The organism is Pseudomonas parafulva (genome assembly GCF_002021815.1).
Lineage (GTDB): Bacteria > Pseudomonadota > Gammaproteobacteria > Pseudomonadales > Pseudomonadaceae > Aquipseudomonas > Aquipseudomonas parafulva_B.
The window spans coordinates 57,672-152,500 of the sequence record NZ_CP019952.1 but is presented as its reverse complement, the minus strand read 5'-3'; the positions used below and the strand labels follow the sequence as shown (position 1 = coordinate 152,500).

Annotated in this window: 87 protein-coding genes and 4 rRNA genes (2 of these 91 cut by a window edge); 35 read left to right on the top strand and 56 right to left on the bottom strand. The window is 59.5% G+C overall.

Going from position 1 to position 94,829, the window contains the following annotated elements:
• The 6 genes from B2J77_RS00725 to B2J77_RS00700 form a co-directional block, all read right to left on the bottom strand.
• Positions 1-673, bottom strand: a 16S ribosomal RNA gene (locus tag B2J77_RS00725); it reaches 864 nt to the left of the window's first position.
• Between the two features lie 447 nt (positions 674-1,120).
• Positions 1,121-1,236 (bottom strand): 5S ribosomal RNA (gene rrf, locus B2J77_RS00720).
• A gap of 134 nt (positions 1,237-1,370) precedes the next feature.
• A 23S ribosomal RNA gene (locus B2J77_RS00715) occupies positions 1,371-4,263 on the bottom strand.
• A gap of 278 nt (positions 4,264-4,541) precedes the next feature.
• Positions 4,542-6,078, bottom strand: a 16S ribosomal RNA gene (locus B2J77_RS00710).
• Together the 16S, 23S and 5S rRNA genes form the textbook arrangement of a ribosomal RNA operon.
• A gap of 555 nt (positions 6,079-6,633) precedes the next feature.
• A complete protein-coding gene (locus B2J77_RS00705; protein ID WP_078477796.1) occupies positions 6,634-7,854 on the bottom strand; it encodes a CaiB/BaiF CoA transferase family protein in 1,221 nt (406 codons plus the stop codon).
• Between the two features lie 13 nt (positions 7,855-7,867).
• The gene (locus B2J77_RS00700) at positions 7,868-9,049 is read right to left on the bottom strand and encodes an acyl-CoA dehydrogenase (protein ID WP_058603709.1); all 1,182 of its coding nucleotides are present in this window, start codon (positions 9,047-9,049) and stop codon (positions 7,868-7,870) included.
• A gap of 157 nt (positions 9,050-9,206) precedes the next feature.
• On the opposite strand from B2J77_RS00700, the gene B2J77_RS00695 reads away from it, so the two are divergent.
• The 15 genes from B2J77_RS00695 to B2J77_RS00625 all read left to right on the top strand — a co-directional run bounded on the left by B2J77_RS00695 (position 9,207) and on the right by B2J77_RS00625 (position 25,720).
• On the top strand, positions 9,207-10,112 hold the full coding sequence (locus B2J77_RS00695; protein ID WP_078477795.1) for a LysR family transcriptional regulator: 906 nt from the start codon (positions 9,207-9,209) through the stop codon (positions 10,110-10,112).
• 415 nt (positions 10,113-10,527) lie between these two features.
• Positions 10,528-11,649, top strand: a complete 1,122-nt coding sequence (locus B2J77_RS00690; RefSeq protein WP_078477794.1) for a Re/Si-specific NAD(P)(+) transhydrogenase subunit alpha — start codon at positions 10,528-10,530, stop codon at positions 11,647-11,649.
• A 12-nt stretch (positions 11,650-11,661) separates the two neighbouring features.
• A complete protein-coding gene (locus B2J77_RS00685) occupies positions 11,662-11,982 on the top strand; it encodes an NAD(P) transhydrogenase subunit alpha (protein ID WP_023532697.1) in 321 nt (106 codons plus the stop codon).
• Positions 11,979-13,415: an NAD(P)(+) transhydrogenase (Re/Si-specific) subunit beta gene (locus tag B2J77_RS00680; RefSeq protein ID WP_078477793.1), complete on the top strand. Its 1,437-nt coding sequence runs from the start codon at positions 11,979-11,981 to the stop codon at positions 13,413-13,415. Before B2J77_RS00685 ends, B2J77_RS00680 begins: the two co-directional genes overlap by 4 nt.
• 184 nt (positions 13,416-13,599) lie before the next feature.
• Positions 13,600-15,093: an acetyl-CoA hydrolase/transferase family protein gene (locus B2J77_RS00675; RefSeq protein WP_058603706.1), complete on the top strand. Its 1,494-nt coding sequence runs from the start codon at positions 13,600-13,602 to the stop codon at positions 15,091-15,093.
• A 337-nt stretch (positions 15,094-15,430) separates the two neighbouring features.
• On the top strand, positions 15,431-15,646 hold the full coding sequence (locus B2J77_RS00670; RefSeq protein ID WP_027913215.1) for a DUF1127 domain-containing protein: 216 nt from the start codon (positions 15,431-15,433) through the stop codon (positions 15,644-15,646).
• A gap of 284 nt (positions 15,647-15,930) precedes the next feature.
• A complete protein-coding gene (locus B2J77_RS00665; RefSeq protein WP_058638695.1) occupies positions 15,931-16,248 on the top strand; it encodes a DUF2388 domain-containing protein in 318 nt (105 codons plus the stop codon).
• A gap of 29 nt (positions 16,249-16,277) precedes the next feature.
• On the top strand, positions 16,278-16,571 hold the full coding sequence (locus B2J77_RS00660) for a DUF2388 domain-containing protein (protein ID WP_058638696.1): 294 nt from the start codon (positions 16,278-16,280) through the stop codon (positions 16,569-16,571).
• A gap of 36 nt (positions 16,572-16,607) precedes the next feature.
• Entirely contained in the window at positions 16,608-16,928 is a 321-nt protein-coding gene (locus tag B2J77_RS00655) for a DUF2388 domain-containing protein (RefSeq protein ID WP_058603703.1), read from the top strand.
• The gene (locus B2J77_RS00650) at positions 16,925-18,880 is read left to right on the top strand and encodes a DUF4105 domain-containing protein (RefSeq protein WP_078477792.1); all 1,956 of its coding nucleotides are present in this window, start codon (positions 16,925-16,927) and stop codon (positions 18,878-18,880) included. Before B2J77_RS00655 ends, B2J77_RS00650 begins: the two co-directional genes overlap by 4 nt.
• Positions 18,881-19,170: 290 nt before the next feature.
• A complete protein-coding gene (locus tag B2J77_RS00645; RefSeq protein WP_058638698.1) occupies positions 19,171-20,478 on the top strand; it encodes a CitMHS family transporter in 1,308 nt (435 codons plus the stop codon).
• Positions 20,479-20,548: 70 nt separating this feature from the next.
• Positions 20,549-21,319 carry a TerC family protein gene (locus B2J77_RS00640; protein ID WP_027913220.1) on the top strand — a complete coding sequence of 257 codons (771 nt, stop codon included), beginning with the start codon at positions 20,549-20,551 and terminating at the stop codon, positions 21,317-21,319.
• 207 nt (positions 21,320-21,526) lie between these two features.
• Positions 21,527-23,185, top strand: coding sequence for a Na/Pi cotransporter family protein (locus tag B2J77_RS00635; RefSeq protein ID WP_058638700.1), 1,659 nt, complete (start codon positions 21,527-21,529; stop codon positions 23,183-23,185).
• 30 nt (positions 23,186-23,215) lie between these two features.
• Positions 23,216-24,622: a M16 family metallopeptidase gene (locus B2J77_RS00630; RefSeq protein ID WP_078477791.1), complete on the top strand. Its 1,407-nt coding sequence runs from the start codon at positions 23,216-23,218 to the stop codon at positions 24,620-24,622.
• 75 nt (positions 24,623-24,697) lie between these two features.
• On the top strand, positions 24,698-25,720 hold the full coding sequence (locus tag B2J77_RS00625) for a DUF5924 family protein (protein ID WP_058638702.1): 1,023 nt from the start codon (positions 24,698-24,700) through the stop codon (positions 25,718-25,720).
• Between the two features lie 31 nt (positions 25,721-25,751).
• Here B2J77_RS00625 and B2J77_RS00620 read toward each other — a convergent pair whose 3' ends face one another.
• The 6 genes from B2J77_RS00620 to B2J77_RS00595 all read right to left on the bottom strand — a co-directional run bounded on the left by B2J77_RS00620 (position 25,752) and on the right by B2J77_RS00595 (position 31,121).
• Positions 25,752-26,981 (bottom strand): nucleoside recognition domain-containing protein, encoded by a 1,230-nt coding sequence (locus B2J77_RS00620; RefSeq protein ID WP_023532681.1) that lies wholly within the window; start codon positions 26,979-26,981, stop codon positions 25,752-25,754.
• A 134-nt stretch (positions 26,982-27,115) separates the two neighbouring features.
• Complete coding sequence (gene gltP, locus B2J77_RS00615; RefSeq protein ID WP_078477790.1) at positions 27,116-28,444, bottom strand: glutamate/aspartate:proton symporter GltP; 1,329 nt, start codon at positions 28,442-28,444, stop codon at positions 27,116-27,118.
• Between the two features lie 729 nt (positions 28,445-29,173).
• Positions 29,174-29,644, bottom strand: a complete 471-nt coding sequence (locus tag B2J77_RS00610; protein WP_078477789.1) for an inhibitor of vertebrate lysozyme family protein — start codon at positions 29,642-29,644, stop codon at positions 29,174-29,176.
• Positions 29,641-29,802 (bottom strand): DUF1328 domain-containing protein, encoded by a 162-nt coding sequence (locus B2J77_RS00605; RefSeq protein ID WP_023532363.1) that lies wholly within the window; start codon positions 29,800-29,802, stop codon positions 29,641-29,643. Before B2J77_RS00605 ends, B2J77_RS00610 begins: the two co-directional genes overlap by 4 nt.
• A 33-nt stretch (positions 29,803-29,835) precedes the next feature.
• Positions 29,836-30,126, bottom strand: a complete 291-nt coding sequence (locus B2J77_RS00600) for a hypothetical protein (protein ID WP_058603694.1) — start codon at positions 30,124-30,126, stop codon at positions 29,836-29,838.
• Between the two features lie 173 nt (positions 30,127-30,299).
• Positions 30,300-31,121, bottom strand: coding sequence for a BON domain-containing protein (locus tag B2J77_RS00595; RefSeq protein ID WP_058638705.1), 822 nt, complete (start codon positions 31,119-31,121; stop codon positions 30,300-30,302).
• A 211-nt stretch (positions 31,122-31,332) separates the two neighbouring features.
• On the opposite strand from B2J77_RS00595, the gene algB reads away from it, so the two are divergent.
• Both algB and B2J77_RS00585 read left to right on the top strand, forming a co-directional pair.
• Positions 31,333-32,679 (top strand): sigma-54-dependent response regulator transcription factor AlgB, encoded by a 1,347-nt coding sequence (gene algB / locus B2J77_RS00590; protein WP_023532715.1) that lies wholly within the window; start codon positions 31,333-31,335, stop codon positions 32,677-32,679.
• A gap of 11 nt (positions 32,680-32,690) precedes the next feature.
• The gene (locus tag B2J77_RS00585; protein ID WP_058638795.1) at positions 32,691-34,457 is read left to right on the top strand and encodes a KinB sensor domain-containing domain; all 1,767 of its coding nucleotides are present in this window, start codon (positions 32,691-32,693) and stop codon (positions 34,455-34,457) included.
• Between the two features lie 15 nt (positions 34,458-34,472).
• Here the strand turns inward: B2J77_RS00585 and B2J77_RS00580 are convergent, their stop codons facing one another.
• From B2J77_RS00580 to B2J77_RS21565, 7 genes are all read right to left on the bottom strand, one after another.
• Positions 34,473-36,077 (bottom strand): EAL domain-containing protein, encoded by a 1,605-nt coding sequence (locus B2J77_RS00580; RefSeq protein ID WP_078477788.1) that lies wholly within the window; start codon positions 36,075-36,077, stop codon positions 34,473-34,475.
• Between the two features lie 105 nt (positions 36,078-36,182).
• The gene (locus B2J77_RS00575; RefSeq protein WP_078477787.1) at positions 36,183-36,971 is read right to left on the bottom strand and encodes an N-acetylmuramoyl-L-alanine amidase; all 789 of its coding nucleotides are present in this window, start codon (positions 36,969-36,971) and stop codon (positions 36,183-36,185) included.
• A 75-nt stretch (positions 36,972-37,046) separates the two neighbouring features.
• On the bottom strand, positions 37,047-38,921 hold the full coding sequence (locus B2J77_RS00570; protein ID WP_078477786.1) for a GGDEF domain-containing protein: 1,875 nt from the start codon (positions 38,919-38,921) through the stop codon (positions 37,047-37,049).
• 95 nt (positions 38,922-39,016) lie between these two features.
• On the bottom strand, positions 39,017-39,871 hold the full coding sequence (locus B2J77_RS00565; RefSeq protein WP_023532864.1) for an endonuclease/exonuclease/phosphatase family protein: 855 nt from the start codon (positions 39,869-39,871) through the stop codon (positions 39,017-39,019).
• Between the two features lie 11 nt (positions 39,872-39,882).
• Positions 39,883-40,515, bottom strand: coding sequence for a thiol:disulfide interchange protein DsbA (dsbA, locus tag B2J77_RS00560; RefSeq protein WP_058638708.1), 633 nt, complete (start codon positions 40,513-40,515; stop codon positions 39,883-39,885).
• Between the two features lie 151 nt (positions 40,516-40,666).
• Positions 40,667-41,284 (bottom strand): c-type cytochrome, encoded by a 618-nt coding sequence (locus B2J77_RS00555; RefSeq protein ID WP_023532830.1) that lies wholly within the window; start codon positions 41,282-41,284, stop codon positions 40,667-40,669.
• A 31-nt stretch (positions 41,285-41,315) separates the two neighbouring features.
• A complete protein-coding gene (locus tag B2J77_RS21565; protein WP_078477785.1) occupies positions 41,316-41,588 on the bottom strand; it encodes a cytochrome c5 family protein in 273 nt (90 codons plus the stop codon).
• A 228-nt stretch (positions 41,589-41,816) separates the two neighbouring features.
• On the opposite strand from B2J77_RS21565, the gene yihA reads away from it, so the two are divergent.
• Entirely contained in the window at positions 41,817-42,449 is a 633-nt protein-coding gene (gene yihA, locus B2J77_RS00545) for a ribosome biogenesis GTP-binding protein YihA/YsxC (RefSeq protein WP_058603688.1), read from the top strand.
• 299 nt (positions 42,450-42,748) lie between these two features.
• On the opposite strand, the gene polA is transcribed toward yihA, so the two are convergent.
• Positions 42,749-45,496, bottom strand: a complete 2,748-nt coding sequence (polA, locus tag B2J77_RS00540; RefSeq protein WP_078477784.1) for a DNA polymerase I — start codon at positions 45,494-45,496, stop codon at positions 42,749-42,751.
• Between the two features lie 75 nt (positions 45,497-45,571).
• On the opposite strand from polA, the gene B2J77_RS00535 reads away from it, so the two are divergent.
• Together B2J77_RS00535 and B2J77_RS00530 are read left to right on the top strand one after the other, a co-directional pair.
• On the top strand, positions 45,572-45,859 hold the full coding sequence (locus tag B2J77_RS00535) for a DUF2782 domain-containing protein (protein WP_027913237.1): 288 nt from the start codon (positions 45,572-45,574) through the stop codon (positions 45,857-45,859).
• Between the two features lie 68 nt (positions 45,860-45,927).
• Positions 45,928-46,878, top strand: coding sequence for a homoserine kinase (locus B2J77_RS00530; protein ID WP_078477783.1), 951 nt, complete (start codon positions 45,928-45,930; stop codon positions 46,876-46,878).
• A gap of 92 nt (positions 46,879-46,970) precedes the next feature.
• Here B2J77_RS00530 and B2J77_RS00525 read toward each other — a convergent pair whose 3' ends face one another.
• A complete protein-coding gene (locus tag B2J77_RS00525) occupies positions 46,971-47,924 on the bottom strand; it encodes a zinc ABC transporter substrate-binding protein (protein WP_230379073.1) in 954 nt (317 codons plus the stop codon).
• A gap of 18 nt (positions 47,925-47,942) precedes the next feature.
• Between B2J77_RS00525 and zur the strand changes: the two genes are divergently transcribed.
• From zur to B2J77_RS00505, 4 genes are all read left to right on the top strand, one after another.
• The gene (gene zur / locus B2J77_RS00520) at positions 47,943-48,428 is read left to right on the top strand and encodes a zinc uptake transcriptional repressor Zur (protein ID WP_078477782.1); all 486 of its coding nucleotides are present in this window, start codon (positions 47,943-47,945) and stop codon (positions 48,426-48,428) included.
• Complete coding sequence (gene znuC, locus B2J77_RS00515; RefSeq protein WP_078477781.1) at positions 48,425-49,198, top strand: zinc ABC transporter ATP-binding protein ZnuC; 774 nt, start codon at positions 48,425-48,427, stop codon at positions 49,196-49,198. The genes zur and znuC overlap by 4 nt, the downstream gene beginning before the upstream one ends.
• A complete protein-coding gene (znuB, locus tag B2J77_RS00510) occupies positions 49,191-49,973 on the top strand; it encodes a zinc ABC transporter permease subunit ZnuB (protein WP_078477780.1) in 783 nt (260 codons plus the stop codon). Before znuC ends, znuB begins: the two co-directional genes overlap by 8 nt.
• 125 nt (positions 49,974-50,098) lie before the next feature.
• On the top strand, positions 50,099-50,806 hold the full coding sequence (locus B2J77_RS00505) for a PA5502 family lipoprotein (RefSeq protein WP_078477779.1): 708 nt from the start codon (positions 50,099-50,101) through the stop codon (positions 50,804-50,806).
• Between the two features lie 45 nt (positions 50,807-50,851).
• On the opposite strand, the gene katE is transcribed toward B2J77_RS00505, so the two are convergent.
• The gene (gene katE, locus B2J77_RS00500) at positions 50,852-52,987 is read right to left on the bottom strand and encodes a catalase HPII (RefSeq protein WP_058638715.1); all 2,136 of its coding nucleotides are present in this window, start codon (positions 52,985-52,987) and stop codon (positions 50,852-50,854) included.
• 222 nt (positions 52,988-53,209) lie between these two features.
• Between katE and B2J77_RS00495 the strand changes: the two genes are divergently transcribed.
• From B2J77_RS00495 to B2J77_RS00485, 3 genes are all read left to right on the top strand, one after another.
• Positions 53,210-54,217, top strand: coding sequence for a methionine ABC transporter ATP-binding protein (locus B2J77_RS00495; RefSeq protein WP_078477778.1), 1,008 nt, complete (start codon positions 53,210-53,212; stop codon positions 54,215-54,217).
• Complete coding sequence (locus B2J77_RS00490) at positions 54,217-54,888, top strand: methionine ABC transporter permease (protein WP_058603678.1); 672 nt, start codon at positions 54,217-54,219, stop codon at positions 54,886-54,888. The genes B2J77_RS00495 and B2J77_RS00490 overlap by 1 nt, the downstream gene beginning before the upstream one ends.
• 64 nt (positions 54,889-54,952) lie before the next feature.
• Positions 54,953-55,723, top strand: a complete 771-nt coding sequence (locus tag B2J77_RS00485) for a MetQ/NlpA family ABC transporter substrate-binding protein (protein ID WP_058638717.1) — start codon at positions 54,953-54,955, stop codon at positions 55,721-55,723.
• Between the two features lie 127 nt (positions 55,724-55,850).
• Here B2J77_RS00485 and B2J77_RS00480 read toward each other — a convergent pair whose 3' ends face one another.
• Positions 55,851-56,483 (bottom strand): SCO family protein, encoded by a 633-nt coding sequence (locus tag B2J77_RS00480; RefSeq protein ID WP_078477777.1) that lies wholly within the window; start codon positions 56,481-56,483, stop codon positions 55,851-55,853.
• 355 nt (positions 56,484-56,838) lie between these two features.
• Between B2J77_RS00480 and B2J77_RS00475 the strand changes: the two genes are divergently transcribed.
• A complete protein-coding gene (locus tag B2J77_RS00475; protein WP_078477776.1) occupies positions 56,839-57,480 on the top strand; it encodes a hypothetical protein in 642 nt (213 codons plus the stop codon).
• 53 nt (positions 57,481-57,533) lie between these two features.
• Here the strand turns inward: B2J77_RS00475 and B2J77_RS00470 are convergent, their stop codons facing one another.
• From B2J77_RS00470 to prlC, 27 genes are all read right to left on the bottom strand, one after another.
• Positions 57,534-59,066 (bottom strand): SulP family inorganic anion transporter, encoded by a 1,533-nt coding sequence (locus tag B2J77_RS00470; RefSeq protein ID WP_078477775.1) that lies wholly within the window; start codon positions 59,064-59,066, stop codon positions 57,534-57,536.
• Between the two features lie 190 nt (positions 59,067-59,256).
• Positions 59,257-59,976, bottom strand: a complete 720-nt coding sequence (locus tag B2J77_RS00465; RefSeq protein WP_058603673.1) for a carbonic anhydrase — start codon at positions 59,974-59,976, stop codon at positions 59,257-59,259.
• 286 nt (positions 59,977-60,262) lie between these two features.
• Positions 60,263-60,802, bottom strand: coding sequence for a conjugative transfer signal peptidase TraF (gene traF / locus B2J77_RS00460; RefSeq protein ID WP_058603672.1), 540 nt, complete (start codon positions 60,800-60,802; stop codon positions 60,263-60,265).
• Positions 60,799-62,637, bottom strand: coding sequence for a type IV secretory system conjugative DNA transfer family protein (locus B2J77_RS00455; protein ID WP_023532289.1), 1,839 nt, complete (start codon positions 62,635-62,637; stop codon positions 60,799-60,801). Before B2J77_RS00455 ends, traF begins: the two co-directional genes overlap by 4 nt.
• A gap of 46 nt (positions 62,638-62,683) precedes the next feature.
• Positions 62,684-63,223 (bottom strand): IncP plasmid survival protein KfrC family protein, encoded by a 540-nt coding sequence (locus tag B2J77_RS00450; protein WP_058638721.1) that lies wholly within the window; start codon positions 63,221-63,223, stop codon positions 62,684-62,686.
• 10 nt (positions 63,224-63,233) lie between these two features.
• The gene (locus tag B2J77_RS00445; protein WP_078477774.1) at positions 63,234-63,998 is read right to left on the bottom strand and encodes a TraX family protein; all 765 of its coding nucleotides are present in this window, start codon (positions 63,996-63,998) and stop codon (positions 63,234-63,236) included.
• Positions 63,995-65,695, bottom strand: a complete 1,701-nt coding sequence (locus B2J77_RS00440; RefSeq protein ID WP_058638723.1) for a T6SS phospholipase effector Tle1-like catalytic domain-containing protein — start codon at positions 65,693-65,695, stop codon at positions 63,995-63,997. Before B2J77_RS00440 ends, B2J77_RS00445 begins: the two co-directional genes overlap by 4 nt.
• Before the next feature lie 69 nt (positions 65,696-65,764).
• Positions 65,765-66,223 (bottom strand): hypothetical protein, encoded by a 459-nt coding sequence (locus tag B2J77_RS00435; RefSeq protein WP_058638724.1) that lies wholly within the window; start codon positions 66,221-66,223, stop codon positions 65,765-65,767.
• Positions 66,224-66,483: 260 nt separating this feature from the next.
• Positions 66,484-68,178: a T6SS phospholipase effector Tle1-like catalytic domain-containing protein gene (locus tag B2J77_RS00430; protein ID WP_078477773.1), complete on the bottom strand. Its 1,695-nt coding sequence runs from the start codon at positions 68,176-68,178 to the stop codon at positions 66,484-66,486.
• A gap of 66 nt (positions 68,179-68,244) precedes the next feature.
• Positions 68,245-68,694, bottom strand: a complete 450-nt coding sequence (locus B2J77_RS00425) for a hypothetical protein (protein WP_058638726.1) — start codon at positions 68,692-68,694, stop codon at positions 68,245-68,247.
• A 356-nt stretch (positions 68,695-69,050) separates the two neighbouring features.
• The gene (locus B2J77_RS00415) at positions 69,051-69,656 is read right to left on the bottom strand and encodes a hypothetical protein (RefSeq protein WP_058638728.1); all 606 of its coding nucleotides are present in this window, start codon (positions 69,654-69,656) and stop codon (positions 69,051-69,053) included.
• Between the two features lie 10 nt (positions 69,657-69,666).
• Positions 69,667-69,969: a TrbM/KikA/MpfK family conjugal transfer protein gene (locus tag B2J77_RS00410; protein WP_058638729.1), complete on the bottom strand. Its 303-nt coding sequence runs from the start codon at positions 69,967-69,969 to the stop codon at positions 69,667-69,669.
• 16 nt (positions 69,970-69,985) lie between these two features.
• On the bottom strand, positions 69,986-71,641 hold the full coding sequence (gene trbL / locus B2J77_RS00405) for a P-type conjugative transfer protein TrbL (RefSeq protein ID WP_078477772.1): 1,656 nt from the start codon (positions 71,639-71,641) through the stop codon (positions 69,986-69,988).
• A complete protein-coding gene (locus B2J77_RS21235) occupies positions 71,638-71,805 on the bottom strand; it encodes a hypothetical protein (protein WP_153302475.1) in 168 nt (55 codons plus the stop codon). The genes trbL and B2J77_RS21235 overlap by 4 nt, the downstream gene beginning before the upstream one ends.
• A complete protein-coding gene (gene trbJ, locus B2J77_RS00400; protein WP_058638731.1) occupies positions 71,802-72,590 on the bottom strand; it encodes a P-type conjugative transfer protein TrbJ in 789 nt (262 codons plus the stop codon). The genes B2J77_RS21235 and trbJ overlap by 4 nt, the downstream gene beginning before the upstream one ends.
• Before the next feature lie 17 nt (positions 72,591-72,607).
• Positions 72,608-73,993 carry a TrbI/VirB10 family protein gene (locus B2J77_RS00395; protein ID WP_058638732.1) on the bottom strand — a complete coding sequence of 462 codons (1,386 nt, stop codon included), beginning with the start codon at positions 73,991-73,993 and terminating at the stop codon, positions 72,608-72,610.
• A gap of 6 nt (positions 73,994-73,999) precedes the next feature.
• Positions 74,000-74,443, bottom strand: coding sequence for a conjugal transfer protein TrbH (locus tag B2J77_RS00390; RefSeq protein ID WP_228385159.1), 444 nt, complete (start codon positions 74,441-74,443; stop codon positions 74,000-74,002).
• Positions 74,444-74,445: 2 nt separating this feature from the next.
• The gene (gene trbG, locus B2J77_RS00385) at positions 74,446-75,336 is read right to left on the bottom strand and encodes a P-type conjugative transfer protein TrbG (RefSeq protein WP_058638734.1); all 891 of its coding nucleotides are present in this window, start codon (positions 75,334-75,336) and stop codon (positions 74,446-74,448) included.
• A 10-nt stretch (positions 75,337-75,346) separates the two neighbouring features.
• A complete protein-coding gene (locus tag B2J77_RS00380) occupies positions 75,347-76,105 on the bottom strand; it encodes a VirB8/TrbF family protein (protein ID WP_058638735.1) in 759 nt (252 codons plus the stop codon).
• Complete coding sequence (locus tag B2J77_RS00375) at positions 76,102-78,660, bottom strand: VirB4 family type IV secretion/conjugal transfer ATPase (protein ID WP_058638736.1); 2,559 nt, start codon at positions 78,658-78,660, stop codon at positions 76,102-76,104. The genes B2J77_RS00380 and B2J77_RS00375 overlap by 4 nt, the downstream gene beginning before the upstream one ends.
• Positions 78,657-78,968, bottom strand: a complete 312-nt coding sequence (locus B2J77_RS00370) for a conjugal transfer protein TrbD (protein WP_058638737.1) — start codon at positions 78,966-78,968, stop codon at positions 78,657-78,659. The genes B2J77_RS00375 and B2J77_RS00370 overlap by 4 nt, the downstream gene beginning before the upstream one ends.
• Positions 78,969-78,971: 3 nt before the next feature.
• Positions 78,972-79,373 (bottom strand): conjugal transfer system pilin TrbC, encoded by a 402-nt coding sequence (trbC, locus tag B2J77_RS00365; protein ID WP_058638738.1) that lies wholly within the window; start codon positions 79,371-79,373, stop codon positions 78,972-78,974.
• A 13-nt stretch (positions 79,374-79,386) separates the two neighbouring features.
• Positions 79,387-80,337: a P-type conjugative transfer ATPase TrbB gene (trbB, locus tag B2J77_RS00360; RefSeq protein ID WP_306107092.1), complete on the bottom strand. Its 951-nt coding sequence runs from the start codon at positions 80,335-80,337 to the stop codon at positions 79,387-79,389.
• A 540-nt stretch (positions 80,338-80,877) separates the two neighbouring features.
• Complete coding sequence (locus B2J77_RS00355; RefSeq protein ID WP_078477770.1) at positions 80,878-81,936, bottom strand: PA0069 family radical SAM protein; 1,059 nt, start codon at positions 81,934-81,936, stop codon at positions 80,878-80,880.
• A 61-nt stretch (positions 81,937-81,997) separates the two neighbouring features.
• Positions 81,998-84,004: a M3 family metallopeptidase gene (locus B2J77_RS00350; protein ID WP_078477769.1), complete on the bottom strand. Its 2,007-nt coding sequence runs from the start codon at positions 84,002-84,004 to the stop codon at positions 81,998-82,000.
• A gap of 120 nt (positions 84,005-84,124) precedes the next feature.
• Positions 84,125-84,406 carry a YheV family putative zinc ribbon protein gene (locus B2J77_RS00345; protein WP_078477768.1) on the bottom strand — a complete coding sequence of 94 codons (282 nt, stop codon included), beginning with the start codon at positions 84,404-84,406 and terminating at the stop codon, positions 84,125-84,127.
• Positions 84,403-86,490: an oligopeptidase A gene (prlC, locus tag B2J77_RS00340; RefSeq protein WP_078477767.1), complete on the bottom strand. Its 2,088-nt coding sequence runs from the start codon at positions 86,488-86,490 to the stop codon at positions 84,403-84,405. Before prlC ends, B2J77_RS00345 begins: the two co-directional genes overlap by 4 nt.
• Before the next feature lie 66 nt (positions 86,491-86,556).
• Between prlC and B2J77_RS00335 the strand changes: the two genes are divergently transcribed.
• Entirely contained in the window at positions 86,557-87,105 is a 549-nt protein-coding gene (locus tag B2J77_RS00335; RefSeq protein ID WP_058603651.1) for a gamma carbonic anhydrase family protein, read from the top strand.
• Positions 87,106-87,221: 116 nt separating this feature from the next.
• Positions 87,222-87,878, top strand: coding sequence for an HAD family hydrolase (locus B2J77_RS00330; RefSeq protein ID WP_078479375.1), 657 nt, complete (start codon positions 87,222-87,224; stop codon positions 87,876-87,878).
• Between the two features lie 16 nt (positions 87,879-87,894).
• Here the strand turns inward: B2J77_RS00330 and B2J77_RS00325 are convergent, their stop codons facing one another.
• Positions 87,895-88,977 carry an aminopeptidase gene (locus B2J77_RS00325; protein ID WP_078477766.1) on the bottom strand — a complete coding sequence of 361 codons (1,083 nt, stop codon included), beginning with the start codon at positions 88,975-88,977 and terminating at the stop codon, positions 87,895-87,897.
• An 84-nt stretch (positions 88,978-89,061) separates the two neighbouring features.
• Here B2J77_RS00325 and B2J77_RS00320 point away from each other — a divergent pair, with 84 nt between their 5' ends.
• Together B2J77_RS00320 and B2J77_RS00315 are read left to right on the top strand one after the other, a co-directional pair.
• Positions 89,062-89,475, top strand: coding sequence for a hypothetical protein (locus tag B2J77_RS00320; protein WP_078477765.1), 414 nt, complete (start codon positions 89,062-89,064; stop codon positions 89,473-89,475).
• Positions 89,476-89,531: 56 nt separating this feature from the next.
• Positions 89,532-89,945 (top strand): hypothetical protein, encoded by a 414-nt coding sequence (locus B2J77_RS00315; protein ID WP_023532343.1) that lies wholly within the window; start codon positions 89,532-89,534, stop codon positions 89,943-89,945.
• 30 nt (positions 89,946-89,975) lie between these two features.
• On the opposite strand, the gene B2J77_RS00310 is transcribed toward B2J77_RS00315, so the two are convergent.
• Both B2J77_RS00310 and B2J77_RS00305 read right to left on the bottom strand, forming a co-directional pair.
• Positions 89,976-90,209, bottom strand: coding sequence for a DUF1161 domain-containing protein (locus B2J77_RS00310; protein ID WP_058603649.1), 234 nt, complete (start codon positions 90,207-90,209; stop codon positions 89,976-89,978).
• Between the two features lie 71 nt (positions 90,210-90,280).
• Positions 90,281-90,706, bottom strand: coding sequence for an OsmC family protein (locus B2J77_RS00305; protein WP_078477764.1), 426 nt, complete (start codon positions 90,704-90,706; stop codon positions 90,281-90,283).
• Between the two features lie 151 nt (positions 90,707-90,857).
• Between B2J77_RS00305 and B2J77_RS00300 the strand changes: the two genes are divergently transcribed.
• Positions 90,858-91,862: an LLM class flavin-dependent oxidoreductase gene (locus B2J77_RS00300; RefSeq protein ID WP_058638747.1), complete on the top strand. Its 1,005-nt coding sequence runs from the start codon at positions 90,858-90,860 to the stop codon at positions 91,860-91,862.
• 122 nt (positions 91,863-91,984) lie between these two features.
• On the opposite strand, the gene B2J77_RS00295 is transcribed toward B2J77_RS00300, so the two are convergent.
• Together B2J77_RS00295 and B2J77_RS00290 are read right to left on the bottom strand one after the other, a co-directional pair.
• Entirely contained in the window at positions 91,985-92,206 is a 222-nt protein-coding gene (locus B2J77_RS00295; RefSeq protein WP_023532365.1) for a DUF1161 domain-containing protein, read from the bottom strand.
• A gap of 101 nt (positions 92,207-92,307) precedes the next feature.
• The gene (locus tag B2J77_RS00290; RefSeq protein WP_023532741.1) at positions 92,308-92,523 is read right to left on the bottom strand and encodes a dodecin; all 216 of its coding nucleotides are present in this window, start codon (positions 92,521-92,523) and stop codon (positions 92,308-92,310) included.
• 150 nt (positions 92,524-92,673) lie between these two features.
• Here B2J77_RS00290 and B2J77_RS00285 point away from each other — a divergent pair, with 150 nt between their 5' ends.
• Positions 92,674-92,997, top strand: a complete 324-nt coding sequence (locus B2J77_RS00285) for a DUF883 family protein (protein WP_023532474.1) — start codon at positions 92,674-92,676, stop codon at positions 92,995-92,997.
• Here the strand turns inward: B2J77_RS00285 and B2J77_RS00280 are convergent.
• Positions 92,994-93,890, bottom strand: coding sequence for a LysR family transcriptional regulator (locus tag B2J77_RS00280; protein WP_078479374.1), 897 nt, complete (start codon positions 93,888-93,890; stop codon positions 92,994-92,996). The genes B2J77_RS00285 and B2J77_RS00280 overlap by 4 nt on opposite strands.
• Before the next feature lie 108 nt (positions 93,891-93,998).
• On the opposite strand from B2J77_RS00280, the gene trpB reads away from it, so the two are divergent.
• Positions 93,999-94,829, top strand: the 5' portion of a protein-coding gene (gene trpB, locus B2J77_RS00275; RefSeq protein WP_023532832.1) for a tryptophan synthase subunit beta. Its footprint extends 387 nt past the window's final position; the window shows 831 of its 1,218 coding nt (coding positions 1-831); it begins with the start codon at positions 93,999-94,001; its stop codon lies off the right edge, out of view.

Sequence of the window (94,829 nt, the reverse complement as noted above, 5' to 3'; positions counted from 1 at the left end):
AAATTCCACCACCCTCTACCGTACTCTAGCTTGCCAGTTTTGGATGCAGTTCCCAGGTTGAGCCCGGGGCTTTCACATCCAACTTAACAAACCACCTACGCGCGCTTTACGCCCAGTAATTCCGATTAACGCTTGCACCCTCTGTATTACCGCGGCTGCTGGCACAGAGTTAGCCGGTGCTTATTCTGTCGGTAACGTCAAAATTGCAGAGTATTAATCTACAACCCTTCCTCCCAACTTAAAGTGCTTTACAATCCGAAGACCTTCTTCACACACGCGGCATGGCTGGATCAGGCTTTCGCCCATTGTCCAATATTCCCCACTGCTGCCTCCCGTAGGAGTCTGGACCGTGTCTCAGTTCCAGTGTGACTGATCATCCTCTCAGACCAGTTACGGATCGTCGCCTTGGTGAGCCATTACCTCACCAACAAGCTAATCCGACCTAGGCTCATCTGATAGCGCAAGGCCCGAAGGTCCCCTGCTTTCTCCCGTAGGACGTATGCGGTATTAGCGTTCCTTTCGAAACGTTGTCCCCCACTACCAGGCAGATTCCTAGGCATTACTCACCCGTCCGCCGCTGAATCAAGGAGCAAGCTCCCGTCATCCGCTCGACTTGCATGTGTTAGGCCTGCCGCCAGCGTTCAATCTGAGCCATGATCAAACTCTTCAGTTCAATACTGCTTGGGTTTTTAAGAAACCCTAAACTTGGCTCAGCAATCTCAAATGACTATGTGATTTCTCGCATGGCCACTTGTGATGCTGATAATCTTTCTGACTATCAGTCCGTACTCACAAGCACCCACACGAATTGCTTGATTCGATTTGTTAAAGAGCGTTTGGCCGAGAGTGCTTCGTCTCAACCGAGGCGCGCATTCTACGCTTTCCTCATTGCCTGTCAAGCGTTTATTTTGAAGTATTTTCGAAAAAATCGTTTAACTTCAACCACTTAACTCGCCTCGATCTCTCGCTGCGGGAGGTGAATAATACAGCATTCAAAAACGCTGTCAACCACCATTTTCCTACCGCTGGCTGGCTGCGTGGCCTACCAGGAAAAGCAAGAGCTTCTACTTAAAGACAAAACCCCTACCTGCATACGCAGATAGGGGTTTTGCGAAATGAATCTTGACGATGACCTACTCTCACATGGGGAAACCCCACACTACCATCGGCGATGCATCGTTTCACTACTGAGTTCGGGATGGGATCAGGTGGTTCCAATGCTCTATGGTCGTCAAGAAATTCTGTAGCCAGAATGTCCTGTTGGACAGCCCAGCGAATCCGGATATGTGATGTTTGTGATGTGTTGCGAACTTTCGGTTCATGTCATCTTCACCACCGCAATCTGCAGAAGCAAATTGCTTGGGTGTTATATGGTCAAGCCTCACGGGCAATTAGTATTGGTTAGCTCAACGCCTCACAGCGCTTACACACCCAACCTATCAACGTCGTAGTCTTCGACGGCCCTTTAGGGGATTCAAGATCCCAGTGAGATCTCATCTTGAGGCAAGTTTCCCGCTTAGATGCTTTCAGCGGTTATCTCTTCCGAACATAGCTACCCGGCAATGCCACTGGCGTGACAACCGGAACACCAGAGGTTCGTCCACTCCGGTCCTCTCGTACTAGGAGCAGCCCCTCTCAAATCTCAAACGTCCACGGCAGATAGGGACCGAACTGTCTCACGACGTTCTAAACCCAGCTCGCGTACCACTTTAAATGGCGAACAGCCATACCCTTGGGACCGGCTTCAGCCCCAGGATGTGATGAGCCGACATCGAGGTGCCAAACACCGCCGTCGATATGAACTCTTGGGCGGTATCAGCCTGTTATCCCCGGAGTACCTTTTATCCGTTGAGCGATGGCCCTTCCATACAGAACCACCGGATCACTAAGACCTACTTTCGTACCTGCTCGACGTGTGTGTCTCGCAGTCAAGCGCGCTTTTGCCTTTATACTCTACGACCGATTTCCGACCGGTCTGAGCGCACCTTCGTACTCCTCCGTTACTCTTTGGGAGGAGACCGCCCCAGTCAAACTACCCACCATACACTGTCCTCGATCCGGATAACGGACCTGAGTTAGAACCTCAAAGTTGCCAGGGTGGTATTTCAAGGATGGCTCCATGAGAACTGGCGTCCCCACTTCAAAGCCTCCCACCTATCCTACACAAGCAAATTCAAAGTCCAGTGCAAAGCTATAGTAAAGGTTCACGGGGTCTTTCCGTCTAGCCGCGGATACACTGCATCTTCACAGCGATTTCAATTTCACTGAGTCTCGGGTGGAGACAGCGCCGCCATCGTTACGCCATTCGTGCAGGTCGGAACTTACCCGACAAGGAATTTCGCTACCTTAGGACCGTTATAGTTACGGCCGCCGTTTACCGGGGCTTCGATCAAGAGCTTCGCTTGCGCTAACCCCATCAATTAACCTTCCGGCACCGGGCAGGCGTCACACCCTATACGTCCACTTTCGTGTTTGCAGAGTGCTGTGTTTTTAATAAACAGTCGCAGCGGCCTGGTATCTTCGACCAGCAAAAGCTTACGGGGCAAGCCCTTCACCTTCGCCGGCGCACCTTCTCCCGAAGTTACGGTGCCATTTTGCCTAGTTCCTTCACCCGAGTTCTCTCAAGCGCCTTGGTATTCTCTACCTAACCACCTGTGTCGGTTTGGGGTACGGTTCCCAGTTATCTGAAGCTTAGGAGCTTTTCTTGGAAGCATGGTATCAACCACTTCATCGCCTAAAGGCAACTCGTCATCAGCTCTCGGCCTTGAAATCCCGGATTTGCCTAAGATTTCAGCCTACCACCTTAAACCTGGACAACCAACGCCAGGCTGGCCTAACCTTCTCCGTCCCTCCATCGCAATAACTGGAAGTACAGGAATATTAACCTGTTTTCCATCGACTACGCTTTTCAGCCTCGCCTTAGGGACCGACTAACCCTGCGTCGATTAACGTTGCGCAGGAAACCTTGGTCTTTCGGCGTGCGAGTTTTTCACTCGCATTGTCGTTACTCATGTCAGCATTCGCACTTCTGATACCTCCAGCAAGCTTCTCAACTCACCTTCACAGGCTTACAGAACGCTCCTCTACCGCATCACCATAAGGTGATACCCGTAGCTTCGGTGCATGGTTTGAGCCCCGTTACATCTTCCGCGCAGGCCGACTCGACTAGTGAGCTATTACGCTTTCTTTAAAGGGTGGCTGCTTCTAAGCCAACCTCCTAGCTGTCTAAGCCTTCCCACATCGTTTCCCACTTAACCATGACTTTGGGACCTTAGCTGACGGTCTGGGTTGTTTCCCTTTTCACGACGGACGTTAGCACCCGCCGTGTGTCTCCCATGCTCGGCACTTGTAGGTATTCGGAGTTTGCATCGGTTTGGTAAGTCGGGATGACCCCCTAGCCGAAACAGTGCTCTACCCCCTACAGTGATACATGAGGCGCTACCTAAATAGCTTTCGAGGAGAACCAGCTATCTCCGAGCTTGATTAGCCTTTCACTCCGATCCACAGGTCATCCGCTAACTTTTCAACGGTAGTCGGTTCGGTCCTCCAGTCAGTGTTACCTAACCTTCAACCTGCCCATGGATAGATCGCCCGGTTTCGGGTCTATACCCAGCGACTAAACGCCCTATTAAGACTCGCTTTCGCTACGCCTCCCCTATTCGGTTAAGCTCGCCACTGAATATAAGTCGCTGACCCATTATACAAAAGGTACGCAGTCACCTAACAAAGTAGGCTCCCACTGCTTGTACGCATACGGTTTCAGGTTCTATTTCACTCCCCTCTCCGGGGTTCTTTTCGCCTTTCCCTCACGGTACTGGTTCACTATCGGTCAGTCAGTAGTATTTAGCCTTGGAGGATGGTCCCCCCATATTCAGACAAAGTTTCTCGTGCTCCGTCCTACTCGATTTCATTGATAAGAGATTTTCGTGTACGGGGCTATCACCCACTATGGCTGCACTTTCCAGAGCATTCCACTAATCTCAAATCAACTTAAGGGCTGGTCCCCGTTCGCTCGCCACTACTAAGGGAATCTCGGTTGATTTCTTTTCCTCAGGGTACTTAGATGTTTCAGTTCCCCTGGTTCGCCTCTTGCACCTATGTATTCAGTACAAGATAACCAGCTTGTGCTGGCTGGGTTCCCCCATTCAGAGATCTCTGGATCACAGTCTGTTTGCCGACTCCCCAAAGCTTTTCGCAGGCTACCACGTCTTTCATCGCCTCTGACTGCCAAGGCATCCACCGTATGCGCTTCTTCACTTGACCATATAACCCCAAGCAATCTGGTTATACTGTGAAGACGACATTCGCCGAAAATTCGCACGTCGCTCTTACGAGCAGAACTCACAAATTTTACCTTAGCCTGAATTCCAGCAGTGAAACTGGTCTTCAGTCTATTTCTATCACATATCCGAATTTTTAAAGAACGATCTGACAAAAGTCAGAAATCAACATTCACACCGGAATGTTCATTTCTGATTTCTCATCAGCAAATGAATCAAGCAATTCGTGTGGGAGCTCATCAGCAGGCTGATGTCGTCGATTAAGGAGGTGATCCAGCCGCAGGTTCCCCTACGGCTACCTTGTTACGACTTCACCCCAGTCATGAATCACACCGTGGTAACCGTCCTCCCGAAGGTTAGACTAGCTACTTCTGGTGCAACCCACTCCCATGGTGTGACGGGCGGTGTGTACAAGGCCCGGGAACGTATTCACCGCGACATTCTGATTCGCGATTACTAGCGATTCCGACTTCACGCAGTCGAGTTGCAGACTGCGATCCGGACTACGATCGGTTTTGTGAGATTAGCTCCACCTCGCGGCTTGGCAACCCTCTGTACCGACCATTGTAGCACGTGTGTAGCCCAGGCCGTAAGGGCCATGATGACTTGACGTCATCCCCACCTTCCTCCGGTTTGTCACCGGCAGTCTCCTTAGAGTGCCCACCATAACGTGCTGGTAACTAAGGACAAGGGTTGCGCTCGTTACGGGACTTAACCCAACATCTCACGACACGAGCTGACGACAGCCATGCAGCACCTGTGTCAGAGTTCCCGAAGGCACCCATCCATCTCTGGAAAGCTCTCTGCATGTCAAGGCCTGGTAAGGTTCTTCGCGTTGCTTCGAATTAAACCACATGCTCCACCGCTTGTGCGGGCCCCCGTCAATTCATTTGAGTTTTAACCTTGCGGCCGTACTCCCCAGGCGGTCAACTTAATGCGTTAGCTGCGCCACTAAAATCTCAAGGATTCCAACGGCTAGTTGACATCGTTTACGGCGTGGACTACCAGGGTATCTAATCCTGTTTGCTCCCCACGCTTTCGCACCTCAGTGTCAGTATCAGTCCAGGTGGTCGCCTTCGCCACTGGTGTTCCTTCCTATATCTACGCATTTCACCGCTACACAGGAAATTCCACCACCCTCTACCGTACTCTAGCTTGCCAGTTTTGGATGCAGTTCCCAGGTTGAGCCCGGGGCTTTCACATCCAACTTAACAAACCACCTACGCGCGCTTTACGCCCAGTAATTCCGATTAACGCTTGCACCCTCTGTATTACCGCGGCTGCTGGCACAGAGTTAGCCGGTGCTTATTCTGTCGGTAACGTCAAAATTGCAGAGTATTAATCTACAACCCTTCCTCCCAACTTAAAGTGCTTTACAATCCGAAGACCTTCTTCACACACGCGGCATGGCTGGATCAGGCTTTCGCCCATTGTCCAATATTCCCCACTGCTGCCTCCCGTAGGAGTCTGGACCGTGTCTCAGTTCCAGTGTGACTGATCATCCTCTCAGACCAGTTACGGATCGTCGCCTTGGTGAGCCATTACCTCACCAACAAGCTAATCCGACCTAGGCTCATCTGATAGCGCAAGGCCCGAAGGTCCCCTGCTTTCTCCCGTAGGACGTATGCGGTATTAGCGTTCCTTTCGAAACGTTGTCCCCCACTACCAGGCAGATTCCTAGGCATTACTCACCCGTCCGCCGCTGAATCAAGGAGCAAGCTCCCGTCATCCGCTCGACTTGCATGTGTTAGGCCTGCCGCCAGCGTTCAATCTGAGCCATGATCAAACTCTTCAGTTCAATACTGCTTGGGTTTTTAAGAAACCCTAAACTTGGCTCAGCAATCTCAAATGACTATGTGATTTCTCGCATGGCCACTTGTGATGCTGATAATCTTTCTGACTATCAGTCCGTACTCACAAGCACCCACACGAATTGCTTGATTCGATTTGTTAAAGAGCGTTTGGCTGAGCGTGTTTCGTCTCAACCGAGGCGCGCATTCTACGCTTTCCTCATTGCCTGTCAAGCGTTTATTTTGAAGTTTATTTCGAGAAACTCGTTCAACTTCAAACACTTGACTCGCTTCGATCTCTCGTAGCGGGAGGCGAATTCTACAGCGTTTCAACACGCTGTCAACCTTCTTCTCAACCGCTGCCGGTCTGTTCGATCGTAGCCCTTACAGCACCACCTGAACTAGCTAACCCATTGAATCTCAAGGAGTTTCGCGTTCCGATGTCGCTGGAAGTGGGGCGCATTATAAGGGGATTCGAAACCGCGTCAACCTTTAATTTCATATAAATCAAAAGCAAAGCGGGGGGCTGCCGCCCCCCGCTTATCTATAGATGCAATGACCCGCTAGATCACCCCGGCCACCCGCAGTCGCTCCACTTCGGAATCCGGCACACTTAGCAGCGTCTTCAATACGCTCTCCGTATGCTCACCCAGAAGCGGTGGCGCATGCCTGTACTCAACAGGCGTCTGCGACAAGCGAATCGGCGAAGCGACCTGGGGCACTGTCCCCGCCAGCGGGTGCGCCATGGTCACCGCCAGTTCTCGCGCCATTACCTGGGGATCACTAAACACCTGCGCCAGGTCGTTGACGGGCCCGCACGGCACACCTACTGCTTCCAGATCACTCACCCACTGCGCCGTCGTTCTGAATACCGTCACCTGGCGGATCAAAGGCACTAGTTCGCCTCTATTGGCCACACGCGCCTTATTAGTAGCGAACCGCGGATCATCCGCCCACTGAGCATTTCCAGCCACCTCTGCAAACTTGCGAAACTGGCCATCGTTGCCCACGGTGAGAATGAAATCGCCATCGGCCGTGGGAAAGTCCTGATAAGGCACGATATTCGGATGCGCATTGCCGAGTCGCCGCGGCGGCGCGCCCGTTGTCAGGTAATTCATCGCCTGATTGGCCAGGCACGCCACCTGGACATCCAGCAGGGCCATGTCGATGTGCTGACCTTCACCACGCTGCTCCCGATGAGACAGTGCCGCCAGAATCGCCACCGTCGAATACAGCCCGGTAAGAATGTCCGTCAGCGCCACCCCAACCTTCACAGGCCCCGCACCCACCTCACCCTCCGGCAGCCCTGTCAGGCTCATGAGCCCCCCAAGCCCCTGAATCATGAAGTCATAGCCCGCACGCTGCGCGTAGGGACCTGTCTGCCCGAACCCGGTGATCGAACAGTAGATGAGCTTCGGATTGACAGCCTTCAGGCTGGGATAATCCAACCCATAGCCCGCCAAGCCACCTACCTTGAAGTTTTCAATGACGATATCGCTCTTGGCAGCCAACTCGCGAATCAGTCGCTGGCCATCGGCCTGGGTAAAGTCGATCGTGATCGAACGCTTGTTGCGGTTGGCCGCCAAATAATAGGCCGCCTCGCCGGTACTGCCACCCTCGCTGTCCTTGAGATAAGGCGGCCCCCACGCCCGCGTGTCATCCCCCTTACCTGGGCGCTCGACCTTGATTACATCGGCACCCAGGTCCGCAAGGATCTGACCAGCCCATGGCCCCGCCAGTACCCGTGACAGATCCAGCACGCGTAGATGCGAAAGCGCTCCCATGACCGCCTCCTTATCAATAGAAAGCCTGGATACCCGTCTGCGCACGCCCCAGTATCAGAGCATGCACGTCATGGGTGCCTTCGTAGGTATTCACCACCTCAAGGTTCACCAGATGACGCGCCACGCCGAATTCGTCCGAGATGCCATTACCGCCCAACATGTCACGCGCCATGCGGGCGATGTCCAGCGCCTTGCCACATGAGTTGCGCTTCATGATCGACGTGATCTCGACAGCAGCCGTGCCCTCATCCTTCATGCGCCCCAAGCGCAAGCAGCCTTGCAGCGCCAAGGTGATCTCGGTCTGCATGTCGGCCAGCTTCTTCTGAATCAGCTGGTTGGCCGCCAGCGGCCTGCCAAACTGCTGCCGGTCCAGGGTGTACTGCCGCGCTGTGTGCCAGCAGGCCTCGGCAGCGCCTAGCGCTCCCCAGGAAATCCCGTAGCGCGCAGAGTTCAGGCAAGTAAAAGGCCCCTTGAGCCCGCGCACCTCAGGGAACATGTTCTCCTCGGGCACAAACACGTTGTCCATCACAATCTCACCCGTCACGGAGGCGCGCAGCCCGACCTTGCCATGAATGGCCGGTGCACTCAGGCCCTCCCAGCCCTTTTCCAAAACGAAACCGCGGATGTCACCTGCATCATCCTTGCCCCATACCACGAACACATCAGCGATAGGACTGTTGGTGATCCACATCTTGCTACCGGTCAAGCGATAGCCGCCCTCGACTTTCCGGGCACGCGTGACCATCGACCCCGGGTCCGACCCATGGTTGGGCTCAGTAAGGCCAAAGCAACCAATCCACTCGCCACTGGCCAGCTTGGGCAAGTACTTCTGCTTCTGTGCTTCGGAGCCAAATTCATTGATCGGCACCATCACCAGCGACGACTGCACGCTCATCATCGAGCGATACCCCGAGTCGATGCGCTCTACCTCGCGAGCAATGAGCCCGTAACACACGTAGTTCAGACCGCTCCCACCGTACTGCTCCGGAATCGTGGCGCCCAGCAGCCCCACTTCACCCATCTCACGAAAGATCGCTGTATCTGTCTTCTCATGACGGAACGCTTCAAGCACACGCGGAGCCAGCTTGTCCTGGGCGAACTGATAGGCACTGTCTCGAACCATGCGCTCCTCTTCAGTGAGCTGTTGATCCAGCAAGAGGGGGTCGATCCAGCTAAAGCTTGCTTTGGCGGCCATGAGTGCATTTCTCCCAGAACGGTGGATGACGTATGCCGTGATCCTAGGCCGGGCAAACGGCGAGGACAAACGACGTTTGTGCACCCAGGAGTGCTATTTTCTCACTCATAAATAAGTGAAAACCCAAAAATCGATCATCCACGAGTGAGGGATAGGCATGCGTCGGAAGATACCCAGCACTACCGCCCTGGTTTGCTTCGAGGCTGCCGCACGCCACGAAAGCTTCACCAAGGCTGCCCAGGAACTGTCGCTGACCCAAGGCGCTGTGTGCAGGCAGATCGGCAGCCTTGAGGGCTTTTTGAACGTCGAGTTGTTCCGCCGCTCACACCGGGGCGTGAAGCTAACCGAGGCAGGGCTGTCCTACAGCCGGCAAGTGGCGGCGCAACTCGATGCGGTAGAGCGCGATACGCTGTCGGTGATGCGTCAGCAGGGCGCCAGCGTGATCGAGCTTGCAGTGGTGCCCACGTTCGGCACTCAATGGTTGCTGCCGCGCTTGATGGATTTCCAGCAGCGCCAACCCGATGTCACGGTCAACCTGACCAATCGCACAAGGCCTTTCCTATTTGCCGATACCAGCTTCGATGCCGCCATCTACTTTGGTGACGGTGATTGGTCAGGCACTCGGTCGCACAGGCTGATGGGTGAAAATCCTGTCCCTGTCTGCAGCCCCGCATTGCTCGGTGGCAGGCAAACCCTCCAGGCTCACGACATTGCACAACTCCCCCTGCTGCAGCAAAGCACCCGGCCCTATGCGTGGCGCCAGTGGTTCAGTAGCGTCGGCATTTCTGTAGCAACCGACATGACCGGCCCCCGCCTTGAGCTTTTTTCAATGCTCGCACAAGCGGCCATGCACGCAATGGGGGTCGCGCTCATTCCACCCTTTCTGATTCAACGCGAGCTCGGCGAGGGTAGGTTGGTGGTCGCTAACAGGCATGTTCTACGTAGCGACAGGGCCTACTATCTGATGATTCCGGAGCGCAAGGTCGAATCGACCACGCTGGATGCATTTCGTGAATGGCTAGTGGCGCAGGCGGCGAACTTCGCGGACACCAAAGAAAGCTGACCCCGTAGTCAATTATAATTTACACCTACAGATATAATTATCTGTCGCATTTAAATAACCATATTGCAATGCTTCTGACGGTGATAAAGTGCTCCCGCGTTCTTTAATCAGGACTCTGTTTGCGACATTCGCCTGCCTACACGCGAAAAATTCAGATTTTCCGCTGAAAATCGCCATAACCTGGCGAATAAAGATGCTTGAGCGCTTGTGACAGATTAGCTGCGACATCTGGTCACATGGTGACTTGTAGTTATTGTTTGGTTTCGCTCCAAATTCTATTGAAGCCCGTTCGGTTCGTCTGCAAAATGCTGTGCCCGCCCAGGATTGGGCGGTAAGGCCCTTAGCCGCTCCGGCGCACCCTACGAAGTGCGCTGGCCTCAAAAATATAAAAAAGGTCATCGCAGGAGAAATAGTCGTGCACATTGGTGTTCCGCTCGAGACGCAGGCCGGCGAGACAAGGGTCGCCGCGACGCCTGAAACCATCAAGAAACTGATAGGTCAGGGTCATCAGGTTACGGTCCAGCAAGGCGCTGGGGTCAATGCCAGCATTCCGGACAGCGCCTATGAAGCTGTCGGTGCCCGCCTAGGCTCGGCGGCTGAAGCCTATGGCGCGCAGTTGGTGCTCAAGGTAGTCGCGCCAACCGATGATGAACTGGCGCTGATGAGCAGCGGCAGCCTTCTGGTCGGCATGCTCAACCCGTTCAACAACGACGTTATCGCCAAAATGGCCGCGCGCGGCCTCACGGCTTTTGCGCTGGAGGCCGCGCCCCGAACTTCCCGGGCACAAAGCCTTGACGTGCTTTCGTCCCAAGCCAACATCGCCGGCTACAAGGCTGTATTGCTGGCCGCGCATCACTATCCGCGCTTCATGCCGATGCTGATGACAGCCGCCGGCACGGTGAAGGCCGCGCGCGTCTTGATCCTGGGGGCAGGGGTGGCGGGGCTGCAAGCGATTGCGACGGCCAAGCGTCTTGGCGCCGTCATCGAGGCATCGGACGTGCGCCCTGCGGTGAAGGAGCAGATCGAATCGCTCGGTGCCAAGTTCATCGATGTACCGTACGAGACCGATGAGGAGCGCGACTGCGCCCAAGGCGTCGGCGGCTACGCAAGGCCCATGCCGGCAAGCTGGATGCAGCGCCAGGCTCAGGCCGTACACGAGCGCGCTCGGCAAGCAGACATCGTCATTACCACCGCACTGATCCCGGGCCGCAAGGCGCCTACCCTGTTGAGCGCCGACACGGTTGCCCAGATGAAATCAGGTTCGGTGGTCATCGACCTGGCAGCGGCCCAAGGCGGCAACTGTCCATTGACCGTGGCCGACGAGGTCGTGCATGCCCATGGTGTCACCATCGTAGGCCCAACGAACCTGCCAGCCCTGGTCGCAGCGGACGCTTCGGCCCTTTACGCACGCAACCTGCTGGACTTCACGAAACTGCTGTTCGACAAGGACGGCGCCCTGACCATCAACCTCGAAGACGACATTGTCGCGGCCTGCCTGATGTGCCGCGACGGTCAAATCGTCCGCAAGAACGGCTGAGGAGCACGACAAATGGAAGACATGCTGATTTCCCATGGCATTTATAACCTCATCATTTTCGTGCTGGCCATTTATGTGGGTTATCACGTGGTCTGGAACGTCACACCGGCCTTGCACACCCCGCTGATGGCAGTCACCAACGCAATATCGGCCATCGTTATCGTTGGTGCCATGCTCGCCGCTGCGCTGACGGTCACACCTGCCGGAAAGGTGATGGGCACGCTCGCCGTGGCCCTGGCTGCAGTCAACGTGTTTGGCGGGTTCCTGGTCACCCGCCGCATGCTTGAAATGTTCAAGAAAAAGGTCAAGAACGAGGGGCAGAAGTCAGCATGAGCATGAATCTGGTAACGCTTCTGTATCTGGTCGCTTCGGTGTGTTTCATCCAGGCGCTCAAGGGCCTGTCCCATCCCACTACATCCCGGCGCGGCAACCTGTTCGGCATGATCGGCATGGGTATCGCGATCCTCACCACGGTCGGCCTCATCTATAAGCTCGGCGCTGAGCTGGCCACGGCCGGTATCGGCTATGTGATCGTCGGGTTGTTGGTGGGCGGCACCGCGGGCTCAGTGATGGCCAAACGGGTCGAGATGACCAAGATGCCTGAGCTGGTCGCCTTCATGCACAGCATGATCGGCCTTGCTGCGGTATTCATCGCCATTGCCGCGGTGCTCGAGCCCCAGTCGATGGGCATCGTCGCCGCCATCAGCGATTCGATCCCTACGGGCAACCGCCTGGAGCTGTTCCTGGGGGCAGCCATTGGTGCCATTACTTTCTCGGGCTCGGTGATCGCCTTCGGCAAGCTGTCGGGCAAATACAAGTTCCGCCTGTTCCAGGGTGCGCCGGTACAGTTTGCCGGTCAGCACAAGCTCAACCTCATTCTCGGCCTGACTACCATTGCGCTGGGGCTGCTGTTCACCTTCACCGGCCACTACAGCGCCTTCACCCTCATGCTGGTTCTGGCGTTCATCATGGGCGTGCTGATCATCATCCCGATCGGCGGGGCGGACATGCCGGTAGTGGTGTCGATGCTCAACAGCTACTCGGGCTGGGCGGCGGCAGGGATCGGCTTCTCGCTGAACAACTCCATGTTGATCATCGCCGGTTCGCTGGTAGGCTCGTCCGGGGCGATTCTGTCCTACATCATGTGCAAGGCCATGAACCGCTCGTTCTTCAATGTCATCCTGGGCGGCTTTGGTGGTGATGCCGAAGCTGGCGCTGCCCAAGGGTCCACGGAGCAGCGCCCGGTGAAATCCGGTTCGGCCGACGATGCGACCTTCCTGCTCAGCAACGCCGACAGCGTGATCATCGTTCCCGGCTATGGCCTGGCCGTAGCCCGCGCCCAGCACGCACTCAAGGAACTGACCGAGAAGCTCACGCACAACGGCGTCACCGTCAAATACGCCATTCACCCGGTGGCAGGACGCATGCCCGGGCACATGAACGTGCTGTTGGCAGAAGCCGAAGTACCCTACGATCAAGTGTTCGAGATGGAAGACATCAATGCCGAGTTCGGCCAGGCCGACGTAGTCCTGGTATTGGGCGCAAACGACGTGGTCAACCCGGCCGCCAAGAATGACCCCAAGTCACCCATTGCCGGCATGCCGATTCTCGAAGCCTTCAAAGCCAAGACCATCATCGTCAACAAGCGCTCCATGGCCAGCGGCTACGCCGGCCTGGACAACGAGCTGTTCTACCTCGACAAGACCATGATGGTATTCGGCGATGCCAAGAAGGTCATCGAAGACATGGTCAAGGCCGTGGAGTGAGGCAGGTTCGGTTCTGACCCTATGAACGAGAAGCCTTGGTCGGTAACGGCCAGGGCTTTTTCATTTATTGATCCGGATCAACGGCCATGTAGCGGCGAGGGTAATACGACCATGGTCGCGGGACGGCACCGGTCTAAATCACTAGACTGCGCTGCAGTAGCTTAGTAGCCCGAGATAACAATCCATGTACCGTGATCGCATCCGCTTGTCCTCCCTGCATAGCAAGGTAATGAGTGCGGCCGACGCCGCTGGCCTGATCGAGGACGGCATGACCGTCGGCATGAGCGGCTTCACCCGCGCCGGTGAAGCCAAGGCCGTCCCCCACGCGCTGGCCGAACGCGCCAAGCAGTCGCCACTGCAAATCAGCCTGATGACCGGCGCGAGCCTTGGCAACGACCTGGACAAACAGCTGACCGAAGCCGGTGTACTGGCCCGCCGCATGCCATTCCAGGTGGACAGTACGCTGCGCAAGGCCATCAACGATGGCAAGGTCATGTTCATCGACCAGCACCTGTCGGAGACCGTCGAGCAACTGCGCAACCAGCAACTGAAGCTGCCCGACATTGCCGTGATCGAAGCGGTGGCCATCACCGAGCAGGGGCATATTGTGCCGACCACCTCGGTTGGCAACTCGGCAAGCTTTGCGATCTTTGCCAAGAAAGTGATCGTCGAGATCAATTTGTCGCACAACCCGAATCTGGAAGGGCTGCACGACATCTATATACCTACATATCGTCCTACTCGTACGCCCATCCCATTGGTTAAGGTAGACGACCGCATCGGCAGTACCGCCATTGCCATCGACCCTGCCAAGATCGTGGGCATCGTCATCAGTGACCAGCCCGATTCGCCCTCGACGGTGCTGCCACCCGATGACGAAACCCAAGGCATTGCCGACCACCTGATCAGCTTCCTGAAGAAAGAGGTGGAAGCAGGGCGCATGACCAACCGGTTGGGCCCCTTGCAGGCGGGGATCGGCAGCATTGCCAACGCCGTGATGTGCGGGCTCATCGACTCGCCGTTCGAAGACCTGACCATGTACTCCGAGGTGCTGCAGGACTCCACCTTCGACTTGATCGATGCGGGCAAGCTGCGCTTCGCCTCCGGCAGCTCCATCACCCTGTCCAGTCGTCGCAACGCCGACGTGTTCGGCAACCTGGAAAAGTACAAGGACAAGCTGGTGCTGCGCCCGCAGGAAATCTCCAACCACCCCGAAGTGGTTCGGCGCCTTGGCATCATTGGTATCAACACTGCCCTGGAGTTCGACCTCTATGGCAACGTCAACTCCACGCATGTCTGCGGCACCCGAATGATGAACGGCATTGGGGGTTCCGGCGACTTCGCCCGTAATGCACACCTGGCCGTATTCGTGACCAAGTCGATTGCCAAGGGCGGCGCCATCTCGAGTGTGGTCCCTATGGTCAGCCATGTGGACCATACCGAGCATGACGTGGACATTCTGGTCACCGAGCAAGGTCTGGCCGACTTGCGCGGCCTGGCTCCTCGGGAACGTGCCAGGGCGATCATCGACAACTGCGTGCACCCTGACTATCGCGCGGCCTTGAACGACTACTTCGAGCGCGCTTGCCTGCGGGGCGGGCACACGCCGCACATCTTGCGTGAAGCGCTGGCATGGCATGAAAACCTCGAAGAAACAGGTCGCATGCTTGCCCTGTAACACGCTCTGAAGTACGCACAAACCTCAAAGGGTCGCTTAGCGACCCTTTTTTGCGTGCTCAACGAAACAGATACCAGCAAGACTCTATAGAACTGTACTACTGTACTGGTTTTTACACTCAAGCCTGTCAACGAGCCAAGCAAATTGTATAAACTTGCACCATATTTGTGCGCACCAGTACAGTTAAGTCACTTTCGAGTGCAACAGTAGCGTTACACAGTTAACTGGCTTGCCGTCTTTACCTGCAACTGTATCTACTGTTATGGACAAGAGGGGAGGATCATTGGCATCAGTTAAATCACTATCTAATGCCGCCATAAGCGGAAGGATGATCATCATGGAACGTACCCTCAGTTCCGGTCTGGTTTTTGAAAGCACCGCCAAGCAATCCAACGCTTCGTTCCCCCTGCGCGTAGCTTCCACTCTGCTGCTTTGGCAGCGTCGTATGGCCAGCCGTCGTCAACTGGCTCGCCTGGATGCACGCCTACTGGCAGACGCCGGTATCAGCGAATCGCAGCGCTACGAAGAGTTGAGCAAGCCTTTCTGGCGCTAATCGCCTGGGCCAGCCTGACTGGCAGCGTTAATCTCAAAAACCCGTCGCAGGGCCCTGCGACGGGTTTTTTGCTTCTGCTTTAAAGAAAATTCGCGCGAACGGTACAGTTCCTTCAATTTATTTATCAGGCATAACAGTTGAGCGGCGCTCTATCATTAACATCTTGATACAGCACAGCGTGATACGCTTCGCTTAACTGTCTGGTAGAACCGACTGTCATACCCTAGGCAAGGGCCGTTGCCCACGTTCCCAGCTGGATTTCCTTACACCAGGAGCTAACGTTCATGACCCGTAATTACCTCATTGGCGCTGCGCTGATGCTTGGCCTGGCTGGTACAGCCAGTGCCAGCAGTTTCGTCGTCACCACCGACACCGTGGTACGAGGCGTCGCTGCCTCTACCAACGCCACCTCCGATGCGTCTTCATCTTTGCGCGACAACAAAATCGTGCAAGCAGCCCGCGACGACGCCGCCAGCTTCGTCGCCAGCCAGGGCAGCATCCGAGGCGCCAAACTCGAAAGCGCGCTGGTTCACATCCGTGCCCAGGCACCTGCCTTGCACGCCAGCGACGAGCAGCTGGCTCAAGCCATCCTGGCTCTCTGAGTCAGCAGGCCGCCCCCAGCTGATCGCTCATGCGTTTTCTGCTATTACCCCTGCTCTGGATCGCAGGCATAGCCACGGCTCACGCGCTGGACACCACTACCCAAGGCCTGGTGATCTCGGGTTACGTCACGACCCAGGTCACCACTGCACCTTTTGATCGCAAGCTCATAAGCGCAGCGCGCGACGATGCGGCAGTGTTCGTTGCCACCGACGGTCGTGTGCGCGGCGCACGGCTTGAGGCAGCCCTTGAAGCCATTCGCGTGCATAAACCCGCGCGCTCTGCCAGCGACCTGGAACTGGCGCGAGCAATCCTCGTCGAATGAGTATCCTTTTCCTCCCAGTATTTTCGGAGATGCTCCATGCGTAAACCGCTGATTGCCGCTACTCTCGGCATGTTTCTGCTGGCCGACCTGGCCCAGGCCCAGACCTTGGTGGCCACCAGCAACATCATCGTGCGCGCCTTTGGCCGTTCGATCGACTTCACGTCAGATACCACGACATCCATTCGCGATTCCAAAGTGGTACGTGAAGCTCACGACGATGCAGCCAGCTTCGTAGCCAGTAACGGCGATATCCGTGGCGCGCAACTGGAAGCGGCGTTCACGACGTTGCGCGAGCGTGTACCGCAGGCACGCGATGCCAGTGATCAGGTATTGGCCGAAGCTATTCTCGCGCTGTGAAGTTACTGCGTGCCGGGTGGTTCGGCGGCCTTCTGACACTGCTTGGCACGCCCGCGCTCGCAGACTTGCACCTTGACCTGCAAACCGCCGACCTGACCCCGCAGCAGGTCAGCGCCAGCCAGGCGCTGCTCGACCAAGCGATGGCTAGCCTGCCACCCTCGTTCAAACAGCGGCTTGATCGCACCGTCAGCGTCAGTTGGAGCGACCAGATGCCGCCTGACGCCTACGGCCAGGCATCACTGGTATCCAGCTTGATGCTCAATCGGCGCCTGCTGCCAAGCCTTTCCGACGGCACCGCGACCACCGAGCTGACGCATCGGCCCCATGGCACTGTGCGCAACGAACTGTTGGCGACCGTGGTGCACGAGCTCACTCATATCTACGACCGCGCCCGGTTATGGCCGGGGGAACAGCATGCCGTGCTCACTCGATGCAACCGCCTGCAAGGCACTGTCGGGAACATCGGCCTGCCCGGAGAGTGTCGCGGCCAGGCGGGGCGACGGTTCACGCTCAGCGATGACCCACGTCTGTTGGACCTCGCCGGCTGGCCCCAGTACGTAGGCCGGCGCGGCGAACGCGAACAGCATAACGGCCAGTTCGTGCGCAGCCCCGACCGCTACGAGCTGAGCAGCCCGAAGGAATACGTCGCGGTCAATATGGAGTACTTCCTTCTCGACCCTAGCTATGGCTGTCGCCGCCCCGCGCTCAATCGGTACCTGACACAACATTTTGGCTGGAGCCCACCCCAGGACGCCTGCGCCAAGGGCCTGCCGTTCATCAATGCCGGTAGCGACTTCGCGCGCCAACCCCTGGGTGAAGTCGACCCCGAGCGGGTGTACGAGGTGGATTACCTGCTGGCCGAGGCCAACCAGAACCTGGTCAGCCGCTGGGGGCACAGCATGCTGCGCTTGGTCATCTGCAAACCCGGCCGGCCACGAGGCCCGGACTGCCGCCTGGATCTCGATCAAAGCCTGGTGCTCTCGTACCGCGCTTTCGTCAACGACGTCCAGTTGTCCAGTTGGGATGGGCTGGTCGGCGTCTACCCCTCGCGGTTGTTCGTGCTGCCGCTGGGGCAGGTCATCGATGAATACACCAAGACCGAACTGCGCAGCCTGGCCTCGGTGCCGCTCAAGCTCAATCGAGAGGAGATCGAGAACCTGGTCCGCCAGGCCGCCGAGATGCACTGGAGCTACGACGGCAACTACTGGTTCCTGTCCAATAACTGCGCGGTGGAATCGCTGAAGCTGCTGCGCAGCGGTACCGCCAACCCAAAACTCAACGACCTCGACAGCATCATGCCCAATGGCCTGCTGGCCGTGCTCGACGGGCGTGGGCTGGCTGACACCAGCGTGCTGGACGATCCGCGAGAGGCACTGCGCCTGGGCTACCGCTTCGACTCGTACCGCGACCGTTATCAGGCCATGTTCGACGTCCTGAAGAAGCAGCTGCCGGTGAAGCAGACCAAGGTGGAGGATTGGTTGGCCCTGGACGCCGAACAACGCAAGCCCTGGTTCGACCAGGCTGACCTGCGCACCAGTGCAGCCTTGCTGCTTCTGGAACAGGCGGGCCTGCGACGGCAACTGCTATTGGCCCAGGACGAGGTCAAGCAACGCTACCTCAATGCCGCAGCGCTCAAGGATGGCAGCGTCGACAAGGCCGATGCCACCCTCAAGCAGATGCTCGCCAACAGCGGTTTCCTGAGCCGCCCGGCTGAACTGCTCGATACCACCGGCTACGGGCTGCCGCAGCAAGCAGAGCGGGTTCACCTGGAAAAGGTCAGCAGCGAACGCCAGGCGCAGCTGCTGCGCTTGAGTACCAACCTGGACAAGGAGGTGAGGGCGCTACTGGAGCCTTCCCGTGCGAGCCAGATAGCGGCAGTCGAAGCCAACGTGAAGCACATTGGAGAGCATCTTCGCGCATTGCACAAGGCAGCGGGTGGGCTGCAGCTGTAGCGGCCACCACAGCCCACTCACGCGCCTTCCCTACCTTTTGTCACCCTTGTTCGAGCGAAAGCTGGCTGAAAGCTTGCGCGCATAGGATAGCCCCATTGCCGGCACAGACCGGTCAGCCAGGGCGAGGTACGTGCCCCGCCCGGCGCATCCAACAACAACAATGGTGATACCGATGCCTTTCCGTGCCCGACTTCTCTCAGTCTTGTTCGACCCACTCCACGCACAGCGTCCTGCACGCTGACCCGCCCGAACCGTCTTCTTTTTCGTCGCGCCTCGCCTGGAGTATTGCCATGCTGACCTTCCTCGGCTTCGCCATGGTCGTCACGTTCATGTACCTGATCATGACCAAGCGCCTGTCGGCCTTGATCGCGCTGATCCTTGTGCCCATTCTGTTCGCCATCTTCGGCGGTTTCGCCAGCAAGATCGGCCCCATGATGCTCGAGGGCATCAGCAAGCTGGCGCCCACCGGCGTCATGCTGATGTTCGCCATTCTCTACTTTGCCCTGATGATCGACTCCGGCCTTTTCGACCCTGCGGTGCGAAAGATCCTCAAGCTGGTCAAGGGCGACCCGCTCAAAGTGTCGGTAGGTACCGCCGTGCTGGCCCTGGTGGTATCGCTGGACGGTGACGGCGCCACCACCTACATGATCTGCTGTGCGGCCATGCTGCCCATGTACAGCCGCCTGGGCATGAGCCCGCGCATCATGGCGGGGCTCATCATTCTTGCCGGCGGGGTCATGAACATGACGCCATGGGGCGGGCCCACAGCGCGGGCGGCCAGCGCCTTGCACGTGGACCCTTCCGATATCTTCGTGCCCATGATCCCAGCGATGCTGTTCGGCGTAGTGGCAATTCTGGCCATTGCCTACCTGTACGGCAAACGCGAACGTGCCCGCTTGGGCGAGCTGCACCTGCCAACCGACGATGTCGATCACAGCGACATCAGCGTCTCGCAATATCCAGAGGCACGCCGGCCTAAGCTGCTGTACTTCAATGGCGCACTGACCGCTGCATTGATGGCAGCCCTCATCGCCGGCCTGCTGCCGCTGCCAGTGCTGTTCATGATCGCCTTCAGCATCGCCATGATCGTCAACTACCCATGCCTGCAACAACAGAAAGACCGTATTGCAGCCCACGCCGGCAGCGTGCTGGCGGTCACCGGTCTGATCTTCGCCGCAGGCATCTTCACCGGCATCCTATCAGGCACCGGCATGGTCGATGCCATGTCCAAAAGCCTGCTGGCCGTCATTCCCGAAGCCCTGGGCCCGTACCTGGCGGTGATCACGGCGATCGTGAGCATGCCCTTTACCTTCTTCATGTCCAACGACGCCTTCTACTACGGTGTCCTGCCGGTGCTGGCCGAAGCGGCAAGCCACTATGGCATCAGCCCGGTCGAAATGGCCCGTGCATCCATCGTCGGGCAGCCGGTACACCTGCTGAGCCCGCTGGTACCCTCGACTTACCTGCTGGTCGCCCTGGCCGGCATCGAATTCGGGGATCACCAACGCTTCACGCTCAAGTGGGCAGTGCTGGTGTGCCTGTGCATAATGTTCGCCGCGCTGATGATGGGCATTTTCCCGCTGTTCAGCAGTCTCTGATAACAGACCTCTCTCCACCGCAATGCGCCTCGATGCAGGCGCATTGCCTATACCGCTCAAAGGAAAACACATGGAATGGCTGACCAGCCCGGAAATCTGGGTTGCCTTTTTCACCCTGACCGCGCTTGAAATCGTTCTGGGTATCGACAACATCATCATGATCTCGATCCTGGTCAGCCGCATGCCCAAGCACATGCAGCCGCGTACCCGGATCTTCGGCCTGGCCCTGGCCATGGTGACCCGCATCATGCTGCTGCTGTCCATCACCTGGGTAATGCGCCTGACGGACGATCTGTTCGTGGTCCTGGGGCAGGGCATATCCGGACGTGACCTGATCCTGTTCTTTGGCGGCCTGTTCCTGCTCTGGAAAAGCTCGCAGGAGATCTACCATGGCCTGGAAGGCGAAGAAGAAAACGCCGATGAACCCAAGGGCTCTGGCGGCAAGTTCCTCTACACCATCATCCAGATCGCGATCATCGACATTGTTTTCTCGCTCGATTCGGTGATTACCGCTGTCGGGATGGTGTCGCACGTGCCGGTGATGATCGCCGCAATCATCGTCGCCGTGCTGGTCATGATGGCGTGCGCCGGCACCATTGCCGACTTCATCGACAAGCACCCTTCGTTGAAGATGCTCGCGTTGTCGTTCCTGATCGTGGTAGGTACCGTGCTGATCGCCGAAGCATTCGATGTGCATGTCCCTAAAGGCTACGTTTACTTCGCCATGGCCTTCTCCCTGGCGGTCGAAGCCATCAATATCCGCATGCGTACGTCGTTGGCACGCAAAGCCGGCAAGGAACACGAGGCCGTGAAACTGCGCAAGGATGTGCCGGGTCAATAACCACGCGCGTCACGAAATATAGGGCTCTGCGGGGCCCTTTGCGCATCCCGCAGCCCTGGCCGCGGATGTTTGAAAATCATGACAGCCATGCGAAGCTGGCGGCAGCGGCATATTAGAACTAAAGCTTGAACAGGCCTGTGCAAATAGCACTGCGCCCACGTCTTTTCGACTGGCCAGCTTGGCCGGTGCAATCAGGGGGCTCTCGTCATGCTGACCCTACTCAACCTGCTTTCGGCAGTCACATTGCTGGTGTGGGGCACGCACATCGTGCGAACCGGCATTTTGCGGGTATTCGGTTCGGACCTGCGACGCATCATCGGCCAGAACATGGACAAACGTCCGCTGGCCTTCATCGCGGGCATTCTCGTCACTGCAATGGTGCAGAGCAGCAACGCAACCGCAATGCTGGTCACCTCATTCGTGGGCCAGGGCCTCATGGCCATGACCCCGGCGCTGGCCATCATGTTAGGGGCTGACGTGGGCACCGCGCTCATGGCCCGTGTACTGACCTTCGACTTGTCCTGGCTTTCGCCCCTGCTGATTTTCCTGGGGGTGATCTTCTTCCTTTCACGCAAGCAGACCCGTGCTGGCCAACTTGGCCGCGTCGGCATCGGCCTGGGCCTGATCATCCTGGCGCTGGAACTGATCGTCCAGGCAGCTGCCCCCATCACCCATGCCCAGGGCGTAAAGGTGCTTTTCGCCTCCCTGACCGGCGACATTCTGCTCGATGCCCTGGTCGGTGCATTGTTCGCCATGGTGTCGTATTCGAGCCTGGCCGCCGTCCTGCTCACCGCCACACTGGCAGGGGCCGAGGTGATCAGCCTGCCCGTGGCCATAGGCCTGGTGGTCGGCGCCAATATTGGTAGCGGCCTGCTGGCGTTCATCAGCACCAGCATGCAGAACGCTGCTGGCCGCCGCGTGGCGCTGGGCAGCCTGCTGTACAAGCTGATCGGCCTGCTGTTGATCATCCCTGTGCTCCACCCGCTGGTGGACTGGATGGACACACTGAGTTTCAGCCCGCAGGAGCTGGTCATCGGCTTCCACTTGCTCTACAACACTGCCCGTTGCCTGATCATGCTACCTACGGTCAAGCCCATGGGACGGCTGTGCAACAGCCTGTTGCCAGAGCGCGAGCGCGACAACGGGCAGATACGCCCGCGCCATCTCGACGCCTCGGCCTTGGAAACGCCCAGTCTGGCGCTGGCCAATGCTGCCCGGGAGACGTTGCGCCTGGGGGATATCGTCGACAACTTGCTCGAAGCCATGCTTGGCGCACTGCGCGGCACCCAGGCTGCACTGCCTCAGCAGGTGCGTGCACTTGGGGAGGATGCCGAGGGCCTGTACAGCGCCATCAAGTTATACCTGGCGCAGATGACCCGCGAGGATCTCAGCGAACACGACAACCGTCGCTGGGCTGAGATCATCGAGCTGGCGATCAACCTCAAGCTGGCCTGCGACCTGATCGAACGCATGTTGCGCAAAGTCCAGCAGCAGAAGACCAGCCAACGACGCGCCTTTTCCCAAATGGGGCTGGAAGAACTGACCGGGTTGCAAGAGCAATTGCTGGCCAATCTGCGCCTTGGCCTCTCGGTATTCCTCAGCGCCGACCCGGAAAGCGCGCGTCTGCTGCTGCGCGAGAAGCGTCGTTTTCGCGCCCAGGAGCGGCGCCTGGCCCATGCCCATGTCAGCCGCCTGCAGCGCAAAGTGGTACAGAGCATCGAGACCAGCTCCATCCACCTGGAGCTCATCGCCGACATGAAGCGGTTGAACTCTTTGTTCTGCAGCAGTGCCTATGTGGTACTGGGCGGCTCGGACACGGGCGGGCTGATGCTCGACAGCGTGCCGGACGAAGCCCCTCTGCCGTGATGTCGCCGACCTGAGGACCCCCGCTCGCCCATGCGTTGCCTGATGTTCATCTGCCTGCTGATGTTTAGCCTCTGCTCCTTTGCCCTGGACCGCGCTCGCGTGGAGGGCTACCTGCTGCCCAACGGCCTGCAGGTCATCCTCAAGGACGGCTACGAACGCGACCATGTGTCCATTCGCCTGGTCGTGGGCGTGGGCCTGGACGACTTCGGCTGTGACCAGAAGGAACTGCCGCACCTGTTGGAGCACTTGCTGTTCAATGGGGTGGATGATACGGGCGAAGGAGGCCTCGAAGAGCGCCTGCAGGCACTGGGTGGCGAATGGAATGCGTTCACGGGCAATGCCGACACCACGTTCGTGATCGAGGCGCCCGCACGCAATCAGCGCAAGGTACTCGACCTGTTGCTGTCGATCATTCGCGACACCCAGATCGACGCCAAGGCCCTGGCGACTGCCAAGCGCATCATTGAGCGTGAGGACGGTGGCCACTACGGGCATCTACAGCGCTGGCTGGACCGGCAAGACATCGGTCACCCCGCCGGGCAGCAATTGGCAACGGAATTGGGCTTGAAATGCCCCGAGCGTTCCAATCTCGACGACATGACCCTCGAACAGGTCCAGGGCCTGCGCGAGCGTTGGTACGCGGCCAACAACATGACACTGATCATGGTGGGAGGGCTGGACCGCCTGTTGCCCGCCTACCTGGAAAGAACCTTCGGCGAACTCCCGGCCACCGAGCCGGAAGACCGCCGCGACCTGGAATCGATCAGCCAAGAAGCCAAGCAACGGCGCGACCTGATGCACGGCTGGCTGGGCGACACGGCCAAACTCCACTGGCTGTTCATCGAGCCGGTGCTGGACAACGACCACCAGGCCACCCTGGATCTGCTCTCCCGTTACCTGGACTGGGCAGTATATGACCAGCTGCGCCTGCGCAATGGCCTGTCCTATGGGCCCTCGGTCCAGCGCGAGAGCTTCGGTGATACCGGCCTGCTCAGCCTCAACGCCGACCTTGAGCGCGATGATATAGGAAGGGCGATCGAGGTCATGCGGCGCTTGTTCGATCACTTGCGCGAGCAGGGCCTGGACCCGGACACCTTTGCCCGCATCAAGCAAGCGAGCATCGCCAAGGAAAGTTGGGCAACCCAGGGCAACAGTGCCCTTGCCGATTATTACTGGGGCGCACTGAACGACTACACCGACGGCCGCTTCGCCAGCCCTGTGCGTCAGTTGCAGCGCGTGACCCTGGAGCAAGCCAACCAGGCGCTCGAGCAGTTGCTCGCCCATGAAGGCTACATTCGTATCGAAAAACCGCTGCTCGGGTACGACGAGCTCTATGGCCTGTCGTTCCTGCTGGCAGGGTTGCTGCTCGCCGCATGCCTTCTGCGCTGGCGTCGACAGGCCCCTGACAAGCCAGGCGGTGCTACTCGGCACATGTGAAACGGCGGTATCCTTTCAATGCCCGCGTCGTGCATGCAAGGGCCGCCTCCTAGCCACTCCAAGCATTGCAGCCCCATGCCCCCAATACCTAAGATCGCCCAGCGCATCATCGAACTGCTCAAACGCTATCCGGGCGTCATTGCCTTGGGTGGTTTTCTATCAGGTGTAGGCAGTTTCATCCTGGTCGACCGGCAGGCGGGCCTCGCCAGCTGGATCGCCGTCCTGCTGCTGGTCAGCTGGGTCTGGCTGATGCTCGAAAGCACGCTCACCCGCCTGTTCACGCGTACCTTCAAGCGTGAAATACCCCAGCCGCTGTTGCGCTATGCCACGCAGATGATCCATCAGGAATCCCTGTTCTTCGTACTGCCGTTTTTCTTCATCACCACCACCTGGAACAGCGGCCAGTCGATCTTCACAGGCTTGCTGGGCGCCGCCGGACTGGTTTCGATCATCGACCCGCTGTACTACCGCTGGCTCGCGCCGCGGCGCTGGCTGTTCATGGCGCTTCACACCCTGACCCTGTTCGCCGCCTTGCTGACTGCCCTGCCGATCATCCTTCACCTCACCACCGCGCAAAGCTTCAAGCTGGCCCTGATCATCGCCATGGCCTTGTCCTTCCCGAGCCTGGTCAGCAGTTTTCCGGTCAGCAACTGGCGACGCGGTGTCGCCCTGGTGGTAATCACGCTGGCCGTCGGTGGCGGGGGTTGGTTGTTGCGCTCCTGGGTGCCGCCGGCCACCTTGTGGATGACCGAAGTCGCCGTGAGCACCGAGGTCATTAACCGTGAGCCGGGAGATTCACTGGATAAAATCGCTGCCAGCCGTATTCGCAGCAGCGGCCTTTACGCCTACACCGCCATCAACGCGCCGCGCGGCCTGAATGAGCGGATCTACCATGTATGGCAGAAAGACGGGCAGGAAGTGGACCGTATCGCCCTAGACATTCACGGTGGGCGCAAGGAAGGCTATCGAGCCTGGACCCACAAGCAGAACTTCCCGCCCAACCCGGTAGGGCGTTGGCAGGTGAGGGTACTGACTGAGGATGGCCAGGTGATCGGTGTACTGCGCTTCAAGGTAGTCGAGGATGCCGCCGCTTCATGAGCGGCGCATCGTGTACCGCCAGAAACGCCGGTCAGCCGAAGAACCAGTAGCAAACGCAGATCGCTGCCACCACACCGGAAAACTCGGCCAACAGTGCACACCCCACGGCATGGCGCACCCGTTGAATGCCCACGGCGCCGAAGTACACGGCCAGGACGTAGAACGTGGTTTCGGTACTGCCCTGAATGGTCGCTGCGACCAAGGCAGGGAAGCTGTCAACACCCTGGGCCTGCATGGTCTCGATCAGCATTGCCCGTGCAGCACTGCCGGAAAACGGCTTGACCAGGGCAGTTGGCAGCCCTTCGACAAAGCGCGTATCCAGGCCCATCCAGTTCACCGCATGGCGGATACCGTCCAACGCCACCTCAAGCGCCCCGGATGCGCGCAGTACACCGACCGCCACCAGCATCGCCACCAAGTAGGGCAGCAGGCTTTTGGCAACGTCGAAGCCCTCCTTCGCCCCTTCGACGAATGCTTCGTAGACCTGGACCCGCTTGAGCGCGCCGATGATCAAAAAGACGATGATCACCCCGAACAGCGTGAGGTTGCCCAGGATCGAGGACAAGCTGGCCAGCGCGGCTGCCGACAGCGTGCCGAGAAAGGCCATGAAGCCCCCCAGCAGCAACGCGCCGGGTACCAGGTACGCCAGCACCACAGGGTCCCATAGCCGTAAACGCTGCATCACCGCGACCGACAGCAGCCCGACCAGCGTCGACACACTGGTGGCCAGCAGGATAGGCAGGAACACCATGGTTGGGTCGGGCGCGCCTTGCTGGGCGCGGTACATGAACACGGTTACAGGGAGCAGGGTCAAGGAAGACGCGTTGAGCACCAGGAACAGGATCTGCGCGTTGCTGGCCGTGGTGCTGCTGGGGTTGAGCGTCTGCAGGGCACGCATGGCCTTCAGGCCGATAGGGGTAGCAGCATTGTCCAGGCCCAGGCCATTGGCCGCAAAGTTCATGGTGATCAGCCCCAGCGCAGGGTGCCCAGGCGGCACTTCGGGCATCAGCCGTGCGAACAAGGGGCCCAGTACCTTGGCCAGCCACTCGACGATACCCGCCTGCTCGGCGATCTTCAGAAAGCCCAGCCATAGGGTCAGGGTGCCGAACAGCAATACCATGACCTCGACCGACAGCTTCGCCATGGCGAAGATGCTTTCGACCATGGCCGCGAAGATGCCGGCGTTGCCACCCACCAGCCATTGAGCCATGGCAGATATGGCCGCTACCAGGAAAAAGCCGAGCCATAAGCCGTTGAGCATCCACGTACCTCCCCGAAAATGCCCGAATCATAACGTATCGAACACTGCCCTGGCTGCGGCTCGCCGTGAGTATGGATGCCACAGACGACAAAAAGCCCCGACGGGTCGGGGCTTTGGGTCCAACAGGTTTGGCCTCAGCGTTTGGCTGCTTCACCCACCATGGCAGTTTCAGGCTTCTCGGCGATCAGCGAAGCGTAGTACAGCTCGCCCTTGGCCGCGTCGTACATGCCTTCCCAGCGGGAGATGACCAGCGCCGCCAGGGCATTGCCGATCACGTTGAGCGCCGTGCGCGCCATGTCCATGATGCGGTCGACACCGGCAATGAACGCCAGGCCTTCCAGTGGGATACCCACGCTACCCAGGGTGGCCAGCAGCACCACGAACGAAACGCCTGGTACCCCGGCGATGCCTTTGGAGGTCACCATCAAGGTCAGCACCAGCAGCAACTGCTGGCTCCACGACAGGTCGATACCGTAGAGCTGGGCGATGAAGATGGCCGCGATGCTCTGGTACAGGGTGGAGCCGTCGAGGTTGAACGAGTAGCCGGTGGGTACCACGAACGAGCAGATCGATTTGGGCGCGCCGTACTTCTCCATCTTTTCGATAACCCGTGGCAGGACGGTTTCCGAGCTTGAGGTGGAGTAGGCCAGGATCAGCTCATCTTTCATGATGCGCATGATCTTGATCACCGAGAAACCGAACAGGCGCGCTACCAGCCCTAACACCATGAAGGCGAAGAAGGCGATGGCGAAATACACCAGCAGCACCAGCTTGGCCAGTGGCAGCAACGAGCTGAAGCCAAAGTTGGCAACGGTCACCGCGATCAGCGCGAACACACCGATCGGCGCGTACTTCATGATCATGTGGGTGACTTTGAACATGGTCTCCGATACGGCCTGGAAGGTGCGTACCAGAGGATCGCGCAGCTCGGCTTGCAGGCTCGAAAGGCCAAGGCCGAACATGACCGAGAAGAAGATGATCGGCAACATTTCACCGCGCATCAGCGCCGCGAAGATATTCGACGGGATCAGATTGAGCAGGGTCTCGATGAAGGCATGCTCATGCTGCACCTCGGCGGCGGTCGCCTGGTACTTGGAGATGTCCACAGTACCGAGGGTGCTCATGTCGATACCCGCGCCCGGATGGAACAGGTTGGCAAGCACCAGGCCCACAACAATAGCGATGGTCGTGACGACTTCGAAGTAGAGAATGGTCTTCAGGCCAATACTGCCAAGCTTCTTGGCATCGCCAACCCCAGCGATACCCACGATCAGCGACGAGATCACGATCGGGACCACGATCATCTTGATCAGGCGAATGAAGATATCACCAGCAGGCTGAAGGACGTTGCTGATCCACCAGGACTTTTCTGCACTGAAGTGGTTCAGGAGCGCGCCGATTGCAACGCCCAGTACCAGACCTATGACGATCTGCCAGGCGAGGCTCAGTTTTGCCTTCTTCATGTCTTTACCCTTTGTTGTAGTGGTCATGTCGACTAACGGCAACCGGACAGCAGATGGACACAAGCCCGGAGTGAATTCGCCGATTAGCGACGGGTTGTAAGGACAGCGCAGACGAGCGCAGGGCTCGGTCGGCGAAAAAGGCCGCAACTATTGCGATGGGAAGAAGGGAAATCTAATGCCGGAAACGCATACCCCATACCGATTGAGCATGGGAAAATGGGGTATCTAGAAGGGAATAGGCGTCCTGCGAAGCGCTGTTCGGAATCCCGAACAAGACATAAACGCCATATGACGGCTGAAATAGTCGCAGGGGAAAGTAAAAGAAGCTTGGTTGTTCGACAATCCGAATGCTTCAAACGCAGCTAATATAGATAGCACAGCTCACGAAAAAAAAGACGCGCGGTTGAGACAAAATGTGTCCCCAGATGGATTTCGTGCATCGTGCACTGCCATCTGGATGGCTCCTCGGAAGCCAGGTCCACCCTGAAGATCGTTCAGGGCTCTACTGACCTGGAACTTCCGATTCTGCCTTGCCTGACCCGGCCCAACAGGTGGAGGCACTCCCTGTACCCCTAGGCCACTCCGATCCTGTAGCGATCAAAACAGCCCGGCCCCTTGGTCATGTGCTGCTCCTCCTCGGAGCGGCGCATCATAGAAGGCTGCAAGCCTACGGCCGTTCAGCTTCTATTTCATGACAGTGCCAAACCTGAACCACGCCGGTCTTGCGACTCAGTACCAGTTCGGGTCCCGCTTGAGTTGCTCCTGGAGCATGGCTTTCATGCCATCGTCCGGTTTGCCAAGCCACCGATACTGCGCATGGCGGGTAGGCGACTTGTCGCTGGGCAGGCCTTCCGGTACCTCCACCAGCATCCCGTAGGCGTCATCCTTGTCCCAGCTGAATGCGACGATCAAACGCTTGTAAGTGCATTTGTCCGCGGCTTCGCAGAGCGGGCCTACGAGGTATTTATCACCGTCTTCCGTGACCGCCGACATCTGCTGAGGCGAACTTCCCGTCAGGTTCAACACCCAATCGGGCAGGCGTTCCTCGCCTTCTACGGCGTCCTGCCAGGATTCCCGGTACTCGGCGTCGCTACCCAGCAATTGATCGACGCGTAGCTGGCCATCATTGGCCGCCAGCGCTGCTGCAGTGGCGCTCATCATCAGAACGCCAGCTACGGCATTGCGTAACAGCCTGCTCATCTGCGACCGCGTCCAAAGAAGAACGAAGCAACGAAAAGAACCAGGAAGACGATGAACAGGATCTTGGCGATACCCGTTGCAGCGCCAGCGATACCACCAAAGCCCAGAACTGCAGCGACGATGGCGATGATGAGGAAAGTGATAGCCCAGCTCAGCATGGTGATTCTCCTTTGTTTTCAAAAGCAGGGTGATCAGAACACCCAACGGTCCTGTGGTACGACATGTTCAACGGTTGCAGGGGACTCGGCCTTGCCCTTCGATGGCAGCGGCTCGGCTGCTTGCACGAGGTTACTGGCGCGGGTGTTCTGGATCTGCGACAGCAGGGCGGTTTGCGCCGCCACCTGGTCGGCCAGGCGGGCGGTTTGCACACTGTAGTAGAACAGCCCTGCTGCCAAAGTCAGCATGACCGCGATGCCAAGCGACATGATCTGACGCAGTGGCAGGGCGGTAACGTGCAAACGGTTGACAGATGGGCGGTTCATACCGGCTTCTCCTGCTGTGATTTTTGTCCAGACTTGAACAAGTAATTGCAGCCTGCGTGCCAGCTTTGAAATTAGAAAATATCCTTATTTTTCAACGAGTTAAAAGATTGAACCATTAGGACCTACCACGTATCCTGCACGATGTCCCCTGGGGGGCCGTGCGAAATGCACGATCACCCTTCAACCTTGGTTGCCACCTTGAGCATGTCGGCATCGACCCCACGCACACCAATGATCTGTCTGGCGATGTCCGTCGCGATATTCTTCTGCTCCGGGCTGACGACTTCGCCGGAGAGTCTGACCAGGCCATCCTGGCTCACCACCTTCAGATTCAGCCCGTCAAGGTTGCGGCTGAAGCTGTAACTGCTTTGGACCTTATCGACGATCCAGGCATCGCTTGGCTGCGGTCCGGTCGGGGCATCCACAGGCTGGTCTTTAGCTTTGATCATGGCTGCGGTGTCCAGGCTGATCAGGTTGTTGACCAGGTACACCCCCTCGGTCGTACGCGCCACGACGCCCGCAAGCTCCTTTGCCTCGGGGTTGTCTACCCGCCCCCGGAGCGTGACGACACCGCTGTCACTTTGTACCTCTATGGGTGCCTTCTCAGTCAGGCGGCTCCACAACAGCCGTGACCGTATGACTGCCGTAAGCGTCACGTCCTCCGTGCGCTGGGCATAAGCGCGCAACGCCAGTGGACGCTCGACCAGCTCAGGATTGACCTGCACCTGATTGTCTACCTTCTCGATACCTGAAGTGGCCAAGGCCACCTCCTCGACCAAACGTCGCTCAACCTCATTCTCGACCTCCCCAGCTAAACGCGCCGACGCGCCGTTGACCTTAACGGTGATTCGGTAGGGATTGAGGATCCGATTCAAGGACACTGCCGTCTGCAGCGAACCTTCCAGGCGAGCATCGTGGACAGGATCGTCACTGGCCATAGCGACGAAGGGCAGCAAACTGACCGCTAGCGCAAGCGCGCGAAAGGCGAAAGGCATGTCGTAGTCTCCTTCTGTAGGCAAAATCTGAAACTCTTCGCAACCAATGTGCCAACCACTCTCTCTAAGCAAATTGCCGGCCCCGCGGGGCATTCAAGCTTCTTGGTCGACCCGCTGGCGTGCAAAGGGCAGAATCCTTCAGAATTGACCATGCAACTTGCCCGATTTTTCCCACACTAAACAAAGATATTTCCAAAAGGAGCGCAGGTACATGGAATCAGCCCAGGACAAGCAAGGCCGCATTCTGCTGGTGGATGACGAGTCCGCGATCCTGCGCACCTTCCGCTACTGCCTGGAAGACGAGGGCTACAGCGTGGCGACCGCCAACAGCGCCACCCAGGCGGAGAGCCTGCTGCAGCGCCAGGTGTTCGACCTGTGCTTCCTCGACCTGCGTCTGGGCGAGGACAATGGCCTGGACGTGCTTGCCCAGATGCGTGTTCAGGCACCGTGGATGCGCGTGGTCATCGTGACCGCCCACTCCGCTATCGACACGGCGGTCGATGCCATTCAAGCCGGTGCCGCCGACTACCTGGTCAAGCCTTGCAGTCCTGACCAGTTGCGCCTGGCCACAGCCAAGCAACTGGAGGTACGCCAGCTTTCCGCCCGCCTGGAAGCCCTGGAAGGCGAAGTGCGCAAGCCCAAGGATGGCCTGGACTCCCACAGCCCGGCCATGATGGTCGTGCTGGAAACAGCCCGCCAGGTAGCAACCACAGATGCCAACATCCTGATCCTGGGCGAGTCCGGGACCGGTAAAGGTGAGCTGGCCCGCGCCATCCACGGCTGGAGCAAGCGTGCGCGCAAGGCCTGCGTGACCATCAACTGCCCGTCGCTCAATGCCGAGCTGATGGAAAGCGAACTGTTCGGCCACACGCGAGGGGCCTTTACCGGCGCCAGCGAGAGCACCCTTGGCCGCGTCAACCAGGCGGACGGCGGTACGTTGTTCCTCGATGAAATCGGTGACTTCCCCCTGACCCTGCAACCCAAGTTGCTGCGCTTCATCCAGGACAAGGAATATGAGCGTGTCGGCGACCCCGTCACCCGCCGGGCCGATGTGCGCATCCTCGCCGCCACCAACCTCAACCTGGAGGAAATGGTGCGCGAGGGCCGTTTCCGCGAAGACTTGCTCTACCGCCTGAACGTCATCACCTTGCACCTGCCGCCCCTGCGCGAGCGCAGTGAAGACATCCTCACGCTCGCCGACCGCTTCCTGGCCCGCTTCGTCAAGGAATACTCAAGGCCAGCACGCGGCTTCAGCGACGAGGCACGCGCAGCGCTGCTCAATTACCGCTGGCCGGGCAACATTCGCGAATTGCGTAACGTGATCGAGCGGGCCAGCATCATCTGTCCCCAGGAAAAGGTCGAGATCAGCCATCTGGGCATGGGCGAGCAACCGGCAAGCAACGCGCCGCGTGTAGGGGCCGCCTTGAGCCTGGATGAGCTTGAGCGCGCGCATATCGGCGCCGTGCTGGCTGCCAGCGACACGCTCGACCAAGCTGCCAAGACCCTCGGGATCGACGCGTCGACTCTGTATCGCAAGCGTAAGCAGTACAACCTGTGAAGTGGCCGACCATGAAGCTGCGCACGCGGCTCTTTCTCAGCATCTCGGCGCTGGTCACGGTCGCCCTTTTGGGGCTGCTGCTTGGCTTGGTAAGCGTCCTGCAAATGGCTTCGGCCCAACAGGCGCTGGTTCGCGACACCAATCACTCGCTGGACGTGGGGTTGAAGCTACGCCAGAACCTCGGTGAGCAGCTCATTCTGCTGCTGGATACGGACACGGCTCCAGATCAGTTGCAAGCACTGCAAGACAATTTCCAACACCTGCTCGACCAAAGCCTGGCCGACGGTGGCCAGCGGCCTGGGTTCAGCGAAGCCCGCGACCACTACCAGGCATTTCTGGAGGCTTACCACGCAACCCCGGCGCCTTCGCGCAGCCTCGCCGTGGACCAGCCACTGGGCGCCGCATTCAATCAAGTGCGCACCGACCTGATCGATTCCCACAAACAAGCGCTGGCCAACATCGCTCGCAGCGAAGAACAAAGCCGTGCCCGCGCCTTGCTGGTCGGCGGCGTGCTGGGCCTGATGGGCCTGGTGGTCCTGGTTCTGGGCTTTATCACTGCCCACAACATTGCCCGCCGATTCGGGCAGCCCATCGAGGCCCTGGCCAAGGCAGCCGATCAGCTCGGCAAGGGCAATTTCGATGTCACGCTCCCGATCACTCAAGCTAGCGAGCTGAACCAGCTCACGCGTCGCTTCGGGATCATGGCCGACGCCCTGCGCAAGCACCAGGCCACCAATGTCGACGAATTGCTCGCCGGGCAGCAGCGGCTGCAAGCCGTGCTCGACAGTATCGATGATGGCCTGCTGATCATCGATCGACAGGGCTTGCTTGAGCACTTGAACCCGGTTGCTCAACGCCAACTGGGCTGGAACGACAGCCGTGTTGGCAGCAGCCTGGCCGAAGCCCTGGAACGACCTGAGCTGGAACAGCAACTGTGCCAGGTGCTGCGCGGCGGCAGTCTGGACCGGCAACCGGACGACCTTCACATTGATGTTGACGAGGAAACGCGTCTGCTGACCTATAGCCTGACGCCCGTCAGCCATCCCCAGGGCCCGATCCTGGGCGCTGTGATGGTGCTTCACGACGTGACAGAACAGCGTGCCTTCGAGCGGGTGCGCAGCGAGTTCGTGCTCCGCGCCTCCCACGAGCTGCGCACGCCTGTCACCGGTATGCACATGGCGTTCGGCCTGCTGCGCGAACGGGTCAAGTTTCCCGAAGAAGCGCGTGAGTACGATCTGCTGGAAACCATCGGCGAAGAAATGCAGCGCCTGACCCAGTTGATCAATGACCTGCTCAACTTCAGCCGCTATCAAAGCGGCCTGCAAAAGCTCGACCTGGCGCCCTGCGCCGTCGATGAACTGCTGGAGCGGGCGCAATTACGCTTCGCCGACCAGGCGGGCCAGAAGCAGATCGAACTGGTCCTGGCCCTGGAACCGCCATTGCCACGCATTCAGGCTGACGTTGCCCAGCTCGACCGTGTGTTGGACAACCTGCTGCACAACGCGGTCAGGCATACCCCACAGGGCGGGCGCATCCGCCTGCATGCGCGGCGCCATGCCGAACGCGTGATCATCAGTGTCGAGGACACGGGCGAGGGTATCGCCTATGGCCAGCAGGCCCGTATCTTCGAGCCGTTCGTGCAAGTAGGGCGCAAGAAAGGTGGAGCCGGCCTGGGACTGGCCTTGTGCAAGGAAATCGTGCAGTTGCACGGTGGGCGCATGGGCGTCTTCTCGCGACCAGGTGAAGGTACCCAGTTCTACCTGGCCCTGCCGGTCTGATGCTCGCAAAGCGCGTCAGGCCTGTCTGCCCCGTGGCAATTTATCCCGCGTGACAAGCTCGGCGAACTGACGGGCCGTCAGGGCCTTGGCGAACAGCCAGCCCTGGCCGTACTTCACGCCCTCCCCAAGCAGCAGCAGTGCCTGGTCTTCACGCTCGATACCTTCGGCGATCACCCGCAGATGCAGGTCGTGGGCCATGCGGATGATATGCGGTGCCACGCCGCTGCTGGCGGCATCGTGGCCCAGCGCATCGATGAATGCCTTGTCGATTTTCAGGCAATCCACGGGCAAGGTCTGGAGATAGGCCAGGCTGCAGTAGCCCGTACCGAAATCGTCGATCAGCACCTGATGGCCCTGGGCGCGCAGTGCTTGCAGGTTTTCGCGCGCCACCACCACATCGATCAGTCCGCGCTCGGTCACCTCGAAGGCGATCTGCCTAGGGGCCACCCGGTGCAGCGCCAGCAAGCGCGCCGCCACTTCCCCAACACGCGGAACCATCACGTCGCACGCCGCCAGGTTCACCGAGATGTACAGCATGGGCCGTGAGCGCAACAGCGGGCCGAGTTGTTCGAGGACGCGTCGCAGGACGAAGTCGGTGATCTCACGGATCTGCCCGGTATTTTCGGCCAGCGGGATGAACAACTCAGGGCTGGTCAAGCTGCCATCGGGCCGACGCCAACGCACCAATGCCTCGGCACCCACACAGCGCCTGCTGTCGAGCTCGAAAATCGGCTGGTAAAGCACTTGCAACTGGCCACGACTCAGCGCCTGCTGCAGCTCCGAGCTCATGGAGCGTCGCTGTTGCGCCAACTGCAAGACCAGCCAGCCGATGCAACAAGCACCCAGTACGCTTCCTGGAAACAGCAGCCACAGGGCGCCATTCATGCGCAGGGGGAGACTTGCGCGTGGTGCGATCAGAACCAACTGGTAATCAGGAGACTTGGTGGGCATGCGATAGATCAGACGGTCGCTGAACTCCAGCAGCGTTTTGTGGCTGGTCGACCACACAGAAGGCGGTGGCCACACTTGGGGCGGGCCCAGCACCGGGATCGCCCGGGCACCGTTATCCAGCACGACCAACAAGCTGCCGCCCGGGGGTAAATCCACCACATCGGTCAGGTGCCCGCGGGAGGTTGACACCAGAAACCGGCCACGCCCCAGCATCAGCGCGGCAAGGTTTTCGTCGGGCTCGGTGGTGGTATTGAGCCAATAGCTGTAGACCGGCCCCTTGATGTCTGGCGGGCGCAGCGGCACGAAAGCCCGCTCGTCACCTCGGTTCGAACACGCGACATCACCGTTGACATAGGCCGCCTCGTAGATGAACCGTGAACTCAACCCGATCTGCTGCAAGGCCGTCAGCATGGCGGGGCCGCAGCCACGCAAAGGCTGCGTCTCCAACAAGTCCACGCCTTCGCGCAACTGCCCGAACACCTGCTCGAGTCGCTCCAGAAAACGCTCGCCCTGAGCATTCATCTGTTCGCTTTCACTTTGTTTCATCTGCTGCAACGCAATGGCGATGCTGGCGGTCAGCAACAAGGCGGCACTGGCGATTGCCGCCAAAGCGGCAAGCATCCAGGGACGGTAGAAAAATTGGCGCAAGGCCGTCAGGCGATCAGGCATCGAAGGCATCCAGTTGATTACCAAGGTATAGCAACTCAATGGACAATTACCTTTGCCGTTTAGCGCTTCGCTTGGGCGAGGACCGAACTGCCAGCCGTCAACGCTTTACGGCATGCGGTTGAGCACCTCGAGCATGGCGGCCGTCTGCGCATCGGGCTGGCCGTCGAAGCGTTGAGGTCGAAAGCGCATCTGGAACGCCGCGATCACGTGCCGCGTCTGGACATCGGGCACGCCCGTCTGCTCGACGGCATAGCCAAACCGGGCGAGGGCCTGCTGGTACCACCCAATCGTAGGGGGATTGACCTCAAAATAGGCCTGCTGGCGAGCCACGGCAGAGGCGTCAGGCCAAATGCCCAGGCCGGCGTCGGCCAGGCGTTTCCACGGGAACAGCGGGCCGGGGTCCTGCTTGCGCAGTGGCGCGATGTCGCTGTGGCCAATAATGTGCCGTGGTTCGATGCCGTTACGCTTGACGATGTCCTTGAGCAGCGCGATCAGCGACTGGATCTGCGCTTCGCTGTAGGGGTGCCATACCCGCCCGGCAGGCGTATCGGTAAAGCCAGCATTGACGATCTCGATGCCGATGGACGATGAGTTCAACCAGGTTCTGCCCTGCCACTGGCTATCGCCAGCGTGCCAGGCTCGCCTGCTTTCATCCACCAACTGGTAGACAGTGGCGGGGCCATCACCGATCAGGTAGTGGCTGCTGACCTCGCCGTGGGTCAGCAACGCCAACGAGCGCTCCAGCGAAGCATTGGTATAGTGCAGCACCACGAACTGAATGCGGTTGTCGTGGTTGGCTGACGGGTGGCTGCGGTCAATGCGCAAGCCCGTCGAACAACCAGCGACAGTCAGCAGCAGTAAGGTGATCAGTGTTTTTTTCAGCGTGGAAAGCACGGCAGTGGCCTCAGCGAATGAGCGCTACAGTATAACGGTCTCCCCGCATCTGCGCTCGCCCTTGCCAGGCCCCGGTCAGTTCTGCTCCACGCAATTGCGCCCCCGTTGCTTGGCACGGTAAAGCGCTGCGTCGGCACGCTTGAGCACCTGATCGGCCACCTCGCCGGGCCTGAAGGCGCTCAGGCCGATGGACGTGGACACTACCACCCGCTCTCCCTTGAAGTGAAACGGGCAGGCCTCTACGGCAAGGCGCATTGTTTCGACGACCTGTAATGCGTCCGCCGGCGAGGTGTCGGGCAGCAGCAACACGAACTCCTCGCCCCCGAAGCGGGCAATGAAATCCTGGCCCCGCAGCCGTTTGCGCAACTGATCGGCCACGATCTTCAATACCTTGTCGCCGGCCAGATGCCCGTAGCCATCGTTGATCTGCTTGAAATGATCCAGGTCCAGAATCGCCATGGCCAGGTCGCCGCCGTTTTCCTGCCAGCGCTGCATTTCGCGCTCTACCTGCTCGCTCCAGGCCGCACGATTGGGCAGGCCGGTCAGTGGGTCGAGCAATGCCTTTTGCCGCTGCTCCTCCAGGTGCTCACGATAACCCAACGCTTCCTGCTCCATGCTGGCCACGCGCTCGGACAGGCCCTGCAGGCGCCCAGCCAGCGCCTGCTCGCGGCGGTCGCGCTCGTGCTGGTGCTGGTCCATTGTCATCAGCAAGCCCTCGAGTCGGCTTTCGAGCAGGTGCTTCAAGCTCGATACGTCTGCGGCGCCCTGCATGTCGGTTTGCAGCCCGTCCACCTGTTCACGCAATTGCGTGTCCAGCTGGCGTGCTGCACTGCTGTTGTCGGCGTGACCGGCACTGGCGGCCTGCAAGTGGCCGTGGAAACCTTCGAGCCGTTCATTGAGCAATTGCAGATAGGTTTCGAACTCATGCTGGCCACTGTCCGTGATCGCCAGCAGCAACACGGCAAGATCATCCAGTACAGGAATCAACTCGTACCAGTTCATACCGCGCGCCACCCGTTCGCGCATCGCCTGCGCCTGCGCCTTGTGGCGATCTGGCAGGCTCAGGTCATCCAATAGACCGAGCAGCGTCTGCTCGATATGGGCGGCAACCTGACTGTAGGGCGGCTCGACTGCGTAGGGCAGCGCATAGGCGTCTTGATCAGACAGCGGCACATCAGTCAGAGGGGGCGGGCCATCATCCGCTTCAGTTCGCAATGGCGTATCCATTGCCATGGGAGGTGCCGGGGGAATGGGTGGCGGCTCGACACCCGGCACGTGTTCAGACTCGATCAGCGACGGGGACGCATCGTTGCCTTCATGCCCATCGTGGTGAGACAGAAGAGATACTTCCTGTACCAGGGGTTGCGCGGCAACAGGGGCGGGGCCCGTCACCTGCTCGCTGGCGGCCTCGACAGGCGCCGGTTCATCGCGGCCTTTGAACAATCGCTGCAGAAAGCCGCCCCGCGATCTGCCTTCGGGCCTGTCCAGCGCGGCCAGCGCACGCCCTTGCAGACCACTGAGTTCCCCCAGCAGTGGCGGCAGATCACGAGACTGGGTAACGCCGGCCTCCAGCCGCTTGGCAAGCTTCTTCAAGGGCCTTGAGACATCGCTGCTCAACGGCAGGCCTTGCAACTGATCGACGAGCGCCGTCAGCGCATCGCCCACTTGGTGCATGCGGGTTTCGCGGCGCTGCTCAGACTCCAGTACGGCTTTTTCAAGACGGGGGATCAGGCCGGCAAGCCCGGCATCCATATTGTCACTGCGAATGACCTCGCGCATTTCCTTCATGCACTGGTCGACGACCTTGTCGCTGCCCTCGGCGGCCAACGTACTGCGAACCAGGCCTCGACGCAGCAAGTCCAGGCGCGCTTCCCAGCGACGTTCGAGCTTCTCCTGTTGCTCAATGCTTATCAGGTATTTTTCTTTCCAGCGCTCGGCTTCTTCGGTCATGCCTGTGTCCGCACGGGTGATACAACTGGGGCTGTCTGATACACACTGTCGGCGCGCGCCCGGGACACTTGAAGGCAAGCGAGGCGTCAGTTGATTCAGCTCAAGGCCGGCAGCGTATCCACAGTCAATGCATCAGGCAATCGGATCTCGACGGCCACGGGAAGATGATCGGAAATCGGCTGGGCCAGCACCTCGACCCTTTCCAAGGTAAGGCTCGGGCTGAGCAGGATGTGGTCCAGGCAGCGCTGTGGTCGCCAACTGGGGAAGGTGGCCTCCACCTGGGGCGCGATCAGGCCAAGGTCGCGCAAGGGTGAGTGCTCGAGCAGGTCGGTGGCATGGGTGTTCATGTCCCCCATCAACACCTGATGGCGGTACCCGCCGATCAGTTCGCGTATGTAGGCCAGCTGCAGTGCGCGGGTCTTGGCGCCCAATGCCAGGTGCATCATGACCACGATCAGCGCGTCCTCACCCTCGCCGAAGCGCACCAGGATAGCCCCGCGCCCTGCTGGGCCAGGCAGTGGGTGATCTTCGAGCTGATGAGGCTTCAGACGGCTCAGTACGCCATTGCTGTGCTGGGCGAAGCGCCCAAGGTTGCGATTGAGCTGTTGGTACCAGTAGGGGAAGGCACCCAGTTGGGCCAGATGCTCGACCTGGTTGACATAGCCCGAGCGCATGCTGCCCCCATCCGCCTCTTGCAGGGCCACTAGGTCGAAGTCCCCAAGCAACTTACCGATTTTCTGCAAGTTGCTGGCTCGGCCAGTGTGCGGCAACAGGTGCTGCCAGCTGCGCGTCAGGTAATGCCGATAACGCTCGGTACTGATGCCTACCTGGATATTGAAGCTAAGCAGCCGCAGACGACCATCTTCCGGCAAACCGGGGGCTTGCAGGTGATGCTCGTTGACCTGCGGCTGGGGCAGGGCAACGCCGCGCGTGGCCCGTAGGCGAGGCATGGGTGCGCTGCCTACTTGGCAGCGCGCTCCTTGTCGATCAACTGGTCGGCCACGTTGAGGACACCCTCTGGCCCACCAGCGGTGCCCAGGTCGAAGCGGTACTTACCGTTAACCACCATGCTGGGAACGCCAGTGATTTCATATTTCTTGGCCAGTTCTTTCGCCTGGTTGACCTGTCCCTTGATGGCGAAGGAGTTGTAGGTAGCCAGGAACTTGGCCTTGTCCACACCTTGCGTTGCCAGGAAATCGGCCATGTCTTTTGGGCTTGTCAGACGCTTGCGCTGGTTTTGAATGGCGTCGAATACCGCCGCGTGCACCTTGTGCTCGACGCCCATCGCTTCCAGGGTCAGGAACATCTGGCCATGGGCATCCCAAGGGCCACCGAACATGGCCGGCACACGCTTGAAGTTGACATCCTTGGGCAGCTTGTCGACCCAAGGGTTGATGACAGGCTCGAAGTGATAGCAATGCGGGCAGCCATACCAGAACAACTCGACCACTTCGATCTTGCCAGGCACGGAAACCGGAACCGGGTTGCTCAGCTCGACATATTCCTTGCCGGCTACAGGCTCTGCGGCCTGGACGGAAGTCATACCAAGTACGCTGGCAGCGACCAGCGCAGCGCTGAGAATCAGTTTACGCATGCTTTACTCCTGAGCAGTCATGGGTCGCCACGGCACGACCTGGATTGAGACAGGCCGGGGAGGGCTCTAGTTCTGTAGTGTAACGGCTGCGGGCAAAAAAAAGGGCAGCCGCGCCGCCCTTTCATCTTTGGCTTGCAACATTAACCCGGCATTAATGCAGGCCCTGGATGTAGCTGGCCAAGGCCTCGATGTCATGGTTACTGAGCTTCCCGGCGATGGTGCGCATGGTCATGGCATCCCCATCATTGGTGCGGTTGCCTTCACGGAAGTCGGTGAGCTGCTTGCTCACGTACTGGGCATGCTGCCCACTCAGGTGAGGGAACCCGGCCAGTGCGATACCTGCCCCGTCAGGCGAGTGGCAGCCCGTGCAGGCCGGCATGCCCTTGTCCAGGTCGCCACCGTTGAACAGCGCACGCCCACGCTCGACCAGCGCAGGGTCGGCTGCACCCACGCTGCCTTTCTGGCTGGCGAAATAGGCCGCGATGTCGGCCAGGTCCTGGTCGTTGAAGCCGGCCAGCATGCCGGTCATCTCCAGCACGACGCGTTTGCCAGACTTGATGTCGTGCATTTGTTTTTCGAGGTAGCGCTGGCCTTGACCTGCCAGTTTGGGGAAGTTCGGTGCCAGGCTATTGCCATCTGGGTTGTGGCAGGCCCCGCAGACGGCCGTCTTGGCCTGACCTGCGGCGGCATCGCCTTTGACGGGCTGCGCAGCAGTGGCCGCACCTGCGACACCCAGGCTCAACAGCAGACTCACGACTAGTTTGTTCATCAGCTAATCCAACACGGCTAGGGGTGAAATGTTATGTATCGGGACTGCCATTCATCCAAAGGATGACCAGACGGTAGTCCTCGGCACTGCAGTCCATGCACAATCCACGCGGCGGCATAGCCTTGAAACCCTGAGCATTGTGCCGTGCCGAGCTATTCATGCATTGCGCCAGATCAGGATTCGGGTTGCCCGATCGCCCGTCTGGGCTCATGGAGCAGGCGTTCGCTGTACCCCCCGCACACACGCGGTTGTACAACACCTCGGAATCCTGTGTAGCCTGTGCGCTGAAAACCGGCAGGAACAGACCGACAGCAAGCGGCCATTGCGTATTGCGCCATGACGTTCAGGGTTGGGGGCCGCGCTGCGTTCTAATGCGCAAGCTCATGTTCGACACCCCATGCTCGTCCCCCAAAGCCGGGAGAATGAGCACACAAAAACTGGGGCATTATATACTTCCGCCACCCAAACGGAAACGACACCGCTTGCCAGGCTCCGCTCGACAGGGGGCTGGCATCACCACATCGGATATCCCATGCAAGTCAAGAACCCCATCCTCGGCCTGTGCCAGAAAGCCAAATTCGCCCTCAGCGCTGCCAAGGTCGAACAATGCCCGGACGACCAGGGTTACGAGGTGGCCTTCGCCGGCCGCTCCAACGCCGGCAAATCCAGCGCACTGAACACGCTGACCCATGCCAGCCTGGCCCGTACCTCGAAAACACCCGGCCGTACCCAGTTGCTGAACTTCTTCAGCCTGGATGACGAACGCCGCCTGGTCGACCTGCCAGGCTACGGCTACGCCAAGGTGCCCATCCCCCTCAAGCAGCACTGGCAGCGCCACCTGGAAGCTTACCTGGGTAGCCGCGAATGCCTGCGTGGCGTGATCTTGATGATGGATGTCCGCCACCCGATGACGGACTTCGACAAAATGATGCTCGATTGGGCCAAGGCCAGCGGCATGCCCATGCACATCCTGCTGACCAAGGCCGACAAGCTCACCCACGGCGCCGCCAAGAACACCTTGCTCAAGGTGCAATCGGAGATCAGGAAAGGCTGGGGCGAAGGCGTGACCATCCAACTGTTCTCGGCCCCCAAGCGCCTGGGCCTTGAAGACGCCTACCGCGTGCTGGCCGACTGGATGGCGCTTGAAGACAAGCCTGCCGCCTGAGGGCGAAGGCCCGCATCAGGCAAATTTCAGGCAAAAAAAACCCCGGACTTCGTATGGGGAGGGGGAAGTTCGGGGTCCAAGCCCGGACCGCTAGGGCGGGGTCCGGATATCTGCCAACACTTAACACAACATAGGAGCATCGAACGGCTTCACCAGCCATTCAGGTACTCTGAGTTGCAGTTCACTGCTTTAGTTCCTGGGGCCTGGAACTATTTGCCGCAGTTTCATGAAACAGCTGGACACAGGCCGGGGCGCCTGTAACGAAAAATCGCCACACAACGCCCCTTTGCCCCGTGCAATCAGTGGGCTTCGTCCCAGTTCGCGCCTACACCGGCCTCGACCAGCAGCGGCACATCCAGCTGCGCCGCCTGGCTCATATGCTTTCGAATTTCATCTTTCACCAGGTCCACGAGGTCTTCGCGCACCTCGAGAACAAGTTCGTCGTGCACCTGCAGGATCACCCGCGCATCCAGTGCGCTTTCGGTCAGCCAGTTGTCCACGTTGACCATGGCGCGCTTGATGATATCGGCGGCCGTGCCTTGCATCGGCGCGTTGATCGCCGTGCGCTCGGCTCCCCGGCGCAAGGCTGGGTTCTTGGCGTTGATATCAGGCAGGTAGAGCCTGCGACCGAACAAGGTTTCCACGAACCCCTGCTCTGCGGCCTGGGCACGGGTACGCTCCATGTAGGCCAGCACCCCTGGATAGCGGGTGAAGTAACGATCGATGTAGTCCTGGGACTGCTTGCGGTCCACCCCGATCTGCTTGGCCAGGCCAAAAGCGCTCATGCCGTAGATAAGCCCGAAGTTGATCGCCTTGGCGCTGCGCCGCTGGTCATGGGTAACCTGTTCGAGCGCGACGCCGAATACTTCCGCTGCCGTCGCACGGTGCACGTCCAGATCGTTTTGGAAGGCGTGCAGCAAGCCTTCGTCCTTGGCCAGGTGCGCCATGATGCGCAGCTCGATCTGGGAGTAGTCGGCGGCCAGCAGCTTGTAGCCAGGGCTTGCGATGAAGGCCTGGCGGATTCGCCGGCCTTCGGCCGTACGGATCGGAATGTTCTGCAGGTTCGGGTCACTGGACGAAAGACGGCCCGTGGCCGCCACCGCCTGCTGGTACGACGTGTGGATTCGACCCGTGCGCGGGTTGATCTGCCCCGGCAACTTGTCGGTGTAGGTGCTCTTGAGCTTGCTCAGGCTGCGGTACTGCATCAGCACTTCAGGCAGTGGATACCCTTGTTCGGCCAGCTCGTCCAGCACGGCTTCTGCCGTCGATGGTTGACCCTTGGCCGTCTTGCTGATCACCGGCATGCCCAGCTTGTCGTACAGGATCGCGCCCAGCTGCTTGGGCGAACCCAGGTTGAATTCCTCCCCCGCCAGTTCGAAGGCCCGCTGCTCCAGCTCGGCCATCTTCACACCCAGCTCGCCGCTCTGGACGTGCAACAGCGCCGCATCGACCAACGCGCCCTGGCGCTCGATCTTGGCCAGCACCGGTACCAGCGGCATTTCGATGTCCATTAGCACCGGCTGCACACTGGGCGTCTTGGCCATATGCGCCTGCAACGCCTGGTGCAAGCGCAGGGTGATGTCGGCATCTTCGGCCGCATAGGGGCCGGCCTTGTCCAGATGAATCTGGTTGAAGGTCAGCTGCTTGGCACCTTTGCCCGCAATGTCCTCGAAAGCGATGGTGGTGTGCCCAAGGTACTTTTGCGCCAGGCTGTCCATGTCGTGCCGCGTGCCCGTCGAGTTGAACACGTACGATTCGAGCATGGTGTCATAGGCCACACCCCGCACCTGGATCGCGGGCGAACCGTTGGCAAGGATGTTGATGTCGTACTTGGCGTTCTGGCCCACCTTGGCTTTTGCCGGATCCTCCAGCAGGGGCTTGAGCGCAAGCAGGACGGCCTCACGATCCAACTGGACAGGGGCGCCTTCGTAGTCGTGCATCAAAGGGACGTAGGCCGCTTCATGGGGCTCGACGGCAAAGGAAATCCCTACCAGCTGGGCGCGCTGGGCATCAAGGCCGGTGGTTTCGGTATCGAACGCGAACAGCGGTGCCTGGCGCAGCTTCTCGAGCCAGGCGTCGAAGCGTTCTTGATCAAGGATGGTTTCATAGCGGGCTTCGACCATGGCCGCCGGGGCCTCCACCGGGGGCAGTTGGTCCCCCTCCCGAGCCGCATCGCGCTGCAGGTCGGCAATCCAGCTCTTGAACTCCATTTCGGTGTACAGCGCCAGCAGCGCCTCGCGGTCCGGTTCGCCGCACACCAGTGCATCGACTTCGATGTCCAGCGGCACGTCGATCTTGATGGTAGCCAGCTCGTAGGACATGAAAGCCGCATCCCGGTGCTCTTCAAGCTTGGCGGGCAGGCTCTTGGCGCCACGGATAGGCAGCGCAGGCACCTTGTCCAGGTTCGCGTACAGGTCGCTGAGCCCCCCGCCGATCCCGGTCAACAGCCCGACGGCAGTCTTTTCGCCCACGCCTGGCACACCTGGGATGTTATCGACCTTGTCGCCCATCAGCGCCAGGAAGTCGATGATGTGCTCGGGGCCGACCCCAAATTTCTCGTGCACGCCAGCCACGTCCAGCACGCTACCGGTCATGGTATTGACCAGGGTAATGTGCCCGTCGACCAGCTGCGCCATGTCCTTGTCGCCGGTAGAAATGATGACCGGGCGGTTCAGCGCCGCGCTGCTACGGGCCAAGGTACCGATGACATCGTCAGCCTCGACGCCTTCGACGCACAACAGTGGGTAGCCCATGGCCTTGACGCTGGCATGCAGCGGCTCGATCTGCACCCGCAGATCGTCCGGCATGCTGGGGCGGTTGGCCTTGTAGTCGGCAAACAGGGTGTCGCGGAACGTGCCGCCCTTGGCGTCGAACACCACGGCGAACAAGCTGTCCGGGTACTGCCTACGCAGGCTCTTGAGCATGTTGAGCACACCCTTCACCGCACCGGTCGGCATACCCTTGGACGTGGTCAGCGGGGGCAGGGCATGGAAGGCGCGATAAAGGTAGGAGGAACCGTCCACGAGGACGAGGGGCGCTTGGCTCATGAGCAGAATCAACCTTTTCGACGGGTCCGGCGCTAGAATAGCCAGAATCATTGACGACAAAGGGACTAGGTTATCATGCGTACACTCAATCGCCTGTTACTGCTCTGCCTGATGGCAGGTCTGCCCGTCGTCACCTTGGCGGCGGATGACGCGCCCTCGGCCGATCCCGAGGTGACCATTCGCACGGAAGGCGACAAGACCATCCAGGAATATCGCCAAAACGGCTTCCTGTATGCGATCAAGATCACGCCCAAACATGGCAAGCCTTACTTTCTGGTACGCGCCGATGGCTCCGATGGCAATTTCATTCGTTCCGACCAGCCGGACATGCTGATTCCGTCCTGGAAGATCTTCGAGTGGTAATCTGACGCGCACCGTTCACATCAACCCGGCACTTCGGCCAGAAGTGCCTGCATGGGCAATCTTTCATCATGTCAGTCTTCACCCCCGTGACCCGGCCTGAGCTGGAAACCTTTCTGGCACCTTACGAGCTGGGTCGTCTGCTCGATTTCCAGGGTATCGCCGCCGGCACCGAGAACAGCAATTTCTTCGTCAGCCTCGAACAGGGGGAGTTCGTGCTGACGCTGATCGAGCGTGGGCCCAGCGAGGACATGCCGTTCTTCATCGAGTTGCTCGATACCCTGCACACGGCCCGGATGCCAGTGCCCTACGCCATTCGTGACCGTGACGGCCATGGCCTGCGCGAACTGTGCGGCAAGCCGGCGCTGCTGCAACCCAGGCTCTCGGGCAAACATATCAAGGCGCCCAATTCCCAGCATTGTGCCCAGGTCGGTGAACTGCTGGCACACATTCACCTGGCCACCCGCGAACACATCATCGAGCGCCGCACGGACCGAGGCCTTGAGTGGATGCTAGCCGCCGGGGCCGAACTGCTGCCGCGCCTGAACGCCGAGCAGGCCAGCCTGCTGCAACCGGCGCTGGATGAAATCGCCGCCTACCAGGCGCAGATCCTGGCATTGCCCCGGGCCAACCTGCATGCCGACCTGTTCCGCGACAACGTGATGTTCGAAGGCACCCACTTGTCTGGGGTCATCGACTTCTACAATGCCTGCTCGGGGCCGATGCTGTACGACATTGCCATTACCCTGAACGACTGGTGCCTGGATGCACAGGCCGGCATCGATGTACCCCGCGCCCAGGCTTTGCTTGCTGCCTACGCCGCATTGCGGCCATTCACGGCAGCCGAAGCTGAACTCTGGCCGCAGATGTTGCGCGTTGCCTGCGTGCGGTTCTGGCTGTCTCGCCTGATCGCGGCAGAGTCCTTCGCCGGCATGGACGTGATGATCCACGACCCAAGCGAATTCGAAGTGCGCCTGGCGCAGCGCCAGCAGGTGGCCGTGAAGCTGCCGTTCGCCCTCTGACCCGAATCCTGTCGGCAGGCCCTGCGTCTGCCCATGGGAATCAGGCGCTGCCCAGGCGGCGCTCAACCCAGGCATGCCGCCACCTCATACCATTACAACTGCTCCAGGCAGCTCGCCAGGTCGCTTCCTAGCTTGTCGAGCAAGCGCTCGTAGCCTTGCGCATTTACCGGATCGGTGCCACCAAGCGCATCGAGCTCGGCCAGGCGCACCGGCAAACCGGCTGTCAGGGTTTCGGCCAGCCGAGGGCGCAAGGGCGGCTCGCTGAAGACACACGTCTTGCCCACTTCCTGCAGCCGCTTGCGCATGGCGGCCACGTGTTGAGCGCCGGGCTGCACTTCGGAGGCCACACTGAACACGCCAGTGTGCTTGAGGCCATATTCAGCTTCGAAATAATCGAAGGCCTCGTGGAACACGAAGTACGGCTTGCCGGCCACGCCTGCTACCCGTGCCTTGATACGGGCGTCGAGCGCGTCCAGGCGTTGGGTGAACGCCGCCAGGTTACGCTTGTAGCGGTCGGCATTGGCAGGGTCCGCGCTGGCGAGATCGGCGGCCATCTTTCCAGCGATCACCCGGGCGTTCACCGAAGACAACCACAAGTGCGCATCGAGGCTGCCCGGGCGGTGGTCATGGTCATGGTCGTCATGGTCTTCGTCATGGGAATGGCTATCTTCACCGAAGTGACGCAGCTTCATGCCCGGCAGCGACTGTACCGCGACGGTCGGCTTGCTGCGGTTACCCAGCACCCTTGGCAGGAAGCCTTCCATGTCCGGGCCGATCCAGTACAGCAAATCCGCATCCGCGACCCTGCGCACGTCCGAGGGACGCAATGCGTAATGATGAGGCGAGGCGCCTGGCGGCAACAGCACTTCAGGGCTGCCGACACCGTCCTGCACAGCAGCGGCGATCTGTTGCAGTGGCTTGATGCTGGTCAGCACACGCACGTCGGCGTGGGCGGAAAATGCGATGAAAGCGACAAACAGGGTAAGGAATCGGGCCACGGTAGGTACTCGAATCGTCAGAAACAGGTAACATAATAACGTCTCCATCCAGAATCGTCGCTGCCCATGTCCATTACGCCGCTGGCCAACCGTCCCCATGACCATTCCCATTGCGTGCACAGCGCCCTGGCCGAAGCCGACGCCTTGTGCGCCCGTCAGGGTCTGCGCCTGACGGCGCTGCGTCGCCGGGTACTGGAACTGGTGTGGCAGAGCCACGAACCGCTGGGCGCCTACGACATCCTGGCGGTGCTCAGCGAACAGGATGGTCGTCGCGCGGCGCCGCCCACGGTGTACCGCGCGCTGGACTTCCTCCTGGAAAACGGCCTCGTGCACCGCATCGCCTCGCTGAACGCCTTCATCGGTTGTAGCCATCCCGAGCATTCGCACCAGGGGCAGTTTCTGATTTGCCGGCTGTGCCATATCGCCATTGAACTGGAGCAGGCAAGTATCAGCGATGCCATCGTCGGCAGCGCCAGGCACGTGGGTTTCACGGTCGAGAACCAGACCGTCGAAGTCGTGGGCGTGTGCAGCAACTGCAAGGACGCGGCATGAGCGACGCGCTGATCCGGCTGGAGCAGGTCGGCGTCACCTATGGCGGCGAGGCCGTGCTCGACAGCATTGACCTGGCAGTCGCGCCGGGCCAGATCGTCACCCTGATCGGGCCCAATGGGGCGGGCAAGACCACATTGGTCCGCGCCGTGCTGGGCCTGCTAAAGCCACACCGTGGCTCGGTATGGCGCAAACCCCGGCTGCGCATTGGCTACATGCCGCAAAAAATCCAGGTCGACGCCACGTTGCCGTTGTCGGTGCTGCGCTTTCTACGCCTGGTGCCCGGCGTAGATCGCGTGGCGGCCTTGTCAGCGCTTCAGCAGGTCGGCGCCGAGCACGTGATCGACAGCCCGATCCAGACTGTGTCCGGGGGTGAAATGCAACGCGTGCTGCTGGCCCGTGCACTGCTGCGAGAGCCGCAGTTGCTGGTGCTGGACGAGCCGGTCCAAGGCGTTGACGTGGTAGGGCAGACCGAGCTTTACAACCTCATCACCCGACTGCGTGACCGCCTGGGTTGCGGCGTGTTGATGGTTTCCCACGACCTGCACCTGGTCATGAGTGCGACAGACCAGGTGGTGTGCCTGAATCGCCATGTGTGCTGCTCCGGTCATCCCGAGCAGGTCAGCGGTGACCCGGCATTCGTCGAACTGTTCGGCCAGACCGCACCGAGCCTGGCCATTTATCACCATCATCATGACCACAGCCACGACCTGCACGGTTCGGTGGTCGCCCCATCCCCCCATGTCCACGGAGCGCACTGCAAGCATGGCTGATTTTCTTCTCTACGCCCTGCTCGCTGGTCTGTCCCTCGCGCTGGTAGCTGGCCCTCTTGGCTCGTTCGTCGTCTGGCGGCGCATGGCCTATTTTGGCGACACCCTGTCCCATGCCGCCTTGCTGGGCGTGGCCCTGGGCTTCGTGCTGGATGTCAGCCCCACGTTGGCCGTCACCGTGGGCTGCCTGTTGCTGGCGATTCTGCTGGTGACCTTGCAGCAACGCCAGCCTCTGGCATCCGACACGCTACTGGGCATCCTGGCGCCCAGTACCTTGTCCCTGGGCCTGGTGGTGCTGAGCTTCATGCACGACGTGCGCATCGACCTGATGGCTTACCTGTTCGGGGATCTGCTGGCCATCAGCCCGACCGATCTTGCCTGGATTCTGGGCGGTACCGCCCTGGTACTCGTACTGATCGCCGTCTTGTGGCGCCCTTTGCTCGCCGTCACCGTCCACGAAGAACTGGCAACGGTCGAAGGGTTACCGGTTGCAGCCTTGCGCATGGCGCTGATGCTGCTCATTGCCGTGGTCATTGCGGTGGCCATGAAGATCGTCGGCGTCTTGCTGATCACTTCTTTATTGATCATTCCGGCGGCAGCTGCACAACGGCATGCGCGCTCTCCGGAGCAGATGGCTGTAGGCGCCAGCGTCATCGGCGTACTAGCGGTCTGCGGCGGGCTGGCCTTGTCATGGTTCAAGGACACCCCTGCCGGCCCATCCATTGTGGTGTGCGCTGCGGTGCTATTCTTGCTGAGTCTGGCCCTGCCCAAACGGTGAGCGAAAGGCTTACAAGGCCTGCCTTGCAACCTTCGGCGCAGTTAAGGGTCTGTAAGACCAGTTTTCGAGCGTGCGCACCTGGGTGTAGACTTGCTCGCTTTTTGCGCAAATAGAGAGCCGCAGGAATGAAGCCGTTTGCCTCCCGTTGTCTGCTTGTTGGCGTATTTTCCCTGTTCCTCGCCGCGTGCTCCCAAGCACCGGTCGAACAGGCCAGCACGCCTGCCCAGCCTGATGCATGGCAGCAATTGCAACAAAATATCGCCAGCAACGAGCTGGCTACCGCAGAAGACCAACTGGTCTCCCTGCAAGCGCAGTCGCCTGGCGACGGCCGCATTGAACAATACCAGCGCGAGCTGGCCGAAGCTTACCTGCAACGCAGTCAGATCATGCTGCAGAAGGGTGACGTGAACGCGGCGGTCACAGCCTTGGCGCGCGCGCGCGCACTCATGCCACAGGCTCCGGCGGTTACTGGCGGTGATGCCGTTTCACAAGCGCGCAAGGCCGAGCTGGCCAAGGCCGAAGCCGCACTCAAGGCTGCCGAAGCCAAGCCCAGGGCTCGAGTGATCGACCCCAGTGCGCCCAGCACGGTCATTGCGTTGGAAACCACCAACATCCAAGCCATGCGCCAGCAACTCGATGACATTGCCGCCGACGTGGTCAACTATGGTTGCGATGTGGTGTTCCAGGTGCCACGCAGCGCGGATGCGCCGTGGCTGAAGACATTATTGACCAAGCGTGTTCGCAAGATCGACAGCACCTTCGAGCTGAAACAGAAGCACGATATCCAGCGCGCACTGCCTGCTCAGGTGGTGCTGGTTCCCCACCAGCGCTAAGCCAGTGAACAGGGGCTGCGAGGCAGCCCCTGATACACCAGTGATTTAAGCAGGAACCGCTTCGGCAGCCGCTTCACGCTCCCACACGCGATGCCCTTCCACTGCCTTGACGAACGCGTCCATGGCCTTCTGGTCGTCGCCGGTCAGCAGACCTTTGTCTTCCTTCAGACCCAACGTTGCCAGCAGTTCCTGAGTCAGCACCATCGCCTTGAGGTGCTTGTAGCCCTCAAGCAGGAAGTGCTTGGCCAGGCCACTGGCCGCCATGGCATCGGTGGATGCCTTGCCAGCGGGTACGACGATGCCATCGAACATGATCGACGGCATACCTTCCATCGATGCATCCACCGGCAGTTGCGTACCGTCGGCGGCCTTCACAGGCGCGGAGGTCGGGCCCAGCAGCATGGGGCGAGCACTCTGCGCTTCCAGAGCCTTGACCATCTTGTCGACACTGGCAGCATCTACGCCGTTGGCGATCAGTACAGCGATCTTGCGACCCTTGATCCCAACCTTGCCCGGGTGGTTCATCTGGCTTAAGGCTGGCGATTTGGCCAGCTGGCTGCCCTTGACCTTGACGGTACCGGCTTTAGGGGCTGGCAGGCCTAGGTTTTCGGCCACGGCGGCTGCCAGCTTCAGGTCGATGTTGGCGAGAATTTCATTCACCTGGCGGGCGCGGATGTGCTCACGCTCGACCTTGCCCAATTCGAAGCTGTAGGCCTTGATGATGTGCTGCTGTTCGGTCGGGCTCATGCTCTGGAAGAACAGGCGCGCCTGGGAGAAGTGGTCACCGAACGAATCGCTGCGCTGGCGAATCTTGTGCGCATCGACGCGTTCCTGATAGGTCTCGAAACCGCCATCGCGAGGGCCGGGCGGGGTTTCCTTCGGCCAGCCACCATCAATGGAGTTGGGCTCGTAGGCGGCGCGGCCCTTGTGCACGATATGCTGGTGCATCGCGTCGCGCTGGTTGTTGTGGTTCGGCGCGACCGGGCGATTGATCGGGATCTGGTGGAAGTTCGGGCCACCCAGGCGGCTGATCTGGGTATCGGTGTAGGAGAACAGGCGACCTTGCAGCAACGGGTCATTGGTAAAGTCGATGCCCGGCACGATGTGGCCTGGGCAGAATGCAATCTGCTCGACCTCGGAGAAGAAGTTGTCCGGGTTGCGGTTGAGCACCATCTTGCCCAGTGGCGTGACCGGTACCAGCTCTTCGGGGATGATCTTGGTCGGGTCCAGCAGGTCGAAGTCGAACTTGTGCTCGTCGGCCTCAGGCACGATCTGCACGCCCAGTTCCCATTCCGGGTAATCGCCGGTTTCGATGGCTTCCCACAGGTCACGACGGTGATAGTCGGTGTCCTTGCCCGCCAGCTTTTGCGCCTCGTCCCACAGTACGGAGTGCACGCCCTCGCTGGGCTTCCAGTGGAACTTGACGAAGTGGGCCACGCCTTCGGCGTTGACCAGGCGGAAGGTGTGCACGCCGAAGCCTTCCATCATGCGCAGGCTGCGCGGAATGGCACGGTCGGACATGGCCCAGACGACCATGTGCGCCGATTCAGGCACCAGCGAGACGAAGTCCCAGAAGGTGTCGTGAGCCGAACCGCCGGTAGGGATCTCATTGTGCGGCTCGGGCTTGACGGCGTGTACGAAGTCCGGGAACTTGATCGCGTCTTGGATGAAGAACACCGGCATGTTGTTGCCGACCAGGTCGAAGTTGCCTTCATCGGTGTAGAACTTCACGGCAAAGCCGCGCACGTCACGTACCGTGTCACCAGAGCCGCGCGGCCCCTGTACGGTGGAGAAGCGTACGAATACCGGGGTGATCTTTTCCGGGTCTTGCAGGAAGCCGGCCTTGGTCAGTTCGGCGTGGCAGCCATAGCTCTGGAAATAACCGTGGGCACCGGTGCCTCGGGCATGGACGATACGCTCCGGGATGCGCTCATGGTCAAAATGGGTGATCTTCTCGCGCATGATGAAGTCTTCAAGCAGCGAGGGGCCGCGGTCGCCGGCCTTCAAGGTGTTCTGGTTGTCCGAGATGCGCACACCCTGATTAGTGCGCAGCGCCTGCCCGGTGGCATCGCTGCGGTCTGCTTCCAGGCTCTGCAGCTTGGCATTGGTATTGGCCCGATCCGGGGTCTGGGTACCTGCGGCCTCGCTGTGCTTCGGCGCATCCTTGTTCTTGCTGGGCATGGTTGGCTTTCCTCATCAGTCTTAAGGTGCCCGATCGGGCTTGTCCAGCTAGTGACTCGGCCAGAGGCGCGAGCGTTCCATCGGGATGACCAGCTGTCGCCATATAGCGTTCAGATTGGTCAGAGGCAAAATAAATGCTAAGAACAGCGGTTATAAAAGGCTAAAATGCGGCCCCCAGCCCACCGCTGAATCAATTTCCATGCGCCCCACAAGGTTCGCTACGTGATCGAGTTCCAACAGGTACACAAGACTTACCGCGTTGCCGGTAGAGAAATTCCCGCACTGAATCCCACGACCCTGACGATCGAGGATGGCCAAGTGTTCGGCCTGATCGGCCATTCCGGGGCCGGCAAGAGCACCATGCTGCGCCTGATCAATCGCCTGGAAGAGCCTTCCGGCGGCAAGATTATCGTCGATGGTGAAGACGTCACCGCCTTCAATGCCAATCAATTGCGCGGTTTTCGCCAGCAGGTCGGCATGATTTTCCAGCATTTCAACCTGCTGGCTTCCAAGACCGTTGCAGACAACGTCGCTCTGCCGCTCACCCTTGCTGGCCAATTGTCGCGCGCCGAGATTGACAAACGCGTGGTCGAGCTTCTGGCCCGGGTCGGTCTGTCGGACCATGCTCGCAAGTACCCTGCACAGTTGTCGGGCGGTCAGAAGCAGCGCGTCGGCATTGCCCGTGCCTTGTCGACCAACCCGAAGATCCTGTTGTGTGATGAGGCGACCAGCGCCCTGGACCCGCAGACCACTGCCTCGGTACTGCAGCTACTGGCCGAGATCAACCGGGAGCTGAAACTCACCATCGTGCTGATTACCCACGAAATGGACGTGATCCGCCGCGTCTGCGACCGGGTAGCAGTGATGGACGCCGGTCAGATCGTCGAGCAAGGCTCGGTGGCGGATGTGTTCCTGCACCCGCAGCACCCCACCACCAAGCGCTTCGTGCAGGAAGACGATCACGTCGATGAAGGCGAACAGCGCGACGACTTCGCCCATGTGCCAGGCCGCATCGTACGCCTGACCTTCCAGGGCGAAGCCACCTACGCGCCGCTGCTGGGTACCGTTGCCCGTGAGACCGGCGTGGACTACAGCATCCTTGCCGGGCGTATCGATCGCATCAAGGACGTCCCCTACGGTCAGCTCACGCTCGCCCTGATTGGCGGCGACATGCAAGCGGCCTTTGCCCGCTTCAAGGCCGCGGATGTTCATATGGAGGTACTGCGTTGATGGACGCCTTGAGTTTCTTTGCCAACGTCGACTGGGCCGAAATCTGGCTGGCAACCGTCGATACCCTGATCATGCTGTTCGGCTCGCTGTTCTTCACCGTGCTGCTGGGCCTGCCGCTGGGCGTGCTGCTGTTTCTGTGCGGTCCGCGCCAGATGTTCGAACAAAAGGGCGTGTACGCCTTGCTGTCGCTAGTGGTCAACGTGCTGCGTTCGCTGCCGTTCATCATCCTGTTGATCGTGATGATCCCCATCACCGTGCTGATCACCGGCACGTCGCTGGGCGTGGCGGGTGCGATTCCGCCCTTGGTAGTGGGTGCCACGCCATTCTTCGCCCGCCTGGTCGAAACCGCTCTGCGCGAAGTGGATCGCGGCATCATCGAAGCCACACAGTCCATGGGTGCCACCACGCGCCAGATCATCACCAGCGCCCTGTTGCCCGAGGCCCGGCCAGGGATCTTCGCCGCGATCACCGTCACGGCCATCACGCTGGTTTCCTATACCGCGATGGCCGGTGTCGTGGGTGCGGGTGGTCTGGGGGACCTGGCGATTCGTTTCGGCTACCAGCGTTTCCAGACTGACGTCATGGTCGTGACCGTGGTGCTGTTGCTGGTGCTGGTGCAGGTCCTGCAAAGTGTCGGCGACCGGCTGGTTGTGCATTTTTCCCGTAAGTAACCCCAATGGGGTCGGCTCGGCCGACCCGTTCGGGGGCCGTCGCGGCCCTCACAAGGAGTGATCAATGAAGAAGCTGCTTGCTGTCGCTGCCGCCATCGCGGCCTTCTCGGCCCAGGCCGATACCCTGACCGTCGCTGCTACGCCGGTACCCCACGCCGAGATCCTCAACGTGGTCAAGCCGCTGCTGGCCAAGGAAGGGGTAGAGCTGAAGGTGAAGGAATTCACCGACTACATTCAGCCAAACGTGCAGGTGGCGGAAAAGCGCCTCGACGCCAACTTCTTCCAGCACCAGCCTTACCTCGATGAGTTCAACAAGGCCAAGGGTACCGATCTGGTGAACGTGACTGGCGTGCACATCGAACCGCTGGGCGTTTATTCCACCAAGATCAAGAAGCTCGACGAACTCCCATCCGGCGCTACCGTGGTCATCCCCAACGATGCCACCAACGGTGGCCGTGCCCTGCTGCTGCTGGACAAGGCCGGCGTCATCAAGCTCAAGGACAACAGCAACATCCTCTCCACCGTGAAAGACGTTGCCGAGAACCCGAAGAACATCAAGTTCCGCGAACTAGAAGCGGCCACCATCCCGCGCGTGCTGACCCAGGTCGATGCCGCCCTGATCAACACCAACTATGCGCTGGAAGCCAAGTTGAACCCGGAAAAGGATGCGCTGGCCATTGAGGGCAGCGATTCGCCTTACGTGAATATCCTCGTCGCGCGTCCGGACAACAAGGACAGTGAAGACATGAAGAAACTGGCAGCCGCCCTGCATTCGCCCGAGGTGAAGCAGTTCATCACCGAGAAATACAAAGGCGCTGTAGTACCCGCGTTCTGAGCCTGCACCCTGGGTCGCCAAGCGGCCCAGGGTGAGGTTGCCATTTGGAGCGTGACGCAAGCACGGGGGTCATGCGCCTGTGCTATCGCTCCAGAGGCCAGGTCCCGCGCAGGGCCCTGACAGATGCTCAGTCGCCCCGGACCAGACCGGGCAGGCGGGCCACCAACTTCTTGCTGTCGAACGGCGCACGAATGAAGCCACGCTGACTGCCGTCCGGGCCGACGATTGCCAGGTTGCCACTGTGGTCCACGGTGTAACCGGGCTTGCTGGTGTCGGCAGGGATGAAGGGGATGCTAAGCGCATTGGCCAGCTTCTGGGTATCTTCCACGGAACCGGCCAACCCCACGAAGTCCTTGTCGAAGTAACCCAGGTATTGCTTGAGCTGGCTCGGCGTGTCGCGGTTGGGGTCCACGCTCACCAACACCACCTGCAAGCGGTCCAGCGCCTGCTTGGGCAGTTCACTCTTTACCTGTCGCAGCTGCGCCAATGTGGTGGGGCAGATGTCCGGACAGTAGGTATAGCCAAAGAACAGCAGCGACCACTTGCCTTTCAACTCATCCAGCTGCACCGGCTGGCCGTTCTGGTTGGTCATGGTCACGTCAGCCACCGTCCGGCTTTGCGGCAGCAGGATGATGCCGGCATCGATGAGCTCGGTAGCGCTCGGTGGGCGCTTGGCGTTGAGCACATTGTTGAGGATCAGGCCCATGATCACGACGATCAGGGCAGCGATGAGGAAGACGGCTTTCTGGGTTCGGGTCATGGGCTCGATAACAGGTTGAGGTCGACGATAACTGCAATGAACAGCGCACAAGGTAGGCGCTAGGGTACGCCATGCCGGCGTGCTACGCATGCGGCGCGGCGCCACGGTTTGCATTGGTCTTAATGGGCTGTGCGGGACGATTAGCACAGTGCACCCGGTTTTCATGAAATGAACTTCATCAACAGCCCAATGGCTCTAAATCGGTGTAATTGAAGGGGAACAGTCACGCAGGAAGCGCCATATATGCTGGATACGACAGGCATCGGATCCGTTTATAACAAATGGATCTTAACTTAATTGAATATCCAGCTAAGTTAGTGTCTTCCGTTTGAAACGATTTGTCCTTGGAGTTGTCATGAACATCGCTGCTGTACGCGAGCAGGTGAATCAAGCCCACCAACATGAAGGCCAGACCGGCCAGCTGAAAAAACGCCTCGCGCTGCAACTGCCGCACCTGCACCCTTCCATCCAATTGCCGGAGCAGGGTGCTCAGGACACGTTGGCGCGCTTTGTGGGTGCCTACATCGATCAAGTGCCGGAACTGCTTGAAGCGGCCCACGAGGTGGCGCGTGAAGCCGGTATTGAGTCGCAGATCAAGCCCGTACTGAAGATTGCCGAGGCCTACTTCCTGCAGCCGCCTAGCGTTATGCAAGGGCATGTCGGCCTGGACTGCCTGCTGGACGAGGCCTACCTGGCCCATCGCCTGGTGGAGGAGGTCAACGACCTGTATATCCGGCACTTCCAGCAGCCACTCATCCCCGTCGATACCACCGTTGCCAACCTGATCGCTCACCAGCTGATCGGCGAGGCGTTTGCCAATCAGCTCGATGAAGTGGTGCACCACTCGGTCGATGAAATGCTCGACGACGAGAGCTTCGCCGTAGAATCTGTGGAAGCCTACCGTGAAAAACTGAGCAGCCCCGAAACCGGCGCGGCCTGGAAGCGTTGGCCCTGCCTGTCACGTCAGCTGGGCGTGGAGCTCGGCCAGCCGGCCTGAGCATGGCCGGGCTGGCCAATCGTGCGATGGCCAGCCTGGGCCATAGCCCGAGGTCAGGCGCCCACGCCGGACGTGGTGCGTAACCGTCCTTCCACCCGTCGTTTCAAGCGCTTGTGCTCGACTCGAAGCTTGGAACCACTGGCCGCATTGCTGCGGCTCCAGTCTTCGAGCAATTCCAGACACGCGTGGTCGATATAGCTGAGATTGCCCAGCGGCACATGCAACGTGGTGCCGGCGGGTACGCCGTCTAGCACCTTGGTCAGCGCCGGCACCTTGAGAAAGGTTGCCGCGCCGCTCAGGCGAAGTTCCATGTGCCCGGCCTTGGGCAGGTCCACCAGGCTGATCTTGAGGCGTGCGGCCTTGAAGGCGAGCTTGAGCAACGTCAGAGCAAAGCCCAACAAGACGCCCGTGAGCAGGTCGGTGAAGATGATCGCCAGGGCGGTAGCCGCATAGGTGAACATCGGCATCCGGCCATAACGCCCAAGGCCCCTGAAGGCTTTGAGATCGATCAGTTTTATCCCGGTAAACACCAGCACACCGGCCAGGCTCGCAATCGGAATCTGCTGCAGGATGCTGCTGAGCACGACCACGAACGCCAACAGCCACACGCCATGCAGAATCGCCGAAGCCCGGGTTTGTGCGCCGGCCTGAACGTTGGCCGAGCTACGCACGATCACGCCGGTCATGGGTAGCGCGCCCAGTATCCCGCACAGCATGTTGCCGATGCCTTGGGCCGACAGTTCCCGGTCGAAATCCGAACGCTGGCCACTGTGCATGCGGTCCACCGCTGCGGCAGACAACAAGGTTTCGGCGCTGGCGATGAATGCCAGTGCAAAGGCCGCCACCAGCAGGCCAGGGTCAGTCAGTTTCATCAGGTCATCGAAGCGAATCCAGTCGATGGCCTCGGACAAGTCCGCCGGTACCTCTACGCGGTTCACCGGCAGCGCCAGCCACAGGCTGATGGCAGTCATGGCTGTCACGCCCAGCAACGCTCCCGGAATGAAGCGCAAGCGTTGTGGCCGCAATCGCTCCCAGCCCCACATGATGAGCATGGTGCCCAACCCCAATGCACCGGCCTGCCAACCCATGCCTGCGCTTTCCAGCGGCAACGCCCCAGCGACGGTTGCCGGGAACGCCAGCAGGTTCTGCATGCCCGACGGTTGAGGCGCGGTGTCGAACATCACATGGACTTGCGACAGCACGATCAGTACCCCGATACCCGCCAGCATGCCGTACACCACCGCCGGCGCCGTTACTCGGAACCAGCAGCCCAGGCGCAGGCGCCCGGCCAGCAACTGCAGCAAGCCTGCCAGAAGCAGAATCGGCCCGAGCATGGCCATGCCGTGCTGGCGCACCAGTTCGAAGACCAGCACCGCCAGCCCAGCTGCCGGTCCGCTGACCTGCAACGGGGAGCCGGCGAGAAAACCGACGACAATGCCGCCGATGATACCGGTGATCAGCCCCTTGGCCGGCGGCATGCCGGAGGCGATCGCAATGCCCATGCACAAGGGCAGGGCCACCAGAAAGACCACTACCGAGGCCAGCAACTCACGCGGCAGGGCCGCTTTCAGCTGTGTAATGTTCACCGTAATACTCCTTTCTCTATCGCACGGCCATTCCTCTGGCCGTGGGCACGTTTAGCCCCGACAGGCGCGCAGCAGCAGGCCGCCAGCGCAGCAGCCGGCACACCAGTCAGGGAATTCAGGGCAGCAGACGGCCACGCCACACCCCAACGGGGTGTAGCCGGCCATCAAGGTTCAGCGGTGGTCGGGTCGCTTAGTAGCGGCCTCTCGGCGTGGCGCAGGGCACTGGCTGGTCTGCCGACAGCGGCAGGAAGCTGTCGCTCAAGGCGTCGTAGGCTTCGATCTTGCTGGTCTCGATGTCGTACACCCAGCCATGGATATACAGCTCACCCGCGGCAAGACGCGAGGCGACGGAGGGGTGCGTACGCAGGTGATGCAGCTGGGCGATGACGTTTTCCTTGGTCAGCACCTGCATGTTCTCATGCTCGGTTTCGCACGAGCAGTTGTTCTCTACCACGGTGCGGGCTACTTCGGCATGACGCAGCCATGCGCTGACGGTCGGCATCTTGGCCAGCGACTGCGGGTTGAGCACGGCGCGCATGGCGCCGCAGTCGGAGTGGCCGCAGACGATGATGTGATGCACTTTCAACGCCATGACGGCGTACTCGATGGCGCTGGAAACGCCGCCGTTCATCTGTCCATAAGGGGGGACCACGTTACCGACGTTGCGGGTGACGAACAGATCGCCCGGCGAGCTCTGCGTGATCAGCTCCGGCACGATGCGCGAGTCGGCGCAGGTAATGAACATGGCGCGCGGCGTTTGCGCCGTGGCGAGTTTCTTGAACAGCTCTTGCTGCTCAGGAAAAACATCATGATGAAAGCGCAGGAAGCCGTCGACAATGTGCTTCAGGGCGGCATCGGCGCTTTCCGCAGGGACCTGCGGCACGACCTTGGATGGGTCCTTTACGGGCATGATTCATCCTCTTGACGGTGAGTAGGCAAATCCATTTTACCGGTGAAAGATTCTGGCAATGCTGGGATTTAGATGACAGGCATTGAGCATAAATCACAGTCGGTGTGGACTGATTTCCTACGCTAGCCGGGAAAACTTAACTGAAACTTAATTCGGAGGCTCTAGAACGGGCGTTCCAGATGATCAGGAGGGTGCTTCAATAGTAGCAAAAAAGCATCAATTGCCAAGTACCATGACTGCAATTATTTGCTTGGATTAGTGAGGCTGGGGATTAAACCCCCAGCGCTCAACGTGGCTCGCGCTGCCATACCAGCCAAGGCCTGACCACTTCGTTCACCTGCTTGCGCGGCAAGACCCCGAAATAGCGACCGTCGAACGACAAGCTGCTGTAGTCGGAGAGCAGAAGCACCTCGCTGTCCGCCAGGCGCAGGTGAGCCTGAGGCGGGCGTGGCATGCTCCGCCCACTGGGGTCCTTGGCCAGCGGCTGGCTGCGCACCTGCAACTGACCATTGACCCGCACGCCCGTCTCGGCAAAGTCCACCTCGTCGTCCGCCACGGCCACAAGGCGCTTGAGCATGTGCATGTAGCCGCCAGGGCATGATCCGCTGCCCAGGTAGCCACGGCTGTGGGCCAGATCGAACAGAGGTTGCTCGGGCGGGCAGAACATCACCAGGTCGCCTTTGGCCGGCGTCTTGTCGACTACCCAATAGATACCGGGCGGGAAACTACTGGTCACGTTGATCCTGGCGCCGCAGTGCAGCGCCAGGGGCAACAGCAGGAAACACAGGATCGCCACGGCGGCAGCCACGCTCAGCGGTCGTTTCATGCCGGGGTCGCAGTGTCCCGCAGGTCGATGGTGCGATCGCTCTCGCGCGGCGCAGGCACCTTGGCGCGGGCCAGGAAGATCGGGTCCTGGAAGTACAACGGCTGCTTGCCGTAGAACGCCGGGTAACCTGCACAGTACACCACCATGTCGCCGGCTTCCTGAATGTTGCCCTGGCTGTCCTTGCGCGGGCCAGGCATGCGCAGGGCTTCGTCGGTGGTGAGCAAGGGGCGCTGGACCTCCTGAATAGTGCGCGAAACCTGCCCGAGCAACGCACTGGAGCGGCGCCCGCTGGTGGTGATCTGCTCTTTCACGATGGTAGTCTGGCCTGTCAGCTTGGACAGATGCTCGGCGGTTTCCACGCGGTTAGGCGGGTAGGCGTTCTGGATATGGCAGTTGGAGGTGATGCTCTCGTTCTGCCCGTAGAATTCCTGCAACTGCGACAAGTCCTGGATGATCAGGTAGCACTTGATGCCGTAGCCGGCCACGAACGCCAACGACTCCTGCATGATGTCCAGCTTGCCCAGGCTTGGGAACTCATCGAGCATCATCAACAGGCGGTGCTTGTAGTGGGCCTTGGGCCGGCCGTCCTCGAAGTCCATCTTGTCGGCCAGCAGCCGCACGATCATGTTCACCAGAATTCGCACCAGCGGGCGCAGGCGCGCCTTGTCGTTGGGCTGGGTGATGATGAACAGGCTGACCGGGTCATCGTGGTTCATCAGGTCGCGGATCTTGAACTCCGAGCGCGCCACGTTGCGGGCCACGATCGGGTCGCGGAACAGCGACAGGTAGGATTTGGCGGTAGAGAGCACCGAGCCGGCTTCCTCGGCCGGCCGATCGAGCATGTCACGCGCGGCAGAGCCCACCAGCGGGTGGTTTTCGCCGTCCAGGTGACCGTAATGGGTCATCTCTTCCCACAGCTCCGCAATGGGCCGGGACGGATCGGCCAGCATGGCATCGAGCATCGGCAGGCTGGCCACGCCCCCTTCATCCTGGGCGCGGTAGCACAGGTGCAGGATGCAGCCGACCAGCATGGCCTGCGAAGTCTTCTGCCAATGGTCGTTCAGGCCCTTGCCGTCAGGGTCGACGATCAGCGTGGCCAGGTTCTGTACATCCCCCACCTCGAACTCGGTGCCCAGGCGAATCTCTTCCAGCGGGTTCCAACCCACGCAGCCATTGGCGGTCGCCGGTTCGAAACGCAGCACACGGTTGCCCGCATGCTGCTGGCGCCACCCTGCGGTCAACGCCCACAGCTCACCCTTGAGGTCCGTGATCACAGCGCTGTGCTTCCACGACAGCAAGGTAGGAATCACCAGCCCCACGCCCTTACCACTGCGCGTGGGGGCAAAGGTGAGGATGTGTTCCGGCCCGTTGTGACGCAGGTAATGCAGCTTGTTGCGCTTATCGAGCCAGGCGCCGACGTACACGCCTTCATCGGCCAGCAAACCCGCGCTCTGGATGTCCTTGTGCCCACCCCAGCGCGCCGAACCGTGCAGGAAGGCGTTGGCCTGGGCACTGTTGTTGGTGATCATGCGCACCACCACCACGGCAATCAGGCCAACCCCTGTGACCAGTACTCCGACGGAGCCTGCGGTCATCAGCGCGTCCTGCTGTTCGGTCGACCAGCGAGCGGCCCACACCAGGATCATCCAAGGGGCATAGACCCCGTTGAGGTTAGGCCCAAGGGCGGCGTGATAGTTGAACAGATAGGCGAAATATTGCGTGGCAGTGGCCAACCCGGCGAGCAGAAACGCCAGCGCCAGCAAAGCTTGCCAACGGCTGGCGCCGCCGCGTCTCTCGCCGCGAATTTGCGGCCCAACGGCGTTGTTGTGCTTCATGGATGGGCTCCGGAAAGGATGAAGTGAGTGGGAAAAAGGGCTGGAATCATGGCGATGGTGTCCGGCCACGGCTCAGCTCTTGGGTGAGGCTGCGGCGCTGTGTTTCGGTCAAGCTGCGCTCAGCCTGGCGTTGCAGGCTCCATTGCTCGACCAGCTCAGGTTGCTGGGCTCGTAACTGGCGCGCTGCCATTTCCTCGATACGAGGGGAGTACAGACCCATGCCATGGTGCAGGTCCTGCACCCGCTCCAGGCGTGCCTGCAACTGTTGCAGGCGTGCCTGGCAGCGCTGGTTCGCCTGTTCCCAGGCAGCACGCGTGGAGGGCAGGGCGATCATGCCTGGGCGTGAAGCCATGTTCTGCTGCAATTGCGCTTGCTGGCGATCGAGCATGTTCTCCAGCCGCTGTTCCAGCGCACCCGCCTGATCGGCTTTCTGCTCCACCAGTTCGCCAAGGGCCTGATCATAGCGGGCCTGCACCGAACTGCCCTGCAGCAGTGCAGCCTGCTCGGCTGCCAATGCCTGGACCTGCGCCTCGATCCCTTGGCCGGCATCATCGGCCGGCGGGTTGATGGGGGTGGGCATTTTCATCAAGCACTCCTCAAATCAGGAACAGGTAGCCGGCCTTGGCCATGGGGATACGGATCAGCCAAAGCGCCGCAAGGTGCAGGGGGTAATAGGCATAGAACAGCCAGCGCCACCGCGGCACGTTCAGTGACAGGCCGCGCGCCAGCAGCACGAGGGGCAGGGCAGCCATGGCCCAGGCATTGCCATTGATATAGGTAAGCGATGCCAACGAGAGCACTGCGCCCAATGCGGCTATCGGATTGGGACGGCGGACGAACCAGGTTGTACACAGCCCCAGCAGCACCGCCGGCCACCAGAACTCCACCAGTGCGCCACCCAGCACGCATACCATCAGCGCCACGAACCACGCCCAGCGTTGGCCTGCCAAGGCGAGCTCGCAGGCGGCCAGGGTGAGCGTAATCACCAGCAGGGTGAAGAGGATGTTCAAGGGGTAGTAGCCATACCACCACAGCCCGCCCAAGGCGATGAACGGCGGCGTGGCGAGCACGCCGAAGCCCAGCAGGCGCCAGGCGGTACGCCGGTGGCCGCCATTGGGCCAAGCCGTTGGGCGCGCCAGGTTGTAGCTCAGCACCATCACGAACAGCGGCATCGCGATACGGCCAGCTTCGAACAGGTAGGGAAGCGTCTCGTTGAACAGGTACTTGTTCACGTGATCGCCGGTCATCAACAGCAATGCCAGCCACTTCAACGCTTCGAGCGCACCGGTCTGGAATCGAATGCCCGGGGCTGCTACCTGATCGGCAGGGGCGGGGGTGCAATGCGTGCTGGTGAGTGTCATCTGCGCATCGCCTGGCCCAGTCCTGTTTCGAGGGAGAGTTTGGGTGCCATGTCGCGCGCGACCTCGCCAAGCCCCTTCTCGTTGACGATGGCCGTGCTTTTACCAATCTGGAAATTACGATTGGGGTCCACATCACGACGGTCGTGAATCACGAACTGATCGGAGCGCCCCACCTTCTGCAAGATGTGGTGATCATCCATGTCCACGACCATGCCACTGGTGGCAGAGCGGCCCTCTTGCCCAGCGTCGCGAATGCTGGCCCCAGGGTTTAGCGACTTAGCCTTTTCCTCCATTGCCTTGTGGGATTCACTACGTTGGCGGGCCTGAGTGTCTTCCTCGCCCGGGCGATTTTTCTGACCGGGTATGGGAACAGGTTGCAGGTTCAGGCTAGAGATGTAGGCCTGGTCGGGCCTGGACTGCGTCATTGCAGCCTTCATGGCTTGGCTCTGCGCCGTGGACTGCGCATTCAACTGCTTGAGCTGCTTATCGAAGAGGTCGTCGCCCATCTTGTCGACAGTTTGACTGACTTCGGGACGCTTACCCACGAATTCCGCAGCCCGGTTCTTGAGTTGATCGCCCGCTTTCTCGAACCATGTCCCGACCGTCTCCACGCCACGCTGGATCCGCGTTTTGCTCAGCGAGTCGTCGTTTTCAAAAATCACGCCTCGACCATTGGTCTCGTGATCGAACGGCCGAGTCTGGCGGTTGGAACTCAATACCGTGCCTCGCTCACCGATGAACGGCGTATTGTCCAGCACGGAGTATGAACCGTCCTCACCTTGCTTGAACGCCTCGTTGCCAGCCGTGAGCCGGGAATCGATCAACGCTTCCTGAACCTTTGCAGGGTCCCTGATGATGTCGTTGTAGCGGCCGACGCGTTGAAGATCCTCTGGCAACATGGGCTTAAGATCGAAGCCTGCGTCCTGAAGGCTGTTGTACATGTGGGCAAGTGGCCCCGCCGCCAGGTCATCATTTCTATACCCACCCCCAACCTGCGAATGCGCGCCAGGGTACTTCACTTCCTCGATCTTGGAGTTGTCATCATTGCGCAGCGCACTGGTCAACCGGAACGTACCGCGGTATTCGTTACTGGCCACCAGATGAGTGGTGGAGTCGACGTTCTTGCTGATTTCCAGGTTCTTGCCCAAGTGCTCGTCGGACAAGGCGTTCCCATAGGAAGCAACGGTATCGAAGATCGCCAACTTGTGAACGTGAGCTTGTCCGGGAGGAATCAGGTATTCGCCCGTGCTTTTGCCTTGGTCATCGAGCTTGGGCACACCACGATCGATGAACTCGTTGGCCAAGGCACGCGACTGGGCAGCACCACGGCTGAAACCGACGATGTTTACATCGACTTTCTGATCCGGGTATTTGTTATGGAACGCCACGATGGCGTTGTACGCCTGCTCAACCCGCTCCTGCCCGCCCAGGCCCGTCCCACCTTCCAGTGCCGAGCGAACGGACGTCTGTGCCTGACTGCCGACGCCGTCGAAGTACACCTTCTCGGACTGTCCCGTACGCAAGGTACTGTCGTACTGAGCGGGCGCGTGACCGGAGTTTCTGGCCAAGTTGGTACCTTGGGCATTATCCAGGTCGTACAGGCGAGCCACGTTCGTGTGCATGCCTTTAGGTTGGTCCAGGTCTTTGTTATTCCCGGTGCCATCAAAAAAGACCGAAAATCGCAGAGCGTCGCTCATGTCACGTCCCTATGCAGTTGTAAGGCTTGAGTGGTCGCGAGCCGGCGTGCATACCACGCCGGTACGCGGTCAGGCGTCTCGTTTGTTCAGCGTGATGATGAGATCACGAACTGCATCACCTGCCGCCCCGATGTAACCTTTGTAGAACTCCCTGCCCTGATGCAGTAATGGCGAACCGTCCATCGATTCTGCGGCCGCTTCGACGGTCGCAGAACCGTACTCTTCGCTCATCGCCTCGACACTGCGCGCTCGTGCGGCAGGATCGTCGTAGGGTTTCTGATACCAGCTCGACACTTGGTATTCGACGCCTTCACGTTCGAACTTTTCATTCATGCGCGCCGCCAGTGCGATCAACGACTCACGTATCAGCGTCGGGTCGATATCGTGCGCTTTCATGTACGCCTCAACGCGGACCTGAGCAGCTGCGATCAGGTCACCATGGGTGTAACCCTCCATGGGCGGGAAGACACCGTCGGGGAGCTTCATGCCAGGGGTGTAGGGGTGGTAGGTGTAGTCTTTATCAGCCATGGTTGGCTCCTTTGCGTGAACAGGGGAATTGATCAGCAGCGCTACCAGACTGGTAGTCAGTGCAAGGGCCACAAGGCCGATGCGTGAGGGTTGGTAGTGCCATCGAGGTCGTAGTTTCACAGGGTTCATCGTTGACTCCCGCCATAATGTTTTGATCTCAAAATGCTCTAAAGGCTGGCCATTTTTTTGACCCTTTGAGAGTGCCATACTAGTGCAAGTGTTCGAATGCCCTAGCGCCTCGCAAGCAGCATGCCTATTGCTCAACGACGTTTGAAACTTGGTGAATCATGAGTGATCCCCTCCATGACCGACGGCCTCAGCGGCCGATCCTCGTTACCTTTACTATGCAAAATTGCAGTGCTCCTGCCCACTTCAATCGTTTGACTGGGTTTTAGATCACGCCGATCATGAATGACAAAATTTTCTGACTGACCAACTTTCTGAAGAACGTGATAGTCGTCCATGGCGATCAGCATCCCACTGGTCGCTTTACGCTCAGTCTCTGAGGCTGCACTGACGATGGCAGATGGATTCATATCAACCGCTTTTTGCTCCATCACTTTAAAAGACTGGACACGTTGCGGGTCTTGCAAGAGCGGTTGATGATCTAACACATTGCGCAGAGGGGTCGGCACAGGCTTCAAATCAAGGCTCTCGATGTACGCAGCAGTAGGACGTGAAGTAGTGAGCTCACTTGATAATAACGACATCTGCTCCTGCGCAGTCACTGCTCGCTCTGTCTTAAGCAGCTCATAGACATCCTTACTTTCTTCGATAGCATCGCTCCGGGTATCCATCCCGATAAAGCGTGCAGCCGCAGCCAATACGTTTTTGCCAAGCTCCTTCAGGCTGGTACCCAGTTCTTCAAATAGCCGAGATGGAGCGCTGCGGCTGAGCCGATCACCCTGCTCAAAAATGACCAGCCTGCCAGCGGCTTCATGTTTAAACGGCTGATTTTGACGATCAAAAATATTCAACGTTCCCCTTTCCAAAGGAAAGGGTCGATTATTGATAGTTTTAAATGTGCCGTCTTCACCCAGTACGAACGCTCGGTCGCCGTGTTTTAGGCGTGAATCAATCAGCGCGCGCTGAACGTTTTGCGGATCTTCGATAAGCTCGTTATATTGCGCAACACGCTGCACATCTTCATGTTGCATCGGGTTTAGCTCAATGCCTGCAGTACCCAAGCGCTCATACATTAGTGCCAGTGGACCGGCTGCCAGCACGTCATTTCGATAGCCTCCGCCAACCTGAGAGTGTGCACCTGCAAACCTGATTTCTTCAATATTCGCGTTGTCATCTCTGCGCAGCGCACTGGTCAATCTGAACGTGTCACGGTATTCATTCATGGCCACCAAATGGGTCGTCGAATCAACATTTTTGTTGATCTCCAAGTTCTTACCCAAATGAGTATCCGTATTGGGCAACCCATCGGTAGCCACCGTATCGAATATCCCTAATTTATTGACGTGAGCCTGACCCGGGGCTATTAAAAACTCACCCGTACGCTTACCTTGCTCATCAAGTTTTGGCACACCATTCTGGATGAATTTGTTAGCCAAGCTTCTTGCCTGAGAGGCGCCGCGGCTAAACCCCACGATATTAACGTTTATAGAATCATCCGGATACTTATTATGAAAAGCGACCAATACATCGTAAGCTTGGTCAATCCGTCCTTGAGCACCAAGGCCGGTGGCGCCCTCGATAATGGACCTTCCGGATGTCTGGCGCTGACTGCCAACTCCATCGAAATAAATCTTCTCGGATTCGCCTGATCGGTCATGGGTGTCATAGTGTCTTGGTGCATGCCCCGAATTACGGGCGAGGTTGGTGCCTTTGGCCGTGTCGAGCTCAAAAAGGCGCGCTACGTTGGTTTGGATACCCTTGGCAGCGCCCAAGTCCTTATTATTTCCAGTGCCATCGAAATAAATCGTAATACGCTTGGCGTCGCCCATCTTATATCCCTATAACGTTCGAAGTCCCTTTCAAAATGATGACGACTTGCAGCCCGATTTAGAGGTCTATTTTTCCAAACTGGCGATTAAATCATGAACACCATCACCAGCATTGCTAATGTATTCGCGAATGAACTCCCAATCCTTATCTAGTAACGGAGAGCCTCTGAGCGATTCGGTGGTGGCGCGTACCGCAAGCGCGCCAAAAGTCTCCGCCATGTCGGCAACGCTTCGACCACGATCTGCAGGATCCGCATAAGGTTTTTGGTACCACGTGGAGATCTGGTACTCGACATTCTGGGCTTCAAAAGCTTGCTTGAGGTATTTCCCCATGGCAAACAGCGATTCCTTGACTAGCGTCGGATCGATTCCACCATTGTTGAGCACTGTTTCCGCACGGACTGCGGCCGCGCCTATCAAGTCCTCGTGGGTATATCCTTGCATGGGTGGGAATACACCCTCTGGCAGCTTCATACCCGGTGTGTATGGCTGGTAGTGCTCCTGATTGTCGTTCATGAAAAGCTCCTTGGCTTGAAGTGGCATAGAAAGGCCTTGCAGCAGCAGTAACGCACCCAGAACGAGGGGAACGAGCAAGCTCCGTTTTGGACAACGCCAGCGGTGTAGGGTAGCGTCAATTCCAGCGGCAGAAGCCGTGACACTCAAATGTTCGTTTTTTTCCATCTCAGCTTTTTACCTTAGTCTCAGGTAGGCCTCATTGATCACGTGATACGCTGCCAGCCGCTTGGTTGATTGAAGAATACTGAGTATTTTTCGGCTCAGGGCCATCACCTTGATGTTCATCAAGGTAAATGCTTCAGATCCTAAGGCTTCTATCTCCCACGGCTTGGGTACTTTCACCGCTACAGAATCCATCACTTGCCGCCTACTATCAGACCTCGCGGCACATACGCGGTCGCTGCCTTAGGCTGGGCCACGGCTGGCTGCGTTTCAACGACCGGCGTCGCTCCAGAAGAGATGTTCGCCGCAACGACAGGCGATTGGCCCGGTGCGCCAGACAAGACGGCGGCTTGTGCTATCTGCTGCGTGGCGAAGCGCTCATCCAGCCAATCGGCCCACCAGGCCGCACGCCGCATCACCTGCTGGCGATAGCGGGCATTGATCGCGGGGGTACGCGAGTGGTAGTTGGCGACCCGCGTCCACAAATCGCCACGGTCGTTGCGCACATGGCCGCGCAAGCGCCAGGCGGCCAGGTCATAGGCATAGCAGCCACCTTGCTCCACATCCTGGGCAGTGATGCCGTAACGGGCGAGTTCGCGAAGGTAGCTGGTATTGAATTGCATGGGGCCTACGTCGTAGGTGCCATTGGTGTTGCGCACCCATTGCCCCGGCTTTCCGCCTTCCTGAGCGGCCACCGCGAGCACGATATTCACGGGCAGCTCGTACTTAACGGCGGCCATGACCGAGCATACGATCGGCTCTTCAAGTGGCGGGAGCGAAGGCGGGGCGTCGATGGGCATGCGCGTAGGCCTAGATCACTTTGCCAAATTTCTTGTTAATTTCTTTGGTCTTATCCGAGTCAGCTGCTGGGCAGCTGTCAAGGAAAGACTGTCTTGCGTCAGCGGTCTTATCCAGCCTGATTTTGCCTTTCTTTTTCTTCACGATATTGAAGTAGTCCGCTACCGGACCCTCGCAGCCTTCAACGACACCGGCGCCTTTGAATTTGCCAAACATGCAAAGGACGGTGGCACAAGGATCACCAGCAAACGTAGGAGTACTGACCAAGGCGGTGACCGCCAGAGCGACTGCCGGGAATAATTTCTTGGCTTTCATGACTGCACTCCTAATTTCATGTCTTTTTACTTTTTGTAAAACTGGCAACCTCGGCAGAGGGATCAAAGCTGCGGCTAGTAGAACGCGTGTCCAACGGAGCTGATTGCTTGCTCGAAGTTGCAGCGGCGCCGCCACTACTCGTTGGCGTACCTCCGCTGGTTGTACCGCCCTGCTTACCGCCAGAAGTCGCAGTTTCTGCGCCGATGCTGGGACTCATCGAACTTGCGCCAGCGTTGGACGCAGCAGAAGAAGCACTTGTGGCACTTCTACCCCCTTCGGCAGGTGCGGAAGAAGCACCTGCGCCATCACCCCCACCATTACCCTCACCACCACCAGAGGAACCGCCAAGCTCTGCGCTACCGGACTGTGACGAGCCGCTTTGCTCGCCACCTCCACTTGCGCTGCCGCCCGAGTCACCTGAGTCGCCCGAGCCGCCTCCAGATGCTTGCCCCATCGCGGAGGCCATGCTCGCCATGGCAGAGGCTCCACCGACACCGCCACCTAACGAGCTCAGTCCCATTGCGCCACCGAGTGGACTGGAGCCTCCACCGCCAGCGTTACTGCCACCGCCGCTGCCGCCTCCACCCATCAAGCTGCCCAGCTGAGACACCATACCGGCACCACCCGAGGTGGCCGATGACATGCCCTTGAATGCCGAGTACATGCTCTGGGCGCCACCCATCATGCCTTTCGCCATTCCGGCCATGCCGGCAACCGCCGACATCCCGCCAGAAGCTGTGGCACTGGCCATCCTGGCAGCTGTGGAGGCGGCTTGCATGCCGGCTCCAGCGATTGCTCCGGCACTGAACGAGCCTGCGGCGCTGGCGGCGCCACCACCACCGGGGATCAAACCGGCAATAATATTAGGGAGCGTGTGGATAAGAAGCGCCAAGACAAAAGCGACAATGCAGGGCACCAGTAGCTGCTCAACGGAGGCTCCTTCATCCATTTTTTGTAGAAGTCTGTCCATTACCGATGTAGCGATACCTATCATCAGCGTCATTGTAAGCAGCTTTAATGCAATACCGGCTACTGATCTGAAATAGCCAATAGCGATATCTGAAGTCCAACGCGAACCCCCGAACCCTAGCACAAACATGCCGGCATACGACATGATCCAGGCAGTCACTAACACCAGCAAGACATTGGCAGCGACGGCAGCTAGGCAGAGCAGAATAATAAGACAGACGAGTACGATTGCTAAACTATCGCCAGGCTTGAACACACTTAAACTTTTTGCAGCCTTTCCTACGATCTCGAAACCAATGGTAATGGGCGTAGACGGGTTGAGCTCTTTGACGCCGCCTGCTTCTGCACCTATACGCATAAATGACCTGACAATGGATATTGCGAAGTCAGGACCGTTTGTCAACAACCACAGATAAAAACCAGTGAACACTATAAAACGAATAAACTCGGCAAAAAATTCACCGATATCCGCCTTACGCATGGCCATAAAGCCAAATGTCCAAACCAATGAAATCACAGCCAAAGTCCAGAATAGTCTTTTGGCGTAGACCATGATGATCTCTGCCCACTCCGCAGAACTTTTTAAAAATTCAGTTGTGACATCATTCAGGACGCCACCGGTGTCTGAGGGCGCAGCTGCCGCTATCCTTGATAGCAGCAGTGCACCTACAATAATTGCTAACCGGATGGCCGGTCTTGTCATGGCGTGAATCCTTTATCTTTACTACGATCAGGCTTGGGAATATTCCACAGCTTGTCACTTGCCTCCTGCTGGGCTTTGGCTTTCTGCTCGTCCTTTGACTCCCAGCACCCACTCAGCAGGGCAACAAATGTGGTAACCAGAGTAGCGATCAGTATACGTTTCATGGCGTGAATCCTTTATCCAAGCTTCTATCGGGTTTAGATATCGTCCAAAGACGTCGACTCGCAGCATCCTGCATCGCTTCTTTGTTAGCGGCCGCCTGTTGCTGCGCAGCAATTGCGCCTTGTTGCGTGATCATCAAAGATCGAATCTGCATGAGCTGGTTAGCCTGCTGGCTAGCCAGTTGGTTCGCGTAGCCGAGCGCCTTCATCTGCCCATCAGCATCGTTGGCCAAGCTCTGGAGTTCCTGCAGCCTGGCAGAGTCACGCTTGATCGTTGCCTGCTGCTCCTCGATGCCTTTGAAAACGGCATCGTTGGCCTGTTTCTGGCTTTGACTGGCAATTTCTTGACTTTCAAACAACTCCTCACGATCGGCGTCAGAGCAACGGCCGCCATTGAAGCAAGGGCTGTTCTTGTAGTAATTGATATCTTTGAATTTGGCCAGGTAGCGATCAAGATCGCCAGCCTGCTGTTTGTAATACGACAGCGTGTCGGTCATTTCCGTGACACGATCAATGGTGCCTTGAACCTGCCCCCACACTTCGCCGATGGGCTTGGCAGTGTTCTGCACCATGTTCCGATATTGATCGAGCTGCGTGGTGTATTGCTTAACTTGCGTCTTGTACTCATCAATCTGCTGAAGCATCTGCGCGTAAGTTGATCCGGACGTGATTTCGTTCAACATAGCGTTTGAGCCATCAATCACGGGGATACCCGCGACCGCCCGCATGGCAAGGCCTAGACCAACCATGACGCCTGCCACGGGCTTTAGATAATGTAGAGTCCTCATCTTTCCTCCTGGGTTCATCAGTAGTCGAACGCTTGATAAGGCTTGGAGAACACCATGTCCTTGGTCACCATCACGTTGAAACGGAACCCGGGACGAATCTCCAGTGTTGGCGCAATGTTCAGGTTCTTGGCAATCATCTGGGCGGTCACCTGACCCAGTTGCTGCCCAAGCGCCTCACTCATCGCACTGCTGGCGGTCTGTTGCTGATTGCCGCCACCAAAACCATTGTTGGTATTGCGGTCCTGGCTAAGGCTGATACCTGCCACAACGCCAGACATCAGGAATGCCGAGCCGAATACACGGACATAATGATTGTTCACTTTGTCCGACATGCCGGCATACCCTAGGCCGTCGGCGCTTGGCATTGCACCGATATCCATCGCCTTGCCATCTGGAAAGACAATACGCTGCCAGGCAACCAGCACACGGGCCTGTCCGTAGGCCACATCGCTCGAATACGAACCGACCAACCGCGAGCCTTGCGGGATCAGCAGATACTTGCCGGTGGGGGTGTCATAGACACTCTGCGTGACTTGGCCCGTAATCTGGCCAGGTAGATCCGAATTGATGCCAGAAATCAGGACCGCTGGCACGACAAACCCGGCGCGCAGCGTATAAGGAGTGCGTGGGGCCTCGAGTTTGGTATCCAGTTCCCAGCGCTCTTCACCACCTTGGGCGTTGAATTGGCTCAGGCTTTTCCCTGAGCTTTTCTCGGATTTAACGAGAAAGGGTGAGTCGTCCTGGCCTCCAATTCCGCTGTTTTCATTACGCATCTGACGTATCTCAGCCAAACGTGCTTTGAACGCTGCGTTCGGGTCGCTGCGCGACTGTTCTGTCAGCCGCTGCTGTGCAGCTGCGATACGCGCCAATGCATCCTGCGGGTCCTGGGGGGCACTTGAAGAGCCTGGGCTGCGAGACGCGTCGACCCGTACCGTACTCTTGGCCATCACTGCTTCCTGGAACTGCTGCGCCTTCATGCGCCGAATGCGCTCCACTTCCTCAGCGTCGGCACTCGGCTGCCCGCCACGCGGGGGCAGGGGCGGTGCATCGAGGTTGTCCGGACGCACAACCTGAAGCCGCTCAGGCGCCTCTTGCACAGGTGTATTGCTCAGTGAAGGTACCGCTGGTGGCTCGGCCTTGCTGGGGATGATCCCGTCCGAATCCATTCCGCTGATCTGATTGGCGAACAGACTACTGTTACCGGTCTTCTCCGCCTTCTTGTCCTCGGGGTCGTGTTGCTTGTCCGCCCGATCTGCTGCCACAAGAATCATGATCAACAGGAAAATGGCAGCGGCACCGCCGATGATGTACATCGGCCAGTTGTTCACACGCCGCACACCGCTGCTGCGGTTCAACTTGCCGGGGGAGGCGTCCGGGGACATGGCATCGTTAGCTTTACTCATCCCATGTCACTCCTTGCGAACCCAGGCGCCAGCGGCCAGCAGGCGATCGTTCTGCACGCCATAGGCACGGCTCAGGGTTTCTGGGCCGACCCGCAGAATCACCCGCAGCAGCTGGGTGTCCTTGGGGGTGTCGACCACGTAGTTCAGCGGCAGCGCAGGTACCACACCGCGGGCAGCAGGCGCTGGCTGCGCCTTGGGGTCGAACTCCTGCACGGAATAGCCTGAGGCGCGCAGGGTGCTCAACAGAGCAGTGCCGAAGCCATCACGGGTTTCCTGGGCAAAACGCAAGCGGGTGCTGGCCGGCGGGTGCACCACCGCCAACTGGCGAACGGTGGCCTGCGCCAGCTGCTGGTTGACCGCAGGCGATGTGCGCTCGGCGAAGTTGCCATAAGGCCCGTTGGCGCAGGCGACCAGCCACAAGGTGGCGAACAGTGCTAGACAAACGCGCATGCTCATTTACCCCGCTGGATGGTTACGCGGTCCTGGGACTTGCCCACGCCGGCAATCAGGATGGCCTTGTCAAAAACAGTGTCGACGATGTAGCGATCGCCCTGAACTCGGTAGTTGACCATCACGGTTTCGTCATCCCGGAACCAGCCGCCGTCCTTGCGCACCACCATCAGCGACGGGGCCTCGGTCTGAGCCACGGTCTGCGGCATCTGGATGATCGTCTTGCTGCCATCGTTGTAGACCCGCACGGGTTTCCAGGCAGTGTCGCCCTCGACGGTGTAGTCGAAGCTCAGGTTACCCAAGTATTCGCCGGTTTCGGGGATGGTCGCGCGCTTGCGCTCGGTGGTTTCGCGCTGCTTGATCATGTTCCACTTCGCCAGCGCCTCTTCCGGATAGGTGAAGGCCACCTGCGGCATGTACTGGGTGCGGTGCGAGCGGAGTTTGAAGTGGTAGGTGCGGCGGTTGGTGGTAACCACCAGCGACGTTTCCAGCCCCACGTCCATGGGCTTGATGATCAGGTGCTGCACTTCGCTCGGGCCAACACCGGTGATGGCCGGCTCGACCGTCCAGCGGGCGGTGTCGCCCAGGTTGATCGAGTTGACCTGCTCACCGGCCTGCAGGGCGATGTCGCACACCTGCAACACGGCGCAGACGATGCTCGGCTGCTGGGCACCGAAGATGAAGCGGGCAGTGCCATCCCCACCGTCGACCGGCTTGATGCCGGTGGCACTGGCCTGCTGCCAACGCTGGGAAATGGCCAGGGCGGCCTTTTCCTGCGGGGTCAAGGTGGGGTTGGCGTCCGAGAAGTACAGGTCGGCCTGACTGGTGCCGGGCGCGGCCTGAACGAACGCAGGCAGTGCGGCGGCGAGCAAAGCGCAAAGATAACGGTTCATGGTCGGTCCTTCAGAGTTGCTTAGACCAGGAGAAGTCGCGCACATAGGTCCCGATCGGGTTCATCCGCAGTTGCTCTTCGCTGGTTTGAGTTGTGGGTTCGGCGGTATAGGTGGTCACCAGGGCACGCCAGTTGGCCTTGCTCTTGACCAGGCCCTGTCGATCGCGAGTGACTTCTTCCCAGTCCACCTGCCATGTTTCCGGGGTCTGCTGCATGACCGAGCGGATATCAACGCTGACGGTTTCCTCGGCAGCGCGCACGAAGGGGCTGGACTCCTTGGTGCCGTTGAGCCATTCGTTCATCTTCTGCGTAGCCGGATCGTTCTGCCCCAACAGCGCATAAATGCGGAAAATCGACTTGCGCAATAGCGCCACATCCGGGGTGACGGTGCGCGCATCGGCAATGAAGCTGGCAACCTGCGATTTCACAACGCGCTGATCGACTGGCTGCGCCACCTGCGCCGGCGCTACCGCCAATGGCTGTCCAAGCTTGTCCACTTCGACCACGTAGGGCACGAACTTGGACTGGCTGCCGATATGAATCAGCCCGCCCACACAGGCCAGCGCAATCATCATCGACAGGATGGCAACCACCTGCCACATCAGACGCGAGGTCACGACGCTGCCGACATGGTCATTCCAGGTACGGCGGGCGGTCAGGTAAGGGTTGTCCAATACCGCACCTTGCGGCGATGGAATTCTCGAGGTGCTATCGGAAGGTTCAGCGGGGCGTTTGCGCACCATCGCTTTCATGCGTTCAGCGAAGCTCATGCGGCCACTCCATAATCATTCAGTCTGAGGCCACGGGCGGCCAGCCATTCGTCTACCCAACCGTCGCCATACTTGGCTTCCAGTCGCTTGATGGCGGCAACCGACTCTTTGTCGGAGGCACCGACGAAGGCCAGGGCAAGCGGGCCCAAGGCAAGGTCATATAGCCGGCGGCCGTTTTCCGATACGTAGTAGTACTGACGCTTAGGCACGGCGGTGGCGAGGATTTCGATCTGCCGGGCGTTCAGGCCCATGCGCCGATACAGCAACGAGGTTTCCTCGTCGCGTGCGTAGACGTTAGGGAGGAAGATCTTGGTAGCCGTCGATTCGACGATGACGTCGAGAATGCCGGAGTTGGCGGCGTCCGACAGGCTCTGAGTAGCCATCAGTACCAGGCAGTTGGCCTTACGCAATACCTTGAGCCACTCGCGGATTTTCTCGCGGAAAGCGGGGTGGCCAAGCATCAGCCAGGCTTCGTCGAGAATGATCACCGCCGGCTGCCCCTTGAGCGCGCGTTCGATACGGCGGAACAGATACAGCAGCACGGGCAGAGCGTACTTGTCACCCAGGTTCATCAGTTCTTCGATCTCGAAGACGGTGAAGTCGGACAGCGCCAACCCGTCTTCCTCGGCGTCGAGCAGGTGCCCCATGGTCCCGTCAACGGTGTACTGACGCAGCGTTTCCCGAACGGTCTCGTCCTGGACGACCAGGCAGAATTCCGAAAGGGTACGCGAGCCATCGCGGTACATGCTCATCACCGCGTGGCCTATTTCGTTACGCTGAGCAGCAGTCGTTTCCAGGCCGTTTAGCGCCAGAATCGTATCCATCCACTCCATGGCCCAAGCGCGATCGCCCTTTGTCTCCAGAAACTGCAGCGGGCAGAAGGCCAAACGCTCGTCATCGGCCGCAACCGTGAAATGACGACCCGACTGGCCACCGCTTTCAGCGCGGATACCGGCTGCCAGCGGATACATCGACATGCCTTTGTCGAAGGCAAAGATCGACATACCTTGGTAGCGACGCAGCTGCGCGGCGATCAAAGCCAGGTGTGTAGACTTACCGGCACCGGTTGGCCCGAACATGAAGGTGTGACCCAGGTCACGTACATGCAGGTTCAGACGGAACGGCGTGGCTCCACTGGTCACACAGTGCATCAGTGCTGGCGACAGTGGTGGGTAAAGCGGGCAAGGCGCCTCGGCACTGCCCGTCCAGATGCTGCTGGTAGGCAGCATGTCAGCCAGGTTTAGGGTGTTCATCAAGGGGCGACGAACGTTTTCCACGCCGTGACCAGGCAAGCTGCCCAGATAGGCATCCAAGGTATTGATCGTTTCGATACGTGCAGCAAAGCCCAGACGCTCAATGGCTTTCTCAACGCTACGCGCCGACTCTTCCAGTTGTTGCCGATCTTCGTCCATCAGAACAACGACGCTGGTGTAGTAGCCTTGAGCGACCAGCCCGCTGTTTACCTCGGCGATTGCGTCAGCGGCATCTTGCACCATCGACATGGCATCTTGGTCGATGTTGCCGTTGTTGGTATTGAACACCTGGTCGAAGAAACCGCGCACCTTCTGCTTCCACTTCTTACGGTACTTCTCAAGGTGCTGGACCGCTTCGTGCGTATCCATGAAGATAAAACGGCTGGACCAACGGTACTCGCATGGCAGTTCGGCCAATGCTGAGAGAATGCCGGGTGCGGATTCGAGCGGGAAGCCTTCAATGGCTACGACCTGGATGAAGTTTCGGCCGATCTTCGGCACAACACCCCCCCACATTTCCTTACCGCCGATGACAGCATCCAAGTACATGGGGTTGCTCGGCAGTTGCACAGGCTGACTGATACCCGTCACACAGAACTGTACCCAGCTGAGCAAGTCGTCATGCGTGATCTGTGCACCTTCTTCGGTGACCAGCGCATTGGCTTTTAGACGGGTCATCTTCAACACTGATGACAAGCTGCCTTCAACGCTTACGCAGTCACGCTTGAATTGTTCGATGAGGTTGCGTGTGCGCGCCTTGTGATCGGGCGGCGGCGTGTCGTCATCGAACATGAGCTCGACGAATTTCTGTTGCGCCAGCATCGGCGGGAAGAACGTCAATGTGAGAACGAAGTAGCCTTCATACAATGAACCCAGAGATTCGAAGAAGCTGCGACGTTCCTGGTCCATCGCTTCAGTAAGCCGATCCGGGAAGTGCGAAAAACCCTTGCTGGAATAATTGACCGCCGGACGCCGAACAGCATCGACGTGGATCATCCAGCCGCTACCCAGCCCAGCGAGCGCCTGGTTGATACGCAGCGATACCAGCTCGCGCTGGGCGTCGGTGCTGCTGGCATTATCATCGCCACGATACAGCCACGCTGCCATGAAGGCGCCGTTCTTACCAACGATCACGCCGTCGTCGACCAACGCGGCATGGTTCAGCAAGTCCGACAGCCCGGCATCTTTGGAGCGGTGCTTTTTCAGCTTCAGCTCGGCATCGACCTGCAGGAGACGCTGGACCAGCAGCAGGACCAGCAACGCACCGAGGGCTGCGATGGCATACGCAATACCTTCGATCATTTGTATTGATTTCCCTGACTTGGAGGGTTGTCCCTGAACGGAGTGCTACGCGCCGGGTAATAAGACTTGTAGCGTCGATGGCGCAGGTATACCGGGCGCATCTTCGCGTCGGCCTTTGCCATCACCCGCAGAATGAACAGCGCAGCGAACCACAGCACTAGCCCGACTACCGTGGCGCGCAGTTCTTGGGCACTGAAGATCAACGCGAAGGCCAACAGGCCGGAGAACATCACCAGCTCACGGTCACCTCCCATGAACAGGTTGTCCCGGTTACCGGCTCGCCGAATGGGAATCGTGCGCAGTGCCATGGCTCAGACCTGACCCTGTACCAGGGTGTGCTGAGGCAGTGGCAGCAATTGCGCCAGCTCTGCGCTAGTACCAAAGAAGCTGCTCATGATGTTGTTGGCACCAACGATCAGGGCCATCACCAGCACCAGGAAAATGAGGGTGCGGAAGAAGCCGTTCAGGTCGCCGCCGAAGATCAATACGCCGCCCGCTACCACGATGCCAATGATCGACAAGGCGAAGGCAACTGGGCCGGTTACCGATTTGCGCAGAGATTCCAACCAGCTCTCGTAAGGCAGGGTGCCGCTACCGGCGGTAGAGGCGAAGGCATTTTCCGGGGTGACCATTACGTAGAGCATCAACAGGCAGAGCGCCAGGTAGCCAAACGTTTGGGCATTGATGCGGGACAGAGAAATGTTGGCTTGCATGTGCGATGTTTTCCTAGAGGTTGCGCATGATGTAACGGCCGTTTTCGTACCCGGAAACCTCGAGGATTTCCTGGATGCGGCGGCCTTCTGGGGTTCTGGCGATGGAGATGACGACGTGAACCGCTTCGCCAATCAGCGGCTCGATGTCGGCCGGAGCCGACTTGTTGCGGGAAACCAGGGATTTGAGACGGGTCAGCCCTTCACTGGCGCTGTTGGCATGCAGCGTGGCGGCGCCGCCAGGGTGGCCGGTGTTCCAGGCATCGATCAGGTCGAGTGCCTCTTCGCCACGCACCTCACCGACCAGGATGCGGTCAGGGCGCATACGCAGGGAGGTCTTGAGCAGGTGGGTCATGCTCACGTCGACGGTGGTGTGGTACTGCACGAAGTTCTTGGCCGCGCACTGAATCTCACCGGTGTCCTCGATGATGAATACGCGCTCACTGGGAAATTCGATGACCATCTCGTTGATGACCGCGTTGACCAAGGTGGTCTTGCCGGTACCCGTACCACCGATAACGAGGATGTTGCGGTGATCACGGATGGCCCGCTTGATGGCATCGCACTGGGCCGGCGTCATGATCGCCGACTCCACATACTGGTCCAGGGTGTAGATGGCGACCGCCTTTTTTCGGATCGCAAACGTGGCGGCGCGCACCACCGGCGGAAGCTGGCCTGCGAAGCGCGACCCGTCCAGGGGCCATTCGCCTTCGAGCAGCGGTTTGCTGCGGGTCACTTCCTTGCCATGGAAGCCAGCCACGGTCTTGATGATGGACTCGGCCTGCGCCGGACGCAGATCGCCAATGTGCCTCATCGGTTGGCCCAATTGTTCGAGCCAAAGCTTGCCGTCGCCGTTACACATCAACTCGACGGTCTGCGGGTGGTTGAGCGCATCGATAATGAGCGGGCCGGCATCGCGTTCAAGTTTTTTCTTGGCGCGATCTTTCAGGCTGGCAGTTTCTGCAATATCCACACTGTTCGTCCATGAATTAAACGCTGACCCTGTCACACGGTATTCAACCGAGCGCGTGTTACAGGTCTTCAATTACTGATAACGGGCAAAAAGCTCTTCGCTCGAATATCCACCCAGGCTGACCAGATGCTTTCAAGTTGCGTGAGACGATCCACAATGGCGCGGAGGTTACCCGAGCAATAATTGCTAACGAAATGGTGGATATCTTACAAGCATGTAAGCCTTTTCCTACAAAATTGGTACGAGCGTTCTTCGAATTGGCTACACGCTCCTACGTGAAACCCGCGCCGTAGCTGGTCTCTACCATGAGCGCCAGTAATGCTGGCAGCTAATCGCCACTACCATCGAATGATCGTCTTTCACAAAAAATGAGAGGCAATTCACAATTAACCAAAACATTTTTTTGTGGCCCAGTTCACAGTTGCCCACTTCATAGACATCACAGCCGTCAGTCATGAGTTGATATACGCGGGCTATCCAATAATGGCATTTAGATATCAATTTTCGCGAAAGACAACATATACGCTAATTGGTTCAAAGCAATTGCAGCTGCCTGCCTGGCAGGCTGAACAATGAGCAATCGAGTTGTAAAGATTCACGTTCTTCCAAGTTCAGCTTGCGTACAGTCTTGTCGAAACGCTGCGCCAACAACTGGGCAAAAACACCTTCACCCCGCATACGAGCACCGAAGCGGCTGTCATAAAGCGCTCCGCCCCGGCTTTGCCGAATCAGGCTCATCACATGGGCTGCGCGCTGCGGATAGTGATCGTGCAACCACTGCTCGAACAGAGGGGCCACCTCCAGCGGTAAGCGAAGCATCATGTAGGCCGCGCTTTGCGCCCCGGCCTCTTGCGCCGACTCCAGCAACTGCTCCAGTTCACAGTCGTTGATCATGGGAATGATCGGCGAACACAGCACGCCCACGGGTACGCCCGCATCGCGCAGCAGGCGTATGGCCCGCAAGCGCGCAGCAGGCGAAGCGGCACGGGGCTCCAGCACACGCTTAAGGCCAGCATCAAGGGTGGTATGGCTGATCATCACGCGCACAAGGCGCAAGCTGGCCATTTCGGTCAACAGGTCAAGGTCACGCAGAATCAAAGCGCCCTTGGTGACGATGGTCACTGGGTGTCGAAACTTCAGCAGCACCTCCAGCAAACGCCGAGTCAGCAAGTGTTCGCGTTCTATCGGCTGATAAGGGTCGGTGTTGGCCCCCAGGTTGATCGGCGCACACACGTACCCAGGTTTGCTCAGCTGCTGCGCCAGCACATCGGCCGCATTGGTCTTGGCGATCAGCTTGGTTTCGAAATCCAGACCCGGCGACAGGTCCCAATAGGCGTGGGAAGGGCGCGCATAGCAATAGATGCATCCGTGCTCGCAACCGCGATAAGGGTTTATCGACCGGTCGAAGGGCAGGTCGGGCGAGGTATTGCGGCTGATCACGGTCTTGGCCGTCTCGATCCGCACTTCGGTCCCTTGCGTGATCGGCACATCTTGGTACCAGCCATCATCCTCATACGATGAGTGGGTGTGGCCGAAGCGATTATGCGGATTATGCGCAGTGCCGCGGCCCTTCAAAGGAGGTGAATATGACATGGCTAAACCCTTTACTGTATGCATGTACAGTAAAGGGCATGCCGGGTAATTGCCAGCCCGATTATCCGGCAGCCTGAAGCCACTGGAGGTAAGGGTGCAGGCTGGTCTCACGGCCTAGAAACTGTCTCACCCCTTCACGCAATGGGCGCGATGCCCCTGGGGCGATTAGTGACTCGAACAGCACCTGTCCAAGCGCACGATCAAGTAACCCCGTTTGCTCGAAGCGGGTAAAGATATCCACGGCACATACATCTGCCCAGAGATAGGCGTAATAGCCGGCGTCATACCCGGTAGCCAGGTGGTCGAAGGCGTGGGCTGGGTGCTCATGGGCGTGCAGGGGCCAATAACCACACTGTTCGCGCGATTGAGCGAATCGCTGGCGAGGGGTTTTCCCGTCACCTGGTTTCGTGTGCAGATCCACGTCGAACAAGGCTTTGCTCAGCTCAAGCGCGGCTTCGCCAATGGCCTCGCGCTTATAGCGCGCGATGCACCGCTCGACCTGCTCCCTATCAATCTGACGCCCGTCCGAATGGTGGGAGGAGATGCTGACGAGATAGGCGGCGTTCCACACCCAACGTTCGAAAAGCTTGCCAAATAGCTCCGTCCCGTCCGTACCGAGTTCGATCACGCCCGACTGAACCTGGTTGTCGGTACGCACCAGAAGGTGATGTAACGCATGGCCAAACTCGTGGTACAGCTTGCGCAGCGCGAGGTGATCCAACAATGGCTGTGCGCCTGCGCTACCTTCGGGCACATCACTGAAGACCATCACCACCGCTTGCTGGTAAATCCCTTCCGCGTCGACCCTGCGGTTACGCACATAGGTTGTGAACACCGCATCTGCCTGCTTACCGGCATGCTGTACAGCATCGAGATAGAGCAAGCCAATGCGTGCGTTGTGCTGGAATGCCTCAAAAGCCAGAACTGAGGGTGCCCATACAGGGGCAGGGGTGGCCCTCAACTCCAGGCCAAAGAGCCGCCTGGCCAGCTGGATCAGCGCGTCGATCACGGCAGCCATTGGGAAAAATTCGCGCAGCGCCTCCTTCGACACTATCTTGGCCGCGTCTCGCAGTTGCTTTTGGGCAAAGCGTAGGTCCCAGGGCTGCATGTCATCCAGACCCAATTTCTGTGCGTCACGCTCAAGGTCTGAGCGCCACTGCTGCACCAGGGGTTTCATGCCAGCAGCCAAACTTTGCAGGAATGCACGAACCTGGCCTGGCGAACCTGCACTTTTGCGCGCCAAGCTCAGGTTCATGTGATCGGAGAACGCCAACAGCGTCGCTCGTTCATGGCGCAGAAGTGCCAGTTGCTGCAGCACCTGACCATTATCTGGTGACGAACCGGTATTGACGCCACGTCCATGGAAAGCCCGGTACACCTGCTCACGGATAGCACCCAGCTCGGCCTCTTCCAGCACACGGTCGACAGCCCAGCTTTCGCAGGGTATGGACCACCCGTTATTGCCACGCTGCCTTGCCCGTTCGTTCAGCTCATCGAGACTGCGTTGGGATAGACCGCGCAGCTGAGTGATGTCATCGACGACCACGTCCGGATGATCGAGATTGAGCAGATACCGTTCTTCAAGCTCGGTTATCTGGCGTTGCAGGTCGAGCAGCCGCGCCTTGTCGCTTTTGGGCAGCGAAGCACCACTGACGCGAAACCTTTCCACGTGCCAGCGCAATGTTGCCCGCTGGCGGCTATCGAGATTACGGCCGATATCGCTGTACGCCAGCTGTTCATACAGCGACTGAAGCTGCTCGTTGCAAAACCTTGAGTCCAACGCGGAGTTGGCAGCAATGTGAAACGCCAGGATAGGGTCACTCCAGGCCTGCCCTTTGCCCAGAAATGGCATTACCCCATAAAGCACTGCGTACAACTGAGCGTCCAGATCATCCATGGCCAACACCAGGTCATCCCATGTTGGCATCGATGGCTGGCTGTTGATCACGCGCTCGATGCCTTGTGCATACCGCTCAAGGACTTGGTCGAACGCATTCTGCATGCTTTGAACCGTGATGGAGGGGTAGTCGACGGGCACGTTGCCATCTTGCAGAAGCGGGTTGCTCATCACGCTTTACCTTGCTCGATAATGGGAGCTGGCAAGCGTGGGCGACTGCGTGAGCGTGCAGGTCGCGATTAATTACCACCAGCCCCACCGCCCGGGCCTTGCGCCCGAGCGGTGCAGCGGTCAATCGGCCGGTTTCTTCAGCTTCGGATTGGGAAAGAACTGCACGGTCTGCACCTTCGCCGCTGCCGGCTTGGGCGCTTGTTGGTTGACCCGCGTGCCCAGTTCGCTGGGCACCGACAAGCCCTGCTCATTGAGCGTGTCCGTAAAACCGCACGCCACACACTCGCGGTGCGGCACGCCGTCTTCGTTCCACATCATCAGCTTGTCGGCTTCACTGCATGCCGGGCATACCGCGCCAGCGATGAAGCGCTTCTTGGTCTTGTTCACGGCGTCCTCGCTCATGCTGCCGATTCTTCGGCCAGGCCGCTGTGGCGCAGCAAGGCGTCAATGGACGGCTCGCGCCCGCGGAAGTCGACGAACAACACCATCGGCGCACGAGAGCCGCCTCGAGCCAGCACCGCTTCACGGAACGCCCGACCTGTTTCGGCATTGAACACGCCTTCTTCCTCGAACCGCGAAAAGGCATCGGCCGACAACACTTCAGCCCATTTGTAGCTGTAGTAGCCTGCTGCGTAACCGCCCGCAAAGATGTGCGCAAAGCTGTTCGGGAAGCGGTTATAGGCCGGTGGGCGCATGACCGACACTTCATCGCGCACCCCTTCGAGCACTTGCAGCACCGTACGGCCGTCACCGTGGCTGGCGTGGAGTTCGAAGTCGAACAGCGAGAACTCGAGCTGACGCACCATCATCATGCCGGACTGGAAGTTCTTCGCCGCCAGCATCTTGTCCAGCAGGTCCTGCGGCAGCGCCTCGCCGGTTTCGTAATGGCCGGAAATCAAGGCAAGGCCTTCGGGCTCCCAGCACCAGTTCTCCATGAACTGGCTGGGCAGCTCTACCGCATCCCATGCCACGCCGTTGATACCAGACACCCCGGCGTGATCGATGCGGGTCAACAGGTGGTGCAAGCCGTGGCCGAACTCATGGAACAGCGTCGTGACCTCGTCATGGGTCAGCAGGGCAGGTTTGCCCGGCGCGGCAGGGGTGAAGTTGCACACCAGGTTGGCCACCGGGCTTTGCAGTTGGCCTTGCGCCGTTACGCGACGGTCACGCGCCCCGTCCATCCAGGCACCACCACGCTTGTTGGCGCGGGCATAGAGGTCGAAGAAGAAGCGCCCTACATGCTGGCCGTTCTCCTTGATCTCGAACAGGCGTACATCCGGGTGCCAGGCGTCGAACTGCTTGAGCTCGTTGATCTCGATGCCATACAGGCGCTGCACGATGCTGAACAGGCCACCCAGTACCTTGTCGATGGGGAAGTAGGCGCGCAGTGCTTCCTGGGACACGCTGTAGCGCTGCTCTCGCAGCTTCTCACCAAAGTACCCGGCATCCCAACTGGCCAGCTCCGGACAACCTTGCTCGGCAGCATAGGCCTTGAGCTGGGCCAGGTCGCGGGCGGCGAAGGGCTTGGAGCGTTTGGCCAGATCGCGCAGGAAGCTCAACACCTGGTCGCTGGACTCGGCCATCTTGGTCGCCAGGCTCAGCTCGGCGTAATTCTTATAGCCCAGCAGTTCGGCAAGCTCCTGGCGCAGATCGAGAATCTGCTGCATCACCGGACCGTTGTCGAACTGCCCCGCGTTCGGGCCCTGGTCCGACGCGCGGGTGCAGTAGGCTGCATACAGCTCTTCGCGCAGCGCGCGGTCGCTGGCGTAGGTCATCACCGCATAGTAGCTGGGGAATTCGAGGGTGATCAGCCAGCCATCGAGGCCCTTGGCGGCGGCAGCGGCGGCCATCTGGGCCTTGGCCGAGTCAGGCAGGCCGTCGAGCGCGGCTTCGTCGGTGACGTGCTTGCTCCACGCCTGGGTGGCATCCAACAGCTGGTTGGAGAACCGGCTGCCCAGCTCGCTGAGCTTGCTCTGCACCTCGGCGTAGCGCTGCTGCTTTGCGGCAGGCAGGTCGATGCCCGACAGGCGGAAGTCACGCAACGCATGTTCAAGGATGGTCTTTTGCGCCACATCGAACGTGGCAGCCTCGGGGCTTGCAGCCAGTGCCTGGTAGGCATCGAACAACGCACGGTTCTGCCCAAGCTCCGTAGAGTAGGCGCTCAGCGCTGGCAGGCAGGCCTCGTAGGCTTCACGCAGCTCTGGGCTGTTGCACACTGCATTGAGGTGGCTCACCGGGCTCCAGGCGGCCCCGAGGCGGTCGTTCAGTTCATCCATGGCCAGCACCAGGCCTGCCCATGTAGGCGCTGCGCCTTGTTCTTCAAGAATCCTGGCAATGGCTTTACGGTTGTCGGCCAGGATCGCTTCGATCGCCGGCAGCACGTGCTCTGCACGAATTTGCGAGAAGGGCGGCAGATCGTGGGATTGCAGAAGCGGGTTGTTCGCAGTCACGGTTTGGATACCTTGGCAGAAGAAACACAGCCCCATCTTAATTACAATCGACGCCGACCGCAGCAGGCAGCCAGCCTATCGGCACACATGAGGAACACTATCATGGCCATTCGAAGCTTCCAGCAACACCGTCCCAAGCTCGGAGCGCGGGCCTTCGTCGACCGCTCGGCGGTGGTACTAGGCGATGTCGAGATCGGCGAAGACAGTTCGGTCTGGCCATTGGTGGTAGTGCGAGGCGACATGCACCGCATCCGTATCGGTGCGCGCACCAGTGTGCAGGACGCCAGCGTGCTGCACATCACCCACGCCAGCCCGTTCAACCCGGATGGCTTTGCGCTGATCATCGGTGACGAAGTCACCATCGGGCACAAGGTCATGCTGCACGGCTGCACACTGGGCAACCGCATACTGGTCGGCATGGGCAGTACCGTCATGGACGGCGCCATCGTCGAGGACGAGGTGATCATTGGCGCCGCAAGCCTGGTGCCACCGGGCAAGCGCCTGGTCAGCGGCTACCTGTACATGGGCAGCCCGGTCAGGCAGGTCCGGTTGTTGAACGACCAGGAACGTGCCTTCTTCGCCTACAGCGCCGGCAACTACGTGAAGCTCAAGGACCAGCACCTGGCCGAGGGCTTCGATCAGCCGGACTGATCGTTTTTCCACAGCCCGCCGGCCGCGCAGCTGCCGGTATCGGGCTCTGACTCAGCCATGCGGGCATCGGCTCGCCCGCCAGCATGCGGCGCAGCAACCAAGCGGACACCTTCCCTATGCACCAGCAAAACATTCTGTTCGACCTCGACGGCACCCTGACCGACCCCCGCCTGGGTATCACCCGTTCCATCCAGTACGCCTTGGCGAAGCTGGGTATCGACGAACCAGACCTCTCTCGCCTTGAACACTTCATCGGCCCGCCGTTGTTGCAGGCGTTCATGCAGTTCTACGGTTTCGACGAAGCCAAGGCCTGGGAGGCCGTCAACTTTTACCGTGAGCGCTTTCGCGTCACGGGCCTGTACGAAAACCTCGTGTTCGACGGGGTGCCGCAGCTGCTCGAAACCCTCAATGGCCAAGGCCGCACGCTCTACATAGCGACTTCAAAGCCGTGGGAATTCGCGCGCGAAATTGCCCGCCACTTCGCCTTCGACCAGCATTTCAAAGTGATCTACGGCAGCGAGCTGGACGGTACGCGAACCAACAAGGTCGAGCTGATTCGCCACCTGCTGGACGAAGAAGGGCTGGACCCGGCACACACGCTTATGATCGGCGATCGCAAGCATGACCTGATCGGTGCCCGCAGTAACGGCGTGCAGGCCGTGGCAGTTGGGTATGGGTTCGGAAGCCGCGAGGAACTGATGGCAGAAGCGCCGGCGTTTCATTTCGCGTCCCTGGCCGAGCTGCACGAGGCGTTCAGCATGCGATCGCGCTGAAGGGCCGGGCAACCGGCTAACGCGCACTAGCCCCTGGCATCAACCCTTGCAGGGCTGCAGTGCGCGCAGCGATGGGCAATGACGCCAGTTGCCCAACGCGCTCATAGAATCGCTCCCAGTCACCTTCGGCCTGGCGAAATAAAGCCGAAAAAGCCGGCACCCACTGATCGTACAGCCCGAATGGCAGCAATTTCGCATTGTTCATCGGCCCATATACCCAGGCGTCGTAACGCGTATCGCCTCTCCAGGGGCCATCGCGCAGCAAACGGTAATCGCGCCGTAGCCGCTCGAACTCGGCCCGCTTGGCCAAGCGCTTGGTTTCATCATCGGTGGGCGCCGCATAAATCGCCTGTAGCCGTGCCCGCGTGGCCAGCACCAGGCGGATGAACTGCTCGCGCTGGGGGCCATGGTCTTCGCCGGTGGCCCCCAGCCCACGGCTCAGCCGCCATTGCCGCGTGCCTTGCTGCTCGACGAACGACGCGAACGACTCGTTGAAGGCCGTATCGTCCTGCACGTAGACACGCTGATGAGCCAGCTCATGAAAGATCAGCGTGGCCAGACGCTCTTCACCCCAGCCCATCATCGATGACAGGATCGGGTCATCGAACCAGCCCAGGGTCGAATAGGTTTCTACCCCGCCCACATAGACGTCAAGGTGCTGCTGGCGCATCAACGCCGCTGCACCCCGTGCTGCGCCCTGACGGTAGTAGCCACGGTAGGCCACGCACCCTGCAATGGGAAAACAGTGGGTGACCGGCTGCAGCGACAACTCGGGGGTGGCGAATACATTCCATACAACGTACGGGCGGCCCAAATCGGCGTACGTCGTGTAGCTTCGGTTGTCGGGTAATTTCAGTTGCCGGGTGGCGAATGTCCGTGCCTGCAGGGCGTACGCCAGCCGAGCGCGCAACGGCTCGGACGTGGCAGGGTCGGCCATCACCTTCGTCAGGGGCCGACGCGCCTGCAGCAGCTCCCACTGGCCGACTGCCAGCTGGCCATAGTAGCCAGCGCTGCTGCAACCGTTGAGCAGCGCGACGAGCAGTAGCGGAACAAACCGGGTGAAAACACGGTCGAGTGCCCCAGGGTCTGAGCGTTGCACAAGCACTGTTCCAAGCATCGTCTACCGTCTGATTCGCTCAACCCCATTCGCCTAAAGATTATCTCGCCGAAGGGGAGTTTCGCCATGCGCGCATTGTGGGTCGCCGGTTCATTGCTGCTGACAACGGCCTGTTCGACATTGCCTGACCCCGACCCCTCTCAAGCGTGGGTCGACCTTGAACCAGGCGAGCAAACTTCCCTGGACGCGGTAAAAGTCGATGCAAGGGACTGGGACGACAACCGTTATTTCCAAATACCGCCCGGCAACCATGAGCTGACCGTGCGCTATCAATTCCCGGTGGCGCCCAGTAACATCGGCCCCGTTGACGCCCCGCTGTGGCGTGATTGCCAGGTCAAGGTGGCCTTCAAGGGCTTCGATGCTGGCGAGCTTTACCAGTTGCAGGCTGGCAGCATCGGCTTCCGTCCCTGGATCAAGCTCTATGATCAGCAACAGAACCTGGTCAGCCAGGGTGAACCGGCAGGCTGCCAGCGCACGTGAAGCATCCAAAACAGCGCTATGCTTGTCAGGTATTCACTGCAAGTGGAAAACCTGCCATGCGCCAGCCCATGATGCTGATCGCCCTCAGTGCACTGGGAGCTTGTGCTAGCCCCTTACCGCCCAAGGACCCTAAACAGGCCTGGGTAGACCTTTACACCATGACACCCGGCAGGGTCATCATGGCCGACCGCCTCGATGGCAAACGCCTGGACGACGGCCGTTATTTTCAGGTGACGCCCGGCAAGCACGAACTGATCGTACGTTTCGACTATGAGATCTACGCGGGCGGGTTCTCTACCGACCCCAGGGACCGTACATGCTACCTGACGGTGCGTTACGATCACTTCGAGGCGGGCGAGCGTTATAGGCTTGAGGCAAGGGCGCCGGTAATGGAACCGCAGGTGCTGTTGTATGACTCAGCCAGGACCGTGGTCGTCAACGAACCTAGCAGGGTCTTCTGCATACCCTAGGCCCCCTCCGGGTCCCAGCGGTTGCCAGGCTTACTGATCATTCTTCTGATAAATGATCTTGCGGGCACCTCCATCACAGCTGCCGACCACCATGTTGGGGTCCTGCACTTCGCTGTTGGGCACGATTTCCAGGGTATAGGACGGCACACCCTGGGCCTGGATCTTGGCCTCGATTTCTGCCTTCAACTCCTCGCATGGCTTGATTGCTGCCAGTGCCGAAGTTGTCACCAGGGAGACCAGTAAAGCGGTAGCGATGCGAATCATGGGCGGCTCCAGTAAAGGCAGCGAGGCTGCCGGGTTTTCAGATTACCGCAAACCGCCCACGGCTGGAGCGATCAGCTCACCAGCTTGGCATCCAGGGTAATGTTGGCGTTGAGCACCTTGGACACGGGGCAGCCCTGCTTGGCCTTGTTGGCGATTTCCAGGAACTGTTCTTCGCTCGCCCCTGGTACTTTGGCGCTCAGCACCAAGTGCACCGCAGTGATGGCAAAACCATCGTCCTGCTTGTTCAGGGTGACTTCGGCTTTAGTGTCGATACGCTCGGGCGTCAGCTTGGCTTCGCCCAGCATCATCGACAGCGCCATCGAGAAGCACCCAGCGTGGGCGGCGCCGATCAGTTCTTCTGGGTTGGTGCCCGGCGTGTCTTCGAAACGGGTGTTGAACCCATAAGGGTTGTTCTTGAGCGCGCCGCTTTCCGTGGAGATCTGGCCCTTGCCGTCCTTGAGACCACCTTCCCAGATTGCCGATGCTGTCTTCTTCATGATGCCTCCCGGTCATTAGTTAAATACCTATCGATTCAGAGGCTGGTAGCCTGATGAGAGTTCAGCTCAATCCGACAGGGGACATTGAATCCAACGATTGCGCCCATACAGAGTCAAAAGGCCTCAGGCCAACCATCATTGCGGAGGCTTCATGACGCAGTTGCGAAATCTGAAAATATCCACCCTTGACTTGGTGCCAGTGCGCGCCGACCAAGGGCCCGCGCAATCGCTGCGCAATTCGCTGGACCTGGCGCAGCATGTCGAGCGCTTCGGTTACAACCGCTTCTGGGTAGCCGAGCACCACAACATGGACGGCATCGCCAGCTCGGCCACCTCGGTACTGATCGGCTACCTAGCGGGGGGTACATCGCGTATCAGGGTAGGTTCCGGAGGCGTCATGCTGCCCAACCACGCGCCGCTCGTGGTGGCCGAGCAATTTGGCACCCTGGCCAGCCTGTACCCCGGTCGTATCGACTTGGGCCTGGGCCGCGCACCAGGGTCCGACCAGATGACCGCCCATGCACTGCGCCGCGACCGAGCCGGCAGTGCGGACGATTTCCCGGATGACGTCGAAGAGTTGTCGCGCTACCTGGGCCCACGCACCGATGACCAGAAAGTGATTGCCGTGCCGGGGCACGACACCGATGTGCCTATCTGGTTGCTGGGCTCCAGCCTGTTCAGCGCCCAGCTCGCTGGCATGCGTGGCATGCCCTATGCCTTCGCATCGCATTTTGCGCCGCGCTACATGCATGAGGCGATTCGGGTCTATCGCAATCACTTCAAGCCATCCACCACGCTGGACAAGCCTTACGTCATGCTCGGCATTCCCATGGTAGTGGCCGAGACCGACGAGAAGGCCGAGTACTTGGCCACGTCGGTCTATCAACGCATCCTGGCCTTGATTCGCGGCCAGAGCCTGATGCAGAAGCCTCCGGTAGAAACCATGAACGGCTTGTGGTTGCCCCATGAGCGCGACGCGGTGGGCAGCTTCATGGGGCTGGCGATGATCGGAAGCCCTGATAAGGTCCGCGCCAAGGTCGAGGTGCTGCTGGAGCAGACAGGGGCCGATGAACTGATCTTTACCTGCGATCTGTACGAGCACGCAGACCGGATACGCTCCTACGAGTTGCTGGCTCAGGCACTGCAGCAAGCCTAGCTGTCGAGCAGGGTGCCCCGTGGAGCGGACCGGGCTGACTCGGCGTCTTGACGGGTGACCGATAGCCTGGCAACCGGTCATATGCCCGAACCCCGCGGTCAACCCGCGGGGTTCGGTGGCCCTTAGTTGCGGCTGTAAACGATTTCCTTGGTACCGCCCTCACAACTGCCCACCACCTTGCCGGCGGGATCGCCCTTGTCCACGACCGTCAGCGTGTAGTTTTGCACGCCCTTGGCATCGAGCTTGGCAGCGATTTCCGCTTTCAGCTCTTCACACGGCTTGCCGGCAGCCATCGCGCCGCCCGCCAGGGTCATCAGGCCCAACGCCAGAACCACTTTGTTCATCACTTGCTTTCCTTGTGCAGATGAAATCGCAAAAGGCGCCCATCAGGCGCCTCGTCTAAGTCTTACCCCATCGCGCCAGGCACATCCAGCCCGGAACTGTATCAGCTGTTGGTGATACGGAAGCCGACCTTCAGGGTCACCTGGAAGTGCTCGACCTTGTTGTCACGAATGTGACCACGGGTGCTGACGACTTCGAACCACTCCATCATCTGCACGCTTTTGGAGGCTTCGGCCAGGGCATTCTGAATGGCGTCCTCGATACCGGTGGTGGAAGAACCTACCAGTTCGAGCATTTTGTACGTGTGGTGATCGGACATGTGTTGACTCCTTGGATGGCGATAACGTTGAGCCTAGCAGCGCAGTGCTGGTTTACCTGCGAGCAGGCGCAGCGGCAGAAAGTTCGATCGCACTTTCGCTTCGCTTGATAGTCGCAATCTCTAGAGCCCATAACGCGAAGGAGAGTCAACATGCCCCGCAACTCGCTGCGTAAAACATCACTGGAAAGCATGGAAGCCGAGATCGAGAGCCTCCTGAAAAGCCTGGAAAGCCTCAAGAACGACGCGTCCGAGGAATCCCAGAAGTCCCTCAAGGCTATCCGCAGCAATGCCGAGACGGCCCTGAAGCACTCGCGCAGCCTACTGAGCGACGCCTACGAAGAAGTCAAAGACCGCACGGTCAAGACCAGCATCGCTACCCGCGACTACGCCCAGGAACACCCCTACACCACCGCTGGCGTGGCCGTAGGCGCACTGGGCCTGCTGGCTGCCTACCTGCTGTGCAAGCGCAACTAAGCGCTCTGCCCGGCCAACTCGGCGCGTAACCACTGCGCCAGCTGCTCGGCGCGCCCATCTGCGGCGCGCCGTGGCACCCACAGTGCCAACGCTGCAGGCGTTGCGCTAAAGCCCCATGGCGCAATCAGGCGCCCTGCACGCAAGTCATCGGCCACCAATGGCTCAGGCGCGATGGCCACCCCCAATCCTGCGACTGCCGCTTCCAACAAGTAATACAGGTGCTCGAACGACTGCCCATATTTCAGCGCCTGGGCATCGAGGCCGTTGGCCAACGCCCATGTAGGCCAGGCTTGCGGGCGCGACGTGGTGTGCAGCAAGGATTCTTCCAATAGCTGGCTGACCGCCGTCTTGCGCAGGCGCCCAGTGCCCTCGAAGTGCGGGCTGACGACTGGCCCAATACGTTCCTGCGCCAGTACGTGAACCTGCATGTCCGCTGGCCACGGCGGTTCGGCGTACACCAGTAACGCATCCAGCCCGGGGCGACGCGGGTCAAGGTCGCCCTCACCGGCAGAAAGATGCAGGCGAAGCTCAGGCAAGTCGGCATTCAAGCGCCCCAGACGCGGGATGAACCAACGCGCCAGCAAGCTCCCGGAACAGCCAAGCACAAAAGGTGCGTGCTCCACTTCGCGGGCCAGCTCCCGGCATACCCCGCGCAGCCGATCAAAGACCTCACCACTGACGTCACGCAACCTGACGCCAGCATCTGTGAGTTTCACACCTCGCCCATCCTTGGCGAACAGGGCAACGCCAAGGTGCGCTTCCAGCGCTTTGATTTGCCGGCTAACTGCGCCATGGGTCACGTGCAGCGCTTCAGCTGCTTGGCTGACGCTGTTGAGCCGGGCAGTCGCCTCGAAGGCGCGCAAGGCATTGAGGGGCGGGAGATCACTGGCCATTACGTGTGAGTTTTCCTGACAGGTCAGCGCAATCTTATCGGTTTTCATCGGAGCAGGTCATGGTTACAGTAAAGCCCATCACTCATTCGTTATGCCTTGGAGCGTCTCATGACCCAGTCCCAATATCGCCCCGGCCCCGATGCCAATGGCCTGTTCGGCTCGTTCGGCGGCCGCTACGTGGCCGAAACACTGATGCCACTGGTACTGGACCTGGCCCGTGAGTACGAAGCGGCCAAGGCAGACCCTGCATTTCTCGAAGAACTGGCTTACTTCCAACGCGACTACATTGGCCGTCCCAACCCGTTGTATTTCGCCGAGCGCCTGACCGAGCACTGCGGTGGTGCCAAGATCTACTTCAAGCGCGAGGAGCTCAACCACACCGGCGCGCACAAGGTGAACAACTGCATCGGCCAGGTACTGCTGGCCAAGCGCATGGGCAAAAAGCGCCTGATCGCCGAAACCGGTGCCGGCATGCATGGCGTCGCTACCGCCACCGTGGCGGCGCGTTTCGGGTTGCCTTGCGTGATCTACATGGGCGCTACCGACATCGAGCGGCAGCAGGCCAACGTGTTCCGCATGAAACTGCTGGGCGCTGAAATCGTGCCGGTCACCGCTGGTACCGGCACCTTGAAAGACGCCATGAACGAGGCCCTGCGCGACTGGGTCACCAATGTCGACGACACGTTCTACCTGATCGGCACCGTAGCCGGCCCGCACCCCTACCCAGCCATGGTTCGGGACTTCCAGTCGATCATCGGCAAGGAAACCCGCGCCCAGATGCAGGAAAAGGAAGGCCGACTGCCGGACAGCCTGGTGGCCTGCGTGGGTGGCGGGTCCAATGCCATGGGCCTGTTCCACGAGTTTCTCGAAGAGCCGAGCGTTCAGATCATCGGTGTCGAGGCGGGCGGGCACGGCGTACAGACCGACAAGCACGCTGCC

What these genes read in the sequence shown, in the direction of transcription:
- B2J77_RS00700 (WP_058603709.1), bottom strand. Translation starts at nt 9,049, where the DNA reads ATGGCCGCCAAAGCAAGCTTTAGCTGGATCGACCCCCTCTTGCTGGAT.
- katE (WP_058638715.1), bottom strand. Translation starts at nt 52,987, where the DNA reads ATGCCCAGCAAGAACAAGGATGCGCCGAAGCACAGCGAGGCCGCAGGT.
- B2J77_RS00410 (WP_058638729.1), bottom strand. Translation starts at nt 69,969, where the DNA reads ATGAAAGCCAAGAAATTATTCCCGGCAGTCGCTCTGGCGGTCACCGCC.
- B2J77_RS00695 (WP_078477795.1), top strand. Translation starts at nt 9,207, where the DNA reads ATGCGTCGGAAGATACCCAGCACTACCGCCCTGGTTTGCTTCGAGGCT.
- B2J77_RS00455 (WP_023532289.1), bottom strand. Translation starts at nt 62,637, where the DNA reads ATGAAGCACAACAACGCCGTTGGGCCGCAAATTCGCGGCGAGAGACGC.
- trbC (WP_058638738.1), bottom strand. Translation starts at nt 79,373, where the DNA reads ATGCAAGCCAACATTTCTCTGTCCCGCATCAATGCCCAAACGTTTGGC.
- B2J77_RS00665 (WP_058638695.1), top strand. Translation starts at nt 15,931, where the DNA reads ATGACCCGTAATTACCTCATTGGCGCTGCGCTGATGCTTGGCCTGGCT.
- trbL (WP_078477772.1), bottom strand. Translation starts at nt 71,641, where the DNA reads ATGACAAGACCGGCCATCCGGTTAGCAATTATTGTAGGTGCACTGCTG.
- B2J77_RS00625 (WP_058638702.1), top strand. Translation starts at nt 24,698, where the DNA reads ATGCCCCCAATACCTAAGATCGCCCAGCGCATCATCGAACTGCTCAAA.
- B2J77_RS00605 (WP_023532363.1), bottom strand. Translation starts at nt 29,802, where the DNA reads ATGCTGAGCTGGGCTATCACTTTCCTCATCATCGCCATCGTCGCTGCA.
- B2J77_RS00705 (WP_078477796.1), bottom strand. Translation starts at nt 7,854, where the DNA reads ATGGGAGCGCTTTCGCATCTACGCGTGCTGGATCTGTCACGGGTACTG.
- B2J77_RS00670 (WP_027913215.1), top strand. Translation starts at nt 15,431, where the DNA reads ATGGAACGTACCCTCAGTTCCGGTCTGGTTTTTGAAAGCACCGCCAAG.
- B2J77_RS00685 (WP_023532697.1), top strand. Translation starts at nt 11,662, where the DNA reads ATGGAAGACATGCTGATTTCCCATGGCATTTATAACCTCATCATTTTC.
- B2J77_RS00535 (WP_027913237.1), top strand. Translation starts at nt 45,572, where the DNA reads ATGCGTACACTCAATCGCCTGTTACTGCTCTGCCTGATGGCAGGTCTG.
- B2J77_RS00490 (WP_058603678.1), top strand. Translation starts at nt 54,217, where the DNA reads ATGGACGCCTTGAGTTTCTTTGCCAACGTCGACTGGGCCGAAATCTGG.
- B2J77_RS00290 (WP_023532741.1), bottom strand. Translation starts at nt 92,523, where the DNA reads ATGTCCGATCACCACACGTACAAAATGCTCGAACTGGTAGGTTCTTCC.
- B2J77_RS00655 (WP_058603703.1), top strand. Translation starts at nt 16,608, where the DNA reads ATGCGTAAACCGCTGATTGCCGCTACTCTCGGCATGTTTCTGCTGGCC.
- B2J77_RS00610 (WP_078477789.1), bottom strand. Translation starts at nt 29,644, where the DNA reads ATGAGCAGGCTGTTACGCAATGCCGTAGCTGGCGTTCTGATGATGAGC.
- trbJ (WP_058638731.1), bottom strand. Translation starts at nt 72,590, where the DNA reads ATGAGGACTCTACATTATCTAAAGCCCGTGGCAGGCGTCATGGTTGGT.
- B2J77_RS00660 (WP_058638696.1), top strand. Translation starts at nt 16,278, where the DNA reads ATGCGTTTTCTGCTATTACCCCTGCTCTGGATCGCAGGCATAGCCACG.
- znuB (WP_078477780.1), top strand. Translation starts at nt 49,191, where the DNA reads ATGGCTGATTTTCTTCTCTACGCCCTGCTCGCTGGTCTGTCCCTCGCG.
- B2J77_RS00555 (WP_023532830.1), bottom strand. Translation starts at nt 41,284, where the DNA reads ATGAACAAACTAGTCGTGAGTCTGCTGTTGAGCCTGGGTGTCGCAGGT.
- B2J77_RS00415 (WP_058638728.1), bottom strand. Translation starts at nt 69,656, where the DNA reads ATGCCCATCGACGCCCCGCCTTCGCTCCCGCCACTTGAAGAGCCGATC.
- B2J77_RS00465 (WP_058603673.1), bottom strand. Translation starts at nt 59,976, where the DNA reads ATGCCCGTAAAGGACCCATCCAAGGTCGTGCCGCAGGTCCCTGCGGAA.
- B2J77_RS00315 (WP_023532343.1), top strand. Translation starts at nt 89,532, where the DNA reads ATGCGCCAGCCCATGATGCTGATCGCCCTCAGTGCACTGGGAGCTTGT.
- B2J77_RS00450 (WP_058638721.1), bottom strand. Translation starts at nt 63,223, where the DNA reads ATGAAAATGCCCACCCCCATCAACCCGCCGGCCGATGATGCCGGCCAA.
- B2J77_RS00570 (WP_078477786.1), bottom strand. Translation starts at nt 38,921, where the DNA reads ATGACCGAAGAAGCCGAGCGCTGGAAAGAAAAATACCTGATAAGCATT.
- B2J77_RS00680 (WP_078477793.1), top strand. Translation starts at nt 11,979, where the DNA reads ATGAGCATGAATCTGGTAACGCTTCTGTATCTGGTCGCTTCGGTGTGT.
- B2J77_RS00295 (WP_023532365.1), bottom strand. Translation starts at nt 92,206, where the DNA reads ATGAACAAAGTGGTTCTGGCGTTGGGCCTGATGACCCTGGCGGGCGGC.
- B2J77_RS00345 (WP_078477768.1), bottom strand. Translation starts at nt 84,406, where the DNA reads ATGAGCGAGGACGCCGTGAACAAGACCAAGAAGCGCTTCATCGCTGGC.
- B2J77_RS21235 (WP_153302475.1), bottom strand. Translation starts at nt 71,805, where the DNA reads ATGAAACGTATACTGATCGCTACTCTGGTTACCACATTTGTTGCCCTG.
- gltP (WP_078477790.1), bottom strand. Translation starts at nt 28,444, where the DNA reads ATGAAGAAGGCAAAACTGAGCCTCGCCTGGCAGATCGTCATAGGTCTG.
- B2J77_RS00435 (WP_058638724.1), bottom strand. Translation starts at nt 66,223, where the DNA reads ATGGCTGATAAAGACTACACCTACCACCCCTACACCCCTGGCATGAAG.
- polA (WP_078477784.1), bottom strand. Translation starts at nt 45,496, where the DNA reads ATGAGCCAAGCGCCCCTCGTCCTCGTGGACGGTTCCTCCTACCTTTAT.
- B2J77_RS00675 (WP_058603706.1), top strand. Translation starts at nt 13,600, where the DNA reads ATGTACCGTGATCGCATCCGCTTGTCCTCCCTGCATAGCAAGGTAATG.
- dsbA (WP_058638708.1), bottom strand. Translation starts at nt 40,515, where the DNA reads ATGCGTAAACTGATTCTCAGCGCTGCGCTGGTCGCTGCCAGCGTACTT.
- B2J77_RS00390 (WP_228385159.1), bottom strand. Translation starts at nt 74,443, where the DNA reads ATGCGCGTTTGTCTAGCACTGTTCGCCACCTTGTGGCTGGTCGCCTGC.
- B2J77_RS00285 (WP_023532474.1), top strand. Translation starts at nt 92,674, where the DNA reads ATGCCCCGCAACTCGCTGCGTAAAACATCACTGGAAAGCATGGAAGCC.
- B2J77_RS00425 (WP_058638726.1), bottom strand. Translation starts at nt 68,694, where the DNA reads ATGAACGACAATCAGGAGCACTACCAGCCATACACACCGGGTATGAAG.
- B2J77_RS00635 (WP_058638700.1), top strand. Translation starts at nt 21,527, where the DNA reads ATGCTGACCCTACTCAACCTGCTTTCGGCAGTCACATTGCTGGTGTGG.
- B2J77_RS00380 (WP_058638735.1), bottom strand. Translation starts at nt 76,105, where the DNA reads ATGAGCTTCGCTGAACGCATGAAAGCGATGGTGCGCAAACGCCCCGCT.
- B2J77_RS00445 (WP_078477774.1), bottom strand. Translation starts at nt 63,998, where the DNA reads ATGACACTCACCAGCACGCATTGCACCCCCGCCCCTGCCGATCAGGTA.
- B2J77_RS00330 (WP_078479375.1), top strand. Translation starts at nt 87,222, where the DNA reads ATGCACCAGCAAAACATTCTGTTCGACCTCGACGGCACCCTGACCGAC.
- B2J77_RS00395 (WP_058638732.1), bottom strand. Translation starts at nt 73,993, where the DNA reads ATGAGTAAAGCTAACGATGCCATGTCCCCGGACGCCTCCCCCGGCAAG.
- B2J77_RS00430 (WP_078477773.1), bottom strand. Translation starts at nt 68,178, where the DNA reads ATGGGCGACGCCAAGCGTATTACGATTTATTTCGATGGCACTGGAAAT.
- B2J77_RS00440 (WP_058638723.1), bottom strand. Translation starts at nt 65,695, where the DNA reads ATGAGCGACGCTCTGCGATTTTCGGTCTTTTTTGATGGCACCGGGAAT.
- B2J77_RS00595 (WP_058638705.1), bottom strand. Translation starts at nt 31,121, where the DNA reads ATGCCTTTCGCCTTTCGCGCGCTTGCGCTAGCGGTCAGTTTGCTGCCC.
- znuC (WP_078477781.1), top strand. Translation starts at nt 48,425, where the DNA reads ATGAGCGACGCGCTGATCCGGCTGGAGCAGGTCGGCGTCACCTATGGC.
- B2J77_RS00565 (WP_023532864.1), bottom strand. Translation starts at nt 39,871, where the DNA reads ATGCCTCGCCTACGGGCCACGCGCGGCGTTGCCCTGCCCCAGCCGCAG.
- B2J77_RS00310 (WP_058603649.1), bottom strand. Translation starts at nt 90,209, where the DNA reads ATGATTCGCATCGCTACCGCTTTACTGGTCTCCCTGGTGACAACTTCG.
- B2J77_RS00585 (WP_058638795.1), top strand. Translation starts at nt 32,691, where the DNA reads ATGAAGCTGCGCACGCGGCTCTTTCTCAGCATCTCGGCGCTGGTCACG.
- B2J77_RS00580 (WP_078477788.1), bottom strand. Translation starts at nt 36,077, where the DNA reads ATGCCTGATCGCCTGACGGCCTTGCGCCAATTTTTCTACCGTCCCTGG.
- B2J77_RS00305 (WP_078477764.1), bottom strand. Translation starts at nt 90,706, where the DNA reads ATGAAGAAGACAGCATCGGCAATCTGGGAAGGTGGTCTCAAGGACGGC.
- B2J77_RS00355 (WP_078477770.1), bottom strand. Translation starts at nt 81,936, where the DNA reads ATGTCATATTCACCTCCTTTGAAGGGCCGCGGCACTGCGCATAATCCG.
- traF (WP_058603672.1), bottom strand. Translation starts at nt 60,802, where the DNA reads ATGAAACGACCGCTGAGCGTGGCTGCCGCCGTGGCGATCCTGTGTTTC.
- B2J77_RS00475 (WP_078477776.1), top strand. Translation starts at nt 56,839, where the DNA reads ATGAACATCGCTGCTGTACGCGAGCAGGTGAATCAAGCCCACCAACAT.
- B2J77_RS00480 (WP_078477777.1), bottom strand. Translation starts at nt 56,483, where the DNA reads ATGACCCGAACCCAGAAAGCCGTCTTCCTCATCGCTGCCCTGATCGTC.
- B2J77_RS00375 (WP_058638736.1), bottom strand. Translation starts at nt 78,660, where the DNA reads ATGATCGAAGGTATTGCGTATGCCATCGCAGCCCTCGGTGCGTTGCTG.
- yihA (WP_058603688.1), top strand. Translation starts at nt 41,817, where the DNA reads ATGCAAGTCAAGAACCCCATCCTCGGCCTGTGCCAGAAAGCCAAATTC.
- B2J77_RS00600 (WP_058603694.1), bottom strand. Translation starts at nt 30,126, where the DNA reads ATGAACCGCCCATCTGTCAACCGTTTGCACGTTACCGCCCTGCCACTG.
- B2J77_RS00505 (WP_078477779.1), top strand. Translation starts at nt 50,099, where the DNA reads ATGAAGCCGTTTGCCTCCCGTTGTCTGCTTGTTGGCGTATTTTCCCTG.
- B2J77_RS00620 (WP_023532681.1), bottom strand. Translation starts at nt 26,981, where the DNA reads ATGCTCAACGGCTTATGGCTCGGCTTTTTCCTGGTAGCGGCCATATCT.
- prlC (WP_078477767.1), bottom strand. Translation starts at nt 86,490, where the DNA reads ATGGGGCTGTGTTTCTTCTGCCAAGGTATCCAAACCGTGACTGCGAAC.
- B2J77_RS00530 (WP_078477783.1), top strand. Translation starts at nt 45,928, where the DNA reads ATGTCAGTCTTCACCCCCGTGACCCGGCCTGAGCTGGAAACCTTTCTG.
- B2J77_RS00525 (WP_230379073.1), bottom strand. Translation starts at nt 47,924, where the DNA reads ATGGAGACGTTATTATGTTACCTGTTTCTGACGATTCGAGTACCTACC.
- B2J77_RS00320 (WP_078477765.1), top strand. Translation starts at nt 89,062, where the DNA reads ATGCGCGCATTGTGGGTCGCCGGTTCATTGCTGCTGACAACGGCCTGT.
- B2J77_RS00370 (WP_058638737.1), bottom strand. Translation starts at nt 78,968, where the DNA reads ATGGCACTGCGCACGATTCCCATTCGGCGAGCCGGTAACCGGGACAAC.
- trbG (WP_058638734.1), bottom strand. Translation starts at nt 75,336, where the DNA reads ATGAACCGTTATCTTTGCGCTTTGCTCGCCGCCGCACTGCCTGCGTTC.
- B2J77_RS00300 (WP_058638747.1), top strand. Translation starts at nt 90,858, where the DNA reads ATGACGCAGTTGCGAAATCTGAAAATATCCACCCTTGACTTGGTGCCA.
- algB (WP_023532715.1), top strand. Translation starts at nt 31,333, where the DNA reads ATGGAATCAGCCCAGGACAAGCAAGGCCGCATTCTGCTGGTGGATGAC.
- B2J77_RS00485 (WP_058638717.1), top strand. Translation starts at nt 54,953, where the DNA reads ATGAAGAAGCTGCTTGCTGTCGCTGCCGCCATCGCGGCCTTCTCGGCC.
- B2J77_RS00335 (WP_058603651.1), top strand. Translation starts at nt 86,557, where the DNA reads ATGGCCATTCGAAGCTTCCAGCAACACCGTCCCAAGCTCGGAGCGCGG.
- B2J77_RS00630 (WP_078477791.1), top strand. Translation starts at nt 23,216, where the DNA reads ATGCGTTGCCTGATGTTCATCTGCCTGCTGATGTTTAGCCTCTGCTCC.
- B2J77_RS00645 (WP_058638698.1), top strand. Translation starts at nt 19,171, where the DNA reads ATGCTGACCTTCCTCGGCTTCGCCATGGTCGTCACGTTCATGTACCTG.
- zur (WP_078477782.1), top strand. Translation starts at nt 47,943, where the DNA reads ATGTCCATTACGCCGCTGGCCAACCGTCCCCATGACCATTCCCATTGC.
- B2J77_RS00280 (WP_078479374.1), bottom strand. Translation starts at nt 93,890, where the DNA reads ATGGCCAGTGATCTCCCGCCCCTCAATGCCTTGCGCGCCTTCGAGGCG.
- B2J77_RS00350 (WP_078477769.1), bottom strand. Translation starts at nt 84,004, where the DNA reads ATGAGCAACCCGCTTCTGCAAGATGGCAACGTGCCCGTCGACTACCCC.
- B2J77_RS00640 (WP_027913220.1), top strand. Translation starts at nt 20,549, where the DNA reads ATGGAATGGCTGACCAGCCCGGAAATCTGGGTTGCCTTTTTCACCCTG.